This window comes from Neobacillus sp. 204, assembly GCF_046562815.1.
In the GTDB taxonomy this organism is placed as follows: Bacteria; Bacillota; Bacilli; order Bacillales; family Cytobacillaceae; genus Neobacillus.
Genome location: NZ_JBJORY010000007.1, coordinates 115,344 through 230,686 on the forward strand (window position 1 = coordinate 115,344; position 115,343 = coordinate 230,686).

Genomic DNA, 115,343 nt, shown 5'->3' on the forward strand with positions numbered 1-115,343 from the left:
TTCACACTGTTGGTCCACACCAGTAATGATCGTCGGCATAATAAAATAACCTTGTTCCCACGATTCCGGATCTAACTTTATTCCTCCAGTAATCACATTGGCCCCTGCTTCAACGGCACGATTAATCAGACCGTTTACATAGTCATATTGGGATTTATTATTTAAAGGACCCATTTCAACATCCGGTTGAATCCCATTCCCAACCCGAATACGGCTAAATTCCTTCGTTAATTTTTCAATGACTTCCTCATATCTGGATTCGTGTACATAGATCCTTTTGATGGCGGAGCACACTTGCCCTGCCGCGCGAAGAACCCCAAAACGGAGACGTTTGATTGCTTCGTCATCCAACTTAGCATCAGCAAGAAGAATTGCTGCATCATTCCCGCCCAGCTCCATATACAGTTTCTTTACTGTCCCAGCAGCAGCACGCATAATTTCTTTGCCTGTTTCCGTACTGCCGACGAACGCAATCGTACGGACGCGCGGATCAGAACAAAGGGCATCACCAATCACACCGCCAGAACCGGTGACAACATTAATAACCCCATCTGGAAAATAGGAAGCTACCACTTTTAAGAACGTCATGATCGTTAATGGACAGCTGGTTGCAGGCTTAACGACCACCGTATTTCCTGTCAACACAGCGGGAATGACTCGCTTAAAGGTAAGAATCAGCGGTGAATTCCAGGGAGAGATGATAGCTGCAACCCCGCGCGGACGCTTGCGGATTTGCACCTTTTGACCTCCAGCCAAACTTTCAGGTTTCCACCATTCTAGTAATTCTTCTGCCCCTTGTTTCATAATATCGACTACTCGAAGCAAATCCTTTTTCGCTTCAACTAGGACCTTGCCATTCTCGCGAACTAACAAACTTACATTCTCTTCCACGATTGATTTAATCTCATCGGCTGCGAGCTTCATCCGGTTTGCCCGATCCTCTATGTCACTTTGAGACCAGCTTTCATAGACTTTAGCAGCTGTTCCCACCGCTTGATCTACATCCGCTTTTGAACATAAGGCAACTTCACCGACCACTTCACTCGTATGTCCTGGATTGGTGACATTGGCTGTTTTTTCCGCTTGAAGCCACTGCCCGCCAATAAGGTATTTTCCTGAAACAAATGGATGTGTAGAAATCACACTAAATTCCTCCCTATAACTTTTTCGGTTTGAAAGCATCCGCTGCACCTGGAGGACCTCCAAAGGGTTTCGCCATTGGTCCGACCGCTTCCATGTCTACCACAATCATCGTTGGCTTTTTACCAGCAACGGCCTTTTCCAGTTCAGTGACAAATTCTGTGGCTGAACCGATCCGTGAGGCATCAAATCCCATCGATTGCGCAAGTAGCACAAAGTCAGGGCTCATTAAATCAACGGCAACTTGACGACCATAGGCCGCACTTTGAATATTTCGAAGCACCCCGTAACCCGCATCATCAAACAGGACCACAATCAACGGTAGTTTTTCCTGGGCCGCAGTGGCCATTTCACCGACATTGACCATAAATCCGCCATCGCCTGCCATCAGCACAACCGGACGATCCTTAAAAGCCATTTGCGCACCAATCGCTGTTGGCAGCCCTTGGCCAATCCCGCCGCCGGACGCGTGAATCGATGTCCTAGGTTGATAGATTTCAAATAAGCGGCTTCCCCACACATTCGCTTGAACGGTTACATCCCGGACTAAAATCGTGTTTTCTGGTAACACGTTTCGCATCCCATCGAGGATTTGCTCATAAGGACCCAGTGTGGCTCGTAACTGTGTCCGCAACTCTTCCCGAACGGACTGTACTTCATCAAGATAGGCAGGATTTGGGACGATTGATTTTTGCGATAATGCCTGATTTAATCCTTGTAAAATTTGTTTCGCATCGCCTACTAATCCATAGGTCGCTTCATAGTTACGATTAATCGCCTGCCAATCCGCGTCAATCGAGATATGTTCTTTTGGAACAGGGACTTTCCAGTTGGCTGTTTCATTCCCTCTAAAGCGAACCCCAATACTGATCAACAGGTCTGAATTTTTCAGTAGGTTTTTCGTTAATTCATTCGCAGCAAAGTGACCGATACATTGTGAATGATTTTCAGGAATGCTTCCTTTTCCAGATTGGCTGGTGATCACGGCCGCCCCAATCGTTTCTGCCAACGCGGTAACCTCATTTGAGGCGCCAGAGGTAATCACTCCTCCTCCTGCCCAAATGACCGGCCGGCGAGCATGACTAATTTTGGCTAATGCCTCTTCAGGAATGGCTGGAATGGTATTATTAGTTGGAGCTATTAAACTGATATCTTCAATCGGATGATTAGGGATAATGGCAGATTGAAAATCAATGGGGATTTCAAGTGTTACAGGTCCTGCCGGATAGGCAAATGCGTCTTGTATGGCTTGCCGGACGACGGCAGCTGCCTGCTCTGGTCTTCTTAAGCGGACGGCCTTTTTACAAGACCCTTCCATCATCGACAACTGGTCTTTACATTCATGGATATATCCTCTGCCCGTTCCTAAGTAAGGGGAAGCCACCTCACCGGTAAGATGAAGAACGGGTACGCCTGCGGCCCATGCTTCAATTAACGAACCTGCCGCATTTCCGGCACCTGTTCCCGTACTCGTAATCACGACTCCCAATTTACCCGTTGCTCTGGCATAGCCATCTGCCATATTTGCCGCGCCGCTCTCACCGCGGGAACAGACTAAATGAATGCTTCCTTCCCGGAGAATCGCATCATAGATCGGCATATTGTGGATACTGACAATTCCAAACGCTGTTTCCACTCCAGCACGGACAAGTTCTTTTACCACGGCATCTGCTGTGGTGTATTCCATCTGATTTTGTTCGCTCATCATTCATTCCTGCCTTTATCAGTAATTAAAGCGCTTTTCCCAGCGCTCCAGCTGTTTCAATGGTTGAACCCGCTACATAACTCGCTTTGCTTGATGCTAAAAATAAAATCACACTGGCCACTTCTTCTGCTTCGCCAACTCTCCCTAAAGGGATATTTCGCTTTTTGGCTAAATCAGAATAATAGTCTTCTGCGTTCATATCTGGGGCATTTTTCAATCTTCTTCGCTCCCATTGATCGGTACGAATCAACCCTAAGCTCACTGAGTTGACTAAAATATTATCGGAAGCAAGCTCTTGTGATAGAGTCTTACTTAAATTCAATAATCCGGCTCTTGTTGCCGCCGTTGCAATCATATGTCTTTCCGGCTCTTTCGCTAACGTAGCATTGATATTAATGATACGGCCGCCGCCATTCTTAACCAAATAAGGATGAACCGCCTTCACCGCATAAATGATGGCAAAGTATTTCAATTGGATTTGCTGCTCCCATTGTTCATCCGTCACATCAAAAAAGTAACCCATGACACTTTGTCCAGCAGCATTCACAAGGATATCAATCCCGCCAAAGTGTGTGGCTGTCCCGTTGATAAACGCGTTAACATCATCCTTATTAGTCACGTCACAGGTTGCCGCAAAAATCGAATCGACTGTTCCAAATTTCAGCAGGTGATCATAGGCTTTTTCTTTCCGCTCGCTATTTCTGCCGCAAACCGCGACGCGGGCACCTTCCTGAAGAAACATTTCTGCCGTCTTTAAGCCAACTCCAGATGTTCCTCCCATGATGACCGCTACTTTATCCTTTAATCCTAAATCCATCCTGACACCCCTTTTCGTTAAACCAATGCTTTAACTTCTACCCAGCCTGGGTCTGGCTCCCCGCCCATCGCTGCCCGTGTTTCCGGTTTTGGAGGTCCGGCGATTCCCCATTGGTCCATTAAATGAGGCACTCGCTTCCAAACACGCGCTCTCCATTCTGACTCATCTTCAATCGTTTCCAAATAACAGGTATACTCCATCACAAACTTCCCTGGATCTTGGAAGTAACAAAAAATATTATTTCCAGGACCGTGGCGCCCTGGGCCCCAAATCTCTTGATAGCCTGCCTTTCTGACATTACTGATTCCTCGCATCACTTCATCCACCGTATCCACTTCGTAGGCAATATGATTAACGGAGGCGTGCTGATCCTGATTGAAGGCAATCGAGTGGTGTTTCCTGTTACAGCGTAAGAAGGACATTTGGTGCTCGCTCCAGTCGGTCACCTTAAACCCTAGGACATTCGTATAAAAATCAGTAATCATATCAAGGTCTTTCGTGTTCATGACGACATGGTTCAGTTTGACTGGATCGACATTTTTCTTGTTCCAAATCGAGGTATGAATTTCCACCCAAGCCGATAATTCGATACAGCGATTTTCTGGATCGACAAAACGCAACCCATAGCCTTTTCCTTCCTCATCCAAATAACCAGGCGGAGAAACAATCTTCACACCTTTTGAAGCAAGGATTTCTGCCGCTCTGTCGACTGCGTTTTTATCCACCATACCGAACGCAATATGGTGCAGCCCTCTTTTTTCTCCTGCATGCAAGCTTAATATATGGTTTTCAGGGCCAGCCCCGCGAAAGTAAACAGACTGTTCATCTTGAGAAACTTTATCCAAGCCCCAAATTTTCTCATAAAATTCAGCTTGTTCCTTGAGAACGGGGGTAATTAAGCTTATATGTCTTAAATGTGTGATTCCTAACATCCTGCTACCTCCATTTTTTCGTTTAAAGTCAACAAGGATGATCCCGCATGAAAATAAGAGGACCATCCCTGTCAACGAACAAATTCTTAAGTTTCAGGGAGTATGCTTGCTGAGAAACATCTGCCTATTGAAAAATTATTTTCCGTTAATAATTGCTTCTCTCTCTTTAGCACGCCTAAGACGAAGTTCCTCTAATGCGCTTCCTTTTGGATAGGTCGGTAAATTCGGCTTAACAGCACCCAGCATAACGAGCATTAATGCCTCTTCATCACTATCATTGCGCAGTCCGCGGTAGACACCTGGAGGGGAGCTGATGCAATCCCTTTCATTTAAGACGATCTCATGGACTTCACTTTCGCCTTCTTCTTGGATCAGTGCGGTCACACTGCCTTTTAAGATAAAGAAAACTTCTTCCACATCATCATGTAAATGAAGTGGTCCTTTACACCCTGCTGGTAAAACCATGGTGCTTAAAGTGAAGTGTTCTGCGGTAATCACATTTGCATCGTTATTAGCTGTCGCACCGCGGCCGATATATCTCATCTGTGCTCTGCGGTAAGCTGGGTCCACTTCTTCCTGAAACTTCAACACGTTAAAATCCAATGAGCGATCCTTTAACCTCGCCACATATTTTTTCTCAAATGCTTCTACTGAAAATTTTTTCTCAGACATTTACAACACTCCTTTTTTGAATATGTTTTATATATAAAACAATGTTTCGCTTATAAACTAATATTAAATCCCAATACTATAATTGTCAATTATAAATATTGAGAATATTTAATATTTAAAACTATGTTTTATATACGTAACATTTAAATCGATTATCATATTATACAATCACCTGATTGGGAGGTAGATTCTCAATCTTTAGCTCTGCTGCTTCCCTTTTCAATGTAAATAGATACGCAATGAACCCAAGCGTAGCTGCAATAATCAACATCACAATGGAGGGTCCAAAGTCCCCACCAGCAATATCAACCATCCAACCCATAATATAGCTTGAAAACCCGCCAAGAATGTTAGTAAATCCCATCAATCCCGCAGCACGTCCGGCTGTTTCAGGCGTCGAGAATTTAACCATGAATAAATTACTTAAATGGAATACGCCCCCTTGTGTACCCATCGCCAAGCCCATGAATACACCGGCCATAACTGGCTGCGGAGAAAGAATGGCCGCAGTTAAAAATGATGCCGTCAATAGAAATAGAATCGTCGCTAGTAAACCAGGACGCTTGGTTTTATCGGCTAAATATCCGCAAATTAATACGAATCCTAAAGCAAACAGCCAAGATAATGAGGTGATTCCTGTCATTGCCTCCCTTGTGAAACCCTTCGCTCCGACTAAATAAGTAGGAAGCCAAATACTAATACCAAAAAATAAGAACGATGACACTAACATTCCGAACCAAACAATCCAATAACGATAATCTTGAGCAAAGTTTTGTTTTTTAGTTGCTCCTTTGGAATCTGACTGTCGAATATAAGCTAATTCAGTTGGATCTATTCCAGGATGTTCTTCAGGAGTATCACGAGTAAGGAAGATAAACATGGGAAGAACGATTAATAGATTAAACCCTGCTAAAATGAAAAAGGCGGCTTGCCAATGGAAGGTCGCAATCACAAGCGTTAAGATTATGGCTCCACATGCAGGTCCTAAATAGTTTCCTGCCAGCCATGAGGATTGTGCCCGGCCAAGTTCACGCTGATGAAACCAGTTGGAGATAAACTTTCCGCAAATCGGAATCATCATCCCCTCACCAATCCCAAGGATGATACGGCTCAAGATAAACATTTCGTAGGAAGTGGATAAACCGCCAATAACCATGGTAATTGCCCATACAACAAGACCGATGATTCCTGTTTTCCTTGCTCCAAGCTTGTCAATGATAAATCCCCAAAAGATATTAGATAAGGCATAGGCAATGGTAAAAATAAATGTGATCATCCCAATTTTCGCATTCTTATCTGCACCGGTTAATCCAAGATCGTTTAAGAAACCTTGATCGGTTTGAATAATCGAAATACCTAATTTATCAATTTGTCCAAAAAACCAAAAGAAGAAAATAGGCATGGCAATATAAATCCAACGTTTATTCGTTCTCAGCATTAAAGAGCCCCCTTTTGTTTTTAATCAGATGAATACGCTTCCAAAATATTTTATTATCTAGTATATAGTACTTCAATGTCCCATATAGACTTTTATTCCTCCTTTTTTATTTTTTGCAGTAAAGAATATGTTTTATATATAAAACATCGTTTACCACTAAGTTTATTTTAAAGTTTTGAGAATATTGTGTCAACAAAAATCATTGATTTTGTTTCACAAAATAAAATACGTTTTATATATAAAACACACCAACAAAAAAAGCTTGCGAAATTTCGCAAGCTTTCTAATTAATTTTTGAGTGGTAACCCATAAAACCGGATAGTATTTCAGAAGCTTCCAGCACTTTAGGTAAGGCTATTTTTTCAATAAATTCTTGATTGAAGGTAGCTTCTGTTGCGACCACATTGATCGCTGCCCTGACTTGACCCGTGCGCTCAAAGATAGGAGCAGCAACCGATTGAATTCCATGATGAAATTCACCCTTTGTTATCGCATATCCCTTTTGCCGAATCGTAGCTAATTCTTGTTGAAAATCCATGTAATCTGTTTGCGTTCTTTCTGTATATGGTTTTAAATTGGAGCCAAATAAGATTTGGTTTAATTTGTCTTGGGGTTGATAGGCCAGCTGGACTTTTCCATTAGCGATTGCATGGGCGGGCAGTCTCAACCCAATATTCACATTAACTGCTGAGACTCCTCGGACTGGTGCACTGCCAACATAGACAACTTCTTGACCATCCAATATCGATAAATGACAGGATGCCCCAGTTTCATCCCTTAATTTTTCTAAATAAGGCTGCGCAATTTCCGGGAGTTTCAATGTACTTAAGTAGGCAAAGCCTAATTCCAACACCTTTGGAGTTAGACTGTAGCGTTTCGTATGTTCATCTTGATCGAGATATCCAAGTGTTTGGAGTGTATACAATAATCGGAATGGAACCGTTCGACTCACATCTAGTTCTTTCGCGATTTCTACCAAGGATAAAGTTGGTCGTTCCTCACTAAATAGCTTTAAAATTTCCAATCCTCTCACTAAAGAATTGGCATTATACCTTTCCTTTTCATCTTTTGCCATCAGCATTTCACCATCTCATTGTTATTAATTTACTTATTCTACAATCATATCAAAGTTTAAGCAAAGAAGTGCAAGCACTTTATTGATTTATCACTAAGGAAGTAAGAAAATCTTGGACGATTACATTAAAACGGGTAGGATCTTCTTGATAACACAAATGTCCAGTCCCAGGGATCGTAACAAAGGTTGAGTCCCTAATTGCTTCATGAAAAATCTGCGATTCACTTACTGGGGTAACTCTATCTAATTCACCGCAAATAACTAGAGTAGGAACATTGATAGAAGAAAGAATATCCATTTGATTTAAGGAAAAAAGCGAATAGGCTACCGAGCGGAAACCCATTGGTCTTATTTGCGAATAGATTCTTTCTGCTTCTTTCTTTATTTCAGGATCTGGATTCGGTGAAAGAAGTTCCTTTACACGTAGTTTCGCCAGTTCTTTGGGATCTAGTGTTTCAATTTTATTTAGACGATTGTTTAATTTCCGTTCATTTTCCTCTTTAGTCAAGGCCGCTGCCCCTCTTGTTGCATCTGAAATGATTAACGCATCAACCATCTCGGGAAAGCGGTAACAAAAATCGAGTGCAATCGCCGATCCCATGGAATGTCCTAGCAGCGTGACGGATTTATAATTTAATTTTTCAATAAATCCTTTTAATACATCAGCAAACTGTTTAAATTCTTTCAATTCCACTTGTGGATCCGAACTTTCCCCATATCCGGGCGCATCCCAGGCAATCACAGTGAATTGCTTGGGTAAGCCCTGTAATTGTTTCTTCCATGACTGCGAGTTGTTACCCATTCCATGTAAAATGATTAACGGGGAACCTTCTCCTTCTATTTCATAATGGATCTGTAAATCTTCTACTTGTAAAAATGGCATATTTCTCCCTCCTAAACACCTTGTTTTATAAGTAAAACATTGTTTTATATTTTCTATATTAAAACAACTGTAAGATAAGTCAACTGAATTTTCAGAAGTTACTGGAATCTCAATAAAATCAAATAGACAAGAGCCATACGCCCTCGTCTCACTTTACCGCTTTTAGCATGTTTTAATTCTCTTTTACTTTTTGAATACGTTGAAGAATTGTAGTAAGTGTGTAATCTAAGTTCTTCAATTCATCATAATCCGTTGATAGGTTATTTAATAATTGCGATGGAATGCATTCGGCTTTCTGCTTCAGTTCCTTTCCTTTTTTTGTCAGTGTGATGATTACACTTCTTTCATCCTCTAGAGATCGCCTGCGCTCAAGAAGCTCATTGCCCTCCATCCGTTTGAGCATCGGAGTTAACGTACCAGAGTCTAAAAAGAGCTTTTGGCCCAGCTCTTTTACAGTTATTGAATCCTTCTCCCATAATACTAACAAGACAAGATATTGCGGATAGGTTACATCTAGATCTTCGAGTAAATCTCTATAAAGTTTTGTGATTTCTCGCTCGGCCGTATAAATTTTAAAACAGATTTGATTTTCAAGCTTTAGGTTCTGATTATCCATCTTTAAGATCCTTTCTCTTTCCTCTTATTGTTTATCATACACAATCCAGAGACAAATAAACACAATTTAATATTACACAATTTAATTGTTGACTTATTTAATAATCGGAGTTAAGATAATCTCGTGATATTCAATTGCTCACAATTTAATTTTACAAAATAGAAAAGAGGTCGTTAAAATGGAATCATTATATACAGCGAAAGCTACTGCAGAGGGTGGTAGATTAGGAAAGGTAAAAAGTAGTGACGGTACGCTTGACTTGGCACTATCCATGCCTAAATCACTCGGTGGCCAAGAGAAAGAAAATGCTACAAATCCAGAACAATTATTTGCTGCTGGATACGCAGCTTGCTTCGATAGTGCATTAAATTTAGTGGCAAGACAATCGAGAAAGCGGATCGAATCAAAGGTTACTGCAGAAGTATCAATTGGAAAAGATCTAGATGGAGGATTCAAACTAGCAGTCGCACTGTTTGTTGCTGTTAAGGGGATTTCATTGGAAGAAGCAGAGGAACTAGTCGCACTAGCACATACTGTTTGCCCTTACTCGAAAGCAACGAAAGGGAATATTGAAGTGGCATTAAAAACCGCATTATTCTAATGGCAATTGAAAATGGGATAGGCTTGCTTGCCTATCCCATTTCATATTCCCCTAGTATTAGTTACCGATTGTGCACAGACAATTTCTCACGAACTAAACGTGTTGCAGCCACCATATTTTGAAGTGATTGGATGGTTTCCTCGATTCCTCTTGTTTTCAAGCCACAATCTGGATTGATCCAGAATTGAGTTGGTTCAAGAACCTGCAAACCACTTTCAATCACGTTGACGATTTCCTCCCGCGTCGGTACTCGAGGACTATGGATGTCATAGACACCGAGCCCAATCCCTTTATCATATTTATTGTCATTAAATGATGAAATCAATTCTCCATGACTGCGAGAGGTTTCGATTGAGATCACATCTGCATCTAACTGATTAATTGGCTCAATAAAATCATGGAAATCACAATAACACATATGCGTATGAATTTGGGTTGAATCTTGGACAGAACAAGTCGTCAGACGAAAGGCCTTAACCGCCCAATCTAAGTAAGTTCCCCAAGCCGATTTTTTAAGCGGTAGTCCCTCGCGAAGCGCTGGTTCATCCACTTGGATGATTTTTATTCCTAAAGCTTCTAGAGACTCCACTTCTTTTTGTAAGGCAAGCGCAATTTGAAAAGCAACCTCCGACCTTGAAATATCATCTCGCACAAAGGACCAATTCAGAATTGTTACGGGACCTGTAATCATCCCTTTGACTGGCTTTTTCGTAAGGGACTGTGCATACAAACTCTCTTTCACTGTCATCGGTTGCAGAAATTCAACGTCACCGTAGATGACAGGTGGTTTGACACAACGTGAACCGTAGGATTGAACCCAGCCATTTTGTGTAAAGATGAATCCGCCTAATTTTTCACCAAAAAACTCGACCATATCGGTCCGCTCGAACTCTCCGTGGACGAGGACATCAAGCCCAATTACTTCTTGAATCCCTATCCATGTTTTAATCTGTTCTTGAACAAACTGATCATATACTTCTGTCGTCCACTCGCCCCTTCTCCATTTTCTTCGGGCTTGACGGATTTCTATCGTTTGCGGAAAACTTCCAATCGTAGTTGTCGGAAGGAAAGGAAGCTCCAACACTTGTTGGTCCTCGCGGCGCTTATCAAATGATGATGGCCGCTTCGCAACCTGTGATAGACTGCTAGCTACTGACTCTTGAACCTCGAGTCGATTTCTCGCCGGAGACTGAGCCAAATCATTTCGTGCGGTTTCACTTTGATTAAACTCCTTCATAACCTCTGTTTCACCATGAAGGGCCCTTTTTACCAGAGATTGAATTTCATCTAATTTTTCATCAGCAAAAGCCAATGCGTCCTTAATAAGTGGATGAAGATTCGTTTCTTGACTGAGGGTAACTGGTACATGAAGCAAACTGGAAGATGGCTGCAGCCACAACCGCTCTTTTGGAACAGTTCCTGTAATGATTTCGACGAGTTTCGCTTTATCCGTCAACTGGGAACGCCAAATATTCCTCCCATCGATTAACCCCACGCCAAGGATCTTATCCTTCGGAAATCCATACGTTGCCAGGGATTGTAGATTCCCTTCCAAACCATGGACAAAATCCAAACCAACCCCGGCAACTGGAAGATTGATCACTTCAGAATAATATTCTACCGAATCAAAATACGTTTGCAGCATGATTTTCAACTCAGGAGCAGCTTCTTGCAGTTGTTTGTAAATGTAAGAGACAGTTTTCATTTCGTCAGCTGTTATGGATGTAACGAGAGTCGGTTCATCCAGTTGAACCCATTCTACCCCTTCTTCCGCAAGCTCCTGTAAAATTTGCGCGTATAAGGGAACAATCTGCAAAATAAGTGCTGGTAATTGTTTTTGTTCATATCCCTTCGAAAGCTTTAGAAATGTATAAGGTCCCACAATGACTGGCTTTCCGTTAATGCCTAGTTTTTCCTTCGCCTCACGATAGGCAAGCAGGGGTTTGTTTTCGGTTACGGTTGGTTTGATCCCCGTGAGTTCTGGAACTATATAATGATAATTCGTGTTAAACCATTTCGTCATTTCTGATGCGACCGCTGTCTGGCTGCCTCGAGCCATTGCAAAATAAGTGGAGAGCGGCACTTTTCCTCCCTCATATTCATACCTTTTTGGTACGAAACCAAACATAACGGCCGTATCAAGGATATGATCATAAAGGGTAAAATCACCTACAGGAATATAATCAATTCCTTTATCCTTTTGCTTTTGTAAGTGCTGAAGGCGAATCTGTTCCATCTGAAGAAGAAAGTCTTCCTCTTCTACCTTTCCTGCCCAAAACGCTTCTAAAGTCTTCTTCCATTCACGATTTTCCCCAATGCGTGGATATCCAAGATTACTGCTTTTCATCTCATTACCTCCCGATTTTTTAAAATAAAAAAAGGCATCTCTAACGATCGAAAAGAAAGTTAGAGATGCCTAATATATAGTGGGACATACGTCACCCGTCTTATAATTAGCAAGCCATCTAACACCTCCCTATCTCCCGTAGGTCTTCAGTGTGGTCGAAACAGGCAGGTCTCCTGACTTAAGGGTCATCACCAGCACAAACCTTCCCGATCATATCGATCAGTGGCGTTAAACATTGCGCTGATTATCCTTTTACAGTGGCGGGACCGTGTCGGATTTGCACCGAGCTTCCCTTTTCATCCTTGAGCATTGCTTCAAGGAACCTGTTCGCACGTATTCAATTAAATGGAAAGCATGAACTATGAGTCAGGCTTTCCGATACCATCTATTTGATAGTATTCTGTAAGCATAATACAAAATGGTGTAAAATTCTATCAATTTCGTAAATTAGTAAAAAAAACTGCCTTTATACAGTAAAGCGATAATAATAATAGATCAATTTCTTGCTAATCGATAATCTGAAGGGCTAAACTGCATATACTTCTTAAACATGCGGCTAAAATAATTGGCATCATGGAATCCTATTCTGGCAGCAATCTCACTTATTGGTAAATCGGTCATTTCTAAATACGACAAGGACATGTCAATTCTCATTCGGTTTAAATAATCAATTAAACTAATTCCTACTTCTTTTGTAAACAAATGACTAAAATGATGCCGGCTCAAGCAGCAATATTGTGCTATTTCATTCAGAGAAATACTCTCTTGATGATGTTCTTTAATATAACCGATAGCTTGTTGAATGACAGGACTTACTTCACTAAGATCCGTATTTTCGGTTTGCTCTGTAAGCCACACGGCGTATTCACAAACCTGATTAACAAATTTATCGTAACGAATAATATGATAGAGTTCTTGAATAATAGTAGTATTATTCGAATGGATGGTTATTGCATTGGCACCTGAATCTATTACTCGTTTAGATAATAATAAGACGACAGATACTACTTCTGTTTTGAATATATCCTCATTAAATTGACTGGCCACAGCTAATTTTTCCATGAGTCGTTTCAAATTAAGAATTATCCCTTCTACATCGCCAATTTTAACAAGGGCAAGCAGTTCTGCCTTTTCTTCATTAAACGGATTGATGACTGGTCCCTCATTATTTCGTTTCATTTCGCAATGAAAGATTAATTGATTCCCTTGGAAAAAGCGGCCTGACATCGATTTTCTTGCTTCTAAAAAGGATTGGTATAGCGCATAAGGATTTTGATAATATCTACCAATCCCTATAGATACAGAAAGATCAATCGAATTGGTAGCAAGTTGAATTTCTTTTGCCATATTCACCATTTTTCTATTAAACTCATTTACTGAATCCTGTTCCTCCAGCTCTAAGAGCAGAGCAAGAACCCCCTCTTCGATCCAATTCCAAAGAAAAGGAATCCGTACGGTTTCTTCAATTTTCCCCACCAGCTGCTGGCCCACTTTTTTTCTCCACTCCAAAGAATTCCCGCTTGCACTTGCTATATCTGGATAACGATCTATTGAAACAATCATAACTAAATGCGGATGAATAGAAATCCCAAATTTTTGTTGTAACTCATCAAATGTCCCTTCATGAACAAGCGTTCCAGAGAGTAGAAGATGTGAAAAAGCAGCGCTATTTGAATCTTGTTTCATAATCATTCCCCTCGTTCATCCTGTCTTCTAAGTTAAAGAAAAGGAAGAAGCTTTTTATTGCTTCCTCCCTAAACGATTAGAATTCTATTTCTCCAATTAACTCTTCGACTAGTGTGACGATTTCTCCTTCTCGGATGTGGTGGAAAATGATATCGATGTCAGGATGGAAAAATCGGTCCTCTTTTACAGTTGGTACTTTCGATCGGATGAACTGATGAACTTTTCCTGTTACCGGTGATGGACTCAATTCTTCGTAGAAATCTAATGCCTGCGTGCCAAGCATCAATTCTATCGCTAAAATATACTGAAGCTTCTTTGAAATTTGATAGGCTTTCTTTGCAGCAAAATAGGCAAAGCTCACGACATCCTCTTGATTCGCACAAGTGGAGACATTATCAATGGTAGCGGGATGAGAAAGAACTCTAATTTCATTTAATAACCCAGCAGCAGTATATTGGGGAATCATATAGCCATTATTCAAGCCGGGATTGGCGACTAAGAAGTTTGGCAGTTCACTTACATGATAATTCACTAAGCGATCAATCCGGCGTTCCGCTATCTTGGCTAAGTTCCCCATCGCGATACACATCGAATCTGCATCCATTCCTATAAAGGAGCTGTCGAAGTTTCCTCCCATTAAGGCAATTCCGTCCTCCCCTTCTGGCCAGATGATTGGATTATCACTGGTGGACTGGATTTCATTCATCAGGTTTTCCAACGTATTTTTCAATACTTTCTTTACCGCCCCATGGACTTGTGGAATACAGCGCAGACTTAAAGCATCTTGTAATCGATAATCCTTGTACTGTTCGACAATTTCACTGCCGCTTAGAATTTTTACTAAATTTCGAGCTGTTTTCCCCTGTTCCACGTGTTTTTTTACAGAATGGAGGCGGGGATCAAAAGCTTTTATGGTTCCTTTTAGCGACTCAAACGACATGGCTCCGGAAATATCTGCTGTCTTCACAGCTTGAATCGCATTGTATAAAGCAAGAGAGGCAAACGCCGTAACGGAAGTCGTGCCATTTAAAAGGGCTAGTCCTTCTTTACAGCCTAGTACAACTGGTTTTAATCCTGCTCTCTCTAAAGCATCGCAGCCTGAAAGGAGTTCACCGTTATTCCAGGCTTTCCCTTCACCCAATAATACTAATGCGATGTGTGCTTCAGGAGCAAGATAGGCCACTGAACCTTCACCAGGTACAACCGGTAAGATATCATGATTCAATAAAGCGGCCATAAGTTCTAAAACTTCTAAACTGACTCCTGAAAACCCATGCCCTAAATGGTTCAGAATCATAAGCTGAATAGATCTAACCACTTCTTTTTCTAGCGGCTCTCCTACCGATACCGCATGAGAACGAACAATATTGCGTTGCAGGACTTCAGCATCGTCCTTCGAAATTACTTTTGATACATTACTGCCAAATCCGGTTGTCACTCCATAAATCGCGCGCTCTTCTTGTAAAAACTTTTCGATTAATCCACGTGATGTTTTTACCCTGTTGCAATAAGCTTCTGTAAAGGAAACTTTTGCTGAATATCTTGCAACAGCAATCACCTCATGAATCGAAAGCTCTTGATCTCCAATAATAACCTCTTTTATATCTCTTGGGTGTAAGTTTTCATTCTTGGTCATCTAAAACACCTCTTATCAAGCTTATGATAAATTTCTTTTACTTGAAAACGCAGAATCTATGATTGGAGAGCTTCCCGTTTCAAGTTCTGGGTTATCGACTTCAGTCATCGATAGATACTTTGTTTCTGGTGCCCATGCGATCGAGACAATCGTTCCAATCAATAGAATCACACTCATCGCAATCATCGATGGTCCCATTCCCCATGAACTAACACTTACAGGTAACAGAAAGGTTCCAATCGCAGAACCAATGCGGCTGACAGCAGTCGTGACGCCGACACCTGTTCCACGTATTTCTGTAGGAAAAAGCTCTGCGGGATAAATTAACGTAAGGTTGGAAGCAGCAGACATCACAAACGTGAAGGCAGCAAAGACAATGATCGCTGTCGTATGCGATTCTTTAGGCAATACACTTAAAATAAATAAAGTAGCGGTAAGTATGATGAACGTATAAATAGTGAAGCCTCTTCGCGTAAGCTTTTCCGTACACCAAACCCCAACGATGGCTCCAACTAACAAGAAAAGGTTCAGCTGCATATCAATACTAAATGTTTCTTCGAAGCCCATTTTACTTAATATTGTTGGAAGAAAAGTATAGATGGCAAAATACGGGACAACCTGACATACATAAAATAATGATCCAAATGTAGTCCGCTTCCATAGATGTTTACTAAAAAGATCGACCATACGGAAAGCTGTTTTGGAAGTTTCTTTAATCGTTTCATCCATTATCGCATTTGGTCCAATATGTTTTCTTACGATGGCACGAGCCTCTTCCACACGTCCCATTTTAATTAACCAAAGTGGCGATTCTGGAGTGCCGATACGTAAGATTAATAGAATGAAAGCGGGAATGGCAGCACTCACAAGCATCCAGCGCCAAGAATCCGGGCCTGATTTTTGCAAATAATAACCAACGATATTTGCAACGACATACCCAACTGTCCAGAGTACATTTAAAGAAGAAAGCAATAATCCTCGATATTTTCTTGGGGCAAACTCCGCTAGTAAAGTCGAGCCAACGGCATAGTCTCCTCCTAAGGCAATCCCAATCAATAACCGTAAAATGAATAACGTCCATGGATCATGGACAAAGAACTGTAATGCAGAAGCAATTCCAATAATTAGAAAATTAGCTAAGTAGATTTTTTGTCTGCCAATACGGTCAGATAATCCTCCTAGTAGTAAGCTTCCAAAAAAGAGGCCAATTAAAGCGGAGCTTCCGATTAATCCTTCCCATATTGCTCCCAGTTTCATTTGTGGACCTAATAAGGAAAGGGCCATTCCAATAATACCTAAAGCATAACCATCCGAAAAATTAGAACCGAAAGTAAGAGCGGTAATTCGTAGATGAAATTTATTAAGCGGGGCATCATCCATTAAATATTTTTGATTGCTCATAAAAAACTCCTTTTTATTGTTTTTTAATTTTTCAGATAAATTGTTTCAAAAAAAAATAACTCCCTTCCTTTCTTCATTTTTAAGCGTTAACACTTTACCTAACTAAATTATAATGTTTTGAAATAAAGAAGGCTCTAGATAATCATTCGAACTATTAGCACAATGTTGCTATTGTAAAGTGATGCTCTATTCAAAAAAAAGAGGTAAACCTCAATTAAGGTTCCCTCTTTATTAATTAGTAAAATCTATTAGTTTTCTTTTTTAACGCTTAATTAATTGGTGCAGCTTTACGCTTTTTCTCCATTTGCTTTTCATGCGCGCGGGCGTGGGCGCGATGGCGGTCTTCTTCGACTTCATCAGACATTTTAACACCCATAGGCACCGAAGTGGCCGCTATTTCCTTGAGCCCTGTCTGATCTTTTTTATAAACAAATGACGCTCTTGTTGAAATATCTGCTCCCTGCTCGGTTACGAATGGAACAACACGGTAATCTGCACGCCATTGTTCCGGAGTGACCTGGCAACGAACGTAACCACGGTAATTATTAAAGAATTTGATGTGCGGGTTATCCGCTAAAGATTTAGCCGTGTCTGCACGCAAATCCGATCCGTCTCCTCCAGAAGTGATCGATGTTCCGACAAACTCTGCTCCAAAAATGGGGGCTTCAGAATTGTTGAAATCAGTTGTCAGGTTAGAAGCCCAGCTTGCATGGACATCTCCAGTTAAAACGATCAGGTTATTGATGTTATTGCCAGCAACGAAATCCGTAATATGCTGGCGTGCGGCCGGATAACCATCCCATGAATCCATGCTGAATTTTGGAGCCGTGCTGCTTCCGGATTTGCGCTGGGCAAAGAAAATCTGCTGGGCAAGGACGTTCCAATGGGATTTCGAGTTTCCTAGATTGCCAAGCAGCCATTTTTCTTGTTCTGTTCCAAGAAGAGTACGCTTTGGATCCAAGGATTCCGCTGTATGAGCTTTCGTTCCATCACCATTCGCCTGGTCATCACGGTACTGGCGTGTATCAAGAACATAGAAGTTCGCCAAATTACCATAAGTGAAATCCCGGTATAATTGCATGCCGCCACCATGAGGCAATGACGACCTGCGGAGCGGCATATGCTCGTAATAAGCCTGGTAAGCAGCGGCGCGGCGCTTGATAAACGCTTCAACAGACTGGTCTTTTTCTGGAATGACATTCGCGTAGTTATTTTCCACTTCATGGTCATCCCATGTAACCACCCACGGGAATGCAGCGTGTGCAGCCTTGAGATGGTCATCTGAACGATATTGGGCATGTCGATTGCGGTACTCTTCAATTGTGATAATTTCATCGCTACTGTGGGCACGGACATTGCCCGTTGGTGAAAGATACTCGTACGTACCATATTCATAGATATAATCGCCAAGGTGGAATACAAGATCGAGATCCTCTTTCGCCAGATGCTTGTACGCCGTAAAATAGCCGTGTTCATACTGCTGGCAGGAAGCGAATGCGAACGTCATACTTGCCACGCTGGCACCTGCTGCCGGAAGGGTTTTTGTTTTTCCAACAGGGCTTAGTTCATTTCCAGTCTTGAAACGGTAAAAATAAACGGTATTCTCCTTCAGGCCGCTCACTTCTACATGGACAGAATGTGCGAGGTTAGGCGAAGCATGTTCCGTTCCTCGTTTGATTACATTGCGGAAGTTTTCATCTGTTGCAAGCTCCCAATTGACTGGAACGATATGAGCTGGCATCCCTCCACCATTTAACGGATCCGGAGCCAGTCTTGTCCATAAAACGACACTGTCTGATAGCGGATCACCAGAAGCGACACCAAGAGTGAAAGGATATTCGCTGAAATTCGGAGCAGCATCTACTTTAAATCCTCCCATTGATTGAGCGATGGCCAACCCTAGGGACAGCCCTGCAATCTTACCGGCCCCATAAAGAAAGCTGCGGCGGTCTACACTCTTTTTCAAATTTTGTTCGTTAAACTTTCTAATTAATTCATCCAAAGGTCTCTCATTTGTCATGATTTTTTCTCCTCTCAGATTACATTTCTTTAACATGAATTGATTATAAAACTAGGACTTCTTGTTAAATCGAATTACACTGCCAGAGCCATTCGTTGTTTTCTGCGATAGACAACCCTCGATAATAGGACGCTGCACTCATATAGAAAGATCAATGGAATGGTTACCAGTATGTCTGATAGAAAATCCGGCGGAGTGATGAAGATTGCGATTAAAATTAGGACAAAATAGGCGTATTTTCGGATCTTTTGCAATCTATATGGATTGAGCACTCCTACACTTGTCAGGAACATGATAATCACTGGAAGTTCAAATAAAAATCCAAATGGCAGTGTCATATGAATTAAAAATTGAAAATACTTTTCTGTTGTAAAAAAAGTCATAAACATTCCCTCTGACATGGAGAGGAGAAATTTATATACCATTGGAAAAATGATAAAATAGCCGAAAGCAATTCCAATAATAAATAGAAGGAACAGGGCTGGAACATAGGCCAGTGTAACTTTTCGTTCGGTTTCTTTCAATGCAGGTCGGACAAACAGCCAGGTTTGATAGGCGGCCATTGGAATTGTTCCGGCAATGGCTACGACACTCGACAGGATTAAATAAACCCATAAAATGTCGCTCGGTCCTAATATGGCTAGCTTCACCCCTATATCTTTTACGATCCAGTGATAAATATCCTGTACATAGATAAAGGACACAATGAAGAATAGGATAAAGGTTCCTAGTACGAAAATGAGACGTTTTCGTAATTCTTCAAAATGACCAATAAGATCCATCTCGTGTTTTTGCATCGGGTCCTCCTTATGAAAAAGAAGATGCACGCCCGATTACATCTTCCTGAATGATTGGATTAAACAGCTTTTTCTGCTTTTTTGTCCTGTGCTTTTTCCGGCTCTTCATCGGAAACTAAATCTCTTGTTGATTTTTTGAATTCCTTTAGTGTTGAGCCGACAGCACGGCCTAATTCCGGTAATTTTGAAGGGCCGAAAATGATTAAGGCGATTACAAGGATCAGGATAAGACCAGGAATCCCAATGTTCTGAAGCATAAAAATGTCCTCCTCTTAAATGGTTTTTTTGTCTTTTTCCTTTGCTTGTCTAGCACGCGACTATTGGCCATACATCGCGCAAAGGAAGCGTATTTTCTTATTTAAAGCTGCCGCCCTGGATAGCTACTAAACAGGAACGTCCGAAAATTTGACCAGGGTACGGGTTCCATGTTTCAGGATGCTGAACATCTAAGAATAAAGTCCGTTCATCCGGAGTCAACCAAGGACCCGTTACTTCACAACCCTTTGGACCAGAGGCAAATTGGTGCGGAACGCCATAGTTTTTTCCATCGGTTGGGATCATGAAAACCCCGCAGTTTTTATAATCTGCGTACTGATTCGTTTCCGTTGCGCTGTAATCTTCTACCACCCAAAGATTTCCGGTGCTGTCGAAGTGAAGGTTATCTGGGCAAGTAATGCCGCTCTGTTGTCCGCCGGCAACAAATATTTCAAAGGTAAAGGAATCACTTGCATGGTCGCCATCAGCTGGAGCAAAACGGATAATTTGACCATGGAAATTTCCGTGACCAGTGTTATTCGTTAATGATAGGAAGACAGTTCCATCAATCGGATGAATTTCCACATCCTCTGGACGGTCTAATTTTGTTCCACCAACAGCTAATGCTGCTGCGCGTGTATTTGTTAAAACATCAGCTTGATCAACAAATTGGCTTTGCAACTTTGAATTTGATGCATAATCTAGAGCAACCCATTTTTGCTGGCTGAGATTTGCAACATATAAGGTTCCATTTTCTAAAATATCGAAGTTTGTTTCACGATTGTTTGGATTGAACTTCTTACTGCTTACGAATTTATAGAAGCAGGCATCCCCTTTATCGTCTCCCATATATACCACGACTCTGCCATCTTTGGTTTGGCCCATTGCGGCATTTTCATGGGCAAAACGGCCGAGAGCCGTTTGCTTGCGGACAGGTCTTTTGGGATTAAATGGGTCAACCTCCACAACCCAGCCGTAATGTGTATCATTGAAGTTCGGCCAGCCATAATCATCCCCATATTCGGTATTTTCTTCGCAGGATAACACGGTATTCCATAAAGTTCTGCCGCCGCTGCAGTTTCCAAGGGAGCCATAAACTTTTGTGGAACCATTAACTGCCTTACTTCCGCGGACAGGTCCAGCAAGTTCGATCGGTGTTGTCCCATCGACACGGCGGTTATATGTATCGTCTTTTACTAGCTTCCATTCTCCATCTTCTTTCTTTACATGAATAACAGAGCCGCCAACAGATTCTTTTTCCATTTTTAAAAGTTCTGGATAGTTTGCTAGGTTTTCCTTTTTAAAAGCAGCTTCGTTAATGCCTAGCATTTTCATATAGTTTCCTGGCTCAGGGAATTCGTGATTTACCCAAATCAAGCCTTCTTCTGAATTGTTTCCACCTTTTAAACTATCAATTGGAAAATAGACAGTGAGGTCTGCTGAATCCCCGAATTTTTCACCCTTTGAGTTAATAACATCCCCATAAGAGGCAACAATATTATATTTGTATCCATTTGGAAGTACGATGTCGTTTTCCCATGTACGGCTCACTGGTTTGAAAGGAGCTGTCAACGGCTTCCCCTTCCCCGAAGGCTGTCCATTCATTAAGTGGTTAGCAGTCATGGCGTTTCCTGTTAATGCCCCAATTCCTGATGAGGCTGCGACTAATGCTGCTGTGCTGCTGCCAACATAGGTTAAAAATAAACGGCGATCCATAGATTATTCTCTCCTTTAGTGTAGTTTGTTCATTCACAACTATGATTATAGGTAACTATCATTGGGATGTTAATAAAGGGAGTGTAAATAATTGTAAATATGTTATTAACTATTTTAATTGTCTGTAAACTTGGTTTACGTGAGTATATTACTTAAATATCGAAGACATTAAGCCATTTAAAGTAGGTTTTATGTGGTAATGCAGAGGTATAAAACTAAAGACTCTCTCCAAATTAAAAAAGCAGGTAGCGATTACCTGCTTTTTTGAATTACTCTTCATTTGCTGCTTCGGTTACTCTTTTCTTGAAGTCGTCATAGGTGTTCCCTTCAAATTTCACACCATTAATAAAAATGGAAGGGGTGCTTGTAATACTTAAGTTATTGGCAGCATTCATATCTTTTTCCCACGCCTTTTTTGATTGCTCATTAGTAAAGGCATTAACGACTCTTTGCACTTCTGCCTCAGAGACAATTTCACTTAAGGCTTCCTTAAGAAAAGACTCTGTATATATATCCATTTGCTCTGATTTAGTATCATCAGGCTGTTTTTCATATAATAGTTCATGGAACTTCCAAAACTTTTCATTCCCCAGTTCTTTAAAGACTGTTTCCGCAAATTTGGCAGAACGAGTAGAATCAACATTGATAAATGAATAATTCATAAAATAAAACGAAGCTTTTCCTGTATCGATAAAATCCTTTTCGATATTTGGAAGAAGTGTGTCATTAAAATTTTTACAATAAGGACATTTATAATCACCAAATTCAACGATTTTTACTGGGGCAGACTTTTCCCCTAAAAATGGCTGTCCCTCATAATCCATGGCTTCTTTTTTTGCCGTATTTGATAAAAAAATTAGACCGACTAGACAAACAGCTATTAAACCAATCACCCAGAATATGAATTTAGATGATCGATTATTCGATCTTGTTGTTTTCTTTTTTCCTGAAGACATCTATTCACCCTCTAATTTAAGCTTTTTAATCTCCCTATGAAATGACTATCGTTATTGTTGACTTTTAGGGAACAGTTTTGAATCAAGAGAAAGAACAGATTTGGAATTTAGGAATAGATATACCGCCATGACCGCAAAGGCAAGATCCAATTCGAATCCAGCACCTTGTCCATTCCCCATGAAACCTGCTGCCAATTTTACTTTTAAAATGGCCCCAACCATGATAAATAAAAAGAGAGCAGCAATATATCGTGTTCCAAATCCGATTGTTAACAATAAACCTCCAACTAATTCGATGATGGCGACTACGTAGCCCATAAAACCTGGAATTCCTAAACTTTCAAACCACCCTGCAGTATTTTCAATCCCATTTTGAAACTTAGAAACACCATGGATTAAGAAAGATAACCCTAAAAATATCCTTAGAATGAGTGCCCCGACTTCTGACTTTTTCAATTTACTTTCTCCTCTCAATACAATTAAATTTTTAAATTCACACTACAAATCGTAGTGTGAAAAGGTAAACTATTCCTTCTTTTTTCATTAAATAAACCCAATTAACACTACCCATTGTAGTGTAATGTTCAGTTACTGGTCAAGTGATAATATTTATTTTACCAATTATTCTATTAGCCAAGTAAGAACAAACTCGCTAACGCTACTTAAATTGGATAAGAAGCAAGACAATCTAAAAAAGCAGAATGACGATTTTTATCATTCTGCTCTTTCATTCTATTTATTTGTATTTTACATGAATTAGGAAAATAAAGAGTACTTACAATCCTTTCCAGCCCCTAAAAACATATCTACCAAATCTATTCATGAGTACTTAGCAAAATAATGTTGAAATAAATAATTAATTTGTTCTTCTATGGGAATATTGCTTAAAACAAAGGGCACGTTCTTTTTACAGGCCATAAGGGCAGGAAAAAAGATGGCAGCATGGATTTGCATCATCATCATCGTAAGAATGTCTGAATCATTCTCACCGGTAATTTCTTGCAATATTGCTTTAATTTTGTTGAGTCCCGATGTTTTCATAAAATTTTTGTATTCAAATTGTGATTCGAATGAAATATTCCCCTTCCCCAGGATTTCTTTAAGGATTTCAGGGTACTTTGTAACTGAATTTACGTATTGAACCATGAATGTTTTTAATCTTTCTTTTGGAGGCATAGAATGATCATCTAAAATGAGAAAATGTTCTCGAAAGGAAGCCAGTAACACTTTTAAAGCTTCATTGACCAATTTATCCTTTGACCCAAAATAATAATTTATCAGCGCAAGATTAACGTCAGCTAATGCGGCAATTTTGCGCAGGGTTACATTCTCCACCCCTTCTGTCTTAATGAGTTCGAGTGTTGCATTTAGTATATATCCCTTTGTTGTCATGTCTTTTTCGGAGCTTTTCATCATCTTGCAACTCCCCTGATTCACTATGTTTGAGCATTCATTTGTTATGCTTGTCTAATTAAACTCTGTTTAATACTACGATAATACTCTTATGCTTTCTGTGTCAAGGTTCCATGTAGATAGTATCCAAATTGTTGGTAACCTTAATCAACATTTTTCTTGACAGATACGTGAAATAGAGATAAATTCTTATTTAAACATTGTTTAAAACGTTGTTTAACTCAGGTCTATAATTATAATCATACTGTACAGTTTTTATGGGAGGTGCACTGACTTTATTTTGAGAAGATATTAAAAAGACAAGAAAGTTGAGTGAAAAATATGTCTAATTCAAAGGTGGAGAATCACTCCATTGGTTCACAGGATTTCTCCGTCAAATCCATTATTGCTCCACTTCTTGCTGTCATCATAGGAATGATTATGGTTATATTAGATAGCACAGTGGTAAATGTCGCCATTCCCAAATTGGTTGATTATTTTAATACAGATCTAAAAACTATTCAATGGACGGTTACTGGCTATACACTTGCGCTATCTGCCGTTATTCCTCTTGCTGGTTGGATGACAGATAAATTCGGGGCAAAAAGAATTTTCTTGATTACAATTGCGCTTTTTACAATTGGCTCTATCTTATGTGCCCTTGCACAATCACCGATGCAGTTAATTATTTTCCGCATTATTCAAGGACTTGGCGGTGGAATGGTTTCTCCAATTGGAATGGCCATGGTATTTAGATTAGCGCCGCCAGATAAAAGAGGTGCGGTCATGGGTGTCCTCGGAGTTCCTATGCTCCTGGCACCGGCACTTGGTCCTGTATTATCAGGTTGGTTGGTAGATTATGTGAGTTGGCATTGGATTTTCCTCATAAATTTACCAATAGGAATTATTGGCTTGTTTGTTGGAATAAAATATCTTCCAATCACTGAAAAGCATGAGGCGCCGCATCTTGATATTATTGGAATGATCATTGCTCCAATTGCCTTCGCGATGCTGGCTTATGGTGTTAGTGAAGGTGGCACGAGCTGGACTTCTACTTCTACCATTACTGGTTTAACGGTTGGTGGTGCCGCTTTAATCATTTTCATCTTTGTTGAATTGCGCCAAAAACAGCCTTTGCTCGAACTGCGGGTGTTTCGTTCATCCGACTTTACTCGTGGAATTCTTCTAGCGTGGTTAGCCCAAGTTGCTTTATTTGGCTCAATGATTTTGACGCCCCTGTATTTGCAGCAAGTTAGAGGTTATACAGCACTCGAAACGGGCTTGATCTTGCTGCCCCAAGCTCTTGCATCCGGAATCTTTATGCCAATTGGTGGACGACTGTTTGACAAAATCGGCGCTCGTCCACTTGCCTTTACGGGGCTGGGAATCATTTCAGCAGGACTCTTCTTGCTATCACAAATTACGGTAGATACAAGTCTTGGAATGGTCCTCTTCTCATTATTTATGATAGGTGCTGGGATGGGGCTTACGATGATGCCAGTGAATACTCACGTGCTAAATGCAGCTCCTCGAAATTTGGTAAGCAGGGTTACACCCTTGACAACCGCTGCTCAGCAAGTCGTCGTTTCATTCGCCGTTGCCGGGTTAACAGGTTATTTAACCTCGCAAGTCAATACACATATGAAAGAAGTGGCAAAAGGCGTTTCTCCTGTTGAAGCCTTGACTTCCGGATTCGGGGATACGTACTTCCTGGCTGCGTGTTTAGCCGTTGCCGGATTTGTCTTCAGTCTGCTGCTTCGCAAACCAAAAACTCAGGATAAGGAAGAGTCTGGCACAGAAGAAAAAGGTAATCCCGCTTTGATGACAGGTCACTAAACGACTTCATTTGTTAGCGATCAATAAAATTCACAAAAAACGGTATCTCCATTTAGAGATACCGTTTTTCCTACTCGTTAAATAACAAGGATTGGACTCTACCGCCAATCCTTGTTACGCAAGGCTATTTTCGCATAGATTGTTGTTTTTCGTATAAGTTCATCAACCCGTATAACTATATCACGTGGCATCTTTTCGTAAGAACATTTGCGAAAATTGCCTAGGAACTTAGTAAATGAACCTTATAAAGCTCCAAAAGCAACAAAGTTTACGAAAAGAGCCTTACGCAATAACTAGTAGGAACAATATTAAAATAAATACATTTAAAGATATAACAATGGAACGTGTCTGAGCTTTAACTGGAATCGATTGTTGGGGATTAATCAATTGTTGAAGCCTGTAATCGACTGTACTATCCGCAAAATGCACAATAGCTGGTGTAAGATTTAAATTAGTTTTTAGCTGCTTCTTAATTAACTTTAATAAAGCACTGCCTAATCCAAGTTCTGAACCCATCCGATGAATAGCATATTCATCTGCAACCAGTTCAATCATAATCCGATAATTCTGATAGGACCATCTGGTAAGAGGGATATACCATAAAGATTCTGAAATAATTTGTAAAATAAAAACCTTAATTCCATCATAATATTTTTGGTGAGAAGTCTCATGGTAGATGACAGCTTCTAATTCCTTTGCATCTAGCAGTTCAATTAATGTAGTAGAAAGGACAATGACTGGTTTTGAAAACCCAAATGTAAATGCCAACGGATCTTTATGATTGATAACAACTATATCCTTATTTTTTCTGTTAAAGATTTGATTCAATTGTTTGGATTTCTCTTTATTAATAAGTAGGTGAATTTTATTTTGAAATGAACTTACTAGTAGGATTTGCTGAACAATCTTTTTACATATGATGAAAACTGTATAAAAAATATAAGCATTCACGATAAATAAGATGGCATAATTGGCAAAGGTGCCTCTTTCAAATAAGCTAATGCAAAAATTAAAGATATTAAATAGCTCAAATGGACCAATCAAAATATTGAATAGGTACAAAGCCATTTGTACAAACAAAATGATCGCAAAGAAAAGGGATAATCCTAAAACAGCAGTTGATTTATGCTTCCAGACCATTTTACTTTCTGCCCTTTTTTAATTGTTCAATTTTTTGTTCCAGCTTCTCAAGTAAACGATCATCTACTTCTTTCAAAGAATCCAGCATATGATTAACAACTAATCCTCCAAATTCATCCAAAAGGTTATCTGTGAGTTTTTTTGATTGGTCACTAATAAAATCGTCTTTGGTCTTTACAGGTTTAAAGAGAGATGTTCTTCCTTCCAATCTTTTTGTAAGGATGTTTTTATCAACAAGTCGGTTCATCACCGTCATAACCGTATTAAAGTTTATCGGTTTTTCATTTTCTAATTCTTGTTGAACTTCCTTTATGCTCTTTTCATTGCCGTTCCAAAGAATGTCCATTATTTTGGACTCTAGAGGCCCAAAAAAACGATTAAGTCCTTCTTGGTCAACACGAAAATTGTTTATTGTCATTTCACATCCTCCTATCCATTACATATTGTAGTGTAATTTATTTTTGTTTTCAATGTGTTAAAAGAAATTCCCTACAACTTACTTATACTAGGCATATTAAACTATCTCCCAGGAATTATTTGGTGCTTTTATCTCATTGATAATCACAACGAGATAATCGATAATGATAATCAATATCAACGATAAATATTATCATTTACTTAGGAGGTTTTATTTTGTTTATTCAATTTTTAAAGGAAAACCGTTATGTAACACCGCTTCTAACTGTACTTCGACTCTTTCTTGGATGGCAGTGGCTAACTGCTGGTTGGGGAAAAATCTCTGGTGGAAACTTTGATGCAAGTGGCTTTATTAATGGTGCATTAAAAAATATGTCTGGTGACCACCCTGCTGTTCAACCTTGGTGGGGAAATTTTTTAAAAGAGGTTGCCTTACCCTACGTCGATCTTTTTAATGTATTGGTTCCTTGGGGAGAATTTTTAGTGGGTCTCGGATTAATCTTGGGCATTTTCACTTCATTTTCTATCTTAATGGGTCTTATTATGAACTTTTCTTATATGTTATCAGGAACAACAAGTACAAATCCCCAAATGGTTATACTAGGAATGTTTATTCTCGTGGCAGGATTAAATGCTGGAAGAATTGGATTGGATCGTTGGTTCATGCCGCTGCTAGGAAAATGGATAGATAAAAAAGCAGGGAGTAAACAATTTCCACAAAGTACATAATGAAAGTAGCCCTTCTCATAATGCGAGAAGGGTTTTTCATATTATTGATATGTTTGAGGCCAGTCTTGTTGCAAATGGCTAGCTATTATAGGCAACTATAAACTTGATTAAATTTTGTTCTAATTATCTATTCATTTTCATAAAATTTCACAATAAGGGTATCCCTCCTTTAATCAACATCAATTCGGAATCCGTAGTAATATCCCTTATACTACGGATTCTTTTTATTGGTCCTTTTCTTCAATGCATCAACCATTTATTAAGGCTCTTTTCGTAAACTTTGTTGCTTTTGGATCTTTAAAAGGGACATTCACTAAGTTTCTAGGCAATTTCCGCAAAAGTTCTTACGAAAAGATGCCACGATGCATATAGTTTTACGGGTTGATGAACTTATACGAAAAACAACAATCTATGCGAAAATAGCCTTTATTAATTTCCTTATTCTCACACCAAAGGAATGTATTTTCTCTCAACACTTTCCCTAGTGAAACTTTTTTTCATCTCTTTTACTTAGTTTGAAAGAGGACAAAAGGTTTCTCTAGACCCACTAGATATCTTTATTCCATACTATAAAGGAGGAAAAAGTGGGGGAAAAGTATGAAAGAACAAGGTTATTTAGATTTAAAAAGAGGAGAACGAGGAGCGATTATAAGCATTATTGCATACATATGTTTATCTTCATTAAAATTAGCAGTAGGTTTTATAGCTAACTCCGAGGCCTTAAAAGCAGACGGCTTAAATAATGTTACAGATATTATTGCATCACTTGCAGTACTGATTGGTCTTAAATTATCACAACGTCCGGCTGATGATGACCATCCCTATGGGCACTGGAAATCTGAAACAGTTGCCTCAATGGCCGCTTCTTTTATTATGATGTTTGTTGGAATACAAGTAACATATGAAGCAATTTCGAGTATTTTCTATGAAAAAAATGAAACACCAGATATAGTTTCTGCATGGACGGGCCTCTTTTGTGCTTTGGTCATGTATTTTGTTTATCTTTATAATAAAAAATTAGCTCTGGAGATTAATAGTCAATCTGTTATGGCAACGGCAAAGGATAATCTTTCAGATGCATGGGTTAGTGTCGGTACATTTATTGGTATCGTCGGTGCCCAATTCAATCTTCCTTGGCTAGATCCTATTACTGCTATAATCGTTGGATTGCTCATCTGTAAAACTGGTTGGGAGATTTTTAGAGATGCTTCCCATCACTTGACCGATGGATTTGACGAAAAACAAATAGAGACATATAAAGAAACAATCATTGATTGTAATGGTGTTAAAGGCGTTAAAGACATCAAAGCTCGGAATTACGGGAATAACGTGGTTGTGGACATTGTGATTCTGGTTAATTCCGATTTAGATATTCGTGGAGCCCACGATATTGCAACACAGGTTGAAAATGAATTAATAAAAGAACATAATGTCTATGATGTTCACGTCCATGTTGAACCTAATTAATTTTTTATTCATAAAACCTTTTTTACCTAAGGCTATTTTCGCATAGATTGTTGATTTTCGTATAAGTTCATTAACCCGTAAAACTATATGCATCGTGGCATCTTTTCGTAAGAACATTTGCGAAAATTGCCCAGGCACTTAGTAAATGACCCTTAAAAAGCTCCATAGGCAACAAAGTTTACGAAAAGAGCCTTACCTTAAAACACTTCCAATCAGGAATCCTAAATAAGCTAAGGCAATGCCTCCAACATAGGTTATAGCTAGATAGAGGAAAAATTTCTTTTTGTACTTATTTAAGTGTAGTTGTATCATTTCTAGTTTTAAGGTAGAAAAAGTTGTGAAAGCACCCATAAAACCAGTGCCCAATAACAAAACATACATTGGATCTATCTTCGCACCTAAAATCATACCTAAGAGAAATGCTCCTAACAGATTTACTGTCAATGTACCTATTGGAAGAAAATGATGAAATTTATTATTCAATTGCTTACTTATAGTAAAACGGGCGATTGCTCCCAAAAAACCACCAATACCAACCATTAAAATATGTAATCCGCTCATGATTTCTGCACCTCATTGCTCACTTTAAATCCTAATCGACTCAACAACAAACCTCCGACAATACTGACAATGACATAGGTTATACCTAATAAAAAGTCGCCCTTCCTAAACAATGTAACAGTTTCGACACTCAAGGTGGAAAAGGTTGTAAAAGAGCCAACAAAGCCCGTTCCAATTGCAGTTGCTAATAATGGCGATAAAGAAATCCTCTTAAATAAATTTGAGGTTAAACAGGCTAACAAAAAACTCCCAAGCAAATTGATAAGTAAAGTTGCCAAAGGAAACGGGCTATTTGTGAAAAAAGAAACTCCGATTACATATCTCAATATAGCTCCTAACGTCCCTGCAGTACCTACTAAAAGATAAATCATTCCGAAAATCCTCCCTAATTTAGTAAAAATAAGGTTATTGTTGATTTTTCCACTCTGTTGATTGGAGCGGAGGGCACGAAGACTCCTGCGGGAGGACGGGGCTGGGGAGACCCCACAGGCGCTTGCGCCGAGGAGGCTTCCCGGGCCGCCCGCGGAAAGCGAAGTGCCTGGAGCGGAAATCAACAGACAAGTTTAACACAGCCAAAAATAAAAAGACTCCTGCCAGTAAAAGATACCAGCAGGAGTCATTAGCCAAACGGCGGTTAAAGGCGAACTCCATCACCTATTATTAACTTATTCGTTACTATTATATATCCATTTTTATTAAAAATGAAGTAATTCCTTTTCAAACGATATACAAAATGCAAAAATTACTGTATATCAGCAACAAGATGATGTTTTTATTTCTACCTTAACCGGCTGTGTTGAACAACACTCCGATTCTGTTGCGATCATCTCTACATCACCTTTTGTGTAGAAGAACTCCCACTCATTCCCGTCTGGATCAGTAACCCAAAATTTATCTTGAGTTGCGTAACAGCAGGTAACATCCATCTCTTCCCTTGCAAAAAAGCCTAATTTTTCCAAACGATCTTTATGCTGTAGGACCTCTTCTTGATTTTCTACTTGAAAGCCAAAATGTCCAACTTGGTTTCCTGAAACGGAGTCTTTTAAGTTTAAAGTAAAATTTAGTCCAGGATCATCAAGTAAATACTTAGCATATTCTGGCTTTACTTTTACTGGCTCCGCATTAAATACTTTAGTGTAAAATTCAATCGATTTATTTAGATCTGTGACATTTACTCCAACATGCATTTTCATCATAAAACCTCCTCATTATTTATCACATTACAATAAATCAACTTTTTTTGATTTAACACCTTAAGTATATTAGCAATTTTTTCTAATTACAACCACTAAATCAAAAAAAATTGTTTTAATAAAATCTAGGTGGTTTTATGGTAGGTCGATAAGGATTTCGCCTAAATCAAAATATTTTGATTAAACCGATTGACATATGTAAATATTGGATATAATATGAATGTATCAAGATTATTTGATTTATAAAGTAGGTGAAAGACGTGAAAGAAGAAATTCAATTACATGACATATCATTAGAAAAAGTATTTGAAGAGTATGAGTTAAAATTTAAAGCGATTGCTGATAAAAAGAGACTGCAAATCATGAATATTTTAACTCAAAAAGGTGCCATGTGTGTTTGTGATCTAGCTCCCCTTATGGATATGGCCCAATCAAAATTGTCTTATCATTTAAAGATTTTATTAGATGCTAACATTATTACTAAAGAAACTCGAGGAACATGGAGTTATTATGAACTGAATCAGGAAGAGCTCAATCATTTGTTATCCCATGAACTTTGTTGCCTATTCAAGCCGACCTGCTGCTAATTTTTTTAAAGCATATATCAATTTTTTTTGATTAATATATCAATATAATTTGATTAATAGGAGGAATTCATTATGTTTAATGAGTATTCAGTATATCAGATGATGAAATTGCGTCAGGAGGAAACGGAGAGGAATGCAAGAGAGGCTTGGAAGTTTATTGACCTAAAAAGCCAATCATTTTTACAAAAAATAATTAGGAAATTTACTAATACCAAGAATGCAAAAACGGAATTAAATAACCAAAATAATTGTGCTTGCACCTGCGGATGCTAGGAGGATTTAAACAAAACGGAGGTTTGAAGGAAGGAAGTTTCCGCTATTGGAAAAGTGCAATCAATCGTTACTGTAACATCGCTAGATTCTTACCTGGCAGAGTTAGAGTTTCACCAAAAGATGCTGTATTTCCATTCGCTTCAGCATGAAAAGGAGTTTTATCTACAGCTTGTGCTTTAACATTAAGTTCTGAAATTAGGTCCAGTTATAACAAATACATGACCATTACGAAGGTTTTCCATTATATCTTTGTAGTTTTTCTCTGATTTTACGTAAGTTTTCGAATATTCACCAGGCCAAAAATCGCTGCCTCCATCACGCCAGTTGACATGTGAATCGGATGTAGAGGTAATCCACCAGTGTCTTCCTTCACCTAACATAGAATCCCATAAACCACCGACTTTAGCAGTCATTTGATCAAATCTGCCCATTGTCGGAGCGTTTACGTTTCCATATGATCCACGGGAACCATTAGGATCAAGAGAGCCATCTGGATTGATAGCAGAAGCCTGGTGTCCTGGGGCACCTTCCATACCGATAGAAATATTAGGTGCTGTATCATTCCAATTACGGAACTCTTGCGGAGTATCTTGTCCCCATTCACCAACACCTGTCGCTGAACTGGATGGATGATGTGCGATTGAAATTGGAAGTTCGTCCATTTGTTTCCATATAGTTATGAGCTTCAATCATTTTTGATTCAGTGTTACGGCTTGGGTCATTTGGATAAGCTTCACGATAATTAAACTTGCATTCAAGATCGTAAAACACTTGTGATTCATCTTCACCTTTTGGGATCATTAGAGTGCTGTGGTCAGCTCCTGGTGTGTCTAACTCCATTCCGTAGAATTGAAGAACATCAGGAACAGCTGCACGGGATTTTAATAATTCAGGATAAGCTTGTTCTAAGTTGACCTTGGAATGGTTAGGACCCCCATGATCTGTTGTCATCATCCAATCAAGTCCATGCCCTTTATTAATTAAACACATCATATCTATTTATAGTTACTTAATAAATTCAAAGAATCACGATTGTAGTCTTTAGTTAATAAAAAACAGCAACCCCTTTATGAGATTGCTGTTCTGTCAAATAGTTTACATTCTTTCAATTAAATGTGGACAATACACTAACCAAAAAAAGTTCGAAACAGTAAATATATATTTAGACTAATAATAACTATTGCTACAATCCAAGCAAGAATTTTAAGCCATAATGGGTTTACGAACTCACCCATTTTCTTCTTATCGCTTGTAAATTTAATTAGAGGCACTACTGCAAACGAAAGTTGGAGAGACAATATTACTTGACTCAAAATGAGAAGTTGAGCTGTTCCACTTTCACCATAGAGTGCTGTTACAATAACAGCAGGTATTATGGCAATTAATCGGGTGATTAGTCTTCTCAACCAAGCAGGTAGGCGAATATTTAAGAAACCTTCCATAACAATTTGACCAGCCAACGTTCCTGTTAATGTTGAATTTTGACCGGAAGCGAGCAACGCAACTCCAAATAAGATGCTCCCAACAGCTGTTCCTAAGATTGGTGTCAGTAAATGATAAGCATCATTTATTTCTGCCACTTCTGTCATTCCAGCTTTGTGGAAAGTGGCTGATGAAACAATCAGAATGGCAGCATTGATAAATAATGCAAAGAATAAGGCAATAGTTGAATCCCATGTTGCAAATCTAATAGCTTGACGCTTTCCCAAACTGGTTTGTGAATACTTTCGAGTTTGAACAATGGATGAATGAAGGTACAAGTTGTGTGGCATTACTGTTGCTCCTAAAATACCGATCGCAATATAAAGCATGGTTGGGTTACTAATAATCTCGGTACTCGGAACAAAACCTTTTAATATTCCACCTACATCAGGTTTAGAAAGAAAGATATCAATTGCAAAACAAGCTCCGATTGTAACAATTAAAACAATCACTAATGATTCTATATAACGGAAACCCTTATTTTGTAGTAGCAGTACAACTAGTACATCTAAAGCAGTTATTAAGACTCCATAAATTAACGGAATACCAAACAATAGATTTAAAGCGATTGCCGAACCGATCACTTCCGCTAAGTCACAAGCAGCTATGGCTAATTCGCATAAAATCCACAAACCCATCGCGACTGGTTTACTGTAATGGTCACGGCACGCTTGGGCTAAATCCCTTCCTGTCACAATTCCTAGCTTCCCAGCAAGTGCTTGAAGTAGAATTGCCATCAAATTGGACAATAGTATAACAGATAATAACGTATATCCAAATAACGAGCCCCCAGCAATATCGGTTGCCCAGTTGCCTGGATCCATATAACCTACTGCAACTAAGTAGCCTGGTCCAGCAAAAGCTAGGAATTTTTTCATCCAAGAACCAGTCTTTGGAATTCTAATACTTCTATGAACTTCAGGTAAAGTGGGTTGTGTACGTATATTTTTCCAACCTTCATCTGTTGCCATAGGCAGTTCTTTTATATTTTCACTCATTTTTCATCACCTCATTATTGGTATAAACTAAATATGTTGCATTCAGGAAACTTTTTGGGTAAAAAAAATCTCTACCTATTCAATTAATTATATAAAGAAGAAAATTAAAAAGTTCTTAGTTAAATTGTATATCGTAAATTTTTTTAGTCAAGGGAAACTTTTATAGAAATTTAAGTAAAAAAATCGTGGAGTTTTCCTGACATCTGCTCAAAAGTTTAGTTTGGCGTTATTCATTCTAAGTAATACAATTCTTCTGTAAGATGCCCTTTTTGGAGCTTAAACAATAACTCTTGAAGTGACAATAAAAAAGTAGCCAATATTATGGCTACCCTCTTATATATTCCTGTATTAATTTATTCTAATAATTTCAAATTGTATTTTTGTGATAAAACCCACCAGCAATAGTCTAAAATCATATTTAAGCTTTCATTTTTTCGGTTTTGTATCCACACGATTTACATCCTGCTGCGACATGAAAAAGCTCAATAAGCCTGATAGGAGTGCCCCTCCCAAGGTTATCATTATACGCAATTGAAGAGGTATGTCTGAATGATTCTTGCCTAGTATCCATGTCGCCAAAACCGCTACAATTACCATAGTGGGTATGACGATTTTGAATCGTTTCATGATGTCACATCCTTTATTCGATCTCATGATATTTTAACATCGATTAGTATTTTTTTGTTTTTATTACATGTTCAGAATTTATATGTTTAAAAATTTAAATGGACAAAGAAAACATCAAACCCATATATAAAACAATGATAAAAGTCACTCCAAATGCTACTGCTAATATAGGTCTTTTCTGTTTAAAACTGAACAAAATCATTAACAAAAATAGTATTGAAACTATGACTAACAATAGCGATTGGAATGAAGGGGCTAAATGAATTTGTAAGGTTGAAAGGATATTTTTCCCCCGTAACCATTCCACCCACTTGGATGCACCCTCCGACTTCACGGTAAATTCGACTTCATGTGGTGGGGATAATGTTCCCATCACAGCAGTGAAATAAAAAACAATAAATAAAATAATGCTTTCTCCTCTTATCCATGGTTTAGGATTGAATGAAGAAATCTTTAACGATTTTCTTGAAAGTACACCATTTATAAAGGCAAAAACTAAGACAGGGATTATACTAATATGCTTTAAAAGCAGCATTTGACCATAAGGCAACGCCCAAGCCTTTACATAGTCTTTTGGTTCAACCAAAAATAACATCAGATAGATACCACTGAAAAGAATGATGATTAAACATAAAACTGCTAATGGAGTAAACCACCGTAAAAATTTAGACCAATTTGTCTCCTCTTTTGAGAACCATGCAACATGAATCAGAATACCTGTCCATAATGTAACTATTAAAAAATGAGTGCTATGAGACCATAAACCTGCCCAAAATGACAGTGAAGCCACGTGGCTAGAATAACCAACAGCCAATATCATTAATAACAGTAAAATGGCTTGTATATATTTTGAGCCATTTAGCAAAACCGTAAGATATAAACAAGTGGCTATTAATCCTATAAAGATCCAAGCTCTGCCAACTTGAAAGTCTAACAAAACAGATTTCGTTGCTAGCGCAAAACCAATACTACCCTGAAAATAGGAAACGGTTTGAACAATGGGTCCTAACGAAAAGATAATGATTCCAAGAGTAGAAAGCAGTAAAACTGGTTTCGGAATATTAATTTTAGGCTTTTTTGCTTCAGGGACAAATTGTAGAGCTACATGTCCAACAAGGATGGAATACAATAAATAATTTCCGAATTCTGCAATAGGTATTATGAATCCCATATTTAACGCTGCCTCCTAAATAAGAGGATTAGACCAATGATTAAAATTACGGCTACCACTAAAATAATAATGGTCGGCATATTATTAGATGTGGTATTTGCTGATTCACTACTAGTTTGTTCCTGTTTAGTATTCTCTTTTTTAGGTTCTTCTTTTTTGGGAGTAACTGGCTGTTTTGTTTCAGCCTTTGGTTCCTCCTTAACTTCCTTTTGTACATTGAATGGAATTTCACCTGTTATGGGGTGACCATCCTCACCAGCGATACTCCACTTAATCGTATAAGAGCCATTTTCTAACGGTGCTGATATTGTACCTATTAGTTTATTTTCTTTTGGAGTCACACCAACAAAAGGGACTTGCTTTCCATTTTTCACTAAAGTCATGGAACTTAAGGATTCAATCTTACCCTCATATGTAAGGACAATTTCTTTAAGGTCCACTTTCACCATTTGATTTGTAGCAGGATTCGATGAAGTTAATTCCGTATGTGCGCTGGCAACTGTCGGAATCATCACCAAAATGCAAATTAGTAAAAAAAGTAATTTTTTCATATTCCAACTATTATTCAAATTAGTCCCCTCCCACTAAAAGGCTTCCCAAATTGGGAAGCCCGATATTATTTGTCTTTTACTCGGAGAAGTCGTAAACCATTTAATGTAACAATAAGTGTTGCTCCCATGTCTGCAAATATCGCAATCCAAAGGGTTAACCAACCTGGAATCACCAATAACAATGCTACTAGTTTAATTCCCAAAGAAAAAGTGATATTTTGTTTGATGATAAATAAGGCTTTTCTGCTTAGTTTTAACGTAAATGGCAGTTTCCCTAAATCATCAGCCATTAAAGCAATATCAGCTGTTTCGAGAGCCGTATCCGTTCCAGCTCCTCCCATGGCAATACCGACAGTCGATGCAGCAAGAGCTGGTGCGTCATTCACACCGTCCCCAACCATGGCCACCCGGTCGTATTTATTTCTTAATTCTTTAATAAAGGTAAGTTTATCTTGAGGTAAAAGGTCAGCCTGAATATCAGAAACTCCTACCTGCTGGCCAATTGCATTGGCCGTCCCTTTATTATCACCCGTTAACATGATTGTTTTTTGAATACCTATTGAGTGAAGTTTCTGTATAACGGATTTACTGTTTCCTCTCACTTCGTCCGCAACTGCGAGTAGTGCTAATATTCCTGTTTCAGTACCAGCCACCATAACTGTTTTCCCTTTATTTTGCAGTTCTGTTATGATCTCTTTTAGATTCGATGGAATTCCATTCGTTAAGATTTCATCAAATAAATTTGGACTGCCCACATAATAAATATTATCGTTGACTCTTCCTTTGATTCCCTTTCCCGTAATGGAGGAGAAATCTTCAATAGCAAGGTCTTGATAAGTTAAGTTTTCTTGTTCAGCTTTTTTCATTATCGCTGATGCCAAAGGATGCTGAGAACCATTTTCTAAAGCAGCGATAATTGTTAGTAGCTCATTTGAATTTATTTTATCATGAGTAATATAATCCGTTACAACTGGAATTCCTTCCGTTAAGGTTCCTGTTTTGTCAAAGGCAATGGCTTTTATTGCTCCCATCTCTTCTAAATGAATTCCGCCTTTGATTAAAACCCCATTCCTTGCCGCATTTCCTATTGCAGTCACAATCGATACTGGAGTGGAAATAACAAGTGCACATGGACAACCAACCACTAATACAGCTAGACCCTGATAAACCCATTTGCTCCAGTCCCCATCAAATAATAGTGGTGGGAGTACGGCCACCAACAAGGAAATGAACATGATGACAGGTGTATAGTACTTGGCAAATCGATCTACAAATGCTTGAGATGGAGCTCTTTCTGCTTGAGCTTCTTCTACAAGATGAATGATTTTTGCAATAGTGGTATCGTCCACATGTTTGGTAACTTTTACTTCAAGAAGTCCTTCTTCATTTAGTGTTCCAGCGAATACTTCTTCATCAATTGTTTTCGAGACTGGTACAGATTCACCTGTAATCGCAGCTTGATTCACAGCTGATAACCCTTTAACCACGATACCGTCCATAGCGATTTTCTGTCCTGGTTTCACAATTAATATGTCTCCAATCCGAATATCTTCCACATCTACTGTAAATTCTTGATTGCCTCTTCGTATTAAGGCTTCTTTTGGAGAAATATCCATTAAGGAACGAATGGATTGTCTGGCTTTATCCATTGAGTAGGATTCTAGAACCTCACTAATGGCAAACAGGATGACAACCGTTGCTCCTTCTCCCCACTCACCGATAAATGCAGCTCCGATAACGGCTATTGTCATCAAGGTTCTCATATCAAATTCTAGGCGGAAAAGGTTTTTCAATCCCGTTGTAAAAAGGCGATAACCACCCACTAAAATAGCCGCTCCATACGCTAAAATCGATGATATACTGTCTTCGCCATTCATTTGCCCTGCGAACCAACCAATGAGCAAGAAAACAAATGAGGCAATAACCGTTGAATGTTGTTTCAAAAACGGTTCTTTTTTCTCTTCAAATCTTTGTTTCTCAGGAATCACTTTTATATTTTCAAAAGCTCCTGCTTTCTCTAATTCCTCTATTGTTGTTTCACCATAAACCGTAAGTTTAGAAGCACCGAAATTTACACTCGCATTAGCAACACCATCCAGGTGTTGTACGTTCTTTTCGAACTTAGTCGCACAGCCTGCTCAGGTGAATCCTTGTACACGGTAAACGGTTTTTTCATTGGATTTTTCCAAAGCGTTACTCATGAGATTTCACCTCCTTTTGATGCTCAAAGGCAATCTGAATCAATTGTCTTACATGGTCATCATCCAATGAGTAAAAGACTAATTTTCCTTCTTTGCGGTATTTGGCTAATCCCAAATTACGAAGAAGTCGTAAATGATGCGATGCAGTTGCAGTTGTACTACCTACGATGTTCGCTACATCACATACACATAATTCATCTTCTACGCTTAAGGCATAAGCAATTTTAATTCTAGTGTCATCGGATAACGCTTTAAAGATTTGGGAAACAGCTATTGTATTTTGTTTGGAAACAGATTCCTTAACTCGTTTCACTTTTTCATCATCGACACAGGTTACTTCACATACATCTTCATGTTTCATAATGTCACCCCTAACGTTCAAATATCTATTTGAGTATTAGTATATGGAAGTTCATTAAAATGGTCAAATGATTATTTGAATGTTTTGATATAAATATTAATCATTTTGTATAATAGTATTGGGATTAAATCATAGTTCCGCTCTTTTATTAATAAATACAAATATACCATTAGCTTAAACACAAAACATAAAAATGACCTACTCAACATGTGAATAGGTCATTTAGCAATACTTATCGATTTAAATCAATTTTTATTTTTTGTGACTTACCAATTTCCTTGTGGTTTTTATCAAGAACATCGCTAGTTTGAATTTCTACCCATTTTAAATCGGGACTTGATTTTTCAACAATAAAACCAAGTGCTCCTTGCTTTGAACCATTTGGCTCAATTTCTCCACCCAAATACTCTATATAAAAGTCATCTTCGAAGTTTCTTTTCTCACCATTACTTGTATTTAGGTGAGCAATAGGTCCAAAATGAACTGTTTGGTCAGATTTATTGATTAATTCAACTTCCACTTTAATAAAATCAAATTCTTCATATTGTTCCGTATAATAATGAAAATAATCCATTAAGGAATACGTCGGTAAATTGTGAATGAGCTTTACATTCTTGATTTTCATTTCAACTGGTCCAAGTGTAAAGTTTTTATTTAGGGATGCAATCCCTTTTAAGGTCACTGTACCTTTACTATCTTTTATCGTTTGTCCTACATTTAGAAGTTTCGTATCATCGGACACTTGTGGATTTGGGACATAAATATCAGATAAAGATTTGGCTCTATTTTTTTCTTTACTTGTACCATCATTCTTTTTTTCAGACACATGTTCCTGTTTTTTATTTTCTTTCGCAGTGGATTCATCCTTTTGAACAGCATTACAGCCAAACAATACAAAAGACAATACCAGGATGATAGGCGTCAATAATTTCACAAAAATCCCCTTTTCTTGTTGGATAGTATCTTAGTATTTTTTCAAATTAAGCATAAGTTCTTAAAAAAAGTTCCCGTTGAACAAAGAGCCCAACGGGATATTAATATTTTTTATTTATAAAGATTACTTGCCATTTTTTAGAATGTCAAAAATATGCTTCGCTTGGTCAGTATTTTCAATATTTCCAGCAAACAGGTCACTGCCAGGACCGTAAGCATATACGTTAACATCTTCACCAGTATGTCCGCCTGTTGTCCAGCCAGTTACCGAACGTAGGTCAAAGATAGTTTCGATTGCATTATCAATGGTTGTTACATTCTTAGATGCAGCAGCTTTTTTAACAGAATCGATTTCTTGAGCTGTTAATTGTAAATCAATATAGTTTTTAAGAGTTTGTTCTACATCGGCACCTTTGGCGATTTGTTCTGCCATGAAGTCAGGTGTACGTTTTGCTGCTGCAATAGGAGCTCCAAACCAGTTATAATCCCCTCTAGCACCGATAGAATACCCGCCAGTTGAATGGTCTGCTGTTGCTACAACTAGAGTATGCTTGTCTTTTTTAGCAAATTCGATCGCAGCTTTAAATGCTTTTTCAAAGTCTTCCATTTCACTCATAGCTGCAACAATATCGTTATCATGTCCAGCCCAGTCGATTTCGCTTCCTTCTACCATTAAGAAGAAACCATTTTTATTTTGGCTTAGTTTATTCAAAGCTGTTTCAGTCATATCGTTTAATGAAGGCATAGTTGCTTCACGGTCAAGCATTTTTGGCATTCCGCCTGGAGCGAATAAACCTAACATACGAGGGTTGTCGCTTTTTAACATTTCATCTTTATTGGTTACATAAGAATAACCATCTTTTTGAAATTGTTCTGTTAGATTACGGTCTTGACGAACAAAGTTGCTTACACCGCCACCAAGCATAACATCGATTTTATGTCCGCCATTGATCATTTCATCATAATAATCATCAGCAATAGCATTCATGTTTTTACGGCTAACATCATGTGCACCATAAGAAGCAGGTGTCGCGTGTGTAATTTCCGAAGTCGAAACCAATCCAGTTGATTTGCCCTTTTCTTTAGCTGCTTCAAGAACAGTTTTTACAGATGATCCGTCATTATCTACACCAATGGCTGCATTATATGTTTTAACACCTGCAGACATCGCTGTTGCAGCTGCTGCTGAATCCGTAACATTTTGATGTGGATCTTCTGGATATGTTTTTTGTTGTCCTACTAAGTACTTATCAAATTCAGTTAGCTCAACCTCTTTTGTTGAAGGGTTGTCCTTTAAATAACGATAGGCAGAGGTATAGGAAACTCCCATTCCGTCCCCAATTAAGAATATAACATTTTTAATCTCTGCATTGTTTTGTCCTACTTCATTAGCTTTGACGTCATTATTTATGTTACCAAGAAATGTTCCGAATGCTACCGTGGATAAAACTGCTATTGGTAAAATTTTCCTTTTGAGTTTGTTTTTAAACAAAATAATAGCCCCCTTAAATATTAATTAAAACCTAATGTAATTTTCATCAGATTTTAATTTTGGCTTGCTATTAAACTATAAAACAAAATTGTAAATCTATTATTAACACAATGTAAAGAGTCTGTTTTTTATATGCAATTTTTTATTCTAATAAAAAAAAGAGGTGTTAGTCTTTTAACTAACTACCTCTAATGGATGTATTAATTTAACAACAGTTACTTTCATTACCCAATAATACGAGCCCATTAGTATCTTGATTAAAATCAAGTGTTAAGTTATCCGTATATGGCTCAATATCAGGATCGATTGCCACCTGTATTTCATTAATCCTTACTACTTTATCCTTTTCATCTGGCTCATCCAGAGCCAGTCCCACTTGTGGCTGTCCTCAGCCAAATCCTGCAAAATAGACACGAATGTTTTTAGCATCGTTTTCTTGGAGCAATTGCTTCAGGACATCACGAGCTTGATCTGTAATATTCATCTCCCCATCACCTTTCAAAAAATTTACTTACTTATCTTCCTTGGTTTTTTCATTTATTAAATCAGAATGTCTTACCCTCAGTAGAATCAGGAAAAATACGTTGTAACGCTTCCTTCATCTGAGGTTTCACATTAATTTTTGGACGAGCTTCCTTAGCGATTTTTTCCGCTTCTTCAATTGTCTTTGCTTTATCTAATGATAATAGAGTTCCAACTGCAACAGTCCCCGCACGGGTACTTCCTCCACCACAATGGAAATAAATTTTTTTCCCTTCATTATAAGCATTTACAACATGTTCAATCGATTTTTTGATGGATTCATCTTGATGCTCAGCATCATCAACGATTGGAATATGGATACGCTCGAAGCCTGATTTGTTCTCATGTGACTCTGCCCGTAAATCGAAAATCACATCAGCTTTTTCATTTTCCATCATATCCTTCACATCATCTGCTCCACCGAAATAAATCCGATCTTTAATTAATTCGTTATAGTTCTTTGTAGTCATGTTTTTCATCCCCCTTCTATTATAGTTTACTCAAATAATGAGTAGCATGGATATATGTTTTTAATTGATCATACCCTTTATTCTCTTCACTCATTAGAGGAACAATTACACATTTTTCTGCCAATTCAGTTGTCACTTTGTGAATCCAACTGCCTTCTGCCTGTGCTCTTCCTTTTAAAACAGGATCTTTTGTTTCAGTAGCATAAAGACTCTGGTTAATAACCCACCATTTTGGCATTATACCCGCTCGCTTTAAATCATCCTGTAATCGACTAGCTTCTAAAACTGGAGTAGCTTCGGCTAGTGTTACAATGACCACGCTGGTTTCTTTCGGATTCCTTAAACGTGGCAGCAGTGTTTTCAAGCTCTCAGGTATTTCCCCAGATGAACGCGCTAGTTCTTTATGATAAGACTGTGCAGCATCTAAAAGGAGTAATGTATGGCCTGTTGGAGCTGTATCAATCACAACAATTTCATCCTCAGATCTTGCCACAACTTCAGCAAAAGCTCGAAAAACAGCAATTTCCTCCGTGCAAGGTGAGTTTAAATCTTCTTCAATATAGGTAAGTGCTTCTGCATCGAGTTCATCGCTTACTCTTGATAAAACTTCTGCTTTATAAGCCTCAACCTCTTCCTTTGGACTAATTCTACTGATGGTTAATTGATCATTTAGCTCGTTCTTTTGAAAAACAAACTCTAAATGGGCCGCAGGATCTGTTGTGGTTAAATGTACTTTATGACCTTTATCAACCAATCCAACAGCGATGGCTGAGGCCATTGTTGTCTTTCCAACACCACCCTTACCCATGGTAAAAATTACTCTTGTATTATTAACAGAAAAGTCTTCAACCACTTTGTTTAAGCCTGGCAAGGTTATTCTCTTTCCTTCATTCTTTGTTTCTGTTGCTGGCATTGTAAATTGTTTAAACAAATATCGTAGATTTTTAATACCTGTTAAGGAATACGAAACAAACGGCAAGGAATACGTGACAACTTGCTTTAAGTCGTTTGGCATTTGCTTTATGGCATTACGTTGTCTCTTATAAAATGAAGACGAAATTTTGTCTTCAGGCAGATATGATTGCAATAATCCATTTATAATCAGAGCTTGATTTGAAATACCAATCTCTTTTAACTCTTTTGAAGCACGGCTTGCCTCAAGTAAGGACGATTCATCAGGTCTAGCTACAAGAATAAGCGTGGTTTGGGTTGAATCAGAAAGGGCATCCATTGTACTGGAATAGACTTGTTTTTTTTCAGACAACCCAGATAAAGGGCCAAGACAAGAGGCACCATGTGTGTTCTCTTCTAAATAGCCACTCCACGCTGTTGGCAATTGGAGAAGACGCAGTGTATGACCCGTTGGAGCCGTATCAAAAATGATATACTCGTACGCATCAACAACAGCAGGGTCTGCCAGTAAGTTGGTAAATTCATCAAAGGCTGCAATTTCAACTGTACAAGCTCCTGATAACTGTTCCTCCATAGTAGCCACTACTGCATCAGGAAGTTTTCCACGATATGGGCCGATGATTCTTTCTCGGTAGGCCCTTGCTGCCTCTTCAGGATCAAGATTACAAGCATAAAGATTCGGCACATTTTGAATGGCCATCGGTGTATTCGTTAACCCAACTTCCAGTACATCTTGTAAGTTCGAGGCAGGGTCTGTGCTAACAACCAACACTTTTTTTCCCTTGTCTGCTAAAGTGACAGCCGTTGCACAAGCAGTCGAAGTCTTCCCTACTCCACCTTTTCCTGTGAAGAATAAAAATTTGGTGTTCACAATCATTTTTGGATCGAAAGATTGAAACATAATTTTCACTTCTTTCTTATTTCGATGGTTTTAAATCAATTGTTAGACGTGGTTTTGTTTTTTCTGCAAGTTCCTCCGCTTGTACTCCAAACCATTCAGCCAATTCATCATTGGTTGGATAGGCTCCAATTTTAGCTATTTTCCCTTCAACTAAGGTTACTGGGAGTGAATCTGGACCTTTTTCATGAAGGATTTGGTTTACCTCTTTGTTCTCAACAAAAACGGCTGGTTCAAATCCAAGATTATAGCGTTTGATGTCATATCCTTTTTTCTCCAATAGAAAGATAGCAGTTGCCACTCTAGTTAACTCAGGATCTACGCTTGGACCACATACACCTGTAGCACAGCACAATGCTGGGTCAAAAATCTCAACTTTACTCATTTAATTTAACCTCCTAAAGGATTGAACATAAGTATTTACTTATATGGACAAGAAAAATAAAGCCAAGAGTATTTTTACCCTTGGCTATTACATTCTTTCTTACTCACCAGTTTTAGCAAAACGATTAATACGTTCGCCAATTTCGTCACGGACTCGTTGGAAGAATGCCCATTTCTCTTCGTCTGTTCCCTCCGCTTTGGCTGGGTCGTCAAATCCCCAGTGAACTCGTTTTACTTTAGGTGGTGTAATTGGGCACTTATCGGCTGCGTCACCACATAATGTTACCACTAAATCTGCATTGTTTAGAAATTCAGGATCGATAATATCAGAACTATGATTTGAAATATCGATTCCAGCTTCTTTCATTGCTTTAACAGCATTTGGATTCAAACCATGTGCTTCAATCCCAGCACTGCGTACTTCCCACTCGTCACCTAAATGTTTCTTTGCCCAACCTTCTGCCATTTGGCTTCTGCAAGAATTTCCTGTACATAAGAAGTAAAGTTTCTTTTTGTTTTCCATGTTGAATTCCACCTTTATTTTTCGTGTAGTATTTTATAAATAATTGCCGCAAACCCTGCACCTAAAATAGTTGCAACAATATATACCCATAGATGTTGTGTTGTACCCGATACAATTGCTGGACCTATAGATCTTGCTGGATTCATTGAAGCACCACAAATTGGACCTGCGAACATAGCTTCCAATCCTACCGTTGCACCAATGGCAATTCCTGCGAAGGATTTTACCGCTTTACCATGGACCGCAGAACCGAAAATAACCATCATCAAGAAAAAAGTAAGGATAAATTCCAAAATAAACGATTGTGACCATGATCCTCTTGGTAAGGTGGTACCGAGTGTTGCAACGTTTCCAAATAAACATAATAACGTTACACTCGCTGCAATTCCTGCAATTACTTGAATAATAATATAATAAAGTGCTTCTCTCTTCTTTATATCCCCATGAATTAAAAATCCAATGGTAACAGCTGGATTAAAGTGTGCACCAGATAGGTGACCAAACGTGAAAATCAGTGCCATTACGACCAGCCCAAATGTAAGGGCTATGCCTACATGAGTTAAACTTTTAGTAATCGAATCTATTACTACTGCACCCGTTCCAGCAAAAACCAGAAAATAAGTTCCTAAAAATTCGCTGACTAACTTTTTTTTCATTTTGTTCTAATCCCCTTGTTGATTCAATTGCTTAACAACCACAACGAAGTGTAGGATTGTTTTTTTCAATCATTTTGATTTTATCTATTTGGTCAGGTACATGTTCTAAAATATCTTCAATAAGTCCATATAACTCACTTTGTGGATTTAGTGAATAGTAAATCCACTGACCTCTTCTTTCTTCCTTCACCATCCCTGCATCTTTTAATTTGCGAAGATGTTGGCTGATTGATGGCTGACTCATATCAAATACTTCTTGAAATTCACAAACACAACATTCACGTTGTTTTAAAATGCCAATGATGGTTAAGCGTGTTTTATCGCCTAATAATTTTAAAATGGTAGCAGCCTTCTCCAAATCGACTGTTGATTTCAACAAAATTTACACCTCCATATATAATCAAATAATTATTTACTTATACAGAATTCATCTAATAGACCGTTCTATAATTCTTTGTTGTAGTAAAAAAATTATTCCTACTCTTTATGGGTTTATTAATATATAACTATCTGCTTATATATTAAATTAACGGTCAATTGATTTCAACCATTTGAATGTAAAGTTATTGTAAATAGAAAAAGATCGAGAGCCTCAGCTATCAATCTTTTTTTTAATGTACACAATATTGGATTCTACGAGCAATGCTACCCTATCCTAAAGTCCCCGCCTATTTTTTCGAAAGGCCTTCCACATCAATAAATGGCGTTGCTCCGCCGGTGACACTTGGCAGGTGGCCATCCCATTTTTCCAGGGCTTTTTCTTGGACTTCAATTTGCTTTAATTGAATCAGTTCCTCTGTTACCGATTGTTTTTTCAATCTTAAGGCCTCTGCTTCTGCACCAGCTTGTGCGACTTTCTGCTCGGCTTCAATTTTAACCCTGTCTAGATCTCTTTTTGCTCGTAATGCATTCTGTTCAGCGGTTTGCTTCGATTCAATTGCTTTATTGAATTCCTCACTAAAGGCAAATTCTTTGATATTAATATCTTCTAGAATCATATAATACTTTGTTAATTTACCTGCGAGCATATCTTTCACTTTTGCCGATACTTCCGGACGTTTGGAAATTAACTCTTCTGCTGTGTACTGGGCAGTGATTGCCTTTAGTGACTCTGCAATCGCAGGGTCAACGATCCGGGTGCGATAGTCCAAGCCGATTTCTTGATAGAGCTTATTTACCGCTTGTGGATCAGCAGAATAGTTTACGGCTACCATGGCAGTAACCATTTGTAGATCCTTTGATGCCGCTGTCTGCGAACTTTCTTCTTTTTGAACCCGGACTTCAATGGGTTGAACGGTTTGAATAAACGGTATCTTAAAATGAAATCCCTCCGTTAAAATCGTCGGTTTAACTGCCCCTAATTGTAACAGAACTCCTCTATATCCAGAATCCACAGTAGTACCAGAAAAAAAGACAACGACGATAATAACAAGGGCAATAAATCCACTGATTATTGATTTCGTATAGGTCATTCTGATCACTCCCTTCTAGATAACTTTATGAAAATCGTTCTCGATTTATACAGAGTAAAAAAAAAGCGTAAAGATCCTTACCACGGAATCTTTACGCCAGCATGTGTCTGTTTTTATCTAAAATAGTACCATTCCACATCTATTTCACTATTTTTGATGCAAAATCAGCCTGATAGTCACGGAACGTTGGATTTTCTCCACAGACCATCAAGCCTTGCCCCCAGTTTACGTGTACATCGGCAGTCGGTTTATCGGAGGGATCACGATATTGAAATAATACGTTTCTACGCGGCCGGTCACTTCGATTACTATCAGAGCCGTGTATGGTTAAATAATTAAAAAACAGAACGTCGCCTGCTTCGGCAGGGCACGGGGTCCCGATGGAAATCGGATATTCCTTATGATTTAAGTAGTGACGACCTACATGAGGGATTGATCCTTCTTTATGAGATTTTGGTATAACCCTCAGGCATCCATTTTCCAAGTCTGCATCATCTAGATGAACACTGGCAGCCAACATGGTATGACTTTCGTGCGGAAAATACGGATGATCCTGATGCATTGGAAAAGCTGCTCCCTTTTCAGGTGGTTTAACCAGCATTTTAGAGTGATGTAATTGTACATTCGGTCCGATAAGCTTTTGCAAAATTGACACCATATTTGGATGGATAACAGCTCTAGAGAAAGATGCATCATGATAATGAACGTCATGAAATCCTTTTAATACAAGTTTTTTTAACTCATTTGCCGGGATGTACTCCCCTTGCCATGCATGATTTCGATCAAGTCTTGTATTTGCTGCCCGTTGAATAATGTTTTCAACCGCATTTTTCATTTCCTCTACTTCGTCTTTTGTAAAAACACCTTTAACAAGTAAGTATCCATTTTCTTTGTAAAAATCAGCATCATTTAAAGTAATCATGAGATTTTCCCCCTTTAAGATTAATAGTTTACTTGTTATAATTTTAGAAAATTAATTAAATTCAGTCTTTATAGGAATAGGCTACTTTTTTGTCTTTTGAAGACATCGGAGGGATATTTTTGGTACTCCAATCTTGTAAACTCAGTGAAGGAATTTTAAATCAATATGCCCTGCGGCCATTTGGAGAAGAAATTGCCTTTAAGGTGCACTATTGGGGAGTTAACCCGGAGCATTTTAACAACCCGTTACATAGGCATTCATTTTTTGAAGTTTGTTATGTACTAAGTGGAGAAGGCCTTTATAAAGACTTGGATAAAAAATATACATTAAAGAAAGGAACCGTATTTTTATCCCGCCCGAACATTCATCACCAAATTTTAAGTGAGACAGGACTTTTTCTTGTATTTGTTGCTTTCGAGATTTTACATAAAAAGTCAAAGGATGATACCATTAGCATGTTTAATCAACTGGCGAAAACAAATAAGATTTGTGTCAATGTTGCAGATGATTCCCCAACCGCCTTAATTTGGAGGGCATTGGTAGATTATACGTCAAATGGTGGTACCAACGATTTAAACTTAATTAAGAATATGTCACACACACTCTTATTGTCATTTTACTCTATGTTTTCCGAAGCACATCAGAGAAGTCAAAATCAAGAAAAAATGTTTTCAAATACTTCTTCAACACATTTATATCAAGCGAAGCTGTTCATTCGTGATAATTTATCAGAACCATTGAAGCTAGAACATGTCGCCAACTATCTTCACATTTCTAGTCGTCATTTATCAAGGCTCTTTTCCAATGAACTGAGTGAAAGTTTCTCTAATTATATTCGCAAGGAAAGGGTAAAGGAAGCAGCTCGCTTGCTTGAAATGACAAGCATTCCTATTAAAGAGATAGCTGATGTTACTGGCTTTGGATCAGTACATTACTTTACACGCGTATTTACTACGATGATGAACGTTTCACCTGCTATGTATCGCAATGATTACGTGAAAAAGAAATAATAGTCTAATAAAATAAAAGGGTTCCCCAAAAATAAGAGATTTCACTTCACAAAGGTATCCTATGAAATAAAAGAACCACGGGACTAACTTATAAAAAAAACAAAAAGAGTAAAGGCCTTTGCTTAAAAAGGATCTTTACTCCTTTTGCATTCGTTTAACAAATTACGCATGCGAAACAATGATTTCGCATTCTCCATCTAATTCAAACTCTCCAAATCCTGCAGGAATAATAAAATGGGTTCCCTTCTTCAAACCATATTGCTTACCATTATGTAAGAGTGAACCTTCCCCCTTAATAACACTAAAAAGCAAATACTGCTCCTCAAATGAAAATGAGGTTTTCCCATGGATATCCCATTTATAAACAGTGAAAAACTCTGATTCAACAAAAGTCTTAACCCTGGCTTCTTCGTGTTCTATGACCCTCGGTGTGCTTATCGCATTTTGATGCGGAACAGTCGTCACCTCAATCGCTTTTTCTAAATGAAGATCTCGCAAATTTCCTTCGGCATCCCTGCGGTCATAATCATAAACCCGATAAGTGGTATCAGAGCTTTGCTGCGTTTCTAAAACTAGCGTGCCTTCACATAAAGCATGGATGGTTCCACTTGGAACGTAGAAAAAGTCGCCTGGCTTGATTTTGACTCTGCGCAGCAGTTCGTTCCATTTCCCATCATTCATTTGCTCAATTAATTCTTCTTTTGTTTTCGCATTGTGGCCGAAGATCATGTCGGCTCCTTCTTTACAATCGAGGATATACCAACATTCGGTTTTACCAAGATCCCCATTTTCATGAACCTTCGCATAAGAATCCTCTGGATGAACCTGAACGGATAAATCCATATTGGCATCCAAAATTTTTGTTAAAAGCGGAAACACTTCTTCCTTCGGATTTCCAAATAGTTCTGGATGCTTTCGCCATAATTCATCTAAAGCAATACCCGCATAAGGGCCATTTACAATAATAGATGGTCCATTAGGATGTGCTGAAATGGCCCAGCATTCCCCTGTATGATCATTTGGAATATCGTACCCGAATTCATCCTGTAATGCTGTACCACCCCAAATTCTCTCCTTAAAAACTGGTTTTAAAAACAATGGTTGCACAATAATTACCTCCAGCCGTACGTTTATCGTTGATTTTCCTCTTGAAATGCTTGCTGAGCAAGCATGAGCGAGCCAGTAATTCCGGCATTATCCCCTAAACCTGGACTAACAATATAATCGGTTAGCTCAGGCAAAGACACATACTCATTTACAAATTCCTTCAAATACTTATTTAATGACGCAAACACTTGCTTTTGTTTCATAACTCCCCCGCCAAGTATGATTTTTTGGGGCGAAAGTATTAAGATATATTGCATCAAGGCTTGGGCAATATAGTACCCTTCTAGATCCCAAACTTCAATTCTATCAACAAGCTGGTCGCCTTTCGTTCCCCAACGCTCTTCAATGGCTGGACCAGCAGCTAGACCTTCTAAGCAATCTTTATGATAAGGACACTTGCCTTGGAATTTATCATTCGGATGACGTCTCACGAGTATATGTCCCATTTCAGGATGTGACAATCCTTGTAGCAGTTTCCCTTGAACAACGGCTCCTGCTCCAATTCCTGTCCCAACGGTAATATACAAGCAGCTGTTCAATCCTTTCGCTGCGCCAAAAGTGGCCTCACCCAAGGCTGCTGCATTTACATCTGTATTAAACCCAATGGGTACTGAAAATGCATCTCTTAATGTTTGTACAAATGGATAATCCCTCCACCCTAGCTTCGGTGTAGAAGTAATAATACCGTATGTAGCACTTTCCTGATTCACATCAATTGGACCGAACGAACCCACACCAATTGCTTTTACAGGATATTGATTGAAAAACTCAATGACCTTTGACATCGTTTCCGCTGGTACTGTCGTTGGAATCTGAATACGGTCTACAATCCTACCTTTTTCATCCCCAACTGCACAAACAAACTTTGTCCCGCCTGCTTCAATTGCACCTAACATACATAAACCCCTCCAAATAAACTTTCTACATTTCAGTAGAACGAAGCACAGGTTCCTTTTTTGATTTCCTCCAAATGAAATATAAGAATGGGATCATGAGGACATATATAAACGGAAATAGGCTAAATGAGACAGGTAAAAGCTGATCAAAATTAAAGTATTTTCTCATCGCCAAAAACAAAAAGACACCGATAATTCGTCCCACACCGAGTGGAATTTCACGAATAATGATATAATCCAAGCGCTTTTCCTTGTACTCAGGGTCTTTCTCAATCGCCTCATAAATCATCGCACTCATCGAGGTGGTAACCATATTCTGTGCTAATGGTGAGACAATTCCAAAAATAATTAACGAAAGGAGTACAGGAAGAACAGATAATAAAACAGAGCTCAAAAATATACTGATCGAACCAATCGCATAAATCGCTAAACGATATTTCGGATTCGAGAACTTAGCAAGCAGATAGAAGGTAGCAACGGCAACCAACTCAGCAGCCAAATTATAAACTCCTAAATGTAATTCTCCACCAGCTACTTTAAAGGTAATCATTGTAATCAAAAAGGTCCCGTAAACGCCTGATACAATCCCATCAGCAAACATGACCTTATACATCTTCTTCCATTCCTGTGATGGATTCTTAATGACCTCCCAAAAATAACTTTTGGCTGTAACCGGATGTCCCTTCACTTTTAGGGAGGTTAAAAAGGAAATAAAAAAGAAGACACAAGTTCCTATAAAAACGACATAATAACCCAGCATACCTTCTAATTGCGAGATAATGATTCCTGACAAAAGCGGGCCGATAACACCTCCGATGGTAAATAGAATTCCTTGTATATATAAAAATTGATCCCGATTTTTATTGGTTGTTAAATCTAATACCGCTAAATGCATGCCGACATAATAAAGGCTCATCGCCAACCCATTTGAAAATCCTAACAACATGATATGGTCACTTAATGTGTCATGAAAAAGAAGCATAATTAAATAGGTAATCAAATAAAAGACAAATCCTAACCGCATCGTAATCATCGGGCTCGTTTTCCTAGCCAGCCACCCACACAGCCCAAAACAAAAGATGATCGCGATGGACCAATACAAGCTATAATAAGCTAGCAGTGAATAGGTTTTATCCAGTTTCCATAAGAATACACTTTGAAAAACACCTGACAAAACCCCGCCAAAAGAAAATAAGGCATTCATTAATAAATAAAATTTTAATTCCGTAGAAAAAGACTTAAAAATTTGAAACATTCTTTTGTACTCCCTATCGGTAGAGTCGGCCTCAAGGGCCGACAACTCCTGCAACTATTGGTTAATAACCGCTTTTGAAACTTTAAGTTTAGGAAAGTCCGCCATTGCCTCTGGTAGCTCGTCGATCGTAAAACGATGAGAAATAAGAGACCCGACATCCACCACTTTTTTTGAAATAAGTGAAATAGCTTCTTCATGTGTATATGGGTTCACGAAAGATCCTTTTATGGTGAGTTCTTTTGAAAAAATCTCAAATGGCGAAACAGAAATAGCAGTTTCTGGTGCTGCTACCCCAAAAAGTAACACTTGGCCGCCTTTTGCTGCTGATTTTACCGCCAATTCCATACTATCTGCTCTGCCCACACATTCAATCACAACATCTGCTTCTAGGTTGGAAGCATTCATTGGATGGACCACTTCATCAGCCCCCAGCTGGTAAAGAAGCTCTCTTTTATTCTCCGCAGGTTCACTCACAATGATAGAATCAACATTTTGTTGCTTCACCAATTGCAAAAACAATTGACCAATAAAACCGCCGCCAATAATGAGTACCTTACTTAAGGGTGACAACAAAACCTTTTTAAAACCATGTAAAACACAGCCTAATGGTTCCACAAGCGCGGCTTCTTCAAAAGTCATATGGTCTGGGATCTTGTAACAATTGGTATTTGGAACAACACAATACTCCCCCATGCCGCCATCTCTTGTTACTCCTACCGCCTGAAGATGATTACATAAATGAGCCCGGTTGCTGCGGCAATACTCACATGTCCCGCAATAGATGTTCGGATCAATCGAAACACGATCCCCTTTTTGGGGCGTCGATACCTCTGCACCGACTTCCACTACTTCCCCTGCCAATTCATGCCCAAGAACAATCGGAGGATGAACTTCGGCTGAACCCGGATGACCATGATAAATATGTTGATCCGTACCGCATATACCACAGCTTTTCACCTTTACAATGACCTCTTTTGGTGATGGTGAACGATAGTTCCAATCCAAGACCTCTATTTGCTTGGTTGCTTGCAAAACCGCCGCTTTCATTCGAGTTCCTCCTCTGTTTTCACACTATTAATCGCCTTCACTCTTAAGGTATCCCAAGGAACCTCTTTCCCCTCAGCCTGTCCTACCTTAATGGTTCTGCTCTCATTCGGCAGTAAATCAAAGAAATTATCCTCGATTACAAGCTGCTCCATATCCATTTCGATCGTTACCATCCGTGCAACCACATTGGTGGAAACGGTCAACTCATTTCTCTCATGGTCAATCTTGACCTTTAGTTCCGACTCTCCAAATCTCATGTCCTTTTGATCACGGAAATAATAGAAACCTTCCTCGGTTTTATTACTTTTTGAGCGGATGACGATAACAGCTTCTTCTGGCCGCAATCCATTAAGAGCTTCCTGTTCGGAAATAACCTCTACTTCCTGTGAAACATTGGCTGGTACTGAAACGGTCCATTGTTTTGAAAAAACCTTTTCGCCATTCATTTGATATATAGCAAGTTCTATTTCATCCTCATAAGCTTCTAATCTGTCATTTACAACCCAAACCTTCAGCTCTTTTCCAGGCTCATGATCAAGTGTTAACAAGACCGGACTAAAAAACTTTCTTGCATAATGATAGGAAGCTTTAGGCAATAAATAATAATCGATAACAGACCAGCTTGTACCCGGCCAGCAGTCATTTAACTGCCAAAATAACGCACCGCTTGTATGTGGTTTATTGCGCCTGTAATGTTCGATTCCATACTTCAAACCTTCCGCTTGCGTTAACATCGAATAGGTAATGTACTCATCTAAATCCCTTGGAACTCCTGTATAACCTTCCATTAGCAAAATTCCTTTTGGATGATGGATATCTTTATTCCGGTAAGCCATTTCTTCGCTTCCCCAGTAAAATTGGTCCTTCGGGATATTTCGTTCTAATGTATAGCGATTAGAAGAAGCATGCATGCCAAATTCACTAGCAAAGAGTGTCGTATCATTTTTAAAATTTTTAAATGACAGCCCTTCGACACTGTAATTCACCGTTTGCGGCTCGCCAAACGTTCTCGGCTCAATATTCCCGTGCCAAACCTGCCAATTATGCGTGTCTCCCTCTTCCCTTGAGTTATGATCATTTCCACCAAATGGCGAGCTTGGCCAAAACAAACGAGTTGGGTCGAGTTCTTCAAGTAATTCAGGCATTAATTCATGATAGATTTTTTCACCGTAAAAAGGATGAGTGATTTCACCTGATGAAAACAATGCTTCATAGAGCCAATCATTCTCATTGTTTCCACACCAAAGTGCCAAGCAAGGATGATTACGGAGCCGTTTGACGACATGAATGATTTCCTCTTTGACGTTGGCCATAAAGTTCTTATTGTAATCCGGATAGAGCGCACAGGAAAACATGAAATCCTGCCAGACTAAAATGCCAAGCCGATTACACTCGTCATAAAAAACCTCTTTTTCATAGATACCGCCGCCCCAAACACGAAGCATATTCATATTCGCATCTTTGGACATCTTGATTAAGTGCCTGTAACGAGAATCTGGAACGGCTCCGATGAAACTATCGATCGGAATCCAATTTGCCCCTTTAGCAAATACCTTTTCACCATTTAAAACAAAGGTAAAACAATGATTACCCTTTTCATCCTTACGCAGCACCTCAATGGTTCTAATCCCAAAGTCTTCTTGGTGATCATCCACTTTTACATCATCCGCAAGCAATTCAACCTTTAGTTGATAAAGATGAGGCGTGCCAATATCATGCGTCCACCAAAGCTTTGGATTTTCTACTTCGAGTACAGCTTGTGTTTTTTTTCGATCCACCTTCACCTTGGTTGAAAAACTTTCTTCCCCATAGGAAAGGTTTATATCTACCACATAATCTCTATCTTTTCTAAATGAAGCTATTTCCACTTCGACCTCGACAATTGCTTTGTCAGGAGAAATAGATTTTGTTTTAGCAAATACAGAGTCGATTTTAGCAAAAGTCCTCTTTTCTAAATGAACTTCCTTCCAAATCCCTGCAGCAACTAAGCGCGGACCCCAGTCCCAGCCATAATGACTTTGGGCTTTCCTCGTCCAGATTCTTTTTTTGCTAAATCCAGACCAATAATATTGAACCTTGTCTTTCACATGAACATGGACTGGATCAAATTTTACCGCCAAAACATTTTTCCCTTGCTTCAGCTCCCGTGCTACTTCGAAGCTGTGACTAATATACATATTTTCCGTTGAACCCAGCTCCACACCATTTAAATAAACCGTAGCAAATGTATCCAAACCTTCAAAAATCAACTCATAACGATGGTCTTTACTGACATCATCATTGAACTCAAAAGTATTGCGATACCACCAAACCTTCTCCTCTACCCACTGACATTTTAAATCATTGTGTCCGTAAAAAGGATCTTCAATCAGCTTTCGGTCAATCAACGTTGAATGAACATCACCAGGTACTGATGCTGTCATCCAGAAGTAATCAATATATTCAGGAGCAGCGACCTCAAGATCACGTACAGCCCCAACATCAAAATGTTTAATTTTCCAGTTATCATTAATGTTCATAGTAGTCACCTGCCATTGTAAAAATGCTTTCGATCTATCAGTTTTTCTAGCGAAGGTTTAAACATATTAAAAAGGCCAAAATCAGTCTCGCGATTTTGGCACTTATTTTTTCAAGTTATAGATAAGTCAAAGAATCCAGAATTTCTTTTAAGCTTAATTCCGCACAAGCCATGGAGGTGTCTGCCACACCGTAGAACATTTTAACCACATCCCCCTCAACGACAGCACCGCATGAAAAGACTACATTTCCAAAGAACCCTTCCACTTCATAATCTGCTTCAGGCTCTAGAATTGGTTGGTTTGAACGAGCAATCACCTTTGTTGGATTTTCTAAATCTAGGAGAACGGCTCCCATACAATAACGGTGATCCTCAGTTGCACCATGATAAAGCTCCAGCCAGCCTTTTTCTGTCTTAAACGGAACAGCCCCTCCGCCCATACGAGCGCTATCCCACATGCCATCACGTAAACCTAGTAAATGCTTGTGATTCCCCCAATGCAGGAGGTTAGTTGATTCAGCAATCCACATTTCTGGCTCGCCTACACTTTTAGGAACGGGTCGGTGGATAGCGTAATATTTTCCATTTATTTTTTCAGGGAAAATTAACACATCTTTATTTTCAGGTGCAAAAATCATCCCATGATGTTCAGTTGTTACGAAGTCCTTCGTGGAAACCATCGATTCCCCGACGCCTACAGGTGAAACAGCACTAAAATAGATATAATAGGTATCGTCAATTTTAGTAATCCTTGGATCCTCTATTCCAAATGTTTCTAACTCATTAGATGGGTAAACAAACGGTTTCTCATCAATGGTGAAATGATGACCACCATCTTTGCTGCGTGCAATGCGTAAATACGCTAACGATGTTAAATAGTCCCAACTGTGTGTATCTTCGCTTTTTCGAATCACACGAGGATCAGAAAAATCATATGAAGGATCGTCTAAACGGAATTCTATAATCTCAAGTTCGTTTGTTGTAGGATTATAAATAGGCGCTTTAACAATATTCGGGTCTTCACTAATTGGGCGCTCTGCTACACGAAGAAGCATGATAATTTCATTGTTAAAAGTGGTTACGCCTGCATTAAAGGCACCAATGACTTCAAAATCCTCCCGGTGCGGTTTCACATCTGCTGGAGTGACAAGTGGGTTCTCTTCAAATCTATATACATTCATTTTAAATACTCCTTTGTTTTATTGGATTTACAGCTCGTATTGTACAAACGGATCGACGATGGTAATTTTTTGAGCTTCCGCATCACTAATTCCTGCATAAATATCAGCCGTGCCATCAGGTTTTCGCACTAATCCACCACTAAAGACGACATCCACTAAGTCTGGTCGCTTCGATGGACCAGGAAGGAACTGGCTCCTGGTTGCAATTAGCTCCATATCAGAAAAGGTTCCCGTTTCCGGGTCAAGCGCAAAAACCATTGGGTAATAGTGGCGGTTTCCTTCATCATCAAAGGAGGCAACATGTCCCAATACCCCAACGAGGCCATTTGCTAAAAGGTGAGGTTCGTTCGCTCCGCCCCATTCCTCCTCAATGAACTGCCCTTCAAGTAAGGGAGCTTCGCTGATGACATTAATTGTCAGTTCAGATATTGAAGAGATGCGAGTCCAGCCAATTTTTCCTCTTCCGCCTTTTTCACCCTGAGGTCTTGTTAATACCCCAATGCTGCCATCCTTTAGCTCTACTAGGCGAAGGTCTTTCATTCCGTCCGGGCCTTTTGCAAATTCTTGTAAACTTGCAACGGATTGACCTTTATAAAAAACGGTTCTCCAGCCAAGTTGTCCTTGTTTTGTTGGATGAGGGAAAATTTGGACACCACCTAGGACTAGCTCTCCCGCAATTCGAGTAAAGAAAGGATCTTGTAATTCCAGGACTGGCGCATTTTCTCTTGGTACCCACTCGCCTTTTCTCTTGACGAAGAAGTAGACATTGGAGTGTTCACTGTTACGTGATTCCACTCTTCCTGCAATGACAAGCTCACCTTCATCCTCAAAAGGAGCGCTAATATTATAGACATCATTTTCACCAATGCCTGAGAATACAATTTTTTCAGGACTGGTTGGTTGTGTTTTCGTAGTATATTCCTCTAAAAGCTGTTCACAAGTTTGGGCATTACCTTTCCTTAACAAGGTCATTTCCTATATCCCCCTTTAGAATCATTGCTTCATTCGCTAATATTGTTACAAAAGCTCCACGATCCAGCTTCGTTCTCCTTGATGAAAGCAACAAATTTATATCTGCGTCTATTTCAAGTGTTTTTTGTTGATCAGTGAAATTTAAAATGACTAATATTTTTTCAAATCCATTAGTTCTGACGAAATAAATCATTCCATCTACATTCCGTAAATATTCATACTCACCGAACTGAAGAGATGAATGTTCCTTTCGCAGCTTCAACAAGTTTTTATAAAAAGAAAGCATCGATTCCGAATCATGTATCTGGTCTTCAACAGTAACTTTGTATGCATCCTCTGGTACTGTAATCCACGGCACTCCTTCTGAAAAGCCGACATTGGCATGTGAATTCCATTGCATCGCGGTACGAGACTTATCGCGAGATTTTTCATTCGCAACTACAAGGGCCTCCTCTTGGGACTTACCCGCATGTAATGCGAGCTGATAGCCCATGATCCCTTGAACATCCTTTATTTTCGAAATATCGTCTGTAATCCAATCTCTCATTCCAATTTCATCGCCGAAATAGATGAACGGAACACCCTTTGCCGTTAGCATCAAGGCAGCAACTAGTTTGGCCCGATCCTCATCGCCGCCAAATCGTGAAATGTGCCGGGACATATCATGACTTGAAAAGAACAAAGTTGGAATTTGCGTAGAATCATATGCTTGCTCAGTTCCCACTAGCTGCTGATAGAGCTTTTCCGTATCAAACGTAGCCATGCTTCCGATATTGAAATTAAACACTACATCCAATTTTTTAAGCCCTGAATATTGCTTAAGTATATCCAGTTCCTCGGAACCAACCTCACCAACAAGAAATTTATCCGGATACTGATGAACAAACTCGGCAATTTCCTCAATAACTGTTAAAACACCTTCTTGGTCCTTATCATATAAATGGATTTGTTCCTCATCATATGGATTGTCCTGAAATGAATCGTTTACCTTTAGGAAATTGATGACATCTAACCGGAAACCGTCGACTCCCTTTTCAAGCCAAAATTTCATCACATCAAACATGGCATGTTTTACTTCAGGATTGGCCCAATTTAAATCAACCTGTTCCTTAGCAAAGGCATGGTAATAATATTGGTTCGTCTCACTGTCAAATTCCCATGCAGAGCCGCCAAAGAAAGATTCCCAATTGTTCGGCTCATCTCTCCAGATATACCAATCTCGTTTCGGATGTGCCTTTGACGACTTTGATTCTTGGAACCATTGATGTTCAGAAGAAGTGTGATTCAGGACCAAATCAGCAATTACCCTGATACCACGCTGATGAGCTTCTTGAATAAATGTTTCAAAATCCGCCATCGTTCCATAATCCGGATCGATTCCATAGTAATCAGAAATGTCATAGCCATTATCGACTTTAGGTGATGGATAAAAGGGAGTGAGCCACAATCCGTCAATCCCCAATTCTTTAAGATAGTCTAGTTTTGAAGTGATTCCAGCAAAGTCGCCGATTCCATCCCCATTTCCGTCTTTAAAGCTCGGCATATAAATTTCATAAAAAGTCGATTGTTTCCACCATTTCATCATAATGTTAGAACTCCCATAATATTACTTAAGTGTAAATTGCATACCTTCTTGGAATTTCTTCGCGAAGAGCAAGAAGATAATAATAATCGGAAGTGTTAATAATACCGAAGCCGCGTACATCGGGCCTGGATAACCACCATAAGGGCCGAACATTTGTGATAAGAGTACATTCAGCGTTAACATATGATCGCTCTTTGCCACTAACATATCCCATAACAACTCTGTCCATCTTTCCATAAACAAGAATAAGAAGATAACAGTCGTAATCGATTTCGACATGGGCAACACGATTTTAAACATGATTTGCAATTCACTCGCACCATCTAATTTTGCGGCTTCAATAAACGTATCCGGTATCGCCTTAAAGAAGTTCGTATACATAAACACGGCCCACAAACTCATGGCTTTAGGCAAAATCATTCCCCAGTAAGAGTCGTACATTCCCAATCGTTGAATCACAAGGAACGTTGGAATTAACAAAATAATCGCCGGGAAAAACATTTGAAATAAAATAAAATTATTGACTGTATTTCTTCCTTTAAAAGGCATCTTCGCTAATGCATAAGCAACCATTACCCCTGTTACCATCATTAAAAAGGTGGAAGCACCTGATACGATAAAACTATTAACAAACGCATTCAGCCATGGCCTTGGGATGACCGCTTCCCCGCCGCCTAATAGCCATTGATACGATTTTAAGCTGTACTCTGTGGGAATTAGCTTCTTATCTACTTGGTCCCAATCAGCAAAAGAATTTAGCACCATATAAATATAAGGAAAGATCATAATCAGTAAGAGAACAACTGCAATTAGGTAACGAAACCATAATCCATTTTTCTTAGCTCCACCCATTTCGTTTCCCCCACATTTCTAAGAGTTTTCGAATGATCAAAATTGAAATAAACGTTACTACAGAAGCAATAATGGCAATCGCTGAAGCATAGCCTGCTTGAAGATTTGAGAACGCTCTAGTGAAAATTTCCATTTGCCATGTATTGGTTGCAAAATTCGGGCCACCGCCTGTTAATTGGTAAACCTCTGTAAAAATACCAAACGTAACACCAATCGATAAAATTAATACTGTAAATAGAGCAGGGTACAGGAGCGGGAAAGTGATTTTCCAAAAGCGCTGCCAAGGGGTTACCCCGTCAATCATCGAAGCTTCATATACTTCCTTACTAATGCTCTCAAACCCTGACGTTAAAATCAGGGCGTAGTACCCGGTGAATTTCCAAGCGATAATCATCGCAACCACGAAGAGTGCTGCAAACGGACTTCCAAGCCAATTAATATCTAATCCTAAGGAGCCTCGTAAAAATTCATTAACCGGACTGTTGTAAGATAAAATCCCTTTAACGATAAATGACGATACAACCCCTGATGCTAAATAAGGCAGGAAAAATCCAATTAAAAATAGCCCTTTAAATTTAGGTAATCCTTGAACGATCAAGGCAACGATAATCGAAGATGCAACAACTAACGGTACAAATAAAGCCATAAATTTAAAGCTTACAAAAAATGCACTTTGAACACCTGGGCTCTTGAAAGCCTCCATGTAATTTTCCAATCCAACAAAACTAAATGTTGGTGCAATTAAATTCCAATCGGTAAAAGATAAGAACAGTGACCATACCAGTGGAATTAGAAAGAAAACGACCGCATATATAAGATAAGGACTGGCAAATAGCCAGCCCAACCTTCCTTGCTTTGTGCTCATTATTTAAGAGCCCCCTCAATTGCTTTTTGCATATCCTTCCATCCAGTTTTCGGATCCTTCTCACCCTTGACTACTGGATTGAATGCATGTTGGCCAATAAAGGTCTGAATATCATTGTACTTTGAGTTATCCATTGGCGGGATACCATTAGGTACGGCAGCTGCATATGGTTGTAATGCCGGATTCTTTTCAAAGAACGCTTTAAAAGCATCATTCGATGTTAAGTCATCACGAGCCGGTGGTAAACTTGTCTTTTCAAGCCATTTTGCATCATTTTCAGGGTTTGAATAAACCCACTTAATGAATTCCATCGCTGCTTTTTGTTGTTCTTTTGTTGCAGAAGCGTAAACAACAAGACCTTTTGTATCCGCAAAAGTTTTAACATTGGCAGTATCCACACCATCTGGTACAGGCGGTGCTGTCAATGTATAGGTTTCGTTAAATTTCATTTCCGGGAATTTGTCTGCCCAGTACGGGATTGTCCAAGGACCAACATCAACAAAAATTCCTAAACCACTTTCAAATGGATCTTTTGATTGCCTTGTTAATAAGGCATCTGCTTTACGAAGGTCATCCATTAGGCCAAGTACCTGTTCGCCAGCTTTCTGATCAGCTGTAAATTTAGTTCCTTCAACAAACTTGTTACCATTTGATGCTGCATCATACAACATAAAGAAATCGAACCATCTTTTCCAAGCTGTTGGGTCGGCAAGGTCTGCTTTTGCCCATACATATTTATCAGGATATTTTGCTTTTAATTTTTTAGCCACATCTAACATTTCGCTGTATGTTTTTGGAGGCTCGTTAAAGCCAAGCTCTTTTAAAATGTCCAATCTCCAGCCAAATAACATTGCATTTGAGTAGATCGGTAATACATATTGGTGGCCGTCAGCAAATTTCCAGCCCTCCATTGTATTTTCCATGTTACGTTCTTTCTTAACCTCATCCCATCCCTCTAACTCATCTAGAGGTACAAGCGCTTTACTCTCAGATAATTGTGCTGCAAAGCCACGGTTAATATTTTCAGACATAGTAGGTGCACTGCCACCAGCAATTGCTGATTGAATACTCGCTTCAGATGTAGGGCTTTCCTTCATCGGACTAACGTTAACTTTGATTTTAGGATTTTCTTTTGTAAACTCTTCTGCTACTTCCTTCCAATACACTTGCTGTGTTGGGTTTGGAGCGGCCCAGAATTCAATCGTCGTTACCCCATCTTTCTTGCCGCCGCCTTGCTCCTTATTACCTGTAGAACAAGCAGCAAGACCAGAAACAGTAAGTGAAGCTGCAAATAAGATTGATGCTACTTTTTTCATTTTCATCTTATATTCCTCCAATGATTAATAAATCCAAACATCCTAATAATAGTAGTAATACCCTAAAAAATGAGTGAACGATACAATTATTTCACTAGGTTCCTATAGCATCATCAACTCACCTGACAGCGCTACCATTAACTCTCAAAAAAAAGTATACTATTTGTAATCCAAGTCAAAAAATATGGTGTTAAACCGAAATCCCTCATTTCTCAACAAGCAATTACAGAATTACAAAACGAGAAAATAATTATTTAATAACGTTATTAATCACCTTACAAACGTAATTATTGCATCTGATCTTTATAATGTCAACCATTAATTACTAGATTTTTAAAGTAAAAGGTTAATTACTTACTATAATTGTCATCTGAACCACTATTGAAATTATCCACCTGTAACGTTACAATATAATTACAAACAATGACACATTATTATTAAGATATAGATTAAGGGAGAACAACACAATGGAAAAAAAAGTGACCATGCAGGATATAGCGGATCAATTAAATATCTCGAAAAACTCTGTTTCCCAAGCGTTATCTGGAAAGCCGGGAGTTAGTGAAGAAACCCGAAGGCTTGTACAAAATACAGCGGATGAATTAGGTTATTCCTATTCTAATAGCAGAAATCAAAAGCAAGTTGAAAAAAAGACACAAAAAAACATTGCTCTAATTGCTTCTGATTATGCTTTTTCCCTAAAAAGCTTTTTTGGTGAAATTTACTTAAGTATTGAAAAAGAACTGCGCGTGCGTGGGATGAATTTATTTATTGAACCGATTGATAGCATTTCAATCGAAAATTTAACACTTCCTTCTTTATTAACAAATCACAATATTGATGGAGTGCTAATCTTATCTCATATTAGTACAGACTATACGGCGAAAATTATTAGTACTGGTATCCCTACGGTTTTAATTGATCATCACGAACCATCCTTACAGTCTGATTCTGTACTAACAAACAATCGCTTTGGAGCATTTACGGCTGTCGAGCATCTCATTCGACTTGGACACCAGGACATAGCCTTTGTCGGGGACGTTGACATTTCTCCAAGCTATCAAGAAAGATTAGAAGGATACTTACTTGCATTAAGAAGATATGGGATAAAGCCTAAGGAATCACTCATATTAACAAACGCAAAAGAGCATTTAAATGAAATCAATTTATTCATCGATGACCTTGAAGACCAGCCTTCTGCATGGTTTTGCGTGAACGATGGCCTTGGATTTCTGGTGACATCCGTTTTACAGCAAAGGGGCTTAATGATACCTGAAGATGTCTCTGTATGCAGTTTCGACAATGGACAATTATCACAAATTTCCACCCCTCGGATTACGACAATGGATATCGATTTAAATTATTTTGGTAAAAAAGCAGTCGAACAGCTTTGTTGGAGAATGGAAAACAAAGAAGAACCGATCCAGGAGATTTTGTTACCAACCAAATTAATCATAAGAGAGTCCACTGCTAAAAAAAGACAGCAATCATCGAGGTGATTTATTTGAAAACCATTTATATTATTTCCGGACCTTGCGGAGTTGGTAAGTCTACTCTTGCAAAAGAACTAGCACGAAGCGTAAAGAAAAGTGCCCTAATTAAAGGAGACGACTTCCTCTCTTTGTATGAGGAGGGCTCTGCACCACCTTGGGAAGAAAATTTAGTAATCATGTGGAAAAACATACTTTCGGTAACTCAAACATTGATTCAACATGATTTCAATGTGATTATCGATATTGTTGTGGAGGATGAGTTAGAGTGGTTCTGTAAGCATTTTGCTTATCTGAATCTGAAAATGAAGTATGTAGTTTTGCGAGCTGATGAAAATATTTTAATAGAACGTTTGAATAAACGTGGAGATCAATTTTTAATTGAACGCTCCTTATTTTTGCTAAATCAACTTGAGAATTCACTAGCAAATACGAAACATCTATACGACACTACTCATAAAGACCCCGCCGAAATTTTAACTGAGATTATGAATTCGTCTGATTTTGATTTAGATATTTCAAACTGAATTTTATAAACATAATCATAAAAAGGGAGAAGTGTTGAGCACTTCTCCAGGCAACTATTCTAACCAGTAACAGCCTCTCACAATTGCAGTTATTTCCTCATATCCAGCTTTATTATATATTTTTATAGCATTAGGATTATGAGCATATAAATAACTAATTGTATTTAATGTCTTTTCATTAAAATCAGTAACGAAGTTTATTAATTGACTGCCGTAACCCTTTCCTCTTTTATCTTTTTTAGTAAATACATCATTTACCCTAGATATATCATTCTTGCTGTACAAGGAAGCTATACAAACTAATTCTTCAGCAGCATATCCACCAAACAAATAAAAATTTCTGTTATCGATCGACTTTAACAGAGATTTATACCCCCACTCCCCTTGTTCTTTATCAGAGGTGAGTAATTCATTTATTGTTTCATCTATATGATTTAACCTTTGAAACTGAAGGGTCTGAGGAATATCTATTCTTTTTTTATTTTTTTGGACAAAGAAACAAATTTCATCTAATGATTTAGTAAATCCTTTACTTTCTAAAAATTGACCAACTGTACTTTCATTTCTTGTGAACGTATACACACGCGGAGTGATAGCTATTGATTTATAAAAATCCACAATATCCTTAATCGCGAAATCATAGTCGGAATCCTCATAAATGAATGCATGATTACTATCATAAGATAAAGGGTTATCTTTATCATAAAAGATTTTACCATAAGGTTTTTCTATTACTTTAGATTGAATCTCTGCAAAGTTATTTTCGAAATTTATTATTTTGTCTATTAACATGTTTATATCCCCCGATTAGGATTTCTAATTTTACTCTTCTATATATACAATAACCCATAAATTAAGAAAACTACCATCACAACTTTTTTCACATAAATAAAAGCCAACTATTTAAAATTTGTAAATAGTCGGCTCTTATGGACTTTTAGAAGATAAATTCTTTTAGGAAAGGTGGTCACACTCTCACTTTTCAGGCCAGATTTTCACGTCTAGATCGAGCAGCCATTTATGTTCTTCCTCCATGATCCGATCAGTCCAAGGATTGTTTTCGAGATGGCGAATCATCCAGCAGAAGTACATCGCATAACCTGGTGCAGTTGCTTGCGGATGGTCAAGATCACCCGGAATCGTAATAAAGCTGTTATGTTCCACACGATAAGCTTCAGGCCCAACCATTGCACATCCAAAGCCCTGAGGCTTATTAAAACGGTAGTAATAGACCTCCGGCTGGTCATGATGATGCGGCGGATAGCTTGACCAGCGTCCAGGATAGGAAATCACTTCACCAATCACAAGATTAGAATATGGTGCAGTGTTATAGTCAAAAATAGTACGGATCACTCTCTCTGCTGTTCCGTCCCAAACTCCTTCACCAGCAGTCGTACTCTCGCAATCCTCTGGAGTATATAATTTCGCTTCAAAAAGTTTCTTATTATCAGTTTTTTGAACAAGGACTTCACTACTCTTAAGTGCAGTGACCCTCACTTCTGCCTCTTTTGCTATATGCAGACACCACGGGGCTTCGTTAAATACACTGTCGCGGTTTATCTCACGGGATTCGCCATTCCATTCTAAGCGGACAGCTCCTTCAAGAAGAAGGATTGCTGTCTCTTTGCTGGCATCATATAGTACATTGACTTCTCCCTCAGCCAATGTGTAAATGCCTATATCCTGCAGCATATCAGGGTGCTTATTTACCATATCTGTTATCTTGGTATAACCATGTTTTAATTCACCAAGCGTTTCATACATACAGTTTATCTCCCTTCACTCATCTTAACTAATGGTATCTCTATTCTCCTTTAAATCCCGCTTGTTTCACGGATATAATCTCGTGCTTTTAAGGCATACTCAAATGGGTTCGCCAAAGCAGGGTCCTGTTCAGCCTCGACGACAAACCACCCTTTATATCCTGCAACATCCAATACTTCAAATACCGTTTTAAAGTCAATTACACCGTCTCCTGGTACTGTAAAAACTCCCTTTTTAACCGCTTGCAGAAAACTCCATTTCCCTTCTCGAGCCTTATTAGCCACATCGATTCGGACGTCCTTTAAATGAACATGATGAATACGACACATATGTTTATTTAGTATGTGTAAATGATCTTCACCCGAAAAAACAAGATGGCCTGTATCGTAAAGAAGTGATACCTTTTTAGGATCCGTTTCCGCCATCAAGTGGTCAATTTCTTCTGTCGTTTGGACCCCTGTACCCATGTGATGGTGATAGACAATTACCATCCCTTTTTCAGCTGCGAGGTCGCCAAGAAGATGTAAACCTTCGACTAAAAGCTTCCATTCACCTTCTGTAAAAACAGGCTTATGATCAAATAGCGCTGTCTCCATTTGACCTTGAATACTGTTGCCCTGTTCAGAAACGACAATAACTTTCGCACCCATTTCATGTAAAAAGTCTCGGTGTTTGATAAATGCCTTTATTGTTTCCTCAAATGGTTTAGAGGTTAAAAATGCACTAAACCAGGCACTAGCTATTTCTAAGTTCCGTAATGATAGTGCTTTTTGTAAAACATTTGGATTACGCGGGTATTTATTGCCGACCTCGCAACCAGAAAATCCGGCTAGTGCCATTTCACTAATACATTGCTCAAATGTCACTTCACCGCCAAGCTCTGGTATATCATCGTTTGTCCATCCGATTGGCGCAATTGCCAACTTAACTTGATTTCCCTCAAACATCCTCATTCCCCCTATTAATAAGCACGGGCTTTTTCTAGATTTGCTTGGTTTCTTTCGTATGCGGCTTGGATGCCTTCTTTTTTTGAAACTTCCGCTACACCGACATTCCACCAAGCGTTATAGCCATTTGTCATCGTTTTAGGAAGTACTTTGATGTCAATCAGAGTACTGACCGCTTGTTTTTTCGAATCAATCACAGCTGCTTCAAGTTCTTCCAATGTCCGAACAGAGTACGTTTTTACTCCGTAGCCTTCTGCTACCTTGGCATAATCAATTGCTATGACCGGGCCGTCCAATTTTCCTGTTACTTGATTCCTTTTGCGGAATTCTGTACCAAAGCTGTCCATTCCATTTCCCATTTGCAGATTGTTAATACAGCCGAATCCAGAGTTATCAAACAGGATGACATTAATTTTTTTACCTTCTTGAAGGCTAGTAACCAGTTCAGTATGTAGCATCAGATAACTTCCATCCCCAGTCATCGCATACACTTCCTTGTCAGGCTCCGCCAGCTTCGCACCTAAAGCGCCGGCAATCTCATAACCCATGCAAGAATAGCCGTATTCCATATGATAGGTGTTACGTGTTTTCGATACCCACATCCGCTGCAGGTCGCCTGGTAAACTTCCAGCTGCCCCAACAATCACGGCATTGTCATCAAGCAGCTCATTCACCTTGCCAATCACACTCGTCTGGGTTAGTTCGGAATGAAGAACTTCCTTATATTCAGACAGCTTTTCATCCAAATGGCCTGCGATTTCTGGGATGAAGTTTTCTCCATATGTAACCCCATAAAGACGATTTAATTCATCCTCCCAGACACGCTTCGCTTCCACGATTTCATTTTCATAAGCGGCAACGTAGTCCCCAAGTGCGGAGCCAATCATTTCTAGCCCAGCCTTTGCATCAGCGACCACCTTCACCGCATCTAATTTCGCTGCATGGAATTCTGAAATATTGATGGTCAGAATTTCAGCCTCACCAAACAATTGCTTAGAAGCTGTTGTAAAATCAGTAAAGCGAGTGCCCACCGCAATGATTAAATCCGCTTCTTGTGCAATGGAATTAGCTGCCGAATTACCTGTAACACCAAGTCCGCCAAGGTTTAGTGGATGAGTGCTTTCCACACCGCTTTTTCCAGCCTGTGTTTCTCCAAAAGGAATATGGAATTTTTCAGCAAATTGTAAGAAGCTATCAGCCGCCTCAGAATAGCGCACGCCTCCGCCTAATATTAATAAAGGCTTCTTCTTCGTTTGAATGAGTTTCACTGCATCTTGAACACTTTCAGTTGACGGCTGACGGCGTTCGATTCGATGAATTCGCTTATCAAAGAATCTTTCTGGATAATCCCATGCTTCTCCCTGTACATCCTGTGGCAGCGCAATCGTAACCGCACCAGTATCGTCTGGATTAGTTAAAACACGCATCGCGTTCAAGAGAGCAGACATTAGTTGCTCAGGACGATTGACACGATCCCAATACTTACTCACTGGACGGAAGGCGTCATTCGTGGAAATAGATAGATTATGAGTCTGTTCAATCTGCTGCAATACCGGGTCAGGTTGACGGGAGGCAAACACATCGCCAGGAAGCAATAAAACAGGAATATTATTCGCAGTTGCCGTGGCGGCAGACGTCACCATATTGGCGGATCCTGGTCCGACTGAAGAGGTACAAGCCATAATCTGCTTACGATGTTTCTGCTTGGCAAAAGCCATCGCTGCATTCGCCATTCCCTGTTCATTTCGTCCTTGATAGACTTCTAACTCACCTGGGTTTTCTTCCAATGCCTGACCAAGTCCCAGCACATTTCCATGACCAAAAATCGTAAAAATACCTTTAATAAACCTTTGTTGTTTACCGTCGAACTCTACATATTGAGCGTTTAAAAATTTCACAAGCGCCTGTGCTGTTGTTAAACGAATCGTACCCACTTTATAATCTCCTTTCTTTCAGAACGATTTGACCATTTTTATAAAAGAAAAAGGGATGCAGCACGGACTGTCTCCATCCCACCACTTCCCATTTATTTCTCGAATTATTTTACATAACGAGCAGTAAGCATTTTCTTTCTTGTGTAGAATTCAACTCCATATCTTAATAATTAAGAAAGTTCATACACTGCTGTTTCCATCTGATTAAGAAGTTCTTTCTTTGTTGGCATCGCATCGGAGCAGCTATGGCGTGATATGACAATCGATGCTGAGGCACTGCCTAGCTTCATTGCCTCTGATATGTCTTGCCCATTCATGAGCCCGTAAATGAAGGCCGAAGCGTAAGAATCCCCTGCACCGAAAGTTTTCAAAACGTTTGTCCGGAAAATGCCGCTTCGGTGGGAGGCTCCATCTTTTGTGTAAGCAATCGACCCTGACCCTCCATGCTTAATTACAACAAGTTCTGCCCGGTAAGAAAACCAACGAGATGCCGTATACTGGTCATCAGATTCATCAATATGTAACAGTTTTTCCATCATGTCGAACTCTTCCCGGGTCCCGATAATGACATCACATTTTTCAGCAGCCAAGTTGTAATAAACGGCTGTTTCAGCTTCATCCGTCCATGTGTACGGACGATAGTCAAGGTCAAAGAATACCGTTACGCCGTGTTTAACTGCATATTCTAATACGACAAATACAGCTTCCCGTGAAGGGCTCTTTGCTAGAGCCGTACCAGAAATCAACAGGGCCTTTGACTGTTTAATATACTCTTCATCCACTTCAGATGGGTGCAGCTTCAAATCCGCTACATTGTCACGATACATTAAAATACTGCAGTCTTCTGGGCTTTTGATTTCTGTAAAAGCAAGGCCTGTTACTGCTCCTGTATTGTCAATCTTCACGCCCGACGTATCAATCGCATTCTTTTTTAAGTAATCCATTATGAAGCGACCCATTTGATCATCTGAGACTTTTCCGATGAATCCAATTTTCTGTCCTAACCTTGCTGAACCAATTGCAATATTAGCAGGCGATCCGCCAACATACTTCGTAAACGTGCGTGTTTCCTCCATTGGACGGTTCGTCTCATTGGCATTCAGATCAATGCAGAGCCGACCCACTGCAATTAGGTCGATGGGTCGGTCATGATTAAATTTGAGCGGGTTCATTTTCATTCTCTCTCCTTAAAAAAAATTAATAGGTTGCTGTGGACCGACCAACCTGCTCCAGCTTAACTGGTACTCCTGTTTCAAGCGATTGGCTTGCTGCTTTTGCAATCCGCTCTGCCTGAATACCATCAAAACCGCTGCAGATGACTGGTTGATTCCCAAGGATGGCAGCAGCAAACTCTTTTACCTCATCTATGTAGGCCTGTGTATATCGTTCTAGGAAAAAGTACAATGGTTTCTCTTTGGTAACATGTTCCGCAGTAGATACCTCAACCGTATTTGCCCGGTTGTTATCCGCATGCGCAGCGCCTTTGTCACCAAAAATTTCTAATCGCTGGTCGTATCCATAAGCTGCACGCCTGCTGTTCTCAATTACTCCGAGAGCGCCATTAGCAAACTTTAAGGTAATGACAGCTGTATCAATATCTCCTGCTTCACCAATGGCCAGGTCTACTAACACAGCCCCGGATGCATACACCTCCACAACTTCGCTGTCCATGATGTAGCGAGCCATATCAAAATCGTGAATCGTCATGTCCATGAATAGTCCGCCCGAGGACCTTATGTAATCAACACCTGGAGGCTGTGGGTCGCGTGATGTAATCCGTAAAATATGCGGATTCCCAATCTGTCCATCCTGAACAAGATGGCGGATTTTACGGAAATTCGAGTCAAAACGGCGATTAAATCCAACTTGCAGTTTTACACCAGCCTTTTTAACGACTTCAAGTGCTTCTTCCGTTTCTTCTATAGTAAAACTGACTGGTTTTTCACAAAAAATATGTTTTCCTGCCAATGCAGCTTCTTTAATAATGTTTGCATGCGTATTGGTAGGAGAACAGATAAATACTGTATCAATTTCTGGATCTTTTAGGATGTCATAATAATTTGTGGTCAAAACTTCAATATGTTTCTCTACTGCCCATGATTCAAGGTGTTCTATTACAACATCTGATACACTCTTAACACGAACCTGTTGAATACCTCGCAAATTATCTACATGGATTTTGCCAATACGTCCTGCTCCAATTATTCCTATAGTCAACGTCATCGTGAATCCTCCCCTTTTCAACTATTATAGTTAAGCGCTTTCCAAAATAGGATTTGGGCTTGATTCCTTATCGACAAACACAAAGCAGTTTTCATGGGTCCATTCATGGGACCGTACGCTTTTATAAAAAATACGATTTCAAATTCAACGTAAATCTACTTTTCCCGTTTTCTTCATACCACATCGGGAAGTTGGTTCCCCAAATATTGTTATAGAGATTAAAATGGAATCCACCTTCTAATGAAGCAAAGGTATTGTTGAACTGTAACAATCTTTTTTCACCTGGTGAGACAAGTGGTGAATCCTTCGTCTCAATGATGACCTGGGCATCTGCCCCAAAATAATACAGACCTTTATCAACAGAATGAAGGTTGCGGCTTCCATTTCTCACCACTTCCAGCGGAGAGATGTGTTCACCCAACTTATCTAATTTCCAAATGTTTGGGTTATCAACTTCCAACCCAAACGAAAACCACATCGCCTCTGGTAAGCGGTTTGCTTCCTTATCGAACCAATTAAGCTCAATATCTATATGTTCATTGAACTTAGAAAACTTGTATTCTATCGTAATCTCTTTTGGAGAACCGAATGATTCTACCGCATGTTTCGGCATGCATAATTGGACGATTATATCATCACTTGCTTCTGTTTCGATTTTACTTATTGAAAGGATGGTAGGTTGATAAATTTTATGTTTCGGTCTTGGAATGACGAGCTCAATCCCCGGTTTTCCTTGGTCCGCATCAGACCACCGATAGGTTTCACTAGTGTTCTCAACATATTCGTCGAACCATCGATAATAATTTTCTACTCCAAAGGACTCGTAAACAAAAACGCCTATCCGGTTTTGTTTGTTCGTCCACTCTTTTCCGTTTCCGTCAACTAAACTAGATATGGACCCATCCTCTGCAAATTGTACGGTAAACGCTCCAAGAGAATATGAACTGTTCGTTTCTAATGTTTCTCTTCCTGGCTTCTGCTTTTTTGCCTCTAATGATTCGAATGAAGCAAATACTTCCTCTTGCCGATCAGCAGATAAGGCAGCCACAGCTTTTTCAATATATCCCCGCTGTTCCTTCCAAGAATCTTCAAATAAGTGATAATCACGATTTTTCGACGAACCTGAAAAAACTTCCTTCGATAAATGATCGTACTCATCCATTGCAAATGAACCAATATAGCTGTATTTATCCGGAACCGAATCCTCATCAATTGTATTTCTCTGCCTTGCCTGGTGGAAATCCTGCTTTGCATAATTTTTATAATCATTGAGGTGTTTTTTCTCGTCTAATCCCCATGTATGTTCTGGAATTAAAAGCAACCAATCAGAAAACTGTGTATACTCTTCACTTTTTACTTTTAATTTACCTTGAGAAACCCACTTATTTCGGAGTCTAAGTAATTCTCGGTATTGAGCTACCTTCTTAGGATCTGTAGCCACCCCATGTATCCAGGAATCACCAATTTCCTCATGGACGACAGGAAGGTTGTGTTTAAAATCTTTTATCTTTTCAGCAAATGCATCCATAGTTGATGCTTTTATGACAGCATTTGGAAACCTTTCTTTTAAACTGGCAAACTCTGCTTTTATATCATCAATTGAAGGTGGCCCGTAATTATCACCGGTATGTGCAAACACCATTACCTCATTTAGACCATCCAGTTTAAGAACATCCCCATAATTATCCGCATAGTTAACGATAATTTCAGAGCCATCATGCCCCTTCCATACAAATATCGATGGAACGGAAGGAACCTTTGAGGCTGGGTTCACTCCTATATGCAAATAATTAATTCCATTTCTCGCCAAATAAGGAATCACTGTTTTTGTATGACCAGGAACGTCCGTCATTTTTGCAGTGGAAGTTTCTTTTCCATATTGAGAATCTAATCGTTTCGCAATCGATATTCCATATTGAAAAAGTTCAGCATCCATTAATTCCGTATGTGTTGTAAAAGGAAGTCCATGCCATGTGATAGATCCTTTTTGAATCGCAGCTTCCATTTTTCGTTTCTCTTCATTATTTGCTTGTTTCAAATACTCCTGAATAAGCCATGAGCCTGTCGTCCATACAAAACCGATTGAAGAATCTTCTTTCTCAAGGCTGTCTGCTAGTTCAATAGCCTTGGGTATGTAGGACTTAATATATTGTTCAGTTACATTTTCCGCTAAATCGGTAAAGCCAATATCCAGATGTGTTTTAAAGATGACATGAACCACTTCAATCTCTTTCATGCTACTATTTCCCACCTTATAAAAGACTCTATACGTTTACTTTTTCAGACATTTTTTTATGAGATTCGTTAAGCTAAGTTCTAAGCTATCCAATGGATGACCAGGACAATAGGCTTGTTCTACCGTGTAGAACCCAACCCCATTTTTTTCGCCCCATATAAAAAATCAAAGGGGAGAACTTAACTCTCCCCTTTTTCTATTTTAACTGAACTATAAATGTCTTAAGTTCGTACGGTTTAATATTAAACGTAAAGGCCTCATTTCCTTGGACTTCGGAAATGCCTCTTTCCATTAAGTCGCATTCCTGCCAGGATTCAATATGGAAATCACTTGTTACTTCAACAGTTCCTCTTGCACCAGCAAATTCATGCAAGCGGATAATGATATGGTCACCGTTTTCTCCTTTTTTAACAGCGTCGACTATCACATTCGGAGCGGTCACGTTGAATAGCGAAACGCTTTCTGTCTGGCCTTCTTCGAAGGTTAATGAATTATTGAGCTCCCAGGCTTGCCGTACAGTATTTCCTTCATACCAACTTCCAGTATGGGGAAGCAAGGAATACGTAAACAAATGTTCACCTTGGTCTGCTTCTACATCCGGATAAGTAGCCGATTTTAATAGTGTAAGGCGCATGACATTATCCTTAATGTCATATCCATATTTGCAATCATTCAGTAAACTCACTCCATAATCCCTTTCAGAGAGATCCGCCCACTGATGACCAACCGTTTCAAACCGAGCGTAATCCCAGCTTGTATTCCAATGAGTTGGACGTTTTACATTTCCATACTGAATATCGTATGTCGCCTCTGTTGCCCGAATTTCTACTGGGAAGGCTACCTTCAGCAGTTGGTCTTGATCATGCCAATCAATCTTTGTTTCAAAATCGATCCGCGGATTGTTCGCATACAAGGCCATTTTCTGATGGATGACCGAGTTTGAATAGGCCCATGTAAATTCAACGACACAACGGATTGGACCATTTTCAATGACTTTAGTTCCTTTCAAAGTCGAAATCTCTTTCATCTTTTCTTGATAATAAAGATCGATATCCCATGCATCAAAGCGCATTGGTTTATCCTCAAAAACCTGGAACACATTCCCACGTGCATTTGGGGCTAAAACATTCCTTTGATTTTTCCTGTCAAATAGCTTCGTCAGTTGACCATTATCATTCCATGAAATCTCATAATAGCTGGAAGAAACACTATTTCCAGAAACATTGAAAGGCGAAGCTGTTTCATTCGGTCCCTGTTCAAAATAAACGGAGCTTTTTCCGAGGGAAGGAACTTCATCAACTTTGATAAGCCATTCTCCATCAGCCGTTTGCTGGGCTTCCAGTACCTCTCCTGTCTCTTTCTTCCACACTAATTCTCCAGTCGTGTTCGTGTGGATTTTAACGGTATCATTTCGTTTCCACGAAGAAGAATTAAAAATCGTATACAATTGCTTACCATGATTTATGGCTAAAGACTGTGAAGCCTCCTTCCAGGCATTAGCCGCAAGTTCATACGCTTCGGCATATTCGAGCTTGCTGTCTTCATAAACCTCGTGAATGGATGATCCCGGAATGATATCGTGGAATTGATTGCGCAGAACGATCTTCCAGCTTTCCTCCAAATCTTGCACAGGATAAGATGACCATGAACTTGAAAGTACACTGTTGAAGGTATTCAGCCATTCTGTTTCACGGAGAAGCAGCTCCATTTTACGGTTCATCCGTTTATTATAGGCCTGAGATGTATAGGTCCCGCGGTGATACTCTAGATAGAGTTCTCCATCCCACGTGTGAACATATTGATCGGTATTGTCTACCGTCTCATGCAGGCGCTTAAAAAATTCATCCGCTCTGCCTGTCTTAACAGCTGGCAAGCCCGGCATCTTATCCAATTTTCTTCTCATCTCTAACATTTCGCGATTAACGCCGCCGCCGCCGTCTCCATAACCATAGGAAATTAGCAGATCCTGATTCACAGCTTTATCGCGGTATGCTTCCCAAACCCCTTTTACTGAACGAGGAGTAATCTGTCCGTTGTATGTATAGAACCAGCGGTCATCCTCAGGAGTAGTGATAAAATGAGTTAAAATCTCCGTTCCATCAATTCCTCTCCATTTGAAGGTATCATGCGGCATTCTATTATACTGACTCCAGCTAATTTTTGTGGTCATAAAAGTTTTAATGCCAGATTTCACTAAGATTTGCGGAAGTGCCCAGCTATATCCAAAAACATCTGGAAGCCACAAATATTCGCATTCCTTCCCAAAGTTTTCGCGGAAGAATTTAGTACCCAACAACAATTGACGGACAAGTGATTCACCTGATGTCAGATTACAGTCCGCTTCCAGCCACATTCCACCTTCTGTTTCCCAACGACCTTCTTCAACTCTTTTTTCAATTTGTTTGAAAATCTCCGGGTAATCTTTTTTAATATAATCATATAATTGAGGCTGTGTTTGTAAAAAAACGTAATCTGGGTATTGCTCCATTAAACGAAGAACGGTAGAAAAAGAGCGTGCTGCCTTTTCTCTAGTATGTTTGAGCCTCCATAGCCAGGCCACATCGATGTGAGTGTGTCCGATGGCCGTTACGGTAACAGGATAATTTTTCGGAATTCGCTCTATTTCTTCATTTAAAAGCGTTTGCGCTTGATAAAGGAAATCATAGAAGCCTTCTGAACCAGGATCAGACCAATCGATTATCAAGAAAGCTCTGTCTAAGGCTTTTAATAGTGTTTGCCTTTCAGGCTGATTTTCCTGCAGATACTCTATAGTCGCTAAGGCAGCTCTAGCTGTGTAATATAGATCATCTACGTTTTCATCCAGACATGCGATAAAAGCCGTTTTCAGCTGGTGTTCCTGCAGAGTTGGCTTACCTCCGCCTTCTAGCCCTGACCAAAGCCGGAAGCACATTTCAATGGTGGTCCCCGCTAGGCTTCTATCTAAAAATACCTCCTGATGATTCATGTCTACGCCCTGATATGGCTCCCCGTTTACATACAGAAGTGACTCAAACCCTGAATTATTGCCGCCGCCTGTTCTTCCAAAATCAAATACACCGACAATTTTTTGTTGTCCCCAATTTTCAGGAATTGGGATTAGCGTTTTAAGCCAAATGTACTTATCGCGTCCTTCCCATCTTTCCAGTACATTCATTGTCCTCCATGATCCATCTTCGGGAGGCTTTTGCGAAACCTTGCCTTCTTCATCATCTTGAGCTTGAAAAGATGCCACTGGCTGCACATTCCTATAACGATATGAATCTAGTTCCTCTATCCTTCTTTCCAACTTTTCAGTAGTCCAAAACATATCAAACGCTCCTCTAAATAGTATTTATCCTTTAGATGCTCCACCGAGGCTGAAGCCTTGGGACATAAATCGCTGTGAAAACATATACAAAATGACAGCAGGCATTGTATAAATCATCGAGAAAGCGGCAAGCTTTCCGTATTCGATCATTCCAAAATTACCAAAGAATTGAAAAATCGTCACAGAAGCGGGAAATTTATCCGGGGTTTGGATTAGGATGTACGGTACGAAAAAGTTCCCCCAACTTCCGGAAAAAGTAAAGATGGCGACCGTGCAAATGCCAGGAATCATCAATGGCGCCACAACCTTCCTTAATCCTCCCCAAACAGATGCACCATCGATCCACGCCGATTCTTCCAATTCCAATGGAACAGAATCCATAAAGTTTTTCATCATCCAAATCGCATATGGCAACCCGGATGCAGTCAAAAACAAAATCGTCCCGATGAGTGAATCCTGCATATTGATAAAAATAAACAGTTGATAGACAGGCACCATTACGGCTGTAATAGGCAAAGCTGTCATAAACAAAATGGAATACATAAATGGCTTTTTAAATTTCAAGGCAAAACGTGAAAGTGGATATGCTGCCATTCCGGCAACAACCACAACTAGCACTGCCTGCCCTAATGAAATAAACAGCCCGATTCCAAAGGAACGAAGATTGGCAGGATCAGCCAAGATAGAAGTAAAGTTGTTTACTGTAAGGGAACTGGGCATTTTTAATGCTTGCTGGGCATGCGGATCGAACGATGCAAACAACACCCACAATAGCGGTAAAAGAAACAGGATTCCAAGTACTGTTAAAATAACGTATGGAACAACTTTTTCAGCTTTATAACGATTCACGGTAACTCCTCCCTTAAATATTGACCTTCATGGAGCGGATATAAATCAAGCTTGCACCAATACCGATGATGAGCAGGATTAGTGAAATCGCCGTTCCATAGCCAAGTTGGTAATTGACAAATGCCTGATTGTACATAAAAATAGGAAGAGTTTGTGTTGATGTTCCAGGCCCTCCGCCTGTCATGGAAAAAATTAAGGTAAACACACCTAATGTTTGCAGGGTTACCAGAATCATATTGGTAACGATAGACCCTTTAACCATTGGCAGTACAATGCGGCACATGACTTGAAAGCGAGAAGCTCCATCCATCATCGCTGCCTCTTCCACACTCTTCGGAACATCATCCAAGGCTGCTTGGAAAACGAGCATCGAAAAGGCGGTTCCGTGCCAAATATTCGCAACGACCACACTTACCATTGGAAAAGTGTATAACCATGTGACTGGCTTTAATCCAATATGCTGTAAAATCATATTTAAGGTTCCATTATCACTTAAGAATGCCACCCAACAAAAAGCCACCACAATTTCAGGCGTTACCCAGCCGGCAAGGACAATAATGCCTATGATCCGGCGAAACATTTTGTTTTTCTCCTTCATTAGGACAGCCAAAATAAACCCTAAAACCTGCTGGCCAATGACGGCAGAAAAAAGCAAGAATACGATGGTTTTTACAACACTGATTCGGAAATCAGGGTCTTGAAACATGGATAAAAAATTCTGAAATCCTATAAACTGAACACTCTTTGCCTCTGTTCCCGTTAAAGAAAGATTCGTAAAAGCAAAATAAAAAGTTAGTAAGATAGGTCCGACAAAAAAGACAAGCAATAGGATCCAAGCAGGCAATAAAAAGAGAACCGATTTCAGCAGTGTATGATCCTTTCTTGTTTTCTCCTTTATGTTGACTGTTGTTGATACAACCGTATTTGTACTCATTTCACACCCCGGTCGATTATATTTAAAACAAAGGTTACCTTTTATAAAGAACAAAAAGGTAACCTTTATTTTACTTTTAGTGAATTATTATTTCTCAATCACATTATCTTGTCCGACAATTTTTGTAACATTGGTCTGATATTTCTTTGCTGCCTGCTCTGGAGTTAGTTTTTCTGTTACGACGTCCTCGACAAGTGATTGAATTTGTGTTGATACAGTTGGATATTTATCCACTGCAGGACGGAATTGAGCAAATTTCAAAAATTCAGTGGCTTCCTTAAACATCGGAATTTCCTGATACGACTGCTCTTTTGCAACATCATCACGAGTTGTCAAATTTCTTTCTTTTGTTAGAAGTGACAGAGTGTGTTCTTTGCTTGAGGCAAATTCAATAAATTCCCAAGCCTTATCTTTATGCTGTGAATGGTTTGGAATGGAAAGCGCCCATCCGCCTGACATTGTTATGGTTCCAGGAGCTTCCCCATTTTGGGTCGGCATCGCTGCAAATCCTAACGTCGTAAAGGCTTCAGGCCAAGGTACTGCACCAGTCTCACCCCAAGTACCTGTCTGCCAGATTCCGTCTAGTCCGATGGCAAGCTTTCCTTTAGGCATTAATTGCTGATAAGCCACGGCACCTGCCTGTCCATTTAAAACTTGAGAAAGATTTGGACCAAGCTTCTCCTTATAAATCGTATCTATAAATTTAAAGGTATCCGTAAGTCCTTGGCTTTTCACAATCCATTTCTTCGAATCGTTATCATAAAGAGGAGTTTTCGTACCATAAAGCAACATTTCAAATGTTTGCATCGATGTTGCTTCCCCTGTTGCTTTGCCGGAGTTCATCCAAAACGGTGTCACATCAGGCAGCTTTTCTTTTATAGTTCGAGCGGCCTGTAGGATTTCATCCCATGACTTAGGCTCCCAAGGAACAGGAAGTCCCGCTTTCGTGAATAGATCCTTGTTGTACCAAAGTCCCCTGGAGTCAGTGTTAAATGGCACCCCATAAATCTTTCCGTCCTGAGCAATAACACCCTTCTTGACATTTTCGGTATAGTTACTCCAATCACTCCAGCCCTCGATTTTATCATCAAGCGGTGTTAAATAACCGGCGCTCGCATCTGAATTCACCATAAAGGTATCCTCTGTCACGATATCAGGCGCTGTATTTTTGGATTTCAGCATTAAGGCAATTTTTGCAAAATAATCCCCTTCTGAGACATTTAGTGGCGCCAGCTGAACGTCTATTTTTGGGTTGTTCTTTTCATATTCCGGAATAATTTCTTTATTAAGCCAATCTGTAAACCCTTTGTTCGTTCCTCCACCAGATCGGTATGTAATTTTAATGACTTCTTTATTACTGCCGTTTGTCGAAGCGCTTTGATTCGAACATGCTGCACTCAACAAAACGCTGCCGGCAATAATGGAAACAGCAGCAATTCTCTTATACATTTTCATTTTCATAAAACTCTCACCCATTCTCCATTTAATTTTATCGAGCAAAAGAAAACGTTTACAAAAACTGAATAAAAAAAAGATGATACCACTGCTTCGATTCTTTTAACTCCATCGCCTCCTTAATTTGCCAATTTGGTATGTTGATAGCATAATTGATATATTTACCATACGTCAATATATTAATTGAATATTTTTTATATTCAATTAATAAATGATATAAAAGTACTACATTCTAGTCATATCATCCCGGATTTCGATTATTATCTTTTAGACCTTAAACATTATTAATCTTAAAATATATCAATTATTTTTCCTTATTGATATAGATAGGATGCATTCTCCGTAAAAATGTATTGTGAACAGTTGTAATATATAGTATATTCAATATATCATTATGACAACCATTAAGGATGAGGATATATAGATGGAAATTCCATTATATGAAAAAATTTATCTTAATTTATTAAAGCAGATTGAGACTGGTCAATTACAACCAAGGGATCAGGTTCCCACTGAGAAAGAATTGGCGGACCAGTATCAAGTCAGTAGAATTACTTCAAAAAAAGCGCTTGATAAATTAGTTCAAATTGGAGCAATAGAACGCATTCGAGGGAAAGGTTCCTATGTATCGAACACACTTCCTGATTTCGGAACACTCGTTCAAAAAAATGATGACGAACAAAATCATCGTCAAAGTCAACCCGTGAATGGGTTAATAGGGGTGATCATCCCAGAATTCTTTACGGATTGTTTTGGCAGGACAATGCTGAGAAATATTGAGAAACGCTGCTCGGATTTGAATTTTAACCTATTGGTTAAGTTGACATATGGGAGCCAAGAAGAAGAAGAAGAAGCCATAAATACATTGATCCAGCATCAAGTGAAAGGGATAATTATTTATCCAGTTAATGGGCAGCATTACACCGCAAGCTTATTGCGATTGGTACTTGAGGGATTCCCCCTTGTCTTAATAGACAGGTATTTAAAAGGAATACCCGCTTGTGCCGTTTATACAGACAATAAGACAGCCGCTCAAAACTTAACTGAATTTCTATTTACTCAGGGACATAAGCATATTGCGTTTGTTTCCCCTCCAGAAGAATCTACCTCATCAATCGAAGAGAGAATTCAAGGATTTATGACTGCTTATTCGCAAAAGGGAATTGGGGTTAATCCAAATTATTTAATAACAGATATGTTCAGTACCTTGCCGACGTTTAGTCAATCAGATGAGTTTGTTAAAGATCAAACAAAATTACGGAAATTCATCGAGGAAAATTCAGATATAACCGCATTTATTGCTGGTGAGTATGAAATAGCATGTGTACTAGCGCAAGTACTTAAATCGCTTGGAAAATCGATTCCAAATGATTATGCCGTAGCTTGTTTCGACCATTCACGAACCCTGCATAATGATTTGACTTTCACTCATATTCAACAAGATGAAGAATTAATTGGAATAAAGGCAGTAGAATTACTGCTCAAACAAATTCATGGAGAAATTGTACCTATACAAAATATGATAGATTTCCAATTAGTTGAAGGAAATACCGTATCAAGTATAAAAGAAATGTAACGATTACAGATACAAAACCAAATAACCTTAATTTTTATAAACATGCTCTTCTAGTTACCACCTTCTGCTAAAAACAAAAAAACGTAAAGGTCTCATGTTCTTTACGTTTTTTTGTTTTCTTAATATAATACTGATCAATTTTCAGCAAAAATCGAGACTCGCTAACATTTATGTAAAATTATTGTCGAGGAAATAATTACGATTTTCGCTATTAATCCCCAATACTAGTGAAAAAATTCAATTATCAACAATCTTTACGGAAATGTAACACCTTTCACCTGCGCAGTATGTCCTTTTTGCATCTTTTTTGATCGTTACTTTTTAAATAACCAGCCTTTTTTGAAAAACCAAAAAATCATTACCATTACAATGATCACCATAATCCCTAGAGTGATAAAATAACCGTATTTCCAATGTAACTCTGGCATATGATCAAAATTCATTCCGTACACTCCCACAATAAATGTAAGTGGCATAAATATGGTGGTTATGACGGTAAGTGTCATCATAATAGAGTTCATTCGATTGGATTGAATAGACATGTAATTTTCCCTCATATCAGAAGTAACTTCTTGATTAGAAGCAACCATGTCCGTTAACTTCATCAAGTGATCATAAATATCGGAAAAATAATGGTGAATTTGCTTTGTGTCCTGAATCCGCTTAGAGTTTATCATTCGGTATAACAAATCTCTCATCGGAATGATCGTTTTCCGCAAACGAATCAAATCTCTGCGAATCTCATAAACCTCATCGATGATTTTTTTGCTACTTGCTTCCTTCTCTTCATATTCATTTAACTTATCCTCAATTTGATGCAGGATTGGAAAATAGCAATCCACTAATTCATCAATTATGCTATGAAGAACATATAACGGTCCAACCTTTTCCATTTCTTTACTAGCAAATAATTTTTGCTTAGCTATGTCTATCGCCTCATCCTTCTCCTTATGAAAAGTAACGACATAGTTTTCACCTACAAAAATATCTATTTCCTCGCACCTTATTGTTTTACTTAATGAATGTAAAACAAAGAAAAGTACGCCATCATAATAATTCATATTGGGGCGCTGGATAAAATGCAGACAATCCTCAATCGCCAAGGGATGAAAATGAAAAAATTCTCTTAACAACTTTGTTTCCTCATTAGTTGGTTCCTCAAAATCCACCCAATAAAATTTGAATCGTTCTGACCTTAGTTCCTCCATCTTTACATCTTTTATCAACTGGTTATCTTGTGTAATAGCATAGGTAAAAATCATTCATAAACCTCACTTTATTGATTTCAGACTTTCCAATTTGCACGATCTCTTTTTAACCCTTTATTTTAGCATATCAAAAAATAATATTTATGCAAAAAGCGAAAGGCAGAGAGACATCAGCTCTCTGCCCTTCTTTCGCCCTATAAACGTACGGGTCAGGCCCCAAATTTGAAAAACTCCTGCCTTAATTGCTTCAAATGTTTCAGGATGATGGAATTTCCGTTCGGAACCACTCCACAATGTAATCTAACCGGCTTTTGCGCAAGCTTGGCTTTCCGCTTCTGGATAACTCATGGTTTTCCTCAGGAAAACGGACAAATTTTGTTTCTTTCCCCAATCTCTTTAAAGAAATATACAATTGTTCCGCCTGCTCGATCGGGCAACGGTAATCTTTTTCACTATGAAGGATTAGTAAGGGTGTCTCTACGTTATCTATATATGCAAGCGGGGAATGTTTCCACAGCTTCTGCACATCCCGGAAATCGCCATCAATCTGCCATTCCGTGAAATAATAGCCTATATCACTGACCCCATAAAAACTAATCCAGTTCGAAATTGAACGCTGCGTTACCGCTGCTTTAAAGCGATTGGTATGCCCGACAATCCAATTCGTCATGAAACCGCCGTAACTCCCGCCAGTTACCCCCAGACGGGTTTCATCAATAAAATCAAACTCTGCTAACACATAATCCACAGCGAGCATTAAATCCTGATAATCGCCCCCACCGTAATCACTGCGAACAGCATTAACAAAATCCTGCCCATATCCGTGACTGCCGCGTGGATTCACGTACAACACCGCGTACCCTTCCGCCGCCAAAATTTGAAACTCATTCATGTACGTATTCCCATACATCGCATGCGGACCGCCATGAATCTCAAGTAGTAAAGGATATCTTTTCCCCAGTTCAAAACCAACTGGCTTCAAGAGCCAGCCATGAATCTTCCTGCCATTTGCTCCTTCAAATTCAATTGGTTCCGGCTTAGATAGATCCACATTCTGGATATCGTTCACAGCGGTCAGTTTCTCAAGCTGACCCTCACCATTTAAGGATAACAAGTACAAATCACCAATCTCTGTCGGGGTACTAATTGCTACAATCGCTTGTTCCGACTTTGAATCAACAGACAAGCCATAAACATGCTGATCGCCGACAAGAACCGGCTTCACTCCGTCTTTCAGGTCACCAAAGTAAATATTCGTACTTCCCTGCTCTGAGGCAATAAAATAGAAACCTTGGCTGTTTCCTGCCCAAATTAATCCCAGTGAGGACGCTCCTTGCTGGAAGTCACCGACCATATAATCACCAACAGGAACATCCCAGTCAGGTGTGAAACAAGTGAATGTACCTGTATCAGTTTGATAAAGCCAAATTTTTGAGAGTGTGGCATTTTGATATTCTCGCTCATGCCCAATTATCGCAAGGTATTTCCCGTCGGGCGACCAAGACACGTTTCCAAAATAGCCCGTTCCATTAGTTACAGGAGAGAATTCCTTAGTTTCTACATTTAATAGATAAATATCATTCTTAAACGATAAATCAGCCACCTCGGTTACATCTGCCCCTACAGCAAGGAATTTCCCATCAGGTGACCAGCAATATAAGCTCACATCATATGTGCCAGTGGTCAGTTGTGTTAACTCACCAGTCCCAACATTCACCACAGCGACTTGTTTGAATTGCCCCTGCCAAAATCCTTCGCCATCCGATTTGTATCTCATTTTCGTCACTTCCAATGGCACGGGTCTCTCTTGTTTCTTCTCCTCTAGATCGAAAACCGTTTTAGTGGATTTTAAGGAAGTGTTAAAAGCCAGTGTCAATCCATCCGGAGACCAGAGAGGATTGCTTGCTCCACTTGGTAGAAAGGTCACTTGCTGCGCCTCGCCTCCGTTTATATTCAGCACATAAATTTGATTCTTACCACTCCGATTTGAGACAAAAGCAAGCTTAGTCCCATCAGGTGACCAGCACGGTGTATGATTTTTTCCTTTTCCAAACGTCCACTGGACAGACTCGGCACCTTTTTCAAGCGTTTGAAAAAAGAGCTGTGATTGATATTCGTCATTCTCTTGATCAATCGTGGTCTGTACATAAACAAACGACTGTCCATCAGGAGAAAACTGTGGGTTCACCACTGACTTTAATCGATATAAATCCTCTGACGTTACTCCATTGCTTCCTGCCATCCTTGTTCCCTCCAGCTTTAATTATTTTCTCTTTAGATATTTCGACACTAGAAATACTTTTTCCTTTTAATAAGGCTATTTTCGCATTGATTGTTGTTTTTCGTATAAGTTTATCAACCCGTTTAACTAGATGCTTCGTGGCATCTTTTCGTAAGAACATATGCGAAAATTGCCTGGAAACTTAGTAAATGACTCTTATTTATAGCTCCAAAAGCAACAAAGTTTACGAAAAGAGCCTTTAATAAAGGCTCTGTTAAAGATTATTGTTAATTTTGCCACTGTGTAAAGAATTAACGGCCAATAAGAGCCAATCATACAGAAAAAACCAAGGGAAAATTCCCTTGGTTTTTGTATGATTCGATTAAGGTACTCTTTTATATCAAACGTGAACCAGTTTGACGGTCTGACCGGGCTGCAGTAAGGAAAGCAGCGGCAAATCTGCCTCAACGATCCTTCCGGCTACATTGACTCGCTCATCAGCTGGAAGGTCATGAAGTGTGATTTGTACCTCTCCGCGATAGCGGCCATAGCGGTCATTATCAATCGTGATCGATCCGATTGGCCGTGCAACCGTATTCTCAGCAACAACCGACCCAGAACTTCGTGTATCCACCAACCGGAGAACGTCACGGGAAAAATCAGGGCGAAGCTGGAACTCCCCTTCTTGAAACCCTTCCACTCGGAGCGAAACCCGACCAAAACAGTCCAATTCCATTAATCTACTAAGAAGCTCCTCACTTACCTCCGGATCGCCGATATATACATCATCGACACCCACACGGATCAACTCCAGCGCCGCCTGATACGGATCAATTTCACGATGTGCTTCCAAGGTAGGCAGCCCTTCAAACAATGGGCCGCGTTTTTCACCATCTCCTGGAATATACGCACTTATAGGAATACCATACCGTCTAAAGAGCTCATTTTGAGATTGAAAAAACGATTCAGCTAATCCGGTTTCGCGCCTAGGGTAGAAATTATGCCACGCCAGCAATTGACTATGCTCTAACCCGCCTTCAAGAAGCGCACGGACATCTTCTTTAAACATAATGCTGGCATTAAGGGCAAGTTTGAATTCCTTAGACAGATTCAAAATCGTTTCATTCGCAAAAAAGTCATCCAGCCGCACTCCACTTACCCCTAAGGATTTTAACGAAAATAAACTTTCCAATCCCAAATGGGCGGGTGTTCTTGCCGATACATCTGCATAAACCTCAATACCAGCTTCCTTTGCTGCTTGTAGAAGTTTTTTGGCGCGGCCCGCTAAATCTCCTGACTCTTCAGGGATGTGAAGCGACGTAAACGCTCGCTTCACACCCATTTTCCCAGCAAGCTCAATCCGCTCTTCTGCTAAAGGGTCATTTAAATAGAAGGAAATACCAATCAATCAAATTCACCGGCCATATCATCATTGAAGCCGAATAAATAAGTGAATAAGAAACCTGCACCATAAGAAATTAACACACCAAGCAGATAAAGAAGGACTTGCCCAGATACGACTAGGAAGGCAAGCGGTAAACCAGATACCCCAACCGCGATGGTTGCAACATGGAAGACAGCCTGGAACGCACCGCCGACCCCTGCACCTAAACAGGCAGTTAAGAATGGACGTCCTAATGGCAGCGTCACACCGAAGATAAGTGGTTCGCCAATACCAAGAATTCCTGCAGGCAGACCCCCGCCAATCGCTCTTTTTAAGCGTTTTTTCTTCGTCTTAGCGTAAATGGCGAACGCGGCTCCAACTTGTGCTGCACCACCCATAGCCAAGATTGGAAGAAGCGGGTCATTTCCAAGCGTATTAATTAATTCCAAATGAATTGGTGTTAATCCTTGATGTAAACCTGTGACAACGAGCGGCAGGAAGGTTGCCCCAAGGACAAAGCCAGCCACAACACCACCAACATCAAGTAGTGAAGTTAATCCTTTTGTAATTGCATCTGAAACAAAACCACCAAGCGGCATAAAAACAAGATAAGTTACAATACCAGTAAGCAATAAAGCAACCGTTGGCGTGATAAACAGGTCAAGTGATTGTGGAACATAACGTCGTACTCGTTTTTCGACAAGAGCAATAAAGATAGCGGCAAAGAGAACCCCTATTAAGCCGCCGCGTCCAGGAAGTAAGGCGGTATCAAACAATTTAATCCCTTCAACAGCTGGGTTAATGATTAAAATACCGGCAATCGCTCCAAGTGCTGGGGAGCCACCGAATTCTTTCGCTGCATTGGTACCCACTAAAATGCCAAGGTATCCAAATAATCCGCTTCCAATCACGGACAAGATCGTCGCAAGTTGAGAATCCGCGGCTAACCATCCCGCTTGGACGATCGCTTTAGTGATCCCAGTAATTAATCCGGAAGCTACAAGTGCTGGGATTAACGGAATGAAAATACTAGAAATCTTTCGTAAAAACAGCTTAAATGGTGTGGCATTCTTTTTGTTGATTTCAGCCTTTTTGCTGGCTGCCTTTTCTTTTAAATCGATCCCGCCAGCAGCCTCTATTAATTTACCAAACTCTTCTGTCACCCGATTTACTTTTCCAGGGCCGAGGATAATTTGGAGGGTTTCTTCTTCTACTACTCCCATAACTCCGTCTATTTTCTTAATAGCAGCTTGGTTGACAAGCGAGTCATCCTTTGGTGTTACACGAAGTCTTGTCATACAATGGGTGTAATTGTCAATATTCGCTGGGCCGCCTAATTGTTCAAGAATCTTTTCTGCTAAAATTTCATTCTCTCCAGCCATACTAATTCCCCTTCTCTCTGTTGTTATATTTTTTTAAAAAAAGTGAACTTATTTCCCAAAGTCAGCAGATGGAAAAGTGTTCACATCACCTCCCGAAAAGACTATTTCCCTTCTTTAATAAACCGGATTGCTTCTCTTGTTTTATCAATGGAATGAATCGTATCCTCATATTGGACGGTTGCCATCGATAAAAACAAGATATCCATGATATATAGCTGCGCAAGGCGTGAGGAAGTAGCTGCACTCCGAAACGGAGCCTCTCCTGAATAAGCGGTAAACAACTTAATATCCGCCAGGGCAGACACCGATGATTGCCCGTACTTCGTTAAACTAATCGTTTTCACACCGCGCTCTTTTGCGAGCGACATGACTTTAATGACCTCAGGTGTTTCTCCTGAGTGGGAGATGCCAAACACCAGATCATCCTTGTTTGCATTGGCAATTAAGGTAGCAACAAGGTGTGTATCCGTAAAAGCGGTTGCATTTTTATGGACCCTAAGGAGCTTTTGCTGCGCGTCCCTAGCGATGATGCTGGAAGCACCAATTCCAAAAAAGTGAACATTTTTAGCAGCCGACAAGGTGTGAACAGCACGTTCCAATTCATCATAATTGATCATCTCTTCTGAGTCGCGGATGCTTTGTATACTATTGCTGGTGGTCTTCTGAGCGATAGAGAAAAAGGACTCACCAGGCTCGATGTCACGGTACCCTTGTTCAACTGGTTTTACAAGATCCCCCGCAATCCTTACCTTCAAATCTTGAAACCCATTTAAACCTAATGACTTACACAGCCGAATCACAGCCGCACCACTTGTACCGGCCTGCAATCCGATGTCATGGACGGTACAGTTTAAAATCGCTTGAGGACTTTCAAGAATATATTCAGCAATTTTCCGCTCGGAAGCTGGAAGCTGTTCCAGCATATTTTGAATCATTTTTAAACCGCCTGCTGCCACACCAAGGACCACCTTTATAAAAATTTACTCTGCTACGTTTTGAATTGCTTTTTTTACATAACCATTTGCTTCTGCTAATAATTGTTCTGCTTCTTGTTTATTCGTATTCGTTTGAATCATGACGATCGCTGTTTTGACTTGGAGATCTGATGCCTCTAATGTCTCCAAAGCCTGTTGATAGGAAACCCCGGTGATTTTACGGATGATGCCGATCGCGCGCTCTTTCAACTTTTGGTTGCTCACATGAACATCAACCATTAAATTCTCATAGGCTTTTCCTAAAAGAATCATCGAAGAAGTTGAAATCATGTTCAAAATCATTTTATGAGCGGTTCCTGCTTTCAAACGTGTTGAACCTGTCAGCACCTCTGGACCGACAATTACTTCGATGCTTTGGTCTGCTTCCTGACTAATCGCTGCATTTTTATTGCAGGAAAGGGCAACGGTTTTCGCTCCAATGCTTCTTGCATAGCGAAGCGCACCAATCACATACGGTGTCCGGCCGCTGGCTGCAATCCCAATCACGGTATCATGTTTTGTCAGACCCAATTCTTTTAAATCACTAACACCAAGATCCGGCTGATCCTCTGCTCCTTCGACGGCTTTCAGAAAGGCGCGTTCTCCTCCTGCGATAATCCCTTGGACCATTTCAGGGTCCGTACTAAAGGTAGGCGGACATTCGACGGCATCCAGTACCCCTAATCTCCCGCTGGTGCCAGCACCTAAATAGATTAGGCGTCCGCCGTTTTTAAAGGATTCAAACACAAATTGAACGGCGGTCTTAATATCTGGTAAAACTTCCTTTACTGCTAGTGCGACCAGTTGATCTTGCTCATTCATGATTCGTAATATATCAATCGGATTTGCTGTATCTATCTGCATGGACTGTTCATTTCGCGATTCTGTCGTTAATAATTCAAGATTCTCTGCCATTATCGTTATCCTCCTGTAAGTCTTTTCTGAGGTGAAAACGGTTACCCGTACATTGATTATATTCGTTATGAAATTAGATTTCAATATTTTTATTTAAATGTTGAAATATTATTTTAAAAAATTATTGCAAAAAAGGCGGAAGCGCCCTTAAATATTTTATAATTCACTATACATCAAGCAAATAGCGGTGGATCGCCTGAGCAACGCCTGCTTCGTTATTATTTCCCGTCACCTGGTCCGCTAATTGTCTCACCTCTTCGGGCGCGTTCCCCATCGCAATTCCCAGGCCAGCCATCGAGAGCATCAGGGCGTCATTAAAATTATCGCCAATGGCCGCTGTTTGTGAGAGGGGAATCTCCAGCTGCTCGGTAAGCTTGACAAGGGCAGACGCCTTTGTCACACCACCGGGGGTGATTTCTAAATTAACAAAATTAAAACTGCTGCTTATTTCCATATCGACTACCTGTTCCTTTAATCGCTGGGTAAAATCAGCAAGCTTGTTTTCGTCATCAAATACAGCAATTTTGGTAATGTTCGGCACCTTTTCCTTTATGTATCGGTAAAAGTCCCCCACCACTTTCACCTGGCACTTTTCACGAAAACTTTGACAATTTTGTCGTTCTGCCCCTGTTTTTTCAAGGGCGGGGATGTTATTCTCAATCCAGTCCTCGTTCCATTTATTCACCCTTGGGACCAGGAGCGTATCCCCTTCGTAAAAATGGGCATATATGCCCTCTGCCTCACATAGTTCCCAAAAACTCAGCAGCGGATCAGACTGAAAAACTGATTGCTCGCTGATCTCTCCCTTCTCATCTATTAGGACCGCCCCATTGTAAGCAATGATCGGCTCGTTCTGAAGTCCAATCGTATGGGCAATCCATTTGGTCGAAAGCGGGGAACGCCCGCTGCAAATAACGACCCTTCCGCCTCTTTTGCGGTACTCATGAATCGCTGCGATTGTCCCCACATCAATCTCTTTTTGACCGTTTAATAACGTGCCATCTAAGTCCGTTGCTAATAGTTGATATTTCACCAGTTAATTCCCCTTTGTAATTTTATTTTATTTTTATTATAATATTATTGAAATTTAATTTCAAAATAGATGGTGCTTGACACCTTTTATTTTAGTTTCGCTGATATATTTGAAAATCCGCTGATAAAGTGGTCAGTTTCGCTGATATATTTGAAAATTCGCTGATAAAACTGCACATTCCGCTGATATATTGTAAGTAGCATTAAAATAGACAAAACAATGAAACGGGGAAACCATATGCTTTCGAATGAAGTAAAAGAAAAACTGATTTCCATTGTAACCAAAGATAATTTCGATGATTCCCAAGTAGAACGCTTAGTTTACTCCTATGATGCCACACCTAACTTTCAGTCGATGCCGGATGCGGTCATGAGCCCGAGGAATTCAGCAGAAGTCTCACAAATCCTGAAGGTTTGTAATGAATATAAGATACCGATTGTTCCGCGCGGTTCCGGAACAAACCTTTGTGCGGGGACATGCCCAACCGAGGGCGGAATTGTCCTGCTTTTTAAACATATGAACCAAATCCTCGAAATTGACGAGGAAAATTTAACTATCACCGTTCAGCCTGGTGTCATTACTCTTGATCTGATTAATAAGGTTGAAGAAAAAGGGCTGTTCTATCCACCAGATCCAAGCTCGATGAAAATCTCAACAATCGGCGGAAATATTAATGAAAACTCCGGTGGGTTGCGCGGACTAAAATACGGGGTCACACGCGATTATGTTATCGCTCTTGAAGTGGTTCTGCCAAATGGTGACATCATCAGGACCGGTGGAAAGCTCGCAAAGGATGTCGCTGGGTATGACTTAACCCGTCTGTTTGTCGGCTCGGAAGGGACACTCGCTGTCATTACCGAGGCCACACTCAAATTGATTCCGATGCCAGAGACCAAACAAACGATGCTTGCCCTTTACCAAGATCTTTCCGCTGCCGCAAACTCAGTTTCAAAAATAATTGCTAATAAAATCATTCCGACTACACTTGAGTTTCTTGACCAGCCAACCTTGAAGGTAGTCGAGGAATTTGCCCAAATCGGATTGCCAACCGATGTCAAGGCAGTTCTTTTAATCGAGCAGGACGGCCCGCCCGAAATAGTCGAGCGTGATTTACTAAAAATGGCTGAAGTGTGTAGGCAGGAAAAGGCGGTTTCGATCCAAGTGGCCGCTTCGGAGGAAGAAGCCGATGCACTAAGAACGGCACGACGGGCGGCCCTTTCTGCGATTGCACGGTTGGCACCGACGACGATACTTGAGGACGCGACCGTTCCAAGGTCAGAGATTGCCAATATGGTGCAGGCGATCAACGAGATTACCGAGAAATACGAGCTGACGATTTGTACGTTTGGCCACGCTGGTGATGGAAACCTCCACCCAACCTGTGCGACGGATGCAAGAAATCATGAAGAAATGGAACGGGTCGAACAAGCCTTTGAAGAAATTTTTGAAAAAGCCATTGCTTTGGGCGGAACGATTACCGGGGAACATGGTGTCGGCGCGATGAAAGCCCCTTACCTTGAATGGAAGCTGAAAGAAGAAGGAATTGCGGCGATGAAAGCGATTAAAAGCGCATTTGACCCCAATAATATTATGAATCCTGGAAAGGTTTTTGCCAAAGACAGCAAGAAACGCGTGGTGATTACGAAATGACAACTGTGAAAGAAAAACAAACGATTCAAGAACAATTTAAAGCGCGGATGAATGAAGATGAACTGCTAAACTGTATGCGCTGCGGATTTTGCCTGCCAACCTGTCCGACCTATATTGAATCAGGCTACAAAGAATCCCATTCTCCAAGAGGCCGCATCGCCCTGATGAAGGCCGTTGTGGATGGGCTGATTGAGCCCGATGAAGATTTTGAGCGCTCACTTGAACTCTGTCTTGGCTGCCGTGCCTGTGAACCCGTCTGTCCTTCCGGCGTGAATTATGGCCATTTACTCGAAGAGGCTAGAGATATTATCCATCAAAACAAAAAACACTCCCTGACCGCTCAGGTTGTCAGGAAAGCTGTTTTTCAAGAGCTGTTCCCTCACCAGAATCGTATGCGTGGGTTAGTCGGCTTAATCGGTTTTTATCAACGCTCAGGAATTCAAACAATGGCACGAAAAACCGGCTTTTTAGGACTGTTACCCGACCAATTAGCAGCCATGGAAAAAGTATTGCCGGACGTGCCAACGATGAAGGAGATGAAAAATCGCCCTACTTATTTGCCTGCCATCGCTGAGAGGGTACACAGGGTTGCTTTTTTCAGCGGCTGTTTAATGGATACTATGTTCCTGAAGTCAAACGACTCCACCATGAGACTGCTGCAAAAAGCCGGCTGTGAGGTCGTGATTCCAGAAAACCAAGCATGCTGCGGAGCACTCCATGGTCATAGTGGTGAAAAAGAATCAGCAAAAGACCTGGCCAAACGGAATATCAGGGCCTTTGAAGACCTTCAGGTGGATTTTATCATCACCAACGCCGGCGGTTGCGGCGCCTTCTTAGTCGATTATGATCATTTATTGAAAGATGATCCTGATTGGAAAGACCGCGCCAGAGACTTTAAGAAAAAGATAAAGGATATTTCCGAAATATTAGTAGCCGTCGATTTTCATAAAAAGGTCAGATTAGAACTTCCTGCCCAGGTAATTACCTACCAGGATTCTTGCCACCTAAGAAATGGCATGAAGACGGCCTCCGCTCCTAGAAAACTTCTTCAAGCGATCCAAGGAGCAGAATATAAAGAAATGAAAGATGCCGACCGGTGCTGCGGTTCTGCCGGGATTTATAATATTGTCGAATCGAAGATGTCGATGGTAATGCTTGATGCAAAAATGGTTCAGGCCAAAGCTACACACGCGACCACCATTGTCACCGCAAATCCGGGGTGTCTATTACAGATGCAGCTTGGGATTGAACGGGAAGGATTATCCTTGACAATGAGGGCTGTTCATATTGTCGACTTATTAGTAGAATCGATTAAATAAGGGGACCTAACTGCTTTTTTGGGACTAACAAATGCAGTGGTAAACGGTCGTTTTTGTCGAAAAACTTCAAGCAACGTCTATTCTTGTCTCCTTTTATCCTGTTTTATCGAATCTATTCCATAACAAGAAATACATGCTATAATTCTTTTCGACTCTATTAGAATCTAAGTTGACTGAAATTTTACGAGGTGTAATTGGTAATGAGACTAGATCAATGTGAAGTAGCCATTAAAGAGAAAAAAAACGAGATGATTCAATTAGGAATGACAAAAGGACTCCAAAATGAAGAAACCATCAGTTGCAGCCAGGAACTAGACAAACTTCTTAACGATTATAATAGGTTATTATCAGATTCTAAACATTCTAAACCTATCGATCATAATGATGACTATTTCTTTATGCTTTCCAAACTCGCGTATAAACTTTTATCGATTCCTTACAAGTATTTTTTTACTTATTAGAGAGAATGCTACCCTAGCATTCTCTCAGACTGTAGACAAACTCGATGAAATCGAGCTTGCCTACAGTCTTTTTTGTTTTAAAATAGGATTGGAAATCTCGTATAAAATACCACCGAAATTTAAAAGGCATTCGGAATGAAATCATTCCGAATGCCTTTTTTCGACAATCTGAGCCAACCAGCTATGGTTGGCTATTTTTAATAAGAAAGTATAAATCTTGAGTTAAATAAAGATTTGTTAATTTTTTTCTGCTAATTCGATTCTTTCTGGTTTATTTACTATGAATATGTAGGATAGGGCTCCTACCATCATTACACTAGCAACAAAGATGATCGCACCGCTGAAGGAATGTGTTTTAGCAAAGATTAATCCGATCACAATTGGGGTAACAATCCCTGCCGTATTCCCAATCGTATTAAAAATACCGCCGGTTAAACCTACCAGTTCTTTTGGTGCCAAATCACCGACAAGGGACCATGTTAGACCTGCCATCCCTTTTGCGAAAAAGGCAATGGTCATAATAGTGATAATGAACGAAATATTTGAAGTGAAGTTAGCTAATACGATGATGCTTGACAGAAGAAATCCAGTAATAATCGGTGTTTTACGTGCCACAGAAAGTGATTTTCCTTTTTTCAATAATGTGTCAGAAATAATTCCCCCAACAATCCCTCCTAAAAATGCTCCTATATAAGGTACCGATGCTGCAAAACCTGTTTGAATAAGTGTCAAGCCTTTCTCTTCTACAAGATAAGTGGGGAACCAGGTTAAGAAAAACCATACAATGGTATTCATCGCGTACTGGCCAATATAAATTCCAGCCATTTGTCTATTTGTCAACAAAAGGCGAACATCAGACCATTTCATTTTTCTTTTTTCCTCTTTGTTGGCTAATCCGCCGCCTGAATTAATATAATCAATTTCTGCTTGATTTACACGAGGATGGTTATATGGTTCACGGACAAACTTAAACCATAGTAATGCCATAAGGATCCCTGCTCCTCCTGATACATAGAAAACATGACCCCAGCCAAAATTTTGTAAAATCAATGTCATAACCGGTGTAAAAAGAGCTAATCCAAAAAATTGTGCGGAGTTATAAATAGATACTGCCCTTCCACGTTCATGCTGCGGAAACCACATGGTCGTTAATCTGCTATTTCCTGGAAAGGATGGAGCTTCCGTTATTCCAACTAAGAATCTTAAAATGAATAATCCTGCTAATGTGCTAATAAATCCTTGGAAAAAAGTACAAGCGGACCATAATAATATAGCAATACCATAAACTTTTCGTGCTCCGAATCGATCCAGCAACCACCCTCCAGGGATGTTAAAAATCGTATAAGCCCAGTTAAATGCTGAAAAGGCAATTCCCATTTTTACCGCGTCGAAAGCTAGATCCTCTCTCATGACTGGAGCAGCGATTCCAAGAGCGGAACGATCAATATAATTAATAATCGTAACGATAAATAACATAGAAAGGATCTGATATCGGACTTTAGTTTTTTTAAGATTCTGAGCCTCAGGGCTAATCCGTTGAGCACTGCTACTATTCATTAAGCTTTCCTCCTATTCTTTGAGTGCATGTATCTACATTTATTTTTTAGAATAATATGGTTTCAGTTTAATATTTTTTCTCTTTAAAGGATGGTTTATAGAATGAGAATTGGTCAATCATTTCATTCTTTATCTCACCATACATGGTTTCTTGGAATGATATTGCCAATCTTTAATGAGATATTGCATAGAAGTGGAATCATCACGATCGTGATAAGGTAATCGATGATATAATTCATTTGCTTTCATTACTTTATCCATATTGATTTCCACACCCAAACCTGGTTGATCAGGCAGTTTAATGACTCCATCTCTTATTTGCATTGGATAATCGCATAATTCTTGGCCATCCTGCCAAATATAGTGTGTATCGATAGGTGCAATATTTTCTGGTGCAGCAGCCGCTACTTGTGTAAAAGCTGCTAATGTAATATCAAAATGGTTATTGGAGTGGGACCCCCATGTTAAACCCCAGTCCTTCAATACATATGCCATACGAATGCTGCCATTTAACGTCCAGAAATGAGGGTCAGCTAACACAATATCCACTGCTCTAAGTGCTGCTGCATGATGGAATTGGCGCCAATTTGTAGCAATCATATTGGTTGCTACAGGTAGACCCGTTGCATCCTTAAATTCAGCCATGATCTCACGGCTGGAGAATCCAGCTTCAGGACCGCATGGGTCTTCAATATAGGCAAGAATATCTCGTTTTCCTTTACAAAGCCTAATGGCTTCTTCTAAAGACCAAGCACCGTTTGGATCTAGATTGATTCTTGCATCAGGGAATTCTTCATGTAACGCTTGAATGGCTTCCATTTCTTCCCCGCCGCTCAGGACCCCTCCTTTTAATTTGAAATTTTTAAATCCATAACGACTTTGTGCTGCTTTTGCTTGAGAAACAATTCCTTCAGCTGTTAATGTTTCCATTCGTCTGACATGATCCCATTCATCCTTAAATTGTGTTTCACGTAAGTAGGGAAGATCCATTTTTTCTGTATCAGCGATATAGAATAAATATCCCAAGAAAGGAACTTCTGTCCGCTGCAAACCTCCATCGCCTAGCAAGGCCGCAATGGGTTGGTTAACAAATTTACCAAGTAAGTCCATCATCGCGCATTCAACCGCTGCTTCTGCTTGAACCACATATTTCAAATTCGCTAAATTTAATCCTTGTAATCCTTCACCAGAGTCACCTTTTACATTTAAGCCTCCGCACCGTATTGCCGTAAGACAACCTCTATAATTAGCAATTTCTTGCCCCACTACAAACGGACGATAACTTTCCAGCATTTTCGTAATGTCTTCGCCGCCATGAATCTCACCGATTCCCTTATTCCCCGTCTCATCTTCTAAAATCACAATATTACGAGTAAAAAAAGGTGCATGACAGCCGCTTAGTGTAAGCAGTGCACTATCATATCCTGCAACTGGAATAACCTTCATATCTGTGATCAATGGGGATCCTTGTCTTTTCATTCCTTAACATCCTTCCTAGATTGATTATTCACTCATTCATTTCTTCAAAGGATTTATTGACAGCGCTATCATTCTATTACATGATTACCGAAAAGATATTTCTAATAGAAAGATCTTTTCGATAATACCTTTACATTTAAAAATCTATCGATTTACGTAATGGGAGCTGGATTAAACAAGGCTAAGTCATTGTACAGTCCCCAATGCTCTGTCCACGTTTTCTTATGACCGCTTGCCACTTCCAAAATAAAGTGGAAAATTTCCCATCCCACTTCTTCTATTGTTCTTTCTCCAGTAGCAATACTGCCAGCATTTATATCAATCAAATCCTCCCACTTTTCTGCCAATGCGTTACGAGTAGACACTTTCACGACTGGGGCCATTGCAAGTCCATATGGCGTCCCTCTTCCGGTTGTAAAAACTTGAAGATGCATCCCGGAAGCCAACTGTAATGTTCCACAGACAAAATCGCTGGCTGGCGTGGCTGCAAAAATCAACCCTTTTTCCTTCGCCTTTTCACCAGGTGCAAGTACGCCAGAAATGGGACTTTTACCTGACTTTGCAATGGAACCCAATGATTTTTCCACTACATTTGCTAACCCGCCCTTTTTATTTCCTGGAGAGGGATTCGCACTTCTGTCTACTTCCCCTCTAAGCAGATACTGATCATACCATTCCATTTCACGAATTAAAGCATTACCTACTTCTTTATTGACAGCCCTCGGTGTTAATAAGTGAATCGCATCACGTACTTCTGTAACCTCTGAAAATAGTACGGTTGCCCCGGCCCGAACCAATAAATCTGCTGCAAAGCCAACGGCTGGATTCGCCGTGACACCTGAAAATGCGTCACTCCCTCCACATTGAAGGCCGATGACTAGATCGGAAACAGGACAAGTTTCCCGTTTTCTTTTATTTAATCTTATTAATCTCTCTTCCGCCATCTCCATAATCGATTTGACCATGCTCATCATACCCTGCTGATCTTGAAGAGAGAGGATATCTGCTTCATTCCTGTCTGGTGTAATTCGAATAGGAGAAAGCTTCTCGCAACCCAGACCAATGACCAATGCTTCTCCCCCAAAATTTGGGTGTTTTGCTAAATTTGTAATCGTTCGAATGGGAATTTTAGCCTCTGGGGAATGAATCGCCACCCCGCATCCATAACTATGGTTTAATGCCACTACATCATCAACATTAGGATACTTTGGTAAAATCTCCGCTTTTATTTTTCTAACGACAAAATCAAGTACTCCAACAACACATTGAACACTTGTTGTTATCCCTAAGATATTCTTGGTTCCAGCACTGCCATCCTTATTACGAAATCCTTGAAACGTAAAACCTTCAAGCGCTGGCAAAGTTTCAGGCACATGATTGGCTATAGGTAAATCCTTTAAATTTGGAGATACCGGCAGTTTTACTAAGGACTCTTCAACCCAGCTGCCTTTCTTAATGAAAGCAGCTGAATATCCAATCACTTCCCCATAGCGGATAATCGCTTCATCTTCCTGTATATCTGTTAAGGCTACTTTATGCCCCTGTGGAATTCTCTCTATCAGTGCAAGTCCACATGAGAAAACAGTCCCAGAATCTAAGCCCCCCGTATTCACGACAATGGCTACATTGTCTTTTCTATCTACCTTAATGTAAAGAGGTGTCTCTTTTACAGTCGTTTTCAACTTCACGGGCCTCCCCTTTGTTAGATTCATACAGTAGAAGTTTTCTTATTTTACAAATACTGTTTTAATAGATGTAAAGAACTCTTTTGCTGCTTCTCCTTGTTCACGGGAATGAGAGCTGGAATTTTTCATGCCCCCGAATGGAGCCTGCAGTTCAACACCTGCACTTTCTGAATTTACTCGAATTAAACCTGCTTCCATCTCATTGACGAATGAAAGAATATGCTGAATGTTTGTGGTGAAAATAGAAGCGCTCAAACCATACTCCACATTGTTCGCAATCTGAAGGGCCTCTTCTACTGATTCAGCCTTCAGCAGTGCGATGACAGGTCCAAAGATTTCTTCCTGCACAATGGCCATATCCTGTGTACAGTGATCAAAAATGGTTGGTTCTACATAGAAGCCGTTGGCCAAATCCCCCTTTACAACCCGTTTTCCCCCGGTAAGCAGTACAGCGCCTTCTTCTAGACCTTTCTCTATGTAAGATAGAACGGTTTTTAGCTGGCTTTCACTTGCACTTGGCCCCATCCATATCGTGCTGTCAAGTCCATTCCCAATCGAAATTTCTTGTGTTTTCTTCACAAGTATTTCCTTGAATTCCTCATAAATCCCTTGCTCCACGATCACCCGGCTGGTCGCTGTGCACTTTTGCCCAGTGGAACGGAAGGCACCAGCAATGACTGCTTCTACTGCCAGGTCAAGATCCGCATCCGCTGCAACAATCACTGGGTTCTTCCCACCCATTTCAAGCTGGTATTTGGCCCCGCGCTGTAATGCAGCCTGTCCAATTCTCTTTCCAACACTGTTTGAACCGGTAAACGTAATGCCGTTAATATCTTCATGATCGGCAATTCCTTGGCCGATTGTCTTCCCTGGTCCTGTAACCATATTCACAACACCGGCAGGGAAACCTGCTTCTTCAAAGCACTCGATAATCTTCGCACACGTAATAGCGGTTTCAGTAGCAGGCTTTATGACAACGGTATTACCGTATACAAGAGCCGGTGCCATTTTCCAAATCGGGATGGCAATAGGGAAGTTCCATGGTGTGATCACCCCCACAACACCAAGCGGGACACGTGTCGTAAACATAAGTGCGGTGCTGTCAGAGGATGGAATTACATCTCCCACTTTGCGCATGCCTTCCCCTGCATAGTACTTTAAGATGGCAATCCCGCGTGCTGTTTCCCCTTTTGTTTCAGCAAATGTTTTCCCCATTTCTCTTGTTGCGCATTCGGCAATGTCATTGATCCGTTTTTCAAGAATAGCAGCCGCTTTATATAGATACTCGCCGCGCTCCACTCCTGAAAGTTTGCGCCATTTCACTTTCGCCTGTTTTGCAGCTTTTACTGCACGGTTCAAATCATCCTCCGTTGACCTTTGTACATATCCGACAATTTCCTGCTGATCTGCTGGATTAATACTTTTCTCTACTTCATTTGAAGCAGAAGCCATCCATTCTCCGTTAATATAATTAAGATAGGTATTCGTTTGAACGGTTGTCGTCATCTATAACTCTCCTTTTATATGGATTGAACTGGTGTATTTTTTGGAAAACGATCCATTGCTTTTTTCAAAATGGATTCTAATTCAGTATAATGTTCTTTTTCAACCGGAAGGATTGGCAGTCTTACTGTTTGGCCAACTGGCATTCCCATAATTTCCATACCGGCTTTAATAAGAGAAACGGCATATCCATTACGCTGCCGGCGAATATCGTTAATGGGCAAAATGACATGTTGGAATATATCTTGTACTAATTCCTGCTCCCCGCTCAATAGGGCATTATAAAATTTTCTTGAGATGTGTGGGATATAATTCGAAATCGCAGATGAGTAAGAGTCAAAACCGAGTGGAAGATAAGCCGGCATTGTTACTTCCGCTAAAGGCATTCCATTCAGCCAGCTAAAACGTTTTCCAAATGTTTGTGTAAGTATCGTATTTAACTCCATATTTCCTAAGCCATCTTTTACACCCACTACCTGAGGGACTTCTGCCAGCGCTTCCAAGGCAGGAATAGATAAAGAAACATGATCCCGCTGATATACAATGGCATTTAAATCTGTACTTTCAGCAATCGTTTTAAAATAAGCCGCTAAGCCTTCCTGCTCCCCTGACACTAGATATGGAGGCAGGATCAAATGACCATCGGCCCCTTTATCAGCTGATATCTTAGCAAGCTCCAAGGAGGTTTGAATATTGCCGCCAACACCTGTGTACACAGGTACCTTTCTGCCTGCAATGGATACCGCTACCTCTACCATTGCTTCAAATTCCTCTTTACTTAATGATTGATATTCTCCTGCTCCACAGGCTATAAAAATGGCTTCAAGTCCTTCATCTAATAAAAATTGAATATTGGAAGCTAGCCCCTTCTCATCAAGTTTATTATTTTCTGTTAAAGGGGCAATTGGAAAACCTAAAATCCCTGTAGGAGCCTTTCGCGTTGTATTCATCATTGTTCCTCCCTTTTTGTTTGTTTATTTTATTGTTTTATTGTAAGACAAATAAATAAATTGGTCAATTGTTTATTTTCTGAAAAATCAACTTTTTAAAATGAATTGATTGACAAACAATTTTATTTGTCTTACCATTTGAGAAAAATAAATAGAATACCGCCTCTTCTTTCAACTAGAATCATATTTTGTAACCGGTCTCTTTTAGCTGATGATAGATTACGAATCATCCCGATTGTATCTATCCAAGTAAGAAGTATGGATCAAGCAAAAAACGAAGATAGAGGTTAAGAAAGGCACAAATAGGATGAATAGAAGGAGTGAAAGATGTGGATATACAATTAATTCAAGTCGATAAAAAAACAAGTACACCGATTATTTCAGAAATGATGGTCATTCCAGTTGCTGGACATGATTGCATGCTTCTTAATTTGAGTGGAGCCCATGCCCCTTACTTTACACGTAACATTGTAATTCTAAAAGATAATGCAGGAAATACAGGTGTTGGAGAAGTTCCAGGCGGCGAAAAAATCCGACAGACACTCGAAGATACGAAGCCATTCGTTATTGGACAATCTATTGGTACATACAAAAATATTTTAAATAAGATTCGAAAACAGTTTGAGGACCGAGACACTGCAGGAAGAGGACTTCAAACGTTTGACCTCCGTACAACTATTCATGCTGTTACGGCATTAGAAGCTTCACTTCTTGATTTAGTCGGACAATATCTAAATGTTCCTGTTGCTGCTCTTCTCGGTGAGGGCCAGCAGCGCGATAAGGTAGAAATGTTAGGGTACTTATTTTATGTAGGAGATCGAAATAAAACGGATCTTAATTATATAAGCTCCTTGGAAGAGGAAGATGACTGGTTCCGCCTTCGTCATGAAGAAGCGTTAACACCGGAAGCGATTGTTAGTTTGGCGGAAGCCGCACATAGACGCTATGGATTTAATGATTTCAAATTAAAAGGCGGGGTCCTGCGGGGGGAAGAAGAAATTGAGGCCGTAACGGCGCTGGCGGAGCGATTCCCGGAAGCTCGAATTACCCTTGATCCAAATGGCGGCTGGTTATTAAAGGACGCGATTAGACTTTGCCGGGATCAACACCATGTTTTAGCTTATGCGGAAGATCCTTGCGGTGCAGAAAATGGATTCTCAGGCCGCGAGATCATGACAGAATTTAGACGGGCAACAGGACTCCCGACTGCAACAAATATGATCGCGACAGACTGGCGGCAAATGGGGCATGCCATTCAGCTTCAGTCAGTAGACATCCCTCTTGCAGATCCACATTTTTGGACGATGCAGGGCTCCGTCCGTGTTGCACAAATGTGCCATGAATGGGGGCTGACATGGGGGTCACACTCCAATAACCACTTTGACATTTCACTAGCTATGTTTACCCATGTTGCAGCTGCGGCGCCGGGTAAAATCACTGCGATTGATACGCACTGGATTTGGCAAGACGGGCAGCGTCTAACAAAAGAGCCTTTCAAAATTGTCGGTGGAATGGTGGATGTCCCTGCCAAACCGGGTCTGGGAATTGAAATCGATATGGAACGGATCGAGAAAGCGTATCAGCTTTATAAACAAAAAGGGCTTGGCTCCCGCAATGATGCTATTGCCATGCAATACCTGGTTCCTAACTGGAAGTTTGATCCAAAAAAGCCTTGCATGGTTAGATAATTCCTTTTCAATAAGTGCGTTGCTCGATAGAGGAACGCACTTTTCTTTTTAAATCTGTCTTTCTTAGACAGGAGTATGATAGTATAATTGTATTACAATATGACTATAAATGGAGTCTAATTAAATAGAGGTGTTATATACTTTGGAATTCTCATCAAAAAAACTAGATGTTCAATCGGTAAACCGGAATACTCTTTCCAAACAGGTCGTCGACCAGATTGTGCAGCTGCTCGTAAGCGGGCAGATGAAGTCGGGTGACAAACTGCCTCCTGAAATGGAGCTGATGAAAGAACTGGATGTAAGCCGGCCGGTTTTACGCGAGGCGCTTAGTTCACTTGAAACGCTTGGTGTTATTACACGGAAAACTCGGGAAGGCACGTTTTTTAATAATAAAGTCGGGACGTATCCCTTCTCGATCATGTTAGCACTGGCTACTGATAACTTACCTGTTATCATTGAAGCTCGTATGTCTCTTGAACTTGGACTTGTGACCATCGCAGCTGAAAAAATAACCGATGAAGAACTAGCCAAACTGCAGGAAACCATTGATACCATCAAGAACAGTACAGATAATAATTACGGTGAAGCAGACAAAGAATTCCATCGGATTATAGCCATGACTGCAAATAATCCGATTGTCGAGGGGATGATTGATTCATTGCTTATGACACATGAAAAAATTGATAGTCTCATCCAATACAGAGAACGTGATTTAACCGTTGCTTATCACCAAGGCATCTATGAAGCACTTGCAGCGAATAATCCCCATGAGGCATTCAACCAAATGTACAAACATTTAGACTATGTCCGTCAAAAGGTTCTTCAATATTCACAAATTAATTAGGTACCGTAATAAGAGCGATTAAAAAGATAGAATCAAAATAGAGTTGTGCTGCTTGTCACGGTGATAAATTACAAGGGGCTGTCGGTCCGTCTGTAGCAAATATGAAAAGTAAGTATTCAGAGGCTGAAGTACTGAAAATAATCAATGAAGGTACAAAAAAAATGCCGGGTAATAACTGAAGAAAAATCAGAGATCGTTACGAAATGGCTCATAGAAAAATAACTTGCCCCACCTCAAGATTAGGATAGATTCCTAATCTTTTTCGACTTACGGTCGTCAATTGGCCCTATTAGCTACCCTCTTGCCTTAGTTTTTCGACTTATGGTTTCTGTTTTAAATGTGTTTGATAATTTGCCAAGTTTATCAATTTTAACATTTACTACATCACCATTTTTTAACCAAACTCTCTTTTCTTTAGGAAAGCCCAAAATAACCCCTTCTGGCGTACCAGTAAGAATAATGTCACCCGGTTGGAGAGTAATATGTTCTGAAATATAACTAATAAGTTCTTCACAACTAAAAATCATATCGGATGTATTAGAGTTCTGTCGAATTTCTCCATTTACATATGAGACGATATTTAAGTCATTGGGATCCTCGACCTCCTCCTTACTTACAAGGTATGGCCCGATTGGACAGAATCCATCACTCGTTTTCCCAAGGAGCCACTGCGAGCTTTGAGATTGTAAATCACGTGCAGAAACATCATTCGCATTACAGTACCCATACACGATTGAAAGTGCATCTTCCTTTTTAACATTTCTCGCTTTTTTTCCAATGATAATTGCTAATTCTGCTTCATAATCTACTTGTGATGAATGTTTAGGCAGCATGATTTCTTTTTCGTGAGCATTAATGGTATTGTTAAATTTACTAAATATTATCGGGGCTGCTGGAAAAGGCATATTACACTCCTCAGCATGTTTTTTATAGTTCAATCCGATACAAATAATATTTTGAGGTTCAGGAACACAAGGACCATAATCAAGGGAAGCTTCTTCTAAAAATAAAGAATCTTCCCTTAAAGAAGCGCAGATTAACCTTGAAATTTTTTGTTGTAGATTTTCTCCTTCAGTAATGAGATCATATACTGATCGAGAAACATTATTAATAGAAGGAAATTTCATAGAAGCAGCTTCAACGTCTAAAATCCCCTTTTCCGTTTTAATTCCCAAAACCAATCGATTACCTTTATAAAAAGTAACAGAAATCATTTTTATCCACCTCCCAATTTATTGATTCCTATAACAAAGTCTATTTATCTATTTATTTTGAAAATATTTACATTAAGTTTCAAACGTTTTCCATTCATGATATAATAAATACGGCATCTGCACTTTGAAAATAGCATACATAAGGGGTTGAGACAGCCAATCTTCTGTCCGTAAAATGTTATGGAGTCGTCAGAGAAGACGTTAATTCACCATGCAGATACCTGTTGTTTATTTACTAATGTAAATGAACAGAGCATTGCAACCCCTGCACGGGTTGAATGCTCATCAATGGTTACTAAATTAGCTATTTTGATTTACTCTTGAAAATACTTTTCCCCAGCCTTTAATAATACTTGGATCTAAATCTACCATTTTTAAACAATCCCACATGAGGACATTGATGGTGTCATACATTGGCAAATTATATTTTTCTTCATAGTATTCTACTTTATCTACCGCAGGGAAGTTAGTACAAACCACACTTAATCCGTCTGCAGGTGAAACGGATACAGCTTTGATCTGTTCTTCAATTCTATCTTGGGGTACTAGGCTAAAAGAACGATTTACTGTTTGACCAAGGCCTTGAATATTAATCGTTTCCACGTTACAATGCTTTTTGTATTGTTCCGCAATCAATTGGTTGATTTCTGGAATATATGGAGTAACAAGGTGTACAGATTTAATATTATGCTCTTTAAACGCTTTTACTTGAGATAACATTGAAGTCGTAGCTGGTATACCTGTTCTTTCTGTTATCGCTTCGCAAAGTTGTTGGTCCACTTCGAAACCAAGCCATCCACCTGATGTTCCATTCCAGGCTATAACATCTACTTCTGCATGTGCTAATAATTCTGCTGCCTTTAGCATCGGCTCGAAATCAAATTGACTTAAAGCATCCTGTTCTAATGAAATTTTAGTAACCTCAAAACGAGAATAGTGGCACGTCACTTCCGGAACATTGTATAACAATTTGGAGCAGATCGGCTCTAGTGTAGTATTTGATGAAGGTGTTAGCATTCCAATTTTTTTAGGTTCTTTCATTTTTTAAATCCTCCTAATAACTTATTTAATTTGCACTTCCAATTTTCTTATTATAGTTAATTAAGCTTGATACTGTTGCTAAAAGAAGACCTGCTACAACAAACACCATAAGAGCTAAGAAATATGAATCCGTTAACGATACAATAACACCAATATAGATCGGAGTTAGAACACCTGCAATATTCCCTGCAAAGTTCATACATCCACCAATTGTACCAACATGCTCACGTTGAGAGATTGCAGCAGGTACACTCCAATATAAACCTCCCCAACGAAGAAAGAATAATGCAAATGAGAGCGTGGTAATTGCCATTGTTACCGAAGTAGATTTACTTAGCAGGAAGATGGAAAGTGCAGTCATTATTCCAGCAATTGACAACATTGTCCTCATAACCCTGTTAAAATTACCACCCTTATCACGCCATTTATCTGTAATCCATCCACCAATAATTTCTCCAACAAATCCAGAGCCAAAGATGATTAAAATCGATCCACCGATTGCTTTAATATCCAAATTTTGTGTTTTAGCAAGATAAGATGGACCCCAAGTCATTAATCCGTAAAAAACAGTGTTAAACGAAAACCAACCAAGACACATACACCAGAAATTCCGTGCTTTTAAGTAATCTTTTGCTCCGATTTTAATCCCTGTAGCATTACGTTTATGCTCTTCGTATTCCTCTTCGAGGGCTTGCCTGATATGTTCACGTTCTGCCTCATTAACATTTGGATTTCCATTAGGCCCACCCTTGATGACTCTCCATACTAACCAGGCGATAACAATTGTAAGGATACCAGCTCCAATTAAGGCTCCACGCCATCCTCCAAACCATGCCATAAAGGCAATAATAATTGGTCCTCCGACTGCAGTTCCTAGTGGTGCACCGCTATCAATGATAGTTGCCCCACGACCTCTTTCTTTTGAACTCAACCAAATCGACTGTAACTTCGAACATCCTGGCATTACTGGAGCTTCTGTAATTCCGAGCAAAACACGGAGAAACATAAGTGATTTTGCCCCAGTTATGAAACCTGTCATCATTTGGACAATACCCCAGGCAAATGCAGCACCAAATACAATTTTATCTGGACGATATTTATCCGCCAACCAGCCTGAAGGTACCTGCATAAGTGCATATCCCCAGAAAAAGGAACTTAGTATTAAACCTACAATGGCAGGATCTAAAGATAAATCCTTTTGTATCTCCGGCATGGCAATTGATAGAACAGCACGATCAACATAGTTAATTGTTACAAGAAGAAGGAGCATGATAAATACTCGCCAACGAATATTCGTTGGTTTAACAGTTAAATCGACCTGTGGTTCTGATACTTTCTGACTTGTGTTACCACTTGGCATAAAAATCCCCCTTAACTAAAAATGTGTTTTGCCCTGAACTATTATTACGTATGTTTTAGGCTAATCACCCCCTTAAAATACTAAGCAAACACACCTGGGACTTATCATTTAGTTTTTTATGCCAGCAAGTAACTCTATTCTTAATATAAATTTTCTATTCTGAATATTCCTCCTTGTTCACCATTACCATATCCATTCTTGAACTAATTCCTTACTGTGCGAAAGAATTCGTGTAATTGCCACTTAGACGACTCCACTTCTCTGGCACCGCTTACATAATTACAGCAGGACCGGCTTACTGGTTCCAAAAATTTCTTTTAAATGAATTAAGTCGTTTTTCATATGATTTTGCATTGCTATACATGCTTTTTCATAATCCCGGTTCACAATTTGAGTAAAGATTTCCTGATGCTCAAAAAAAACATTCCACTCTCTATTTTCACCCTGGAAATTTAAAACTCTGTAATAATGACTTAACGACTTTAAATCACTTAGCTGTTTTTCCAATCTTCTATTTTGACTAAATTTCAAGATAAGATCATGAAATCTTGCATTTTCTTCTATTAACCTATCTTTTTTTTGCTCACAATAATCCTCTAGATACCCTCTGCTTTTTATAAGAGTATCCTCGATTTCTTCTAATTCTAGTTTCGTAGCCAGCTTCGTTGTTAAACTGGCAGCTAAAGATTCGAGGACTATTCGGCATTGATAAATATCTTCAATATCTTTCATTGTTGGTTTATAAACTGTGATTCTAGATTTTTCATCAATCTCTAGTAACCCTTCTTTTTCTAAGGCCCTTACAGCTTCCCGTACCGGGCTTCGGCTGATATTTAATTCTCTAGCAATCCTAGCTTCAAAAATACTATCACCGGGTTTTAAGATGCCTTTGACAATCATTTCTCTAATCGAATTATAAACTTGGTTATAATATCTCAATGGTTTCTCTATAGAAAAAGTATCCATGATTCTCTCCTATCCTGTCGTCTGTCGACACCTTATGTTATATTTTTTCCCCAGAAAAAAATCAAATTTTCATAATACATTTGTTGTTTATTAAGCAACAATGTTCCCTTGATCCTCATGTTTAAAGAATATCATCTTAAATTACCAATATCAATATTTATTTTTAAATTTTCCCAAAATTTCATTAACTTTTGCCGCTTTTATTTTTTAAATATTTGAGAGGTTCACTTTTACCTTTTACATTCAAATCCTTCTGTCTAATAGGAATTTTTAAATAAATTATTGATGGTACGTTTGATACTTCCCAAGACCATCCACCACTAAAATAATAATTAGGATCCATTCTTGAAGACTATAAAAATAAAGAGACTACCCAAAAGTAAAACTTTTGGGGCAACCTCTTCTTCTAACTTTTTAGACTATCCACTTCAATTAATTTAGTTGATAAATTATTCCAGTCGATAATTTTTTCTAAAAAGATCGATATAATAACACCCATAATAAGACCATTTGTAACGAAAGGCTGCAAAAGCACTGGTACACTACCGAAAAGGGCTGGCGGGATATTCATAATACTGACTCCAATTAGTACGGGCCCAGCTAACCGAAATATCGTTTCAGAATTAAATAACGTACCCTTTAGGCTGTCTAATGCGGTCCCAAAAAGTTGAAGGTAAGCGACGAATAAAACAGCGTTGCCGATTGTGAGAGGCATAGTTCCTAAAAACCCCCCCAATGGCGGAATAACACCAAGAAGTATAAACAAGAAGCCACTAATAATAAATGGCTTTCTATTATATAACTTTGTACTTTGTAAAAAACCTATTGTAGATGTAAAGGGCGTAAAAGGAACCAATCCGAAAATTGTAGTGATAAACACAAAAATACCTGTTACTAAAATAGATCTTCTGTATTGATTCTGTTCCACTTTTTGCTTGTATACATCTGCAGTAGCTTGAATCGAAGCAAAAGAATTCGTTAAAGTCAAAAGGACTGAAAAAAAGGAGACGAAAATAATACCCAGTTCCAAATTGGGGGCTCCAAGTGGAAAGAAGGTAAATGTCATACTAGAAGCGCTTTCCATCGGAAGATCAGACGGAAAAATAATTCTATATAAAAACCACCCTACAATAATCCCGATCAGGATCGAAAAATTGCCTAGTACTCTTCCACCTTTAATCCTTAATAGGCTGACAAAAATAACAATTCCAAATGAAAATAAACTGACAGGGAGATCAAATGTCCCACTTTCGGTTAGTTTAAACATTCCTTTGAAGAAAATAAAAATAAGCTGAAAGGTTAGCAAGAATATATAAACGCTTATCACCATCGGCTTAATTATTTTTTGTATGATAGAAATGAGATTAAACGCTGCTAGCATAACGGTAACAACACCTGCCAGCAGAAAACCGGTTGCAATTCCTCCTCCAACCGTTGCAAAGTCCATCCCAAGTGCAGAGGCAGAGGTACCCATATTTAAAATTAAGCCCCACATTAGCCCCGAGTGACTGTCCAATAATGGATAACGATGCCCAATCAATGACTGTAGGATACTAGCAATCCCTGTAAAGATAAAGGAGCATCTTATCGTCATTTCAATCGTTTCGGCAGGAAGCTGGAATACAGCTCCAACAGAAATCGGAACAACTACAGTATTGGCAAACATAAAAAAAAGCCACTGCAAAGGAGACAATAATGTCACAATAGCTCCTTGCTTTATCACTACTATCACCTCATCCAATGCTTATCATAGAAGTTAATTCTTAAACCGATTGATTTTCTTTGTAATCAAACGATTCTTCTATACATTCTAGTTTTCAACTTTTGATAAATATAAAAGGAAGAGAAGCGACTGTTTTCATTATAATCGCTTCTCTCTTTAAAACACTTATTTTCAATTAATGGATACAGCATCAATCGGCTCTTTAGAAGGATACTTATATTTAGTTCAACTAGTTTAATAAATTTAGTTTTAACTAATATCTAGTTATATCCATTGGCAATGAACCTGCAGCAAAGCCTACAAACACGAATCGGTCTTTTCCTGTATTACGCATTCCATGAATTTGGTTAGGTTTGGCCAATAATACCATTCCTTTTTTGATCGCGATTTCATTCTCTAGGTCCGGGAAATACGTTCCTTCCCCCTCCATGCAAACCCAAATATCATCAACATTCGAATGGGAATGTAAATATAATTCCTGCCCAGGCTCAAGACACCAAACTGCACCAACCGTTTTATCGGTTTCATAGAAATAGTTTTTTTGCGCTTCATTTGGATCAAATTTTGCTATCTTATCAATTTCAAAAACTCTTTCTACCATTATCTCCTCGATGTTTGACAAAGCCGCTTTCTCTTCCACTTCTAAACACCTCTTTTTTATTATGGGTTGCATAATTTGCAAATTTTTATAAGGCTGCATCACGGTTACAATCTTTAGAGTAGACATATGTTAAATTTTCTCTTCCTACCGCATAAGCTGCCTGATGTACGTATGGACCCATAAATATATAATCCCCTTTTTTCACTGGAATCCATTGATTGTCTAGATTATACATACCTTCTCCTGAGAGTAGGTAAGCACCATGTTCCTGCACATGTGTTTCGATAAATGGATGACATGCAGCAGGATCAAAAGAAAGAATATGAAAATTCATATCAAAATCTATATCTGCAGGCAAAAGATCTTTAATATTGACATTATGCATGTCATCATAAATCCTATATTCAATCTTGTTGGCATGATTTGAATAGACCCATGGCTTCCGTCCTTCGAGTGGACGATATTTTTGCTTATAAAGGAATAGTCTGGAATTTCCAGCCCATTGATTCTCTAAATACATTTTTGTACCTGGTGGACAGTATAAATAACCGCTTTCTTCAAGAATAAACTCTTGTTCGCCTGCAGCAGCTTTAATTTTCCCTTCAATAACATAGACGAATGTCTCTACATCTTCTTGCCCACCAAACCCCTCGGTATTCTTTCCTTCATTTTGCATTGTCACAATGTAATCAACAAAGCTCGCTCCAAGTTTTGGAGAACCTAAAATAGAAATGATACAATTTTCAAACCCTGGTATAACATTATTAACTAACCCTTCAGGTGCAATTAAAGCATATTTACCGTGTTTAATTATTGATCTGCTTGATAATAAATCTTTAGGATAGCCCATTTTATTAATACTCCCCTTTTAATTGTTTTGCTTTCTTATTTACATGTTATTCGCTATTACATCATTAGTCATTATGACAAATCGCTAAAAACACTTTTAGTTTTAGTCTATTTTAAATAAATTGCTTCCCTTTTATAAACCTAGATTTATAGTTTTTTCTTATGAATTGATTTCTGTTTTTTCCACAACTGTTATGTTTCCATCTTCAAAGACTACATTCCCATTGACAATCGTAGTCGTTACTTTTCCTTTGAATGTTCTGCCTACATATGGCGAATGCTGATGGCGGTAAAACAAATCTTCCTTTTTCAGCTTGAAACTTTCGTTAAGGTTAACAATTGCTAGATCCGCGTCGCTATCAACGGCAATTATTCCTTTATGAGGATAAAGTCCAAACAACTTAGCGGGATTCGTAGCCGTTAACTCAACAATTTTTTCTAAAGGAAGATTACGGTTAAAATACCCCTCTGTCAACATTATATTTAGTGTAGATTGGGCACCTGAAATCCCCCCCCAAGCCTTGAAAAAGTCTCCATTTGTTACCTCTTTCATGCTTGCTGGTGCTGGTGAATGGTCAGAAGCTATGAGGTCTATTTCACCATTTGCTAAAGCAACCCATAATTGTTCAACTTCTTTTTCATCACGCAGTGGAGGACAACATTTTGCCAATCCGCCTTTTTCCTCTAAGTCTTTTATTGTCAAAGATAAATAATGAGGGCAAGTCTCTACTGTAATATCTATACCTCTTTGCTTTGCCTCATTAATGACATCGACTACTTTTCGGCTGCTTGCATGAACAACATGTACTTTACAGCCTGTAACCTCAGCATATGAAATGATTCTTCTTACAGCTTCAATTTCAGAAATAATCGGTCTTGACTCGATAAAATCCTTTGCAGATGTTTTATTTTTGCTTTGTTTTTCTTGAGCAAGCTGATCACAGATAACTGTACTTTCAGCATGAACGGCTAAAAGAGAACCGACAGAAGCAATTTCATTCATTCCTTTAAAGAGCGTAATATCATCAACATGATTGAAATCGGCAATTCCACTCGGTGACATAAATGCTTTAAATCCAATGACGCCATTTTCATAGAGTTCCTTAATATTCTCAATATTTTCTGGTACAAGTCCGCCCCAGATGCGAAAATTAACAATAGATTTCGCTTCTGAACAAGCTCTCTTTAATGCCAAATTTTCTTTATTAATTGTTGGAGGTGTACTGTTTAATGGCATATCAAAATAGGTTGTTACCCCACCTGCAGCTAAACTTCTGCTCCCAGTTTTAACACCTTCCCACTCCGATCTGCCCGGTTCATTAAAATGAACATGAGTGTCAATTAATCCAGGTAAGATGTGTTGTCCTTCAGCATTGATTTCTCTTATTGCATTAGCTGCAAGGTTTTTACCCAAAGACACTTCTTTTATTTTCCCTTCTTTTATTCCGATATCACCTTGAACAATCGAATCCAACGTTACAATTTTTCCGTTTCTAATAATTAAATCAAATGTAGCCATAACTACCCTCCCCTTATTAAAACCAAACTTATAAGTCTTTACTAATTTTAACTCTTTTTCCCATTAGAGCTTTAGTTTTTTCCGGGAGATTTCCTTCTCGATGATCATGATTGTTTTGTAGCTAGTTTAATTACTGTAGAATAAAGAACTTCTGCTCCAGCACCCATATCCTCTTCAGTAACGAATTCATCAGGGTGATGACTAAGTCCATCTTTACAACGAACGAAAATCATTGCAACATTAGTTACATCAGCCATAGCCATTGCATCATGGCCAGCACCACTCACAAGACTTATAACGCTTCCACTACGTTCACTGATGGACTCTTCAATTAATCTAATGAATTCTTCGTTACAGTATACAGGGTCAGCTTCCATTACTTGTTCAAACTTCATTTGAAGTCCTCTAAATTCAGCTATTCTTTCGCTTTCAGTTAAAATAGCCTCAATAGCTTTTTGTTTGCGTTCAACATTTAAATCACGAATATCCAGCGTTCCTGTTACAAGGCCAGGTATAACATTACTAGCACCTGGACTAACAGTAAGTTTACCAACAGTTGCAACTAATGGTTCATTTTGTAGAGCAATTTTCTCAATATAAGAAATTAAATCACAAGCACCTAAAAGTGCATCTTGTCTAATCGCAACAGGAACTGTCCCTGCATGACCAGGTTTTCCGATAATTTCAAATGAAAATCTTGTAGCACCAGCAATCCCACTAACTATTCCAACAGGTTCATTCTCCTTCTCAAGGACAGGTCCTTGTTCGATATGAAGCTCTATATATGCGAGAAGTTCTTCTGGAGTACGGCTGGCATTTTTAAAAGCATATGGATCATCAATTCCAATTCCTTTTAATGCTTCAGCAATTGTTATTCCGTTTTCATCTGCTCTTTCTAAATCTTCAGTAGTAAAAGTTCCTGCAACCGCTTTACTTCCAAGGAAAGTTGAGTGAAACCTTACACCCTCCTCATCACAGAAACCAACCACTTCAATTGGATTGTCTAAAATAAGGCCGTTATCCCGAAGAGTTTGAACAACCTCAATTCCAGATATAACTCCTAAAATACCGTCGTATTTACCTGCTTCAATTACGCTATCTAAATGGG

The 115,343-nt window shown here is 39.3% G+C and carries 103 protein-coding genes, 1 pseudogene and 2 riboswitches (2 of these 106 cut by a window edge); of the genes and pseudogenes, 18 read left to right on the forward strand and 86 right to left on the reverse strand.

Annotation, left to right across the window (positions count from 1 at the left end; translation table 11 throughout):
• The 9 genes from ACJ004_RS15825 to ACJ004_RS15865 all read right to left on the reverse strand — a co-directional run.
• Positions 1 to 1,143, reverse strand: the 5' portion of a protein-coding gene (locus ACJ004_RS15825) for an aldehyde dehydrogenase family protein (RefSeq protein WP_410894063.1). 303 nt of this gene lie to the left of the window's left edge; only the first 1,143 of its 1,446 coding nucleotides appear in the window; it begins with the start codon at positions 1,141 to 1,143; its stop codon lies off the left edge, out of view.
• A 13-nt stretch (positions 1,144 to 1,156) separates the two neighbouring features.
• Positions 1,157 to 2,845 carry a thiamine pyrophosphate-binding protein gene (locus tag ACJ004_RS15830; RefSeq protein ID WP_410894064.1) on the reverse strand — a complete coding sequence of 563 codons (1,689 nt, stop codon included), beginning with the start codon at positions 2,843 to 2,845 and terminating at the stop codon, positions 1,157 to 1,159.
• Between the two features lie 25 nt (positions 2,846 to 2,870).
• Positions 2,871 to 3,662, reverse strand: a complete 792-nt coding sequence (locus ACJ004_RS15835) for an SDR family oxidoreductase (protein WP_410894065.1) — start codon at positions 3,660 to 3,662, stop codon at positions 2,871 to 2,873.
• A gap of 17 nt (positions 3,663 to 3,679) precedes the next feature.
• Positions 3,680 to 4,594, reverse strand: coding sequence for a VOC family protein (locus tag ACJ004_RS15840; RefSeq protein WP_410894066.1), 915 nt, complete (start codon positions 4,592 to 4,594; stop codon positions 3,680 to 3,682).
• Positions 4,595 to 4,729: 135 nt separating this feature from the next.
• Complete coding sequence (locus tag ACJ004_RS15845) at positions 4,730 to 5,266, reverse strand: cupin domain-containing protein (RefSeq protein ID WP_410894067.1); 537 nt, start codon at positions 5,264 to 5,266, stop codon at positions 4,730 to 4,732.
• Positions 5,267 to 5,426: 160 nt separating this feature from the next.
• Positions 5,427 to 6,704 (reverse strand): MFS transporter, encoded by a 1,278-nt coding sequence (locus ACJ004_RS15850; protein ID WP_410894068.1) that lies wholly within the window; start codon positions 6,702 to 6,704, stop codon positions 5,427 to 5,429.
• Positions 6,705 to 6,987: 283 nt separating this feature from the next.
• Positions 6,988 to 7,779, reverse strand: coding sequence for an IclR family transcriptional regulator (locus tag ACJ004_RS15855; RefSeq protein ID WP_410894069.1), 792 nt, complete (start codon positions 7,777 to 7,779; stop codon positions 6,988 to 6,990).
• A gap of 79 nt (positions 7,780 to 7,858) precedes the next feature.
• Entirely contained in the window at positions 7,859 to 8,662 is an 804-nt protein-coding gene (locus tag ACJ004_RS15860; RefSeq protein WP_410894070.1) for an alpha/beta fold hydrolase, read from the reverse strand.
• Positions 8,663 to 8,834: 172 nt separating this feature from the next.
• Positions 8,835 to 9,278 (reverse strand): MarR family winged helix-turn-helix transcriptional regulator, encoded by a 444-nt coding sequence (locus tag ACJ004_RS15865; protein ID WP_410894071.1) that lies wholly within the window; start codon positions 9,276 to 9,278, stop codon positions 8,835 to 8,837.
• A gap of 178 nt (positions 9,279 to 9,456) precedes the next feature.
• On the opposite strand from ACJ004_RS15865, the gene ACJ004_RS15870 reads away from it, so the two are divergent.
• Entirely contained in the window at positions 9,457 to 9,879 is a 423-nt protein-coding gene (locus ACJ004_RS15870; protein WP_410894072.1) for an organic hydroperoxide resistance protein, read from the forward strand.
• A gap of 61 nt (positions 9,880 to 9,940) precedes the next feature.
• Here ACJ004_RS15870 and metE read toward each other — a convergent pair whose 3' ends face one another.
• From metE to ACJ004_RS15925, 11 genes are all read right to left on the reverse strand, one after another.
• Positions 9,941 to 12,226 carry a 5-methyltetrahydropteroyltriglutamate--homocysteine S-methyltransferase gene (metE, locus tag ACJ004_RS15875; protein WP_410894073.1) on the reverse strand — a complete coding sequence of 762 codons (2,286 nt, stop codon included), beginning with the start codon at positions 12,224 to 12,226 and terminating at the stop codon, positions 9,941 to 9,943.
• Positions 12,227 to 12,372: 146 nt separating this feature from the next.
• A riboswitch (cobalamin riboswitch) is annotated at positions 12,373 to 12,568 on the reverse strand.
• A 153-nt stretch (positions 12,569 to 12,721) separates the two neighbouring features.
• The gene (locus ACJ004_RS15880; RefSeq protein ID WP_410894074.1) at positions 12,722 to 13,912 is read right to left on the reverse strand and encodes a helix-turn-helix domain-containing protein; all 1,191 of its coding nucleotides are present in this window, start codon (positions 13,910 to 13,912) and stop codon (positions 12,722 to 12,724) included.
• A gap of 76 nt (positions 13,913 to 13,988) precedes the next feature.
• Positions 13,989 to 15,548, reverse strand: coding sequence for a histidine ammonia-lyase (gene hutH, locus ACJ004_RS15885; protein WP_410894075.1), 1,560 nt, complete (start codon positions 15,546 to 15,548; stop codon positions 13,989 to 13,991).
• 21 nt (positions 15,549 to 15,569) lie between these two features.
• Complete coding sequence (locus ACJ004_RS15890; protein ID WP_410894076.1) at positions 15,570 to 16,949, reverse strand: MFS transporter; 1,380 nt, start codon at positions 16,947 to 16,949, stop codon at positions 15,570 to 15,572.
• A 268-nt stretch (positions 16,950 to 17,217) separates the two neighbouring features.
• The gene (locus ACJ004_RS15895) at positions 17,218 to 18,969 is read right to left on the reverse strand and encodes an alkaline phosphatase D family protein (RefSeq protein WP_410894077.1); all 1,752 of its coding nucleotides are present in this window, start codon (positions 18,967 to 18,969) and stop codon (positions 17,218 to 17,220) included.
• 74 nt (positions 18,970 to 19,043) lie between these two features.
• The gene (gene tatC, locus ACJ004_RS15900) at positions 19,044 to 19,766 is read right to left on the reverse strand and encodes a twin-arginine translocase subunit TatC (RefSeq protein WP_410894078.1); all 723 of its coding nucleotides are present in this window, start codon (positions 19,764 to 19,766) and stop codon (positions 19,044 to 19,046) included.
• Positions 19,767 to 19,825: 59 nt separating this feature from the next.
• Complete coding sequence (locus ACJ004_RS15905; protein WP_410894079.1) at positions 19,826 to 20,023, reverse strand: twin-arginine translocase TatA/TatE family subunit; 198 nt, start codon at positions 20,021 to 20,023, stop codon at positions 19,826 to 19,828.
• Between the two features lie 97 nt (positions 20,024 to 20,120).
• On the reverse strand, positions 20,121 to 21,737 hold the full coding sequence (locus ACJ004_RS15910) for a PhoX family protein (RefSeq protein ID WP_410894081.1): 1,617 nt from the start codon (positions 21,735 to 21,737) through the stop codon (positions 20,121 to 20,123).
• A gap of 269 nt (positions 21,738 to 22,006) precedes the next feature.
• The gene (locus ACJ004_RS15915; protein WP_410894082.1) at positions 22,007 to 22,693 is read right to left on the reverse strand and encodes a DsbA family protein; all 687 of its coding nucleotides are present in this window, start codon (positions 22,691 to 22,693) and stop codon (positions 22,007 to 22,009) included.
• Positions 22,694 to 22,744: 51 nt separating this feature from the next.
• The gene (locus tag ACJ004_RS15920; RefSeq protein WP_410894083.1) at positions 22,745 to 23,149 is read right to left on the reverse strand and encodes a DoxX family protein; all 405 of its coding nucleotides are present in this window, start codon (positions 23,147 to 23,149) and stop codon (positions 22,745 to 22,747) included.
• A 363-nt stretch (positions 23,150 to 23,512) separates the two neighbouring features.
• Positions 23,513 to 24,109, reverse strand: a complete 597-nt coding sequence (locus tag ACJ004_RS15925; RefSeq protein ID WP_486348390.1) for a TetR/AcrR family transcriptional regulator — start codon at positions 24,107 to 24,109, stop codon at positions 23,513 to 23,515.
• Positions 24,110 to 24,427: 318 nt separating this feature from the next.
• Here ACJ004_RS15925 and ACJ004_RS15930 point away from each other — a divergent pair, with 318 nt between their 5' ends.
• Entirely contained in the window at positions 24,428 to 25,921 is a 1,494-nt protein-coding gene (locus tag ACJ004_RS15930) for an MDR family MFS transporter (RefSeq protein WP_410894084.1), read from the forward strand.
• A gap of 282 nt (positions 25,922 to 26,203) precedes the next feature.
• On the opposite strand, the gene ACJ004_RS15935 is transcribed toward ACJ004_RS15930, so the two are convergent.
• Both ACJ004_RS15935 and ACJ004_RS15940 read right to left on the reverse strand, forming a co-directional pair.
• A complete protein-coding gene (locus ACJ004_RS15935; RefSeq protein ID WP_410894085.1) occupies positions 26,204 to 27,061 on the reverse strand; it encodes a M56 family metallopeptidase in 858 nt (285 codons plus the stop codon).
• 1 nt (position 27,062) lies between these two features.
• Positions 27,063 to 27,479 carry a BlaI/MecI/CopY family transcriptional regulator gene (locus tag ACJ004_RS15940; RefSeq protein ID WP_410894086.1) on the reverse strand — a complete coding sequence of 139 codons (417 nt, stop codon included), beginning with the start codon at positions 27,477 to 27,479 and terminating at the stop codon, positions 27,063 to 27,065.
• Positions 27,480 to 27,694: 215 nt separating this feature from the next.
• Here ACJ004_RS15940 and ACJ004_RS15945 point away from each other — a divergent pair, with 215 nt between their 5' ends.
• Positions 27,695 to 28,207, forward strand: coding sequence for a DoxX family protein (locus ACJ004_RS15945; protein WP_410894087.1), 513 nt, complete (start codon positions 27,695 to 27,697; stop codon positions 28,205 to 28,207).
• Positions 28,208 to 28,804: 597 nt separating this feature from the next.
• On the forward strand, positions 28,805 to 29,674 hold the full coding sequence (locus ACJ004_RS15950) for a cation diffusion facilitator family transporter (RefSeq protein WP_410894088.1): 870 nt from the start codon (positions 28,805 to 28,807) through the stop codon (positions 29,672 to 29,674).
• A 192-nt stretch (positions 29,675 to 29,866) separates the two neighbouring features.
• On the opposite strand, the gene crcB is transcribed toward ACJ004_RS15950, so the two are convergent.
• Positions 29,867 to 30,235, reverse strand: coding sequence for a fluoride efflux transporter CrcB (gene crcB / locus ACJ004_RS15955; RefSeq protein WP_410894089.1), 369 nt, complete (start codon positions 30,233 to 30,235; stop codon positions 29,867 to 29,869).
• Positions 30,232 to 30,606, reverse strand: coding sequence for a fluoride efflux transporter FluC (locus tag ACJ004_RS15960; protein WP_410894090.1), 375 nt, complete (start codon positions 30,604 to 30,606; stop codon positions 30,232 to 30,234). Before ACJ004_RS15960 ends, crcB begins: the two co-directional genes overlap by 4 nt.
• A 57-nt stretch (positions 30,607 to 30,663) precedes the next feature.
• Between ACJ004_RS15960 and ACJ004_RS15965 the strand changes: the two genes are divergently transcribed.
• Complete coding sequence (locus ACJ004_RS15965) at positions 30,664 to 30,858, forward strand: hypothetical protein (RefSeq protein ID WP_410894091.1); 195 nt, start codon at positions 30,664 to 30,666, stop codon at positions 30,856 to 30,858.
• Positions 30,839 to 30,899, reverse strand: a riboswitch (Fluoride riboswitch). (Overlaps the previous gene by 20 nt.)
• A gap of 88 nt (positions 30,900 to 30,987) precedes the next feature.
• On the opposite strand, the gene ACJ004_RS15970 is transcribed toward ACJ004_RS15965, so the two are convergent.
• Complete coding sequence (locus tag ACJ004_RS15970) at positions 30,988 to 31,431, reverse strand: ArsI/CadI family heavy metal resistance metalloenzyme (protein ID WP_410894092.1); 444 nt, start codon at positions 31,429 to 31,431, stop codon at positions 30,988 to 30,990.
• Positions 31,432 to 31,688: 257 nt separating this feature from the next.
• On the opposite strand from ACJ004_RS15970, the gene ACJ004_RS15975 reads away from it, so the two are divergent.
• The 3 genes from ACJ004_RS15975 to ACJ004_RS15985 all read left to right on the forward strand — a co-directional run bounded on the left by ACJ004_RS15975 (position 31,689) and on the right by ACJ004_RS15985 (position 32,468).
• On the forward strand, positions 31,689 to 32,015 hold the full coding sequence (locus ACJ004_RS15975; RefSeq protein WP_410894093.1) for an ArsR/SmtB family transcription factor: 327 nt from the start codon (positions 31,689 to 31,691) through the stop codon (positions 32,013 to 32,015).
• Positions 32,016 to 32,087: 72 nt separating this feature from the next.
• Positions 32,088 to 32,288, forward strand: a complete 201-nt coding sequence (locus tag ACJ004_RS15980; protein ID WP_410894094.1) for a hypothetical protein — start codon at positions 32,088 to 32,090, stop codon at positions 32,286 to 32,288.
• Positions 32,289 to 32,342: 54 nt separating this feature from the next.
• Positions 32,343 to 32,468 (forward strand): hypothetical protein, encoded by a 126-nt coding sequence (locus ACJ004_RS15985; RefSeq protein ID WP_410894095.1) that lies wholly within the window; start codon positions 32,343 to 32,345, stop codon positions 32,466 to 32,468.
• Positions 32,469 to 32,470: 2 nt separating this feature from the next.
• On the opposite strand, the gene ACJ004_RS15990 is transcribed toward ACJ004_RS15985, so the two are convergent.
• From ACJ004_RS15990 to ACJ004_RS16075, 18 genes are all read right to left on the reverse strand, one after another.
• On the reverse strand, positions 32,471 to 32,950 hold the full coding sequence (locus ACJ004_RS15990; RefSeq protein ID WP_410894096.1) for a hypothetical protein: 480 nt from the start codon (positions 32,948 to 32,950) through the stop codon (positions 32,471 to 32,473).
• Positions 32,889 to 33,281 carry a hypothetical protein gene (locus ACJ004_RS15995; RefSeq protein WP_410894097.1) on the reverse strand — a complete coding sequence of 131 codons (393 nt, stop codon included), beginning with the start codon at positions 33,279 to 33,281 and terminating at the stop codon, positions 32,889 to 32,891. Before ACJ004_RS15995 ends, ACJ004_RS15990 begins: the two co-directional genes overlap by 62 nt.
• A 134-nt stretch (positions 33,282 to 33,415) precedes the next feature.
• Positions 33,416 to 34,768, reverse strand: a complete 1,353-nt coding sequence (locus ACJ004_RS16000) for an Nramp family divalent metal transporter (RefSeq protein ID WP_410894098.1) — start codon at positions 34,766 to 34,768, stop codon at positions 33,416 to 33,418.
• A 721-nt stretch (positions 34,769 to 35,489) separates the two neighbouring features.
• Complete coding sequence (locus ACJ004_RS16005) at positions 35,490 to 36,566, reverse strand: copper resistance D family protein (protein WP_410894099.1); 1,077 nt, start codon at positions 36,564 to 36,566, stop codon at positions 35,490 to 35,492.
• A gap of 2 nt (positions 36,567 to 36,568) precedes the next feature.
• Positions 36,569 to 37,135: a copper resistance CopC family protein gene (locus ACJ004_RS16010; protein ID WP_410894100.1), complete on the reverse strand. Its 567-nt coding sequence runs from the start codon at positions 37,133 to 37,135 to the stop codon at positions 36,569 to 36,571.
• 47 nt (positions 37,136 to 37,182) lie between these two features.
• Positions 37,183 to 39,318, reverse strand: a complete 2,136-nt coding sequence (locus ACJ004_RS16015; protein ID WP_410894102.1) for a heavy metal translocating P-type ATPase — start codon at positions 39,316 to 39,318, stop codon at positions 37,183 to 37,185.
• On the reverse strand, positions 39,311 to 39,679 hold the full coding sequence (locus ACJ004_RS16020) for an ArsR/SmtB family transcription factor (protein ID WP_410894103.1): 369 nt from the start codon (positions 39,677 to 39,679) through the stop codon (positions 39,311 to 39,313). The genes ACJ004_RS16015 and ACJ004_RS16020 overlap by 8 nt, the downstream gene beginning before the upstream one ends.
• Before the next feature lie 232 nt (positions 39,680 to 39,911).
• Positions 39,912 to 40,613 carry a DUF4352 domain-containing protein gene (locus ACJ004_RS16025; protein WP_410894104.1) on the reverse strand — a complete coding sequence of 234 codons (702 nt, stop codon included), beginning with the start codon at positions 40,611 to 40,613 and terminating at the stop codon, positions 39,912 to 39,914.
• A 123-nt stretch (positions 40,614 to 40,736) separates the two neighbouring features.
• Entirely contained in the window at positions 40,737 to 42,104 is a 1,368-nt protein-coding gene (locus tag ACJ004_RS16030) for an alkaline phosphatase family protein (RefSeq protein WP_410894105.1), read from the reverse strand.
• 205 nt (positions 42,105 to 42,309) lie between these two features.
• Positions 42,310 to 42,480, reverse strand: a complete 171-nt coding sequence (locus ACJ004_RS16035) for a hypothetical protein (protein ID WP_410894106.1) — start codon at positions 42,478 to 42,480, stop codon at positions 42,310 to 42,312.
• Between the two features lie 169 nt (positions 42,481 to 42,649).
• Positions 42,650 to 43,096: a protein-tyrosine phosphatase family protein gene (locus ACJ004_RS16040; RefSeq protein ID WP_410894107.1), complete on the reverse strand. Its 447-nt coding sequence runs from the start codon at positions 43,094 to 43,096 to the stop codon at positions 42,650 to 42,652.
• 19 nt (positions 43,097 to 43,115) lie between these two features.
• Positions 43,116 to 44,909: an arsenical pump-driving ATPase gene (gene arsA, locus ACJ004_RS16045; RefSeq protein ID WP_410894108.1), complete on the reverse strand. Its 1,794-nt coding sequence runs from the start codon at positions 44,907 to 44,909 to the stop codon at positions 43,116 to 43,118.
• A gap of 16 nt (positions 44,910 to 44,925) precedes the next feature.
• Entirely contained in the window at positions 44,926 to 45,291 is a 366-nt protein-coding gene (gene arsD, locus ACJ004_RS16050; RefSeq protein WP_410894110.1) for an arsenite efflux transporter metallochaperone ArsD, read from the reverse strand.
• A gap of 99 nt (positions 45,292 to 45,390) precedes the next feature.
• Positions 45,391 to 45,813 (reverse strand): arsenate reductase (thioredoxin), encoded by a 423-nt coding sequence (arsC, locus tag ACJ004_RS16055; RefSeq protein WP_410894111.1) that lies wholly within the window; start codon positions 45,811 to 45,813, stop codon positions 45,391 to 45,393.
• A 14-nt stretch (positions 45,814 to 45,827) separates the two neighbouring features.
• Entirely contained in the window at positions 45,828 to 46,469 is a 642-nt protein-coding gene (locus tag ACJ004_RS16060; RefSeq protein WP_410894112.1) for an MIP/aquaporin family protein, read from the reverse strand.
• Between the two features lie 31 nt (positions 46,470 to 46,500).
• The gene (locus tag ACJ004_RS16065) at positions 46,501 to 46,848 is read right to left on the reverse strand and encodes an ArsR/SmtB family transcription factor (RefSeq protein WP_410894113.1); all 348 of its coding nucleotides are present in this window, start codon (positions 46,846 to 46,848) and stop codon (positions 46,501 to 46,503) included.
• Positions 46,849 to 47,137: 289 nt separating this feature from the next.
• On the reverse strand, positions 47,138 to 47,941 hold the full coding sequence (locus tag ACJ004_RS16070; RefSeq protein WP_410894114.1) for a prohibitin family protein: 804 nt from the start codon (positions 47,939 to 47,941) through the stop codon (positions 47,138 to 47,140).
• Between the two features lie 139 nt (positions 47,942 to 48,080).
• Positions 48,081 to 48,863 (reverse strand): phytanoyl-CoA dioxygenase family protein, encoded by a 783-nt coding sequence (locus ACJ004_RS16075; RefSeq protein ID WP_410894115.1) that lies wholly within the window; start codon positions 48,861 to 48,863, stop codon positions 48,081 to 48,083.
• Between the two features lie 119 nt (positions 48,864 to 48,982).
• Here ACJ004_RS16075 and ACJ004_RS16080 point away from each other — a divergent pair, with 119 nt between their 5' ends.
• A complete protein-coding gene (locus tag ACJ004_RS16080) occupies positions 48,983 to 49,873 on the forward strand; it encodes an AraC family transcriptional regulator (protein WP_410894116.1) in 891 nt (296 codons plus the stop codon).
• Between the two features lie 162 nt (positions 49,874 to 50,035).
• On the opposite strand, the gene manA is transcribed toward ACJ004_RS16080, so the two are convergent.
• The 11 genes from manA to ACJ004_RS16135 form a co-directional block, all read right to left on the reverse strand.
• Positions 50,036 to 50,983, reverse strand: coding sequence for a mannose-6-phosphate isomerase, class I (manA, locus tag ACJ004_RS16085; RefSeq protein ID WP_410894323.1), 948 nt, complete (start codon positions 50,981 to 50,983; stop codon positions 50,036 to 50,038).
• Positions 50,984 to 51,003: 20 nt separating this feature from the next.
• Entirely contained in the window at positions 51,004 to 51,876 is an 873-nt protein-coding gene (locus ACJ004_RS16090; protein WP_410894117.1) for an ROK family protein, read from the reverse strand.
• 25 nt (positions 51,877 to 51,901) lie between these two features.
• A complete protein-coding gene (locus ACJ004_RS16095) occupies positions 51,902 to 53,131 on the reverse strand; it encodes an MFS transporter (RefSeq protein ID WP_410894118.1) in 1,230 nt (409 codons plus the stop codon).
• Positions 53,132 to 53,185: 54 nt separating this feature from the next.
• Positions 53,186 to 54,178: a zinc-dependent alcohol dehydrogenase family protein gene (locus ACJ004_RS16100; protein WP_410894119.1), complete on the reverse strand. Its 993-nt coding sequence runs from the start codon at positions 54,176 to 54,178 to the stop codon at positions 53,186 to 53,188.
• A complete protein-coding gene (locus tag ACJ004_RS16105) occupies positions 54,175 to 56,697 on the reverse strand; it encodes a beta-mannosidase (RefSeq protein ID WP_410894120.1) in 2,523 nt (840 codons plus the stop codon). The genes ACJ004_RS16100 and ACJ004_RS16105 overlap by 4 nt, the downstream gene beginning before the upstream one ends.
• 115 nt (positions 56,698 to 56,812) lie before the next feature.
• Positions 56,813 to 57,877, reverse strand: coding sequence for a BtaManbiosPhlase (locus ACJ004_RS16110; RefSeq protein WP_410894122.1), 1,065 nt, complete (start codon positions 57,875 to 57,877; stop codon positions 56,813 to 56,815).
• Between the two features lie 27 nt (positions 57,878 to 57,904).
• Entirely contained in the window at positions 57,905 to 58,849 is a 945-nt protein-coding gene (locus ACJ004_RS16115; RefSeq protein ID WP_410894123.1) for an MTP-1 family protein, read from the reverse strand.
• The gene (locus ACJ004_RS16120) at positions 58,827 to 60,434 is read right to left on the reverse strand and encodes an alpha-glucosidase (protein ID WP_410894124.1); all 1,608 of its coding nucleotides are present in this window, start codon (positions 60,432 to 60,434) and stop codon (positions 58,827 to 58,829) included. Before ACJ004_RS16120 ends, ACJ004_RS16115 begins: the two co-directional genes overlap by 23 nt.
• 21 nt (positions 60,435 to 60,455) lie before the next feature.
• Complete coding sequence (locus tag ACJ004_RS16125; RefSeq protein ID WP_410894125.1) at positions 60,456 to 61,286, reverse strand: carbohydrate ABC transporter permease; 831 nt, start codon at positions 61,284 to 61,286, stop codon at positions 60,456 to 60,458.
• On the reverse strand, positions 61,273 to 62,151 hold the full coding sequence (locus ACJ004_RS16130; protein ID WP_410894126.1) for a carbohydrate ABC transporter permease: 879 nt from the start codon (positions 62,149 to 62,151) through the stop codon (positions 61,273 to 61,275). Before ACJ004_RS16130 ends, ACJ004_RS16125 begins: the two co-directional genes overlap by 14 nt.
• The gene (locus tag ACJ004_RS16135; protein WP_410894324.1) at positions 62,151 to 63,467 is read right to left on the reverse strand and encodes an extracellular solute-binding protein; all 1,317 of its coding nucleotides are present in this window, start codon (positions 63,465 to 63,467) and stop codon (positions 62,151 to 62,153) included. Before ACJ004_RS16135 ends, ACJ004_RS16130 begins: the two co-directional genes overlap by 1 nt.
• A gap of 467 nt (positions 63,468 to 63,934) precedes the next feature.
• Here ACJ004_RS16135 and ACJ004_RS16140 point away from each other — a divergent pair, with 467 nt between their 5' ends.
• Positions 63,935 to 64,966: a LacI family DNA-binding transcriptional regulator gene (locus ACJ004_RS16140; RefSeq protein ID WP_410894127.1), complete on the forward strand. Its 1,032-nt coding sequence runs from the start codon at positions 63,935 to 63,937 to the stop codon at positions 64,964 to 64,966.
• 5 nt (positions 64,967 to 64,971) lie between these two features.
• Positions 64,972 to 65,484, forward strand: a complete 513-nt coding sequence (locus tag ACJ004_RS16145; RefSeq protein ID WP_410894128.1) for an AAA family ATPase — start codon at positions 64,972 to 64,974, stop codon at positions 65,482 to 65,484.
• A 54-nt stretch (positions 65,485 to 65,538) separates the two neighbouring features.
• On the opposite strand, the gene ACJ004_RS16150 is transcribed toward ACJ004_RS16145, so the two are convergent.
• The 11 genes from ACJ004_RS16150 to ACJ004_RS16200 all read right to left on the reverse strand — a co-directional run bounded on the left by ACJ004_RS16150 (position 65,539) and on the right by ACJ004_RS16200 (position 81,139).
• On the reverse strand, positions 65,539 to 66,276 hold the full coding sequence (locus ACJ004_RS16150) for a GNAT family N-acetyltransferase (RefSeq protein WP_410894129.1): 738 nt from the start codon (positions 66,274 to 66,276) through the stop codon (positions 65,539 to 65,541).
• A 183-nt stretch (positions 66,277 to 66,459) separates the two neighbouring features.
• Complete coding sequence (locus ACJ004_RS16155) at positions 66,460 to 67,248, reverse strand: 5-deoxy-glucuronate isomerase (RefSeq protein ID WP_410894130.1); 789 nt, start codon at positions 67,246 to 67,248, stop codon at positions 66,460 to 66,462.
• A 50-nt stretch (positions 67,249 to 67,298) separates the two neighbouring features.
• Positions 67,299 to 68,195, reverse strand: coding sequence for a myo-inosose-2 dehydratase (gene iolE, locus ACJ004_RS16160; protein ID WP_410894131.1), 897 nt, complete (start codon positions 68,193 to 68,195; stop codon positions 67,299 to 67,301).
• Between the two features lie 14 nt (positions 68,196 to 68,209).
• Entirely contained in the window at positions 68,210 to 70,129 is a 1,920-nt protein-coding gene (gene iolD / locus ACJ004_RS16165) for a 3D-(3,5/4)-trihydroxycyclohexane-1,2-dione acylhydrolase (decyclizing) (RefSeq protein ID WP_410894132.1), read from the reverse strand.
• 170 nt (positions 70,130 to 70,299) lie between these two features.
• Entirely contained in the window at positions 70,300 to 71,301 is a 1,002-nt protein-coding gene (gene iolC / locus ACJ004_RS16170; protein WP_410894133.1) for a 5-dehydro-2-deoxygluconokinase, read from the reverse strand.
• Between the two features lie 25 nt (positions 71,302 to 71,326).
• On the reverse strand, positions 71,327 to 72,352 hold the full coding sequence (gene iolG, locus ACJ004_RS16175; protein ID WP_410894134.1) for an inositol 2-dehydrogenase: 1,026 nt from the start codon (positions 72,350 to 72,352) through the stop codon (positions 71,327 to 71,329).
• Between the two features lie 121 nt (positions 72,353 to 72,473).
• The gene (locus ACJ004_RS16180; protein WP_410894135.1) at positions 72,474 to 74,588 is read right to left on the reverse strand and encodes a DUF5054 domain-containing protein; all 2,115 of its coding nucleotides are present in this window, start codon (positions 74,586 to 74,588) and stop codon (positions 72,474 to 72,476) included.
• A gap of 196 nt (positions 74,589 to 74,784) precedes the next feature.
• Entirely contained in the window at positions 74,785 to 77,895 is a 3,111-nt protein-coding gene (locus ACJ004_RS16185; RefSeq protein ID WP_410894137.1) for an alpha-mannosidase, read from the reverse strand.
• A 24-nt stretch (positions 77,896 to 77,919) separates the two neighbouring features.
• Positions 77,920 to 78,744 carry a carbohydrate ABC transporter permease gene (locus ACJ004_RS16190; protein ID WP_410894139.1) on the reverse strand — a complete coding sequence of 275 codons (825 nt, stop codon included), beginning with the start codon at positions 78,742 to 78,744 and terminating at the stop codon, positions 77,920 to 77,922.
• 13 nt (positions 78,745 to 78,757) lie between these two features.
• Entirely contained in the window at positions 78,758 to 79,678 is a 921-nt protein-coding gene (locus ACJ004_RS16195; RefSeq protein WP_410894141.1) for a carbohydrate ABC transporter permease, read from the reverse strand.
• Positions 79,679 to 79,765: 87 nt separating this feature from the next.
• Positions 79,766 to 81,139 (reverse strand): extracellular solute-binding protein, encoded by a 1,374-nt coding sequence (locus tag ACJ004_RS16200; protein ID WP_410894143.1) that lies wholly within the window; start codon positions 81,137 to 81,139, stop codon positions 79,766 to 79,768.
• 418 nt (positions 81,140 to 81,557) lie between these two features.
• On the opposite strand from ACJ004_RS16200, the gene ACJ004_RS16205 reads away from it, so the two are divergent.
• Entirely contained in the window at positions 81,558 to 82,709 is a 1,152-nt protein-coding gene (locus ACJ004_RS16205; protein WP_410894145.1) for a GntR family transcriptional regulator, read from the forward strand.
• A gap of 314 nt (positions 82,710 to 83,023) precedes the next feature.
• On the opposite strand, the gene corA is transcribed toward ACJ004_RS16205, so the two are convergent.
• The 7 genes from corA to ACJ004_RS16240 all read right to left on the reverse strand — a co-directional run bounded on the left by corA (position 83,024) and on the right by ACJ004_RS16240 (position 91,826).
• The gene (gene corA, locus ACJ004_RS16210; RefSeq protein WP_410894146.1) at positions 83,024 to 83,971 is read right to left on the reverse strand and encodes a magnesium/cobalt transporter CorA; all 948 of its coding nucleotides are present in this window, start codon (positions 83,969 to 83,971) and stop codon (positions 83,024 to 83,026) included.
• Positions 83,972 to 84,173: 202 nt separating this feature from the next.
• A complete protein-coding gene (locus tag ACJ004_RS16215; protein WP_410894147.1) occupies positions 84,174 to 86,159 on the reverse strand; it encodes a S9 family peptidase in 1,986 nt (661 codons plus the stop codon).
• 379 nt (positions 86,160 to 86,538) lie between these two features.
• Positions 86,539 to 87,546 (reverse strand): MupG family TIM beta-alpha barrel fold protein, encoded by a 1,008-nt coding sequence (locus ACJ004_RS16220; protein WP_410894148.1) that lies wholly within the window; start codon positions 87,544 to 87,546, stop codon positions 86,539 to 86,541.
• Complete coding sequence (locus ACJ004_RS16225; RefSeq protein ID WP_410894149.1) at positions 87,543 to 88,904, reverse strand: PTS transporter subunit EIIC; 1,362 nt, start codon at positions 88,902 to 88,904, stop codon at positions 87,543 to 87,545. Before ACJ004_RS16225 ends, ACJ004_RS16220 begins: the two co-directional genes overlap by 4 nt.
• 101 nt (positions 88,905 to 89,005) lie before the next feature.
• A complete protein-coding gene (locus ACJ004_RS16230) occupies positions 89,006 to 89,860 on the reverse strand; it encodes a MurR/RpiR family transcriptional regulator (protein WP_410894150.1) in 855 nt (284 codons plus the stop codon).
• A gap of 24 nt (positions 89,861 to 89,884) precedes the next feature.
• The gene (gene murQ / locus ACJ004_RS16235; RefSeq protein ID WP_410894151.1) at positions 89,885 to 90,793 is read right to left on the reverse strand and encodes an N-acetylmuramic acid 6-phosphate etherase; all 909 of its coding nucleotides are present in this window, start codon (positions 90,791 to 90,793) and stop codon (positions 89,885 to 89,887) included.
• Between the two features lie 166 nt (positions 90,794 to 90,959).
• A complete protein-coding gene (locus ACJ004_RS16240; RefSeq protein WP_410894152.1) occupies positions 90,960 to 91,826 on the reverse strand; it encodes an HAD family hydrolase in 867 nt (288 codons plus the stop codon).
• A 237-nt stretch (positions 91,827 to 92,063) separates the two neighbouring features.
• Between ACJ004_RS16240 and glcD the strand changes: the two genes are divergently transcribed.
• The 3 genes from glcD to ACJ004_RS16255 all read left to right on the forward strand — a co-directional run bounded on the left by glcD (position 92,064) and on the right by ACJ004_RS16255 (position 95,256).
• Positions 92,064 to 93,476, forward strand: a complete 1,413-nt coding sequence (gene glcD, locus ACJ004_RS16245; protein WP_410894154.1) for a glycolate oxidase subunit GlcD — start codon at positions 92,064 to 92,066, stop codon at positions 93,474 to 93,476.
• Positions 93,473 to 94,795: a (Fe-S)-binding protein gene (locus ACJ004_RS16250; RefSeq protein WP_410894155.1), complete on the forward strand. Its 1,323-nt coding sequence runs from the start codon at positions 93,473 to 93,475 to the stop codon at positions 94,793 to 94,795. Before glcD ends, ACJ004_RS16250 begins: the two co-directional genes overlap by 4 nt.
• A gap of 200 nt (positions 94,796 to 94,995) precedes the next feature.
• Entirely contained in the window at positions 94,996 to 95,256 is a 261-nt protein-coding gene (locus tag ACJ004_RS16255) for a Spo0E family sporulation regulatory protein-aspartic acid phosphatase (protein WP_410894156.1), read from the forward strand.
• Between the two features lie 237 nt (positions 95,257 to 95,493).
• Here the strand turns inward: ACJ004_RS16255 and ACJ004_RS16260 are convergent, their stop codons facing one another.
• The 5 genes from ACJ004_RS16260 to kdgD all read right to left on the reverse strand — a co-directional run bounded on the left by ACJ004_RS16260 (position 95,494) and on the right by kdgD (position 102,430).
• Positions 95,494 to 96,813, reverse strand: a complete 1,320-nt coding sequence (locus ACJ004_RS16260) for an MFS transporter (RefSeq protein WP_410894157.1) — start codon at positions 96,811 to 96,813, stop codon at positions 95,494 to 95,496.
• Between the two features lie 129 nt (positions 96,814 to 96,942).
• Complete coding sequence (locus ACJ004_RS16265; RefSeq protein ID WP_410894158.1) at positions 96,943 to 98,292, reverse strand: glucarate dehydratase family protein; 1,350 nt, start codon at positions 98,290 to 98,292, stop codon at positions 96,943 to 96,945.
• A 152-nt stretch (positions 98,293 to 98,444) separates the two neighbouring features.
• On the reverse strand, positions 98,445 to 99,974 hold the full coding sequence (gene garD, locus ACJ004_RS16270) for a galactarate dehydratase (RefSeq protein ID WP_410894159.1): 1,530 nt from the start codon (positions 99,972 to 99,974) through the stop codon (positions 98,445 to 98,447).
• Positions 99,975 to 100,019: 45 nt separating this feature from the next.
• On the reverse strand, positions 100,020 to 101,483 hold the full coding sequence (gucD, locus tag ACJ004_RS16275) for an alpha-ketoglutaric semialdehyde dehydrogenase GucD (RefSeq protein ID WP_410894160.1): 1,464 nt from the start codon (positions 101,481 to 101,483) through the stop codon (positions 100,020 to 100,022).
• A gap of 14 nt (positions 101,484 to 101,497) precedes the next feature.
• Complete coding sequence (kdgD, locus tag ACJ004_RS16280; protein ID WP_410894161.1) at positions 101,498 to 102,430, reverse strand: 5-dehydro-4-deoxyglucarate dehydratase; 933 nt, start codon at positions 102,428 to 102,430, stop codon at positions 101,498 to 101,500.
• Between the two features lie 329 nt (positions 102,431 to 102,759).
• On the opposite strand from kdgD, the gene gudD reads away from it, so the two are divergent.
• The 3 genes and pseudogenes from gudD to ACJ004_RS16295 all read left to right on the forward strand — a co-directional run.
• On the forward strand, positions 102,760 to 104,118 hold the full coding sequence (gene gudD / locus ACJ004_RS16285; RefSeq protein WP_410894163.1) for a glucarate dehydratase: 1,359 nt from the start codon (positions 102,760 to 102,762) through the stop codon (positions 104,116 to 104,118).
• Positions 104,119 to 104,260: 142 nt separating this feature from the next.
• On the forward strand, positions 104,261 to 104,962 hold the full coding sequence (locus ACJ004_RS16290) for a FadR/GntR family transcriptional regulator (RefSeq protein WP_410894164.1): 702 nt from the start codon (positions 104,261 to 104,263) through the stop codon (positions 104,960 to 104,962).
• A gap of 53 nt (positions 104,963 to 105,015) precedes the next feature.
• A pseudogene (locus ACJ004_RS16295) lies at positions 105,016 to 105,141 on the forward strand (cytochrome c551); the annotation flags it as partial.
• A 114-nt stretch (positions 105,142 to 105,255) separates the two neighbouring features.
• Here ACJ004_RS16295 and ACJ004_RS16300 read toward each other — a convergent pair.
• The 9 genes from ACJ004_RS16300 to ACJ004_RS16340 form a co-directional block, all read right to left on the reverse strand.
• Complete coding sequence (locus ACJ004_RS16300) at positions 105,256 to 106,176, reverse strand: fumarylacetoacetate hydrolase family protein (protein ID WP_410894166.1); 921 nt, start codon at positions 106,174 to 106,176, stop codon at positions 105,256 to 105,258.
• A gap of 300 nt (positions 106,177 to 106,476) precedes the next feature.
• A complete protein-coding gene (locus tag ACJ004_RS16305; RefSeq protein WP_410894167.1) occupies positions 106,477 to 107,217 on the reverse strand; it encodes a maleate cis-trans isomerase family protein in 741 nt (246 codons plus the stop codon).
• Positions 107,218 to 107,242: 25 nt separating this feature from the next.
• Positions 107,243 to 108,577, reverse strand: coding sequence for an MFS transporter (locus ACJ004_RS16310; protein WP_410894168.1), 1,335 nt, complete (start codon positions 108,575 to 108,577; stop codon positions 107,243 to 107,245).
• 279 nt (positions 108,578 to 108,856) lie between these two features.
• Complete coding sequence (locus ACJ004_RS16315) at positions 108,857 to 109,543, reverse strand: GntR family transcriptional regulator (protein WP_410894170.1); 687 nt, start codon at positions 109,541 to 109,543, stop codon at positions 108,857 to 108,859.
• Positions 109,544 to 109,949: 406 nt separating this feature from the next.
• Positions 109,950 to 111,275 (reverse strand): uracil/xanthine transporter, encoded by a 1,326-nt coding sequence (locus tag ACJ004_RS16320; protein WP_410894172.1) that lies wholly within the window; start codon positions 111,273 to 111,275, stop codon positions 109,950 to 109,952.
• 244 nt (positions 111,276 to 111,519) lie between these two features.
• Complete coding sequence (locus tag ACJ004_RS16325; RefSeq protein WP_410894173.1) at positions 111,520 to 111,906, reverse strand: cupin domain-containing protein; 387 nt, start codon at positions 111,904 to 111,906, stop codon at positions 111,520 to 111,522.
• 46 nt (positions 111,907 to 111,952) lie between these two features.
• Positions 111,953 to 112,717, reverse strand: a complete 765-nt coding sequence (allE, locus tag ACJ004_RS16330) for a (S)-ureidoglycine aminohydrolase (protein ID WP_410894175.1) — start codon at positions 112,715 to 112,717, stop codon at positions 111,953 to 111,955.
• 159 nt (positions 112,718 to 112,876) lie between these two features.
• Positions 112,877 to 114,235: an allantoinase gene (locus ACJ004_RS16335; protein ID WP_410894176.1), complete on the reverse strand. Its 1,359-nt coding sequence runs from the start codon at positions 114,233 to 114,235 to the stop codon at positions 112,877 to 112,879.
• 104 nt (positions 114,236 to 114,339) lie between these two features.
• Positions 114,340 to 115,343 carry the 3' portion of an allantoate amidohydrolase gene (locus ACJ004_RS16340; RefSeq protein ID WP_410894177.1) on the reverse strand. Its footprint extends 247 nt past the window's final position, so the window shows 1,004 of its 1,251 coding nt (coding positions 248–1,251); the start codon falls outside the window, past its right edge; the stop codon is at positions 114,340 to 114,342.

Excerpts from the sequence above, each read along its gene's own strand:
- ACJ004_RS16255 (WP_410894156.1), top strand. The coding sequence starts at position 94,996 with ATGAGACTAGATCAATGTGAAGTAGCCATTAAAGAGAAAAAAAACGAG.
- ACJ004_RS16180 (WP_410894135.1), bottom strand. The coding sequence starts at position 74,588 with ATGAAAGAGATTGAAGTGGTTCATGTCATCTTTAAAACACATCTGGAT.
- ACJ004_RS15865 (WP_410894071.1), bottom strand. The coding sequence starts at position 9,278 with ATGGATAATCAGAACCTAAAGCTTGAAAATCAAATCTGTTTTAAAATT.
- ACJ004_RS16215 (WP_410894147.1), bottom strand. The coding sequence starts at position 86,159 with ATGGCAGGAAGCAATGGAGTAACGTCAGAGGATTTATATCGATTAAAG.
- ACJ004_RS16125 (WP_410894125.1), bottom strand. The coding sequence starts at position 61,286 with ATGGGTGGAGCTAAGAAAAATGGATTATGGTTTCGTTACCTAATTGCA.
- ACJ004_RS15990 (WP_410894096.1), bottom strand. The coding sequence starts at position 32,950 with ATGGACGAACTTCCAATTTCAATCGCACATCATCCATCCAGTTCAGCG.
- ACJ004_RS15915 (WP_410894082.1), bottom strand. The coding sequence starts at position 22,693 with ATGTCTTCAGGAAAAAAGAAAACAACAAGATCGAATAATCGATCATCT.
- ACJ004_RS16260 (WP_410894157.1), bottom strand. The coding sequence starts at position 96,813 with ATGAATAGTAGCAGTGCTCAACGGATTAGCCCTGAGGCTCAGAATCTT.
- ACJ004_RS15960 (WP_410894090.1), bottom strand. The coding sequence starts at position 30,606 with ATGATTTATCTTTTAGTAGGTACTGCAGGGACGTTAGGAGCTATATTG.
- ACJ004_RS16200 (WP_410894143.1), bottom strand. The coding sequence starts at position 81,139 with ATGAAAATGAAAATGTATAAGAGAATTGCTGCTGTTTCCATTATTGCC.
- ACJ004_RS15830 (WP_410894064.1), bottom strand. The coding sequence starts at position 2,845 with ATGAGCGAACAAAATCAGATGGAATACACCACAGCAGATGCCGTGGTA.
- arsA (WP_410894108.1), bottom strand. The coding sequence starts at position 44,909 with ATGTTTCAATCTTTCGATCCAAAAATGATTGTGAACACCAAATTTTTA.
- ACJ004_RS16070 (WP_410894114.1), bottom strand. The coding sequence starts at position 47,941 with ATGACCTATACGAAATCAATAATCAGTGGATTTATTGCCCTTGTTATT.
- ACJ004_RS15870 (WP_410894072.1), top strand. The coding sequence starts at position 9,457 with ATGGAATCATTATATACAGCGAAAGCTACTGCAGAGGGTGGTAGATTA.
- metE (WP_410894073.1), bottom strand. The coding sequence starts at position 12,226 with ATGAAAAGCAGTAATCTTGGATATCCACGCATTGGGGAAAATCGTGAA.
- iolC (WP_410894133.1), bottom strand. The coding sequence starts at position 71,301 with ATGAACCCGCTCAAATTTAATCATGACCGACCCATCGACCTAATTGCA.
- allE (WP_410894175.1), bottom strand. The coding sequence starts at position 112,717 with ATGGGCTATCCTAAAGATTTATTATCAAGCAGATCAATAATTAAACAC.
- crcB (WP_410894089.1), bottom strand. The coding sequence starts at position 30,235 with ATGAGCGGATTACATATTTTAATGGTTGGTATTGGTGGTTTTTTGGGA.
- ACJ004_RS16100 (WP_410894119.1), bottom strand. The coding sequence starts at position 54,178 with ATGAAAGCGGCGGTTTTGCAAGCAACCAAGCAAATAGAGGTCTTGGAT.
- ACJ004_RS16310 (WP_410894168.1), bottom strand. The coding sequence starts at position 108,577 with ATGCCAAGTGGTAACACAAGTCAGAAAGTATCAGAACCACAGGTCGAT.
- ACJ004_RS16060 (WP_410894112.1), bottom strand. The coding sequence starts at position 46,469 with ATGAAAAAAAAGTTAGTCAGCGAATTTTTAGGAACTTATTTTCTGGTT.
- ACJ004_RS16110 (WP_410894122.1), bottom strand. The coding sequence starts at position 57,877 with ATGAATGTATATAGATTTGAAGAGAACCCACTTGTCACTCCAGCAGAT.
- ACJ004_RS16150 (WP_410894129.1), bottom strand. The coding sequence starts at position 66,276 with ATGTTAATAGACAAAATAATAAATTTCGAAAATAACTTTGCAGAGATT.
- gucD (WP_410894160.1), bottom strand. The coding sequence starts at position 101,483 with ATGACGACAACCGTTCAAACGAATACCTATCTTAATTATATTAACGGA.
- ACJ004_RS16130 (WP_410894126.1), bottom strand. The coding sequence starts at position 62,151 with ATGAGCACAAAGCAAGGAAGGTTGGGCTGGCTATTTGCCAGTCCTTAT.
- iolG (WP_410894134.1), bottom strand. The coding sequence starts at position 72,352 with ATGACGTTGACTATAGGAATAATTGGAGCAGGACGTATTGGCAAAATC.
- ACJ004_RS15890 (WP_410894076.1), bottom strand. The coding sequence starts at position 16,949 with ATGAGCAATCAAAAATATTTAATGGATGATGCCCCGCTTAATAAATTT.
- ACJ004_RS16075 (WP_410894115.1), bottom strand. The coding sequence starts at position 48,863 with ATGATTACTTTAAATGATGCTGATTTTTACAAAGAAAATGGATACTTA.
- ACJ004_RS15905 (WP_410894079.1), bottom strand. The coding sequence starts at position 20,023 with ATGCTTCAGAACATTGGGATTCCTGGTCTTATCCTGATCCTTGTAATC.
- ACJ004_RS16305 (WP_410894167.1), bottom strand. The coding sequence starts at position 107,217 with ATGAAAGAACCTAAAAAAATTGGAATGCTAACACCTTCATCAAATACT.
- ACJ004_RS16120 (WP_410894124.1), bottom strand. The coding sequence starts at position 60,434 with ATGATGAAATGGTGGAAACAATCGACTTTTTATGAAATTTATATGCCG.
- ACJ004_RS15855 (WP_410894069.1), bottom strand. The coding sequence starts at position 7,779 with ATGGCAAAAGATGAAAAGGAAAGGTATAATGCCAATTCTTTAGTGAGA.
- ACJ004_RS15970 (WP_410894092.1), bottom strand. The coding sequence starts at position 31,431 with ATGATGAAAATGCATGTTGGAGTAAATGTCACAGATCTAAATAAATCG.
- ACJ004_RS16300 (WP_410894166.1), bottom strand. The coding sequence starts at position 106,176 with ATGATTTCTGTTACTTTTTATAAAGGTAATCGATTGGTTTTGGGAATT.
- ACJ004_RS16335 (WP_410894176.1), bottom strand. The coding sequence starts at position 114,235 with ATGGCTACATTTGATTTAATTATTAGAAACGGAAAAATTGTAACGTTG.
- kdgD (WP_410894161.1), bottom strand. The coding sequence starts at position 102,430 with ATGAATACAACGCGAAAGGCTCCTACAGGGATTTTAGGTTTTCCAATT.
- ACJ004_RS15895 (WP_410894077.1), bottom strand. The coding sequence starts at position 18,969 with ATGACAAATGAGAGACCTTTGGATGAATTAATTAGAAAGTTTAACGAA.
- murQ (WP_410894151.1), bottom strand. The coding sequence starts at position 90,793 with ATGGCAGAGAATCTTGAATTATTAACGACAGAATCGCGAAATGAACAG.
- ACJ004_RS16020 (WP_410894103.1), bottom strand. The coding sequence starts at position 39,679 with ATGAAACATGAAGATGTATGTGAAGTAACCTGTGTCGATGATGAAAAA.
- hutH (WP_410894075.1), bottom strand. The coding sequence starts at position 15,548 with ATGACCAAGAATGAAAACTTACACCCAAGAGATATAAAAGAGGTTATT.
- ACJ004_RS15840 (WP_410894066.1), bottom strand. The coding sequence starts at position 4,594 with ATGTTAGGAATCACACATTTAAGACATATAAGCTTAATTACCCCCGTT.
- ACJ004_RS16000 (WP_410894098.1), bottom strand. The coding sequence starts at position 34,768 with ATGAGTGAAAATATAAAAGAACTGCCTATGGCAACAGATGAAGGTTGG.
- ACJ004_RS15980 (WP_410894094.1), top strand. The coding sequence starts at position 32,088 with ATGTTTAATGAGTATTCAGTATATCAGATGATGAAATTGCGTCAGGAG.
- arsC (WP_410894111.1), bottom strand. The coding sequence starts at position 45,813 with ATGGAAAACAAAAAGAAACTTTACTTCTTATGTACAGGAAATTCTTGC.
- ACJ004_RS16105 (WP_410894120.1), bottom strand. The coding sequence starts at position 56,697 with ATGAACATTAATGATAACTGGAAAATTAAACATTTTGATGTTGGGGCT.
- ACJ004_RS15845 (WP_410894067.1), bottom strand. The coding sequence starts at position 5,266 with ATGTCTGAGAAAAAATTTTCAGTAGAAGCATTTGAGAAAAAATATGTG.
- ACJ004_RS16225 (WP_410894149.1), bottom strand. The coding sequence starts at position 88,904 with ATGGCTGGAGAGAATGAAATTTTAGCAGAAAAGATTCTTGAACAATTA.
- tatC (WP_410894078.1), bottom strand. The coding sequence starts at position 19,766 with ATGCAAAAACACGAGATGGATCTTATTGGTCATTTTGAAGAATTACGA.
- ACJ004_RS16155 (WP_410894130.1), bottom strand. The coding sequence starts at position 67,248 with ATGTATGAAACGCTTGGTGAATTAAAACATGGTTATACCAAGATAACA.
- ACJ004_RS15995 (WP_410894097.1), bottom strand. The coding sequence starts at position 33,281 with ATGATGTGTTTAATTAATAAAGGGCATGGACTTGATTGGATGATGACA.
- ACJ004_RS16135 (WP_410894324.1), bottom strand. The coding sequence starts at position 63,467 with ATGAAAAAAGTAGCATCAATCTTATTTGCAGCTTCACTTACTGTTTCT.
- ACJ004_RS15880 (WP_410894074.1), bottom strand. The coding sequence starts at position 13,912 with ATGAAACAAGATTCAAATAGCGCTGCTTTTTCACATCTTCTACTCTCT.
- iolE (WP_410894131.1), bottom strand. The coding sequence starts at position 68,195 with ATGTTTGAGGGAAATCAAGTTAAGTTGGCAATTGCGCCAATCGGATGG.
- ACJ004_RS16095 (WP_410894118.1), bottom strand. The coding sequence starts at position 53,131 with ATGTTTCAAATTTTTAAGTCTTTTTCTACGGAATTAAAATTTTATTTA.
- ACJ004_RS15850 (WP_410894068.1), bottom strand. The coding sequence starts at position 6,704 with ATGCTGAGAACGAATAAACGTTGGATTTATATTGCCATGCCTATTTTC.
- ACJ004_RS16140 (WP_410894127.1), top strand. The coding sequence starts at position 63,935 with ATGGAAAAAAAAGTGACCATGCAGGATATAGCGGATCAATTAAATATC.
- ACJ004_RS15925 (WP_486348390.1), bottom strand. The coding sequence starts at position 24,109 with ATGATGAAAAGCTCCGAAAAAGACATGACAACAAAGGGATATATACTA.
- ACJ004_RS16250 (WP_410894155.1), top strand. The coding sequence starts at position 93,473 with ATGACAACTGTGAAAGAAAAACAAACGATTCAAGAACAATTTAAAGCG.
- ACJ004_RS15940 (WP_410894086.1), bottom strand. The coding sequence starts at position 27,479 with ATGACAATAAACAATTTTCGTGTTGACCAAGAAGGACTTAATCGTTTT.
- ACJ004_RS15930 (WP_410894084.1), top strand. The coding sequence starts at position 24,428 with ATGTCTAATTCAAAGGTGGAGAATCACTCCATTGGTTCACAGGATTTC.
- ACJ004_RS16195 (WP_410894141.1), bottom strand. The coding sequence starts at position 79,678 with ATGAGTACAAATACGGTTGTATCAACAACAGTCAACATAAAGGAGAAA.
- ACJ004_RS16090 (WP_410894117.1), bottom strand. The coding sequence starts at position 51,876 with ATGTTAGGTGCAATTGAAGCAGGCGGGACAAAGTTTGTTTGTGCAGTT.
- ACJ004_RS16040 (WP_410894107.1), bottom strand. The coding sequence starts at position 43,096 with ATGACTACAAAGAACTATAACGAATTAATTAAAGATCGGATTTATTTC.
- ACJ004_RS16205 (WP_410894145.1), top strand. The coding sequence starts at position 81,558 with ATGGAAATTCCATTATATGAAAAAATTTATCTTAATTTATTAAAGCAG.
- ACJ004_RS15860 (WP_410894070.1), bottom strand. The coding sequence starts at position 8,662 with ATGCCATTTTTACAAGTAGAAGATTTACAGATCCATTATGAAATAGAA.
- ACJ004_RS15910 (WP_410894081.1), bottom strand. The coding sequence starts at position 21,737 with ATGGATCGCCGTTTATTTTTAACCTATGTTGGCAGCAGCACAGCAGCA.
- ACJ004_RS16115 (WP_410894123.1), bottom strand. The coding sequence starts at position 58,849 with ATGACCTTGTTAAGGAAAGGTAATGCCCAAACTTGTGAACAGCTTTTA.
- ACJ004_RS16265 (WP_410894158.1), bottom strand. The coding sequence starts at position 98,292 with ATGAAAAGACAAGGATCCCCATTGATCACAGATATGAAGGTTATTCCA.
- ACJ004_RS15835 (WP_410894065.1), bottom strand. The coding sequence starts at position 3,662 with ATGGATTTAGGATTAAAGGATAAAGTAGCGGTCATCATGGGAGGAACA.
- ACJ004_RS15950 (WP_410894088.1), top strand. The coding sequence starts at position 28,805 with ATGAAAGAACAAGGTTATTTAGATTTAAAAAGAGGAGAACGAGGAGCG.
- ACJ004_RS16185 (WP_410894137.1), bottom strand. The coding sequence starts at position 77,895 with ATGTTTTGGACTACTGAAAAGTTGGAAAGAAGGATAGAGGAACTAGAT.
- ACJ004_RS16005 (WP_410894099.1), bottom strand. The coding sequence starts at position 36,566 with ATGGGATTCATAATACCTATTGCAGAATTCGGAAATTATTTATTGTAT.
- ACJ004_RS15935 (WP_410894085.1), bottom strand. The coding sequence starts at position 27,061 with ATGGTCTGGAAGCATAAATCAACTGCTGTTTTAGGATTATCCCTTTTC.
- ACJ004_RS16315 (WP_410894170.1), bottom strand. The coding sequence starts at position 109,543 with ATGGATACTTTTTCTATAGAGAAACCATTGAGATATTATAACCAAGTT.
- arsD (WP_410894110.1), bottom strand. The coding sequence starts at position 45,291 with ATGAGTAAAGTTGAGATTTTTGACCCAGCATTGTGCTGTGCTACAGGT.
- corA (WP_410894146.1), bottom strand. The coding sequence starts at position 83,971 with ATGATTTTTACCTATGCTATTACACAAGATAACCAGTTGATAAAAGAT.
- glcD (WP_410894154.1), top strand. The coding sequence starts at position 92,064 with ATGCTTTCGAATGAAGTAAAAGAAAAACTGATTTCCATTGTAACCAAA.